The organism is Pontibacter mucosus, assembly GCF_003054055.1.
GTDB classification, from domain to species: Bacteria; Bacteroidota; Bacteroidia; order Cytophagales; family Hymenobacteraceae; genus Pontibacter; species Pontibacter mucosus.
In genome coordinates this window covers 1-115,343 of record NZ_QBKI01000001.1, presented here as the reverse complement: position 1 = coordinate 115,343, position 115,343 = coordinate 1, and the positions used below count along the sequence as shown (strand labels likewise).

At 53.3% G+C, this 115,343-nt stretch carries 102 protein-coding genes and 1 rRNA gene (1 of these 103 running past the window's edge); 53 read left to right on the top strand and 50 right to left on the bottom strand.

Annotated features, from left to right (window positions below; all coding sequences use genetic code 11):
• Together C8N40_RS00515 and C8N40_RS00510 are read right to left on the bottom strand one after the other, a co-directional pair.
• Nucleotides 1-984, bottom strand: partial view of an aldehyde dehydrogenase gene (locus C8N40_RS00515; RefSeq protein WP_108209865.1) — the 5' portion only. The gene continues 462 nt to the left of window position 1, outside the view; 984 of the gene's 1,446 nt are visible here — the first part of the coding sequence; the start codon lies at nt 982-984; its stop codon lies beyond the left edge, outside the window.
• A 131-nt stretch (nt 985-1,115) separates the two neighbouring features.
• A complete protein-coding gene (locus C8N40_RS00510; protein ID WP_108209864.1) occupies nt 1,116-1,904 on the bottom strand; it encodes an SDR family oxidoreductase in 789 nt (262 codons plus the stop codon).
• A gap of 112 nt (nt 1,905-2,016) precedes the next feature.
• Between C8N40_RS00510 and C8N40_RS00505 the strand changes: the two genes are divergently transcribed.
• The 4 genes from C8N40_RS00505 (at nt 2,017) to C8N40_RS00490 (ending at nt 6,723) form a co-directional block, all read left to right on the top strand.
• On the top strand, nt 2,017-2,556 hold the full coding sequence (locus C8N40_RS00505; protein ID WP_108209863.1) for a 3-hydroxyanthranilate 3,4-dioxygenase: 540 nt from the start codon (nt 2,017-2,019) through the stop codon (nt 2,554-2,556).
• Nucleotides 2,557-2,559: 3 nt separating this feature from the next.
• The gene (locus C8N40_RS00500; protein ID WP_108209862.1) at nt 2,560-3,093 is read left to right on the top strand and encodes a GNAT family N-acetyltransferase; all 534 of its coding nucleotides are present in this window, start codon (nt 2,560-2,562) and stop codon (nt 3,091-3,093) included.
• Between the two features lie 102 nt (nt 3,094-3,195).
• The gene (locus tag C8N40_RS00495; protein ID WP_211318018.1) at nt 3,196-4,284 is read left to right on the top strand and encodes an amidohydrolase family protein; all 1,089 of its coding nucleotides are present in this window, start codon (nt 3,196-3,198) and stop codon (nt 4,282-4,284) included.
• A gap of 870 nt (nt 4,285-5,154) precedes the next feature.
• Entirely contained in the window at nt 5,155-6,723 is a 1,569-nt protein-coding gene (locus C8N40_RS00490; RefSeq protein WP_108209861.1) for a hypothetical protein, read from the top strand.
• A gap of 68 nt (nt 6,724-6,791) precedes the next feature.
• Here the strand turns inward: C8N40_RS00490 and C8N40_RS00485 are convergent, their stop codons facing one another.
• The 3 genes from C8N40_RS00485 to C8N40_RS00475 form a co-directional block, all read right to left on the bottom strand.
• The gene (locus C8N40_RS00485) at nt 6,792-7,346 is read right to left on the bottom strand and encodes a DUF4168 domain-containing protein (protein ID WP_108209860.1); all 555 of its coding nucleotides are present in this window, start codon (nt 7,344-7,346) and stop codon (nt 6,792-6,794) included.
• Between the two features lie 398 nt (nt 7,347-7,744).
• Nucleotides 7,745-9,133: an FAD-dependent oxidoreductase gene (locus C8N40_RS00480; protein ID WP_108209859.1), complete on the bottom strand. Its 1,389-nt coding sequence runs from the start codon at nt 9,131-9,133 to the stop codon at nt 7,745-7,747.
• Nucleotides 9,134-9,199: 66 nt separating this feature from the next.
• On the bottom strand, nt 9,200-9,793 hold the full coding sequence (locus tag C8N40_RS00475) for an alpha-ketoglutarate-dependent dioxygenase AlkB family protein (RefSeq protein ID WP_108209858.1): 594 nt from the start codon (nt 9,791-9,793) through the stop codon (nt 9,200-9,202).
• A gap of 145 nt (nt 9,794-9,938) precedes the next feature.
• Between C8N40_RS00475 and C8N40_RS00470 the strand changes: the two genes are divergently transcribed.
• Nucleotides 9,939-11,339 carry an alanine/glycine:cation symporter family protein gene (locus C8N40_RS00470; RefSeq protein WP_108209857.1) on the top strand — a complete coding sequence of 467 codons (1,401 nt, stop codon included), beginning with the start codon at nt 9,939-9,941 and terminating at the stop codon, nt 11,337-11,339.
• 14 nt (nt 11,340-11,353) lie between these two features.
• On the opposite strand, the gene C8N40_RS00465 is transcribed toward C8N40_RS00470, so the two are convergent.
• From C8N40_RS00465 to asnS, 7 genes are all read right to left on the bottom strand, one after another.
• The gene (locus tag C8N40_RS00465; protein ID WP_108209856.1) at nt 11,354-11,794 is read right to left on the bottom strand and encodes a hypothetical protein; all 441 of its coding nucleotides are present in this window, start codon (nt 11,792-11,794) and stop codon (nt 11,354-11,356) included.
• Between the two features lie 124 nt (nt 11,795-11,918).
• Nucleotides 11,919-12,995 (bottom strand): calcium:cation antiporter, encoded by a 1,077-nt coding sequence (locus C8N40_RS00460; RefSeq protein ID WP_108209855.1) that lies wholly within the window; start codon nt 12,993-12,995, stop codon nt 11,919-11,921.
• A gap of 116 nt (nt 12,996-13,111) precedes the next feature.
• Nucleotides 13,112-13,552, bottom strand: a complete 441-nt coding sequence (locus C8N40_RS00455) for a hypothetical protein (RefSeq protein ID WP_108209854.1) — start codon at nt 13,550-13,552, stop codon at nt 13,112-13,114.
• A gap of 89 nt (nt 13,553-13,641) precedes the next feature.
• Nucleotides 13,642-14,052 carry a hypothetical protein gene (locus tag C8N40_RS00450; protein ID WP_146173487.1) on the bottom strand — a complete coding sequence of 137 codons (411 nt, stop codon included), beginning with the start codon at nt 14,050-14,052 and terminating at the stop codon, nt 13,642-13,644.
• Nucleotides 14,053-14,457: 405 nt separating this feature from the next.
• Nucleotides 14,458-14,889 (bottom strand): hypothetical protein, encoded by a 432-nt coding sequence (locus tag C8N40_RS00440; RefSeq protein ID WP_108209851.1) that lies wholly within the window; start codon nt 14,887-14,889, stop codon nt 14,458-14,460.
• A gap of 266 nt (nt 14,890-15,155) precedes the next feature.
• The gene (kynU, locus tag C8N40_RS00435) at nt 15,156-16,430 is read right to left on the bottom strand and encodes a kynureninase (RefSeq protein WP_108209850.1); all 1,275 of its coding nucleotides are present in this window, start codon (nt 16,428-16,430) and stop codon (nt 15,156-15,158) included.
• 172 nt (nt 16,431-16,602) lie between these two features.
• A complete protein-coding gene (asnS, locus tag C8N40_RS00430) occupies nt 16,603-18,039 on the bottom strand; it encodes an asparagine--tRNA ligase (protein WP_108209849.1) in 1,437 nt (478 codons plus the stop codon).
• 343 nt (nt 18,040-18,382) lie between these two features.
• On the opposite strand from asnS, the gene rpoN reads away from it, so the two are divergent.
• The 3 genes from rpoN (at nt 18,383) to C8N40_RS00410 (ending at nt 22,236) form a co-directional block, all read left to right on the top strand.
• Nucleotides 18,383-19,825, top strand: a complete 1,443-nt coding sequence (rpoN, locus tag C8N40_RS00425; RefSeq protein ID WP_108209848.1) for an RNA polymerase factor sigma-54 — start codon at nt 18,383-18,385, stop codon at nt 19,823-19,825.
• A 126-nt stretch (nt 19,826-19,951) separates the two neighbouring features.
• Entirely contained in the window at nt 19,952-20,569 is a 618-nt protein-coding gene (locus tag C8N40_RS00420) for a hypothetical protein (protein ID WP_108209847.1), read from the top strand.
• Nucleotides 20,570-21,453: 884 nt separating this feature from the next.
• Complete coding sequence (locus C8N40_RS00410; protein ID WP_108209845.1) at nt 21,454-22,236, top strand: enoyl-CoA hydratase-related protein; 783 nt, start codon at nt 21,454-21,456, stop codon at nt 22,234-22,236.
• A gap of 10 nt (nt 22,237-22,246) precedes the next feature.
• Here C8N40_RS00410 and C8N40_RS23235 read toward each other — a convergent pair whose 3' ends face one another.
• Nucleotides 22,247-22,375: a hypothetical protein gene (locus tag C8N40_RS23235; protein ID WP_281259483.1), complete on the bottom strand. Its 129-nt coding sequence runs from the start codon at nt 22,373-22,375 to the stop codon at nt 22,247-22,249.
• 41 nt (nt 22,376-22,416) lie between these two features.
• Between C8N40_RS23235 and C8N40_RS00405 the strand changes: the two genes are divergently transcribed.
• On the top strand, nt 22,417-23,133 hold the full coding sequence (locus C8N40_RS00405) for a TapB family protein (protein ID WP_108209844.1): 717 nt from the start codon (nt 22,417-22,419) through the stop codon (nt 23,131-23,133).
• Nucleotides 23,134-23,206: 73 nt separating this feature from the next.
• On the opposite strand, the gene C8N40_RS00400 is transcribed toward C8N40_RS00405, so the two are convergent.
• Nucleotides 23,207-23,902 (bottom strand): ABC transporter ATP-binding protein, encoded by a 696-nt coding sequence (locus tag C8N40_RS00400; RefSeq protein WP_146173486.1) that lies wholly within the window; start codon nt 23,900-23,902, stop codon nt 23,207-23,209.
• A gap of 218 nt (nt 23,903-24,120) precedes the next feature.
• Between C8N40_RS00400 and C8N40_RS00395 the strand changes: the two genes are divergently transcribed.
• Together C8N40_RS00395 and C8N40_RS00390 are read left to right on the top strand one after the other, a co-directional pair.
• Nucleotides 24,121-24,696, top strand: a complete 576-nt coding sequence (locus C8N40_RS00395) for a DUF4142 domain-containing protein (protein ID WP_108209842.1) — start codon at nt 24,121-24,123, stop codon at nt 24,694-24,696.
• A gap of 87 nt (nt 24,697-24,783) precedes the next feature.
• The gene (locus tag C8N40_RS00390; RefSeq protein ID WP_108209841.1) at nt 24,784-25,356 is read left to right on the top strand and encodes a DUF4142 domain-containing protein; all 573 of its coding nucleotides are present in this window, start codon (nt 24,784-24,786) and stop codon (nt 25,354-25,356) included.
• A gap of 69 nt (nt 25,357-25,425) precedes the next feature.
• Here C8N40_RS00390 and uvrA read toward each other — a convergent pair whose 3' ends face one another.
• The 5 genes from uvrA to C8N40_RS00365 all read right to left on the bottom strand — a co-directional run bounded on the left by uvrA (nt 25,426) and on the right by C8N40_RS00365 (nt 31,712).
• Nucleotides 25,426-28,329 (bottom strand): excinuclease ABC subunit UvrA, encoded by a 2,904-nt coding sequence (gene uvrA, locus C8N40_RS00385; protein WP_108209840.1) that lies wholly within the window; start codon nt 28,327-28,329, stop codon nt 25,426-25,428.
• Nucleotides 28,330-28,449: 120 nt separating this feature from the next.
• Nucleotides 28,450-28,833 (bottom strand): YidH family protein, encoded by a 384-nt coding sequence (locus tag C8N40_RS00380; RefSeq protein ID WP_108209839.1) that lies wholly within the window; start codon nt 28,831-28,833, stop codon nt 28,450-28,452.
• Between the two features lie 43 nt (nt 28,834-28,876).
• Nucleotides 28,877-29,287, bottom strand: coding sequence for a YidH family protein (locus C8N40_RS00375; RefSeq protein ID WP_245904925.1), 411 nt, complete (start codon nt 29,285-29,287; stop codon nt 28,877-28,879).
• Between the two features lie 170 nt (nt 29,288-29,457).
• The gene (locus C8N40_RS00370) at nt 29,458-30,321 is read right to left on the bottom strand and encodes an LOG family protein (RefSeq protein WP_108210398.1); all 864 of its coding nucleotides are present in this window, start codon (nt 30,319-30,321) and stop codon (nt 29,458-29,460) included.
• 143 nt (nt 30,322-30,464) lie between these two features.
• Nucleotides 30,465-31,712, bottom strand: coding sequence for an ABC transporter permease (locus tag C8N40_RS00365; RefSeq protein ID WP_108209838.1), 1,248 nt, complete (start codon nt 31,710-31,712; stop codon nt 30,465-30,467).
• Nucleotides 31,713-31,913: 201 nt separating this feature from the next.
• On the opposite strand from C8N40_RS00365, the gene queA reads away from it, so the two are divergent.
• Both queA and C8N40_RS00355 read left to right on the top strand, forming a co-directional pair.
• Nucleotides 31,914-32,960, top strand: coding sequence for a tRNA preQ1(34) S-adenosylmethionine ribosyltransferase-isomerase QueA (gene queA, locus C8N40_RS00360; RefSeq protein ID WP_108209837.1), 1,047 nt, complete (start codon nt 31,914-31,916; stop codon nt 32,958-32,960).
• A 198-nt stretch (nt 32,961-33,158) separates the two neighbouring features.
• Nucleotides 33,159-33,836, top strand: a complete 678-nt coding sequence (locus C8N40_RS00355; RefSeq protein ID WP_108209836.1) for a 2-C-methyl-D-erythritol 4-phosphate cytidylyltransferase — start codon at nt 33,159-33,161, stop codon at nt 33,834-33,836.
• 746 nt (nt 33,837-34,582) lie between these two features.
• Here C8N40_RS00355 and C8N40_RS00350 read toward each other — a convergent pair.
• The 3 genes from C8N40_RS00350 to C8N40_RS00340 form a co-directional block, all read right to left on the bottom strand.
• Nucleotides 34,583-35,263, bottom strand: a complete 681-nt coding sequence (locus C8N40_RS00350; protein ID WP_245904923.1) for an ABC transporter ATP-binding protein — start codon at nt 35,261-35,263, stop codon at nt 34,583-34,585.
• Between the two features lie 138 nt (nt 35,264-35,401).
• On the bottom strand, nt 35,402-35,623 hold the full coding sequence (locus C8N40_RS00345) for a DUF2795 domain-containing protein (protein ID WP_007652164.1): 222 nt from the start codon (nt 35,621-35,623) through the stop codon (nt 35,402-35,404).
• Between the two features lie 284 nt (nt 35,624-35,907).
• Nucleotides 35,908-37,221, bottom strand: coding sequence for a DUF349 domain-containing protein (locus C8N40_RS00340; protein ID WP_108209834.1), 1,314 nt, complete (start codon nt 37,219-37,221; stop codon nt 35,908-35,910).
• 340 nt (nt 37,222-37,561) lie between these two features.
• Between C8N40_RS00340 and ettA the strand changes: the two genes are divergently transcribed.
• The 4 genes from ettA to C8N40_RS23230 all read left to right on the top strand — a co-directional run bounded on the left by ettA (nt 37,562) and on the right by C8N40_RS23230 (nt 42,133).
• The gene (gene ettA / locus C8N40_RS00335; protein ID WP_108209833.1) at nt 37,562-39,232 is read left to right on the top strand and encodes an energy-dependent translational throttle protein EttA; all 1,671 of its coding nucleotides are present in this window, start codon (nt 37,562-37,564) and stop codon (nt 39,230-39,232) included.
• A gap of 638 nt (nt 39,233-39,870) precedes the next feature.
• Nucleotides 39,871-40,863 carry a GNAT family N-acetyltransferase gene (locus C8N40_RS00330; protein ID WP_170113987.1) on the top strand — a complete coding sequence of 331 codons (993 nt, stop codon included), beginning with the start codon at nt 39,871-39,873 and terminating at the stop codon, nt 40,861-40,863.
• An 11-nt stretch (nt 40,864-40,874) separates the two neighbouring features.
• Complete coding sequence (locus tag C8N40_RS00325) at nt 40,875-41,840, top strand: GNAT family N-acetyltransferase (RefSeq protein WP_108209831.1); 966 nt, start codon at nt 40,875-40,877, stop codon at nt 41,838-41,840.
• 170 nt (nt 41,841-42,010) lie between these two features.
• The gene (locus C8N40_RS23230) at nt 42,011-42,133 is read left to right on the top strand and encodes a hypothetical protein (RefSeq protein WP_281259480.1); all 123 of its coding nucleotides are present in this window, start codon (nt 42,011-42,013) and stop codon (nt 42,131-42,133) included.
• 67 nt (nt 42,134-42,200) lie between these two features.
• On the opposite strand, the gene C8N40_RS00320 is transcribed toward C8N40_RS23230, so the two are convergent.
• Nucleotides 42,201-43,769, bottom strand: coding sequence for a serine hydrolase (locus C8N40_RS00320; protein WP_108209830.1), 1,569 nt, complete (start codon nt 43,767-43,769; stop codon nt 42,201-42,203).
• A 127-nt stretch (nt 43,770-43,896) separates the two neighbouring features.
• Here C8N40_RS00320 and C8N40_RS00315 point away from each other — a divergent pair, with 127 nt between their 5' ends.
• On the top strand, nt 43,897-44,805 hold the full coding sequence (locus C8N40_RS00315; protein WP_108209829.1) for an ion channel: 909 nt from the start codon (nt 43,897-43,899) through the stop codon (nt 44,803-44,805).
• Here C8N40_RS00315 and C8N40_RS00310 read toward each other — a convergent pair.
• Complete coding sequence (locus tag C8N40_RS00310; protein ID WP_108209828.1) at nt 44,802-45,764, bottom strand: zinc dependent phospholipase C family protein; 963 nt, start codon at nt 45,762-45,764, stop codon at nt 44,802-44,804. The two genes, C8N40_RS00315 and C8N40_RS00310, sit on opposite strands and share 4 nt — an antisense overlap.
• 179 nt (nt 45,765-45,943) lie before the next feature.
• Between C8N40_RS00310 and C8N40_RS00305 the strand changes: the two genes are divergently transcribed.
• The 11 genes from C8N40_RS00305 (at nt 45,944) to C8N40_RS00260 (ending at nt 54,912) form a co-directional block, all read left to right on the top strand.
• Nucleotides 45,944-47,197 carry a DUF2254 domain-containing protein gene (locus tag C8N40_RS00305; RefSeq protein WP_108209827.1) on the top strand — a complete coding sequence of 418 codons (1,254 nt, stop codon included), beginning with the start codon at nt 45,944-45,946 and terminating at the stop codon, nt 47,195-47,197.
• Nucleotides 47,198-47,258: 61 nt separating this feature from the next.
• On the top strand, nt 47,259-47,777 hold the full coding sequence (locus C8N40_RS00300) for a DUF421 domain-containing protein (protein ID WP_108209826.1): 519 nt from the start codon (nt 47,259-47,261) through the stop codon (nt 47,775-47,777).
• A gap of 288 nt (nt 47,778-48,065) precedes the next feature.
• Nucleotides 48,066-49,031 carry a TlpA family protein disulfide reductase gene (locus C8N40_RS00295; RefSeq protein WP_146173485.1) on the top strand — a complete coding sequence of 322 codons (966 nt, stop codon included), beginning with the start codon at nt 48,066-48,068 and terminating at the stop codon, nt 49,029-49,031.
• 174 nt (nt 49,032-49,205) lie between these two features.
• Nucleotides 49,206-49,652: a nucleoside deaminase gene (locus C8N40_RS00290; protein WP_108209824.1), complete on the top strand. Its 447-nt coding sequence runs from the start codon at nt 49,206-49,208 to the stop codon at nt 49,650-49,652.
• Between the two features lie 460 nt (nt 49,653-50,112).
• Nucleotides 50,113-50,538 carry a PH domain-containing protein gene (locus C8N40_RS00285; protein WP_108209823.1) on the top strand — a complete coding sequence of 142 codons (426 nt, stop codon included), beginning with the start codon at nt 50,113-50,115 and terminating at the stop codon, nt 50,536-50,538.
• Between the two features lie 138 nt (nt 50,539-50,676).
• A complete protein-coding gene (locus C8N40_RS00280; RefSeq protein WP_108209822.1) occupies nt 50,677-51,189 on the top strand; it encodes a hypothetical protein in 513 nt (170 codons plus the stop codon).
• 146 nt (nt 51,190-51,335) lie between these two features.
• Nucleotides 51,336-51,797 (top strand): SRPBCC family protein, encoded by a 462-nt coding sequence (locus C8N40_RS00275; RefSeq protein ID WP_108209821.1) that lies wholly within the window; start codon nt 51,336-51,338, stop codon nt 51,795-51,797.
• A 113-nt stretch (nt 51,798-51,910) separates the two neighbouring features.
• Nucleotides 51,911-52,975 (top strand): FUSC family protein, encoded by a 1,065-nt coding sequence (locus C8N40_RS00270; RefSeq protein WP_108209820.1) that lies wholly within the window; start codon nt 51,911-51,913, stop codon nt 52,973-52,975.
• Between the two features lie 22 nt (nt 52,976-52,997).
• Nucleotides 52,998-53,522, top strand: coding sequence for a GNAT family N-acetyltransferase (locus C8N40_RS00265; protein WP_108209819.1), 525 nt, complete (start codon nt 52,998-53,000; stop codon nt 53,520-53,522).
• Between the two features lie 527 nt (nt 53,523-54,049).
• Entirely contained in the window at nt 54,050-54,226 is a 177-nt protein-coding gene (locus tag C8N40_RS22520; protein WP_170113986.1) for a hypothetical protein, read from the top strand.
• Nucleotides 54,227-54,486: 260 nt separating this feature from the next.
• Nucleotides 54,487-54,912 (top strand): hypothetical protein, encoded by a 426-nt coding sequence (locus tag C8N40_RS00260; protein ID WP_211318017.1) that lies wholly within the window; start codon nt 54,487-54,489, stop codon nt 54,910-54,912.
• Nucleotides 54,913-54,996: 84 nt separating this feature from the next.
• Here C8N40_RS00260 and def read toward each other — a convergent pair whose 3' ends face one another.
• Both def and ruvX read right to left on the bottom strand, forming a co-directional pair.
• Nucleotides 54,997-55,566 carry a peptide deformylase gene (gene def / locus C8N40_RS00255; protein WP_108209817.1) on the bottom strand — a complete coding sequence of 190 codons (570 nt, stop codon included), beginning with the start codon at nt 55,564-55,566 and terminating at the stop codon, nt 54,997-54,999.
• A complete protein-coding gene (ruvX, locus tag C8N40_RS00250; protein ID WP_092100475.1) occupies nt 55,563-55,979 on the bottom strand; it encodes a Holliday junction resolvase RuvX in 417 nt (138 codons plus the stop codon). The genes def and ruvX overlap by 4 nt, the downstream gene beginning before the upstream one ends.
• Nucleotides 55,980-56,223: 244 nt before the next feature.
• On the opposite strand from ruvX, the gene C8N40_RS00245 reads away from it, so the two are divergent.
• The 4 genes from C8N40_RS00245 (at nt 56,224) to C8N40_RS00230 (ending at nt 60,367) form a co-directional block, all read left to right on the top strand.
• Nucleotides 56,224-57,888 (top strand): S41 family peptidase, encoded by a 1,665-nt coding sequence (locus C8N40_RS00245; RefSeq protein ID WP_108209816.1) that lies wholly within the window; start codon nt 56,224-56,226, stop codon nt 57,886-57,888.
• A 250-nt stretch (nt 57,889-58,138) separates the two neighbouring features.
• A complete protein-coding gene (locus tag C8N40_RS00240; protein WP_108209815.1) occupies nt 58,139-59,344 on the top strand; it encodes a homogentisate 1,2-dioxygenase in 1,206 nt (401 codons plus the stop codon).
• Between the two features lie 97 nt (nt 59,345-59,441).
• Nucleotides 59,442-59,969, top strand: coding sequence for a hypothetical protein (locus tag C8N40_RS00235; protein ID WP_108209814.1), 528 nt, complete (start codon nt 59,442-59,444; stop codon nt 59,967-59,969).
• Nucleotides 59,970-59,986: 17 nt separating this feature from the next.
• On the top strand, nt 59,987-60,367 hold the full coding sequence (locus C8N40_RS00230) for a co-chaperone GroES (RefSeq protein WP_108210397.1): 381 nt from the start codon (nt 59,987-59,989) through the stop codon (nt 60,365-60,367).
• A 464-nt stretch (nt 60,368-60,831) separates the two neighbouring features.
• Here C8N40_RS00230 and C8N40_RS00225 read toward each other — a convergent pair whose 3' ends face one another.
• The 4 genes from C8N40_RS00225 to sdaAA all read right to left on the bottom strand — a co-directional run bounded on the left by C8N40_RS00225 (nt 60,832) and on the right by sdaAA (nt 68,274).
• Complete coding sequence (locus C8N40_RS00225) at nt 60,832-61,383, bottom strand: hypothetical protein (RefSeq protein WP_108209813.1); 552 nt, start codon at nt 61,381-61,383, stop codon at nt 60,832-60,834.
• A gap of 277 nt (nt 61,384-61,660) precedes the next feature.
• Complete coding sequence (locus tag C8N40_RS00220; RefSeq protein ID WP_108209812.1) at nt 61,661-65,425, bottom strand: S8 family serine peptidase; 3,765 nt, start codon at nt 65,423-65,425, stop codon at nt 61,661-61,663.
• A gap of 719 nt (nt 65,426-66,144) precedes the next feature.
• Nucleotides 66,145-67,116, bottom strand: coding sequence for a porphobilinogen synthase (gene hemB / locus C8N40_RS00205; protein WP_211318016.1), 972 nt, complete (start codon nt 67,114-67,116; stop codon nt 66,145-66,147).
• Nucleotides 67,117-67,368: 252 nt separating this feature from the next.
• Nucleotides 67,369-68,274 (bottom strand): L-serine ammonia-lyase, iron-sulfur-dependent, subunit alpha, encoded by a 906-nt coding sequence (sdaAA, locus tag C8N40_RS00200; RefSeq protein ID WP_108209808.1) that lies wholly within the window; start codon nt 68,272-68,274, stop codon nt 67,369-67,371.
• Nucleotides 68,275-68,464: 190 nt separating this feature from the next.
• On the opposite strand from sdaAA, the gene C8N40_RS00195 reads away from it, so the two are divergent.
• Nucleotides 68,465-68,755 (top strand): acylphosphatase, encoded by a 291-nt coding sequence (locus tag C8N40_RS00195; protein ID WP_342749940.1) that lies wholly within the window; start codon nt 68,465-68,467, stop codon nt 68,753-68,755.
• A gap of 67 nt (nt 68,756-68,822) precedes the next feature.
• Nucleotides 68,823-69,821 carry a hypothetical protein gene (locus tag C8N40_RS00190; RefSeq protein ID WP_108209807.1) on the top strand — a complete coding sequence of 333 codons (999 nt, stop codon included), beginning with the start codon at nt 68,823-68,825 and terminating at the stop codon, nt 69,819-69,821.
• 118 nt (nt 69,822-69,939) lie between these two features.
• On the opposite strand, the gene C8N40_RS00185 is transcribed toward C8N40_RS00190, so the two are convergent.
• Entirely contained in the window at nt 69,940-70,620 is a 681-nt protein-coding gene (locus tag C8N40_RS00185; RefSeq protein ID WP_108209806.1) for a hypothetical protein, read from the bottom strand.
• A gap of 164 nt (nt 70,621-70,784) precedes the next feature.
• Between C8N40_RS00185 and C8N40_RS00180 the strand changes: the two genes are divergently transcribed.
• The gene (locus C8N40_RS00180) at nt 70,785-71,351 is read left to right on the top strand and encodes a DinB family protein (RefSeq protein WP_108209805.1); all 567 of its coding nucleotides are present in this window, start codon (nt 70,785-70,787) and stop codon (nt 71,349-71,351) included.
• Nucleotides 71,352-71,364: 13 nt separating this feature from the next.
• Here the strand turns inward: C8N40_RS00180 and C8N40_RS00175 are convergent, their stop codons facing one another.
• The gene (locus C8N40_RS00175; protein WP_108209804.1) at nt 71,365-72,801 is read right to left on the bottom strand and encodes a thioredoxin-like domain-containing protein; all 1,437 of its coding nucleotides are present in this window, start codon (nt 72,799-72,801) and stop codon (nt 71,365-71,367) included.
• Nucleotides 72,802-73,655: 854 nt separating this feature from the next.
• On the opposite strand from C8N40_RS00175, the gene C8N40_RS00170 reads away from it, so the two are divergent.
• The 3 genes from C8N40_RS00170 to C8N40_RS00160 are packed head-to-tail and all read left to right on the top strand — an operon-like array spanning nt 73,656 to nt 75,383.
• Nucleotides 73,656-74,168 carry an NADH-quinone oxidoreductase subunit A gene (locus tag C8N40_RS00170; RefSeq protein ID WP_108209803.1) on the top strand — a complete coding sequence of 171 codons (513 nt, stop codon included), beginning with the start codon at nt 73,656-73,658 and terminating at the stop codon, nt 74,166-74,168.
• A 37-nt stretch (nt 74,169-74,205) separates the two neighbouring features.
• The gene (gene nuoB, locus C8N40_RS00165; RefSeq protein ID WP_108209802.1) at nt 74,206-74,751 is read left to right on the top strand and encodes an NADH-quinone oxidoreductase subunit NuoB; all 546 of its coding nucleotides are present in this window, start codon (nt 74,206-74,208) and stop codon (nt 74,749-74,751) included.
• 29 nt (nt 74,752-74,780) lie between these two features.
• Entirely contained in the window at nt 74,781-75,383 is a 603-nt protein-coding gene (locus C8N40_RS00160) for an NADH-quinone oxidoreductase subunit C (protein ID WP_108209801.1), read from the top strand.
• 540 nt (nt 75,384-75,923) lie between these two features.
• Here C8N40_RS00160 and C8N40_RS00155 read toward each other — a convergent pair.
• From C8N40_RS00155 to C8N40_RS00120, 8 genes are all read right to left on the bottom strand, one after another.
• Entirely contained in the window at nt 75,924-76,718 is a 795-nt protein-coding gene (locus C8N40_RS00155; protein ID WP_108209800.1) for an SPFH domain-containing protein, read from the bottom strand.
• Nucleotides 76,718-76,906 (bottom strand): hypothetical protein, encoded by a 189-nt coding sequence (locus C8N40_RS00150; RefSeq protein ID WP_108209799.1) that lies wholly within the window; start codon nt 76,904-76,906, stop codon nt 76,718-76,720. The genes C8N40_RS00155 and C8N40_RS00150 overlap by 1 nt, the downstream gene beginning before the upstream one ends.
• Nucleotides 76,907-77,094: 188 nt before the next feature.
• The gene (locus C8N40_RS00145) at nt 77,095-78,057 is read right to left on the bottom strand and encodes an NAD(P)-dependent alcohol dehydrogenase (RefSeq protein WP_108209798.1); all 963 of its coding nucleotides are present in this window, start codon (nt 78,055-78,057) and stop codon (nt 77,095-77,097) included.
• Nucleotides 78,058-78,363: 306 nt separating this feature from the next.
• On the bottom strand, nt 78,364-78,756 hold the full coding sequence (locus C8N40_RS00140) for a hypothetical protein (RefSeq protein WP_108209797.1): 393 nt from the start codon (nt 78,754-78,756) through the stop codon (nt 78,364-78,366).
• A 123-nt stretch (nt 78,757-78,879) separates the two neighbouring features.
• Nucleotides 78,880-79,305, bottom strand: a complete 426-nt coding sequence (locus tag C8N40_RS00135; protein WP_146173483.1) for a hypothetical protein — start codon at nt 79,303-79,305, stop codon at nt 78,880-78,882.
• A 167-nt stretch (nt 79,306-79,472) separates the two neighbouring features.
• On the bottom strand, nt 79,473-79,862 hold the full coding sequence (locus C8N40_RS00130; RefSeq protein WP_108209795.1) for a hypothetical protein: 390 nt from the start codon (nt 79,860-79,862) through the stop codon (nt 79,473-79,475).
• 117 nt (nt 79,863-79,979) lie between these two features.
• Nucleotides 79,980-80,411 carry a GNAT family N-acetyltransferase gene (locus tag C8N40_RS00125; protein ID WP_108209794.1) on the bottom strand — a complete coding sequence of 144 codons (432 nt, stop codon included), beginning with the start codon at nt 80,409-80,411 and terminating at the stop codon, nt 79,980-79,982.
• A gap of 159 nt (nt 80,412-80,570) precedes the next feature.
• Entirely contained in the window at nt 80,571-81,488 is a 918-nt protein-coding gene (locus C8N40_RS00120; protein WP_108209793.1) for a T9SS type B sorting domain-containing protein, read from the bottom strand.
• A gap of 246 nt (nt 81,489-81,734) precedes the next feature.
• Between C8N40_RS00120 and C8N40_RS00115 the strand changes: the two genes are divergently transcribed.
• On the top strand, nt 81,735-82,943 hold the full coding sequence (locus C8N40_RS00115) for an NADH-quinone oxidoreductase subunit D (RefSeq protein ID WP_108209792.1): 1,209 nt from the start codon (nt 81,735-81,737) through the stop codon (nt 82,941-82,943).
• Between the two features lie 494 nt (nt 82,944-83,437).
• Here C8N40_RS00115 and C8N40_RS00110 read toward each other — a convergent pair whose 3' ends face one another.
• The 8 genes from C8N40_RS00110 to C8N40_RS00075 form a co-directional block, all read right to left on the bottom strand.
• Nucleotides 83,438-84,814, bottom strand: coding sequence for a LutB/LldF family L-lactate oxidation iron-sulfur protein (locus tag C8N40_RS00110; protein WP_108209791.1), 1,377 nt, complete (start codon nt 84,812-84,814; stop codon nt 83,438-83,440).
• A gap of 204 nt (nt 84,815-85,018) precedes the next feature.
• Nucleotides 85,019-86,563, bottom strand: coding sequence for a M28 family peptidase (locus C8N40_RS00105; protein WP_108209790.1), 1,545 nt, complete (start codon nt 86,561-86,563; stop codon nt 85,019-85,021).
• Between the two features lie 207 nt (nt 86,564-86,770).
• Nucleotides 86,771-87,256, bottom strand: a complete 486-nt coding sequence (gene ispF / locus C8N40_RS00100; RefSeq protein WP_092100428.1) for a 2-C-methyl-D-erythritol 2,4-cyclodiphosphate synthase — start codon at nt 87,254-87,256, stop codon at nt 86,771-86,773.
• 1,016 nt (nt 87,257-88,272) lie between these two features.
• Nucleotides 88,273-89,373 carry an alkene reductase gene (locus tag C8N40_RS00095; RefSeq protein ID WP_108209789.1) on the bottom strand — a complete coding sequence of 367 codons (1,101 nt, stop codon included), beginning with the start codon at nt 89,371-89,373 and terminating at the stop codon, nt 88,273-88,275.
• 93 nt (nt 89,374-89,466) lie between these two features.
• Complete coding sequence (locus C8N40_RS00090) at nt 89,467-90,291, bottom strand: aldo/keto reductase (protein ID WP_108209788.1); 825 nt, start codon at nt 90,289-90,291, stop codon at nt 89,467-89,469.
• A gap of 56 nt (nt 90,292-90,347) precedes the next feature.
• The gene (locus C8N40_RS00085) at nt 90,348-90,797 is read right to left on the bottom strand and encodes a MarR family winged helix-turn-helix transcriptional regulator (RefSeq protein WP_108210395.1); all 450 of its coding nucleotides are present in this window, start codon (nt 90,795-90,797) and stop codon (nt 90,348-90,350) included.
• 157 nt (nt 90,798-90,954) lie between these two features.
• Nucleotides 90,955-91,407, bottom strand: a complete 453-nt coding sequence (locus C8N40_RS00080) for a PepSY-like domain-containing protein (protein WP_245904921.1) — start codon at nt 91,405-91,407, stop codon at nt 90,955-90,957.
• An 870-nt stretch (nt 91,408-92,277) separates the two neighbouring features.
• The gene (locus C8N40_RS00075; protein ID WP_108209787.1) at nt 92,278-93,555 is read right to left on the bottom strand and encodes a M16 family metallopeptidase; all 1,278 of its coding nucleotides are present in this window, start codon (nt 93,553-93,555) and stop codon (nt 92,278-92,280) included.
• 326 nt (nt 93,556-93,881) lie between these two features.
• Here C8N40_RS00075 and C8N40_RS00070 point away from each other — a divergent pair, with 326 nt between their 5' ends.
• From C8N40_RS00070 to C8N40_RS00025, 10 genes are all read left to right on the top strand, one after another.
• Entirely contained in the window at nt 93,882-95,861 is a 1,980-nt protein-coding gene (locus tag C8N40_RS00070) for an alpha-ketoacid dehydrogenase subunit alpha/beta (RefSeq protein WP_108209786.1), read from the top strand.
• 93 nt (nt 95,862-95,954) lie between these two features.
• Complete coding sequence (locus C8N40_RS00065; RefSeq protein WP_108209785.1) at nt 95,955-96,170, top strand: hypothetical protein; 216 nt, start codon at nt 95,955-95,957, stop codon at nt 96,168-96,170.
• A gap of 31 nt (nt 96,171-96,201) precedes the next feature.
• Entirely contained in the window at nt 96,202-96,567 is a 366-nt protein-coding gene (locus C8N40_RS00060; protein WP_108209784.1) for a hypothetical protein, read from the top strand.
• Between the two features lie 25 nt (nt 96,568-96,592).
• Complete coding sequence (gene ytxJ, locus C8N40_RS00055) at nt 96,593-96,934, top strand: bacillithiol system redox-active protein YtxJ (RefSeq protein ID WP_108209783.1); 342 nt, start codon at nt 96,593-96,595, stop codon at nt 96,932-96,934.
• A 214-nt stretch (nt 96,935-97,148) separates the two neighbouring features.
• Nucleotides 97,149-97,877 (top strand): hypothetical protein, encoded by a 729-nt coding sequence (locus C8N40_RS00050; RefSeq protein WP_108209782.1) that lies wholly within the window; start codon nt 97,149-97,151, stop codon nt 97,875-97,877.
• 123 nt (nt 97,878-98,000) lie between these two features.
• Nucleotides 98,001-98,903 (top strand): lipoyl synthase, encoded by a 903-nt coding sequence (lipA, locus tag C8N40_RS00045; protein ID WP_245904920.1) that lies wholly within the window; start codon nt 98,001-98,003, stop codon nt 98,901-98,903.
• A 435-nt stretch (nt 98,904-99,338) separates the two neighbouring features.
• A complete protein-coding gene (locus tag C8N40_RS00040; protein ID WP_108209781.1) occupies nt 99,339-103,472 on the top strand; it encodes an ice-binding family protein in 4,134 nt (1,377 codons plus the stop codon).
• Nucleotides 103,473-103,495: 23 nt separating this feature from the next.
• A complete protein-coding gene (locus C8N40_RS00035; protein ID WP_245904919.1) occupies nt 103,496-104,434 on the top strand; it encodes a PorP/SprF family type IX secretion system membrane protein in 939 nt (312 codons plus the stop codon).
• A 20-nt stretch (nt 104,435-104,454) separates the two neighbouring features.
• Nucleotides 104,455-106,440, top strand: coding sequence for an OmpA family protein (locus C8N40_RS00030; protein ID WP_108209780.1), 1,986 nt, complete (start codon nt 104,455-104,457; stop codon nt 106,438-106,440).
• A gap of 190 nt (nt 106,441-106,630) precedes the next feature.
• A complete protein-coding gene (locus tag C8N40_RS00025; protein WP_108209779.1) occupies nt 106,631-108,922 on the top strand; it encodes a TonB-dependent receptor in 2,292 nt (763 codons plus the stop codon).
• Nucleotide 108,923: 1 nt separating this feature from the next.
• Here C8N40_RS00025 and C8N40_RS00020 read toward each other — a convergent pair whose 3' ends face one another.
• Both C8N40_RS00020 and gcvP read right to left on the bottom strand, forming a co-directional pair.
• The gene (locus C8N40_RS00020) at nt 108,924-109,535 is read right to left on the bottom strand and encodes a DUF4136 domain-containing protein (protein ID WP_108209778.1); all 612 of its coding nucleotides are present in this window, start codon (nt 109,533-109,535) and stop codon (nt 108,924-108,926) included.
• A gap of 357 nt (nt 109,536-109,892) precedes the next feature.
• Nucleotides 109,893-112,811: an aminomethyl-transferring glycine dehydrogenase gene (gene gcvP / locus C8N40_RS00015; protein ID WP_108209777.1), complete on the bottom strand. Its 2,919-nt coding sequence runs from the start codon at nt 112,809-112,811 to the stop codon at nt 109,893-109,895.
• 237 nt (nt 112,812-113,048) lie between these two features.
• Here gcvP and C8N40_RS00010 point away from each other — a divergent pair, with 237 nt between their 5' ends.
• From C8N40_RS00010 to C8N40_RS22900, 3 genes are all read left to right on the top strand, one after another.
• Nucleotides 113,049-114,293, top strand: coding sequence for an NAD(P)-dependent oxidoreductase (locus C8N40_RS00010; RefSeq protein WP_108209776.1), 1,245 nt, complete (start codon nt 113,049-113,051; stop codon nt 114,291-114,293).
• 403 nt (nt 114,294-114,696) lie between these two features.
• The gene (locus C8N40_RS00005; protein ID WP_108209775.1) at nt 114,697-115,098 is read left to right on the top strand and encodes a hypothetical protein; all 402 of its coding nucleotides are present in this window, start codon (nt 114,697-114,699) and stop codon (nt 115,096-115,098) included.
• 155 nt (nt 115,099-115,253) lie between these two features.
• Nucleotides 115,254-115,343 (top strand): 16S ribosomal RNA (locus tag C8N40_RS22900); the annotation flags it as partial.

The window sequence follows — 115,343 nt, the reverse complement described above, 5'->3', positions numbered from 1 at the left end:
CTCTGATACCACCGCGCCCAGTTTCGTGCCTTCTTCCAAAGGGTCGCCCACAGTCATAGCCTTTACCTTCTCCACAAAAGCATCCCGGAACTTCTCGTACAGCGGCCGCTCGATAAAAATGCGGGAGCCGCAGAGGCAAATCTGGCCCTGGTTGGCAAAGGAGGAGTGGATGGAAGTATGAAGCGCGTTGTTAAAGTCGCAGTCGGCGAAGATGATGTTGGGGTTCTTGCCGCCCAGCTCCAGCGACAGCTTCTTGAACATCGGAGCCGCTGTGGCGGCAATGGCCCGACCGGTTTTGGTGCCGCCGGTAAAGGAGATAACCGGCACTTTCGGGTGAGCCGTGATGGCCGCACCGACTTTGTGCCCGTAGCCATGCACGATGTTCAGCACGCCGGCCGGCAGACCTGCTTCTATGCAGAGCTCCGATAGCAGATAAGCGGTCATGGGCGTAACTTCTGAAGGTTTGGCGACTACGCAGTTGCCCGCAGCCAGGGCAGGAGCGATTTTCCAGGTAAACAAGTATAGCGGCAGGTTCCAGGGCGAGATGCAGCCGGCCACGCCATGTGGGTGGCGCACGGTGTAGTTGATGGCCTCCGTGCCTTCCATGTAATGCGCCTCCGAAGCAAAATGCTGAATAGCCGTGCCGTAAAAACGCATGTTGCTGCTGGCCCGCGGTATATCCACTGATTTGGCCAGTTTCAGCGGTTTACCATTGTCTACCGATTCCGCCTCGGCCAGGCAGTCCAGGTTTTGGTCGATCAGGTCCGCAATGCGCATCAGGAGTTGCCCGCGCTTTTCAGCCGGCGTTTTAGACCATGCCGGAAAAGCCGCCAGCGCTGCCTGAACCGCCTGCTCCACGTCCTGCTCATCCGAGTCCGGAATAAGTGAATATACCTGGCCAGTCGCCGGGTTGTAGTTGTCGATATACTGCCCTGCGAGAGGCGCTACCAATTGGCCGTTTATGTAGTTCTGAAGCTGCTGCATTTTACCTCCCCCTTCCCCCTCCTAAAAACAGGAGGGGTGTTCTGTAGGGGTATACTTTACTTTTCTTCCTGATCTATACTTCTAATAGCTAAATCTCCCTCCCCTGTTTTTAGGGGAGGGTTGGGGTGGGTTTACAAACACCCCGTCCGGCCGCCATCCACCGGCACGTTAATACCGTTGATGTAAGCGGCGGCAGGCGTGGCCAGAAACGCAGCGGCAGCGGCTACTTCCTCGGGCTCAGCAAAGCGGCGGGCCGGAGTCTCTGCCTCCATCTCTTGCTGTATCTCTTCCTTGCTTTTACCTGTTTTTTGAGCCTTGCTCGCAATAATAGCCTCAATCCGGCCCGTTTTAGTAGAGCCGGGCAGCACGTTGTTTACCGTAATGCCGAATTGCCCCAGCTCGTTGGCCATGGTTTTTGCCCAACTGGCCACTGCTCCGCGTATGGTGTTCGACACACCCAAACCATGCAGCGGCTGCTTCACCGAGGTACTGATTACGTTGATGATGCGGCCATACTTTGCCCTTTTCATGCCCGGTATCACGGCCTTGGCCAGCAGGTGGTTGGCGATCAGGTGCTGGTTAAAAGCAGCCGTAAACTCATCCGATACGGCCTCCGTGATCGGTCCGCCCGCCGGGCCGCCGGTGTTGTTTACCAGAATGTGTACCTCAGGCTGGTCGTTCAGGTAAGCCTGCACGCGGATGTTCAGATCGTAGGGGTCCGTGAAATCGGCGGTGATGTAGTCGTGCTGCTGATCCTGCTGCGTGTCCAGTTCCTGCAGCACCGCCTGCAGTTTCTCCTCGTTGCGGGCTACCAGCGTCACGCTTGCTCCCAGTTGTGCCAGTTCGATGGCTATCGCTTTGCCAATGCCCTGTGTGCTGCCGCATACCAGGGCACGTTTATTCGTCAGGTTTAAATCCATAGGATAAATGTACGGAAAAATGTAAAAAGAAGCTTGGCTATACTTCCCCGGCAGGTTACCATGTTTACCGTAAATTGCGTACTTTCAAACAACCAACTCCAAAACTATAACTATGGCCATAACCAGACCTTTCAATTTTAAGCAGTGGATAGAAGAACACCGCCACCTCTTAAAGCCGCCCGTGGGCAACCAGCAGGTGTTTAAGGGCAACGACGACTTTATCGTGATGGTGGTGGGCGGGCCCAACGCCCGCAAGGATTATCATTACGACGAAGGCGAAGAGTTCTTCTACCAGCTGGAGGGCGATATCGTGCTCAAGATTATTGAGGACGGCAAGCCGGTGGATATCCCGATAAAGGAAGGCGAGATTTTCCTGCTGCCCCCGCGCGTGCCGCACTCGCCGCAGCGGCCGGCCAACACGGTGGGCCTGGTGATGGAGCGCTACCGCAAGCCGGGCGAGAAGGACGGCTTTCTGTGGTTCTGTGAAAACTGTGGCGAAAAGCTCTACGAGGAGTATGCCGACGTAACCGACATTGTGGGGCAGCTACCGGTTATCATGAGCCGCTTCTGGGATAGCCTGGAGCACCGCACCTGCAAGAACTGCGGCACGGTGATGGAGCCGCCGGCGAAACCAGCTGAGGCAGCCAAGTAACATATGCTCCCGCCATCGCTCTACACCAACCGGCTTCAGCTGCGCCTGATAGAGCCCTCTGATGCAGATTTTATACTTCGGGGGCTGTCGGATAAGCGGGTCACGGCATACTATGCCGTGCATTACGATACTCCGGAAGCGGTGCAGGAGCAGATGCAGTTTTACCAGAATCTGCTGCAGGAAGGTACCGGTGCCTGGTGGGCGTTCTCCAGAAAAGGCGATACCGAACTGATAGGTGCCTGTGGCCTAAGCAGCGTTTCGCAGGAGCACCGGAAGGGCGAGTTGGGTTTCTGGCTGCTGCCCGAGCACTGGGGCAACGGTTACATTCCGGAGGCGGCAGGGGCTGTCCTAAAGTATAGCTTCGAAGAGCTGCGCCTGCACCGCATCGAGGCGATAGTGGAGGGAGGCAATGCGCCCTCGGAGCGGGTGCTGCAGAAACTGGGTTTTACTTATGAGGGAAGGCTGCGGGAAAGTGAAAGTAAGAACGATTACTTTATTGATTTGCTCTACTACAGCCTGCTGGAAACAGACCTGTAAGCACTGGCAAATATAGCTGCGCGGCAAGTATAAATTGCTTATCTTGTTGGATTGCCTCATCCACTTGTACAACGGATTGCTGCTTTTTCGCTCGATTTTACCATGCAAAAGAACACGCCCATACTTACTGCGGATAATTTGCTGAAGATTGACATCCACACGCATATCCTGCCTGCCACGTGGCCAAACCTGCGGGAGCGGTACGGGTATGGCGGCTTTATCCGCCTGGAGCACCACAAGCCCTGCTGCGCCCGCATGATGATGGACGACAAGTTCTTCCGCGAAATTCAGGACAACTGCTGGGATCCGAAGGTGCGCATGCACGAGTGCAGCCAACACAGGGTAGGGGTGCAGGTGCTGAGCACGGTGCCGGTGATGTTTAACTACTGGGCCAAGCCCGAACACACCTACGACCTCTCGCAGATCCTCAACGACCATATCGCCGGCATAGTGACCGATTATCCCGATCGCTTTGTCGGCCTGGGCACCATCCCGATGCAGGACACGGAGCTGGCGATTAAGGAGCTGGAGCGGTGCATGAAGCAGTTGGGCATGGCCGGTATCCAGATTGGCACGAACGTGAACGGCTGCAACCTGGACGAGGCCAAACTGTTCCCCATTTTTGAGGCGGCACAAGAGCTGGGTGCCGCCGTTTTTGTGCACCCCTGGGACATGCTGGGCAAAGACCGCACCGGCAAATACTGGATGCCCTGGCTGGTGGGCATGCCCGCCGAGACCACGGTGGCTATCTGCTCGATGATCTTTGGGGGCGTGTTTGAGCGCCTGCCCAGGCTGCGCGTAGCCTTTGCCCACGGCGGCGGCACTTTCCCGGCCACCATTGGGCGCATTGCCCATGGCTTTGAGGTGCGCCCCGACCTCTGCGCCATCGACAACAACGTAAACCCGCGCGAGTACCTGGGCAAGTTCTATTTCGACTCGCTGGTGCACGACCCACAGGCTTTGGAATACCTGGTAAACCTAGTTGGAGCCGATAAAATAGCCCTGGGCACCGATTACCCTTTCCCACTAGGTGAGTTAGAGCCCGGCAAGCTTATCAAGTCCATGCCCTATGATTTAGCTACTAAAGAGCGCATGCTCAGCGGCACGGCCCTGGAGTGGCTCAACCTGAAACGGGAGCAGTTTGTCAAGCACGGCTCCGGCCTCAGCCTGCCTAAGGGGGAGAAAGTATAAGTCTATATTTCTTAAGGGACTGCCCTGTTTTAAGAGTTATACTTGCAGGACCGGGTCCAACCACCCCTAGCCCCTCCTTGGCTAAGGCGGGGAGTTCTGTCATTGCTTTGGCTGAAGTATAAGTTTTATAGCTGTCTTTCTCGCGCGAACAGGTCGCGACCTGTCCCTACAAGTATAAACCCACCCTTGGCCCCTCTCAAGAGAGGAATTATACTTGTTACTTACTGTGTCATCTCGAGCAGCGCGAGAGATCTATCCGGAGTTCTAGTTAGATCTCTCCCAAAGGTCGAGATGACAGAAATGGCAGCGGCTGTTACATTAATTTCATTTTTGTCTTTGCACCCGATTACACCCCTCCTGAGCGTTGCTCGCAAGTTTCGAACTCCAGTTCTCACTTGTCCTCAAGGGGACACTTTGGTTCACGTTGCATTAGCAGGAGCTATCGATTCTGTTCCCAGCCTTTGGGTTGAGCGCCTTGTGGATGTTGCGGTGCCCGCCAGGGCAGCCCGCAGCGGAGCGAGGAGCAGCTTCAGACACACCGCGCGATGCCCGAAGGCGAGGCCTCCCGGCCTGGGAGGGAGCCAAGTTAGAGATGCAACGATAGGTTAGTGTGAACTAGAGGAACAGCCGTGGTTTGAAAGTATAGCTTGTGTCAAGTTACAGGATGTGGCGGCTATGGAGGTATAAACCAAAGTATAACTAAAGTATAAAGTACAGGTTCTTTGAGCCAGAGGCTGCAAAAACCACCTTGCTTAGACTGTTTGGAAGAAGCCTGGGTTTATCCTGCAAAACCTATGGCTTTGCCTGTTTTATTTTATACTTTGGCTAAATATTTGCTCGTTCTAAAAGTATAAAATTCAACCTTTTACTATGCGTAAATTACTGTTTAGCTTACTCTTTATCGGTGCGTTTGCCACGGCGGCGCATGCCCAGAAAGAGTTTGCCCATATAGAACTGCCCATGAACCGCGCCGAGGACCTGGTCTCTGTGGCAGACGATGAGGGCAATGTGGTAGTATACTTCTACCAAGGCGGCAACCTGAACTTTGCCATGATCTCCCCGACGGGCGAAAAGCTGGCGCAGCACGAGATTCCGTACCGCAGCTCCAAAGACCCGCAGATAATGGGCACCCGCGTAACCGACGATGAGTTTATCTTCTACAGCCGCTATACTAACGGCCGTCGGGAGTACGTGCGCCCGTTTGCCATTAACCGCCACACCGGTGCCTTCCGTAGCTTACAGGACGTGCAGCTGAAGCTGGAGCGGAACGTGAACTTTGTGGGAGGCTTCGGCGATGACGACCACTTTTACATGCTCTACACCGACAAGGACAGCAACCTGCACCTGTACCGCGACTCAGAGTACAGCGTGGCCACCATGGATTACAGGCTGTTTAAGCCGGAGCAGATGCCCCGCACCCGCGACCGCTACGCACGTGAGTCAGGGCTGATCTATGTGCACCCCAACCTGGAGCGAAACGTGTATACCGGCCATCACCGCAGCAAGATCTACTCCCGCGGCGACAAGCTGCACATGGTCTTTGATGGTTACCAGTTACGGGGCAAGTCCTCGAAGGAGGCTACCACCGAGATCCTGACGCTGGACTGGAATACCGGGAAGACAGAGTACCGCACCCTGCCGGCCATTGCGCAGCGCAACACGCCCGCTTTCAACTCTTTCCTGCACCAGGACAAGCTCTTCCGCCTGAACTTGGAGAAGGACAAGCTGAAGCTGACGGCCTATGACTTTAACACGCTGCAGCCCGTGAAGGAGTATACGTTCACAGATAAGGAGAAACTGGCCCTGGCCTCTACGCCAGTGTACCAGCGCGGGGCGGGCGGTTTGTTCTCGTCTGGCTACGAGGTGATAGAGAAGGAAGACAAGGCCATGCGCAACCTGGCAAGCGGCATACCGGCCATCACCGTGGATACCTACAGCGACAGCACGCTGCAACTGACCATTGGTTCCTATAAGGCGCCCACCGAGCGGGTTAACCGCAACGACCGCAGCCGCATGGTGCGCACCCCCGATAGGTATGTGCGTACCTCGCGCGGGTTTATGCTCATCCCGGGCCGCTGGACGCCGGCTTACAACATCCCGAGCTATTACCTGAACTCGCCGTACTACAGCCGCTACTTCTACGATCCGTTTGGGTATGGGTACAGCGGACCGGTAGGCCCTGGCATTAGTACCTACTTCCACACGGTGCTGGACGCCAACAGCCTGGCAAAAGTAGAGCAGGAGGGCGAGGTAGAAGTGCTGCAGGAGCGCGTGGAGGAATATGAGCGCAACCTGAAGCCGGAGCCCGAGTTCCAGACCGTGTACCGCTACGGCAACAAGCTGCACTACGGCTACTACGACCGCAAGGCCCGCACCTTCCGCATTGTGGAGTTTGCCCACGGGCAAAAAGCCCAGGAGCAGCCCCAGGTGCAGGAGTAAGGAATATCAAGTATAAAAAAGCCCCGCCAGTATTTGCTGGCGGGGCTTTTTTATACTTGATGCTGCGGTTATTTTTGTTTTTCCTGCATCAGCAGGTCCACACGCTGCTGAATGGACTGGTCCTGGCGGTAGGCCAGCATAATCTGCTCAAACTTCTCCAGCGTCATGCCGTCCTGCTGAATGGCCTCTTCCAGGTCTTTCTGGAAGGCGGGCTGCATCTCCACCATCCGCTGGGCGGCCTTGTTAAAGGCGGCCATTTCCTCAGGTGTGGCTTGCACCTCGGTTAGCTTCTGCTCCTGGTGCGCCTTGGCCATTTCGTTAAATTTCTCCACGCTCAGTTTTTCCTCCTGCAGGATGTTCATCATGGTTTGCTCGCCCTCCTGGTGCACGGCTATCAAACGGGCGCTGGCATCGGCAAACTGCTGCAGGTCCTGGTCAGAGAAGGTGGTGGCTGCCTGCTGGCCGGGCTCCGGTTGCGGTGTCTGTACGGCAGCATCTGTCTGTTGCGGCTCTTTCTGCTTTTTGTCTTTTTTCTGCGCCACGGCCGTTTCTGTAACAGCGCAGATGCCCAGCAAAAGTATGGCAACAGTAATTCCTCTTAGTTTTTTATTGAAGATGCTCATAAAATTCGGGTTTAAAGTTTTAAGGTGTGAATGAATAAGAAAATAAGTCTGGTAAGCGGTAGGCTAATAGAGGATTATACTTAACAGGCCGGTATATAGTTTTGCGGGGATAGGGCTACGCAGCAGGTATTTTTAGATTATTAGCAAACCTGTAAATTGTGAGGAAGCTATCCTACGAGATAAATTTATACTTCTCAAGCTGTCGGCTGAGATACGATATGAGTATGGGCTCGATATCCACAGCCATGAGCGTGTAAATGCCCTGAGCTCTTACCTCAGTTCCAGCACCAATACCATTTCTTTCACCACCGGGTATTACTTCTAGGCAAAGTCACGGCGCAGGTTTATACTTTCCTTAAGTAGGGCCAACGTATAAACCTGCGCTTTTTTATGCCCGCTTATACTTTTGTTTCGGCGCTGTACTTCTTCAGCTTGCCTTTCTGGATAAGCTGCCGCTCCAGCAGTTGCTGCACCTCCGGCTTGTCGTAGTCTTCTATGCGCTGGATGTGCTTCATCACCTTTTGCATGATCTCATCCTGCATTTGCCCCGTTCCGAGGGCGTAGGAGTAGGGCAGATCGGTAAAGGTAACCATGGAGTATAGCGGGAGCCAGACGTCCGGGTATTGGGCCGAGATTCTGGCCTCTATCTTTTTGCGGAGTAGGAACCGCGGGTCGGCCACCTTGTCGCGCATCTCGATGAAGTTCATCACGGCCAGGTCGGCAATGGCGTCGGCGTCGGGTTTGCGGCGGCGCTCAAAGGCCTTGAACAGCGCCTCCCAGTTTCCGTCAAACGTATCCAGCATCTGGTCCAGCACCGTGATATCCTCAAAACCCGCGTTCATGCCCTGTCCGTAGAATGGCACCACCGCATGGCAGGCATCCCCAATCAGCAGCGCTTTGCCTCCGTAGCTCCACGGGAAGCACTTTACCGTTACCAGCGTGCCAATCGGGTTGGTAAAGTAGTCCTGGGCCAGTGTTGGCATAAGCGGCAGCGCATCGGGGAAAACCTCCTGAAAGAAGGCTAGTAAATCGCCCTCGTTTTTAATGGCGGCAAAAGACTGCTCGCCCTCGTAGGGGAAGAACAGGGTACAGGTAAAGCTGCCGTCTATGTTGGGCAGCGCAATCATCATAAATTTACCACGGGGCCAGATGTGCAGCGCGTTTTTCTCGATGGCCCAGCCCCCCTCGGCCGTGGCCGGTATGGAAAGCTCCTTGTAGCCATACTCCAGGAAGGATTGCTCGTAGTTAAACCGCTCCGTTTTCTGCATGGCCCCGCGTACCACCGAGAAGGCTCCGTCGGCCCCGAAAAGCAAATCCGGTTGCACGGTCTCCATACTTCCGGTTTCCAGGTTGCGCAGCTGCACCTCGTTGGTGGGCAGGTATACGTCGGTGGCCTGGCGGCTGAAGTGGTAGGTGATGTTGGGATTTGGCTCCGACACGTTCATCAGGGCGGCATTGAGCCCGCTTCTGGAGACCGAGTAAATGGACTGCCCCTCTTTGCCGTAGGGTTGGAAGGTGAGGTTGCCCTGCTCGTCGTGCATCATGCGCCCATGCATCGGGATGGCTACCTGGCGCACCGCCTCCTCTACGCCAATGCCCCGCAGGGCGCGCCAGCCGCGGTCGCTTAGGGCCAGGTTAATCGAACGGCCGCCATCTATCAGGGTCTTCCGCAGGTCGGGCCGCCGCTCGTACAGGTCTACTTTATGGCCGCGCTTGGCCAGGTATAAAGACAGCAGCGAGCCAACCAAACCAGCTCCCATGATGGCGATGTTCTTTTTCTCGGTCATAGTATATCCGGGCAAAGCCTCTTAGTACTGTAAAATAACGTTTTCCGGACCGCATTGGCAAGCAAACTAGCCTTTCACGAAGCGGAACGTGAGGTTGATGCGAGGTTGTACGGCTCTGGCGGTTTTAGGGACGTGGTGGAGCCAGTGGTGCTGTGTGGGTCCCTGCATGAGCAGCAAACTGCCGTGGGAAAGTATAAGCGGTGCGGGTTTGAGGTCTTTGCGGGTGCGGTGCTTAAAGGCGAAGCGGCGTTCGCCACCAAAACTGAGGCTGGCTATACTTGGCTGAGGGCCCAGCTCGGGCTCATCGTCGGCGTGCCAGCCCATGCTGTCCTGGCCGGTGCGGTAGAGGTTGAGCAGCACACTGTTATACTTCTGGCCGCTGGCCTGCTCCACTTTCTCCCTCAGTTCCAGCAGCACCGGTAGCCAGGGTTGCGGCTTGTTCTCCAGCCCTGAGTAAGTATAAGCTTTGTCGCCGTACCAGGCCGTGAGGCGGGGCATGGGCTGCTGGCGGCCAAACAGTTTTATACTTTCCTGCTGCCAGTTTACCTCCTGCATCAGCCGCTCAAAGTATACATCGCCTTCCGGGGCAGGTATAAAGTGGGGTATAAAGTATACCTCGGCATCGGGTAGGGGCGGTTGCTGAAGATGAGGTGCGGGCATGTGGCGGTTAAGTATAGCTTGTGTTCGTTTGCAGATACAGTGGTTTTTCCAGAAGAGTTATCATTCTCTGGCTTAAAAGTATGCGTGGCACAGGTGTTTGATTATGCCGCAAAATTTGTATTTTGGAATCTAAAGATACATCCATTTGAAAGCATTAGAAGATTTTTTGGTTGCCTTTAGCGATGCCGCCTGGGGCATGCCCCTGCTTATCCTGCTGATGGGCGGAGGCTTCTACTTTATGTTCTACTCGGGTTTTCTGCCGTTCCGCTACCTGGGGCACGCAGTAAACGTTATCCGGGGCCGCTACGACGACCCCAACGACCCGGGCGATATTAACCACTTCGAGGCGCTCTCGAGTGCGCTGGCGGCTACGGTGGGCATGGGCAACATCAGCGGTGTGGCGGTGGCCATTGCCATTGGCGGGCCGGGTGTGCTTTTCTGGATGTGGGTGAGCGCCTTTGTAGGCATGGCCACCAAGTTTTTTACCTGCTCCCTGTCTGTAATGTACCGTGGCCGCGACAGCAACGGGCATATCGAGGGAGGTCCCATGTATGTGGTGCTGCATGGGTTGGGGCAGAAATGGAAGCCGCTGGCGGTTTTCTTCTCGGTGGCCGGCCTGTTCGGCACACTCCCTGTTTTTACCAGCAACCAGCTCACGCAGGTAATCCGGGAGGTGGTGCTGGTGCCGAACGGCATTGCCACAGATAATGCCTTTGCCTGGAACCTGGGTATTGGGGTGGCGCTGGTTATCATTACCTCGCTCGTAATTTTTGGCGGTATAAAGCGCATCGGGCATGTGGCCGGCAGGATGGTGCCCAGTATGGTGGTACTGTACATGCTGGCGGTGCTTTACATTATGGCCGTGAACTATTCCAGTATCCCCGCCGCCTTCGCCCTGATTTTTACGGATGCGTTTACGGCTAACTCGGTGCTGGGTGGTGCCGTGGGGGCCATTATCATTGCCGGAGCGCGGCGTGCCTCTTTCTCCAACGAGGCCGGCATCGGCACAGCCGACATGATGCACGGGGCCGCCAGAACCGACGAACCGATACGGGAGGGCGTAGTAGCCATGCTGGGTCCGCTTATCGATACCATTGTAGTCTGCACCCTCACGGGCCTCGCCATTATCGTTACAGGCACCTGGATGGATCCGGATAAGAACGGCGTAAGTATAACCGCGCATGCCTTCAATACAGCCATGCCAACGGTTGGCAACTATGTGCTGGTGCTGTGCGTGCTCATCTTCGCGTTTACGTCGCTGTTCTCCTACTCCTACTACGGCACCAAGTGCTTCAGCTTTCTGTTCGGGGCAAAGTATAAGCACTACTACAACTACTTCTATGTGATGACCATCATCTTCGGGGCAACGGCCTCGGTAACGGCGGTGCTGGCGCTGATAGACGGCATGTACGCCATGATGGCCATCCCGACGATGGTTTCGGGCCTGCTGCTCTCGCCGAAGGTGAAGGCCGCCGCCAAAGATTACTTTAAGCGGATGAAGGTGGTTGAGGAGGGGCTGAAGGAACGTGAGGCAAAGAAAGTATAGCGACAGTTTTAACCCTAAGCCATACTTTCCTGTGGTACTGGTTTCGCTTTTCTGCCGGCCAGCTTTCCGGCTACGTAGGCCATGGGAAGATAAGCTCCAATTAAATCCACAACAGTATACCAGGTCGGCGACGGGAGCAGGAAAACGCTGGCAATTCCACCGGCCAGGAAGTATATGCCGATACCGAACGCAAACCTCATCTTATAGCTAGCGGCAACGGCTGCAGCTACAAACGCCCCCGCCAAAGTGCCCAGGGCATGGGCCAGGAAAGGGAAAATGAAATGCTTGGGCTGGAACAGGTGCATGGACGCCCTTAAGCCTTCCGTGGTGGTAACGTCTGCACCCTCCGGCGGAGGAATAACCGACCCGCTGACCGTAATAAGGGCCATGTTCACTGCGCTGCCGATTACAACACCAGCTATAACCGCTAAAATGTTTCTGACGATTGGGTTCATCTTGTAGGTGTTTGTGGTTATTTATACTTTCTGATTGTTGTCCTTTTCCTTTGGCCGGTTGGTTGTAGTTGCCAGCCAGAACCTTTCAGGATGATAGAATACAGCGCGCGGCGCCCCTGCTGCCTCAAGGGTAGATCATCAGGAAGATAAAAGCGAACAGGTTTATCAGCAGCACCACCCCGTACACCACATTGGTCTTGCCGCTGCTCAGCGACAGCATCACCGTAAATACCGACAAGCCCAGGAGCACAATAGACTTTATATCCAGCCCCAGGATAACGGGCACATCCAGTATAATACAAACCACCGCAACACTCGGAATGGTCAGGCCTATACTTGCCAGGGCAGAGCCCAGCGATAAATTTATACTTGTCTGGAGCCTGTTTTTCCGGGCAGCAATAATGGCGGCGATTGCTTCGGGCAATAAAATGATGGCCGCAATCACAACACCCACTAATGATTTGGGCAGGCTGTAGCTGATAATGATGCTTTCGATGGTAGGCGAAAGGGTTTTGGCCAGCAATACCACAATGCCCAGGCTGACAATCAGAAACGCAAGGCTCATGATGAACACCTTGTTAGGGATAGGGATAGGCTCGGCTGCTTCTTCGTTCTCATCGGGCCCGATGGTCAGGAAGTATTGCCGGTACCTCCTGGTTTGCGCAAACAAAAAGGTGGCGTAAATAACCAGGCAGGCGATAGAGGCAAAGATAAGCTGGGGAGTGGAGTAGTAAGACCCCTTTACACTCTCCGTAAAGGTGGGAAACACCAGGGTGAATACCACAATCGAAACGAGCGAGATAAGGGCTATGGTAACAGAGGGCGCGGAGAAGTTCTGCTCGTAGTGCTTCAGGCCGCCTATCAATAGGCAAAGCCCGATAATGCCGTTAAGGATGAGCATCGTGGCTGCGTATACGGTGTCCCTGGCCAGCGAGGCGGCTTCCTGCCCTTCCGACATCATCAGGGACACAATAATGGAAACCTCGATAACGGTGATGGATATGGCCAGGATGATGGTGCCGTACGGTTCTCCTACTTTCTCTGCTATAATCTCGGAGTGATGTACCGCCGACATCACGCTTAGGATAAGCAATACGCTAGCTACAACCTGAAAAAAACTGCTGTCATAGATAAGCCCGGAAAAAAACAGGATCCAGGCCAATGCCGGAATGATAATCGTCCACTGAAGAAATAATCTCATGTTATTGGTTAAGTCGTAAGTTTATGGTTGAAGTTGTTCTTATAGTGTTAGCTTGTAACGGGCCAGCGGACGAGGTGTTGTAGCCTAAACCTCGGTGATGGGTTCGCTGCGGGACTTTATTCTTTGATTTCCTGTAGCGCTCCAAATTCAAACCCTTGCCCGTTCAGTTCTGCTCTTTCCTGTTCAGACATCCGGGCAAAAATATAATTTTCATGCGTAATGGTAGCCAGTATTTCCATGCCATCCTTTAGCAGCGATAAGTCTTCGAACTGGTAGTTCCTCCATGCGTTGTAAGGCTTTGATAGTATAAGGTCCTTTACCCTCGAGGATAGCCTATACTTGCGGGAGGTTCCGCTTGCGTAAAATTTATCATTTCTTTTTCCTGCCTCAACCAAATCTTGTTCAAGTGCTTCCAACTCAGGCAGCAGGTTACTTGGGTCGTAAAGGACGTTGAACTCGGCAAAGTCAGCTTGCTCTAAATAAATATTTAAAAGTATAAGCCACTTCTGATTGTCAGCTATACTTTCTGACAGAGCAAAGCGCTTCTTATTCTTCATCCTGTAGTTTAACGCTTCTAACGGTTAGTACAGACTGTTGACGAGGCGTAGCCGAGTATGGAGCCTGTGCAGGATTAGCTACTTTGATTTTATGAGTATAACCATCCAGCAAACCCCATTAAATATATCCAGGCTGTAATAAAAACAACTAGAAATGTTTTCTCGTCAAATATTTGTGTAGAATCTGCAGTCAGAAGCAAAGGGTAAACTATAAAAACGATTAATACTAAAGTTTTCTGAATTTTATGTCTTGATTGATAGTCAATCAGAAGTACACTGCTTAACGCAAGTAAATGTATAAAACTGAAAAACGATTTTAGCATTTCCAGGAAGTTTATATCATAGATGTTGGAAAGTAATAATGGAGTGATAATCCAAACTGTTATGCCTGTTGATACAGTTACTTTTTTACTCATATTATAGCCAACGTCCATTGAATAAAGCAGGGGCTGCTCACCGCAGCTTCTCATAGGATGCAAAGTATGGGTTTTGTAGTTCATTGGCAAAGGGCTCTTACAGCCCTTGCTTTATTCTGTTGTTACCTGCAGCTATTCATATATTTGGGTGATTTCTATGGGAGTACCTACCATTCGAACATTTGGAGGTATTTGGTAAAAGTTGGCATCTATGACAATGTTCAAATTTTCTATTTTTAGTTCATCAGGCAGATTACAAGGCGAACAACGTACGATTTTCTCATTCAATAGGACATCAATTACCCAAAGATCAGCGATCTGATAAACTCTCCCGTTTATTTTAGATTTGGATTCAATGATAGAACCAAATTGTTGACAGGACATAGGTTTAAACGAATCATCGTCTTCATTGCATCCTAGAAAACCAATAGTTGATAACATTAAAATTAAATAGACACACGTTTTCATATTTTTATTATTACTATTTGATTAGATAGACAACAATGGGTGTTTTATGGTTGGTTTGGTGATTATAAAGTTGCTGGTAACGGAATGGTGTAGGCGATGAGGAGGCATCAGCCGAGTATAAAGCCTGTACCGTGCTAGTTGATGATTTGCTTTCAAGTTCAACTTTATTCGACTTTTGTTGAGCTCTTTATTAATTTTCCATAATAAATCGTCAATCCGAGTACCATCAAATACTCTAACTGATACTGACAGTATCTTATCAAAATCACTTAATAAGTGTCTATTTAAGGCTTGCTGATTTTCTACTTTGTCCCTGAGTTCCTTTAATGTCATTGCCATTGCTTCAAAAACATTGAGCTGACTATTATCAATATCATTCTTATTTTTATTGACAATATTTTCCATAAGTTCATGAACTTCATTAAGATTTTTTGCAAGCTCTTTAGAGTACATTTCTCAGGTTTTGAATAAAATGAATTAACAATTCTCCCTCAGCTTTTTTAATTACAATTGACTAACTAACTAATATATAAACGGAAGTTATTCCTTTTAGCCGCTCCCCATTAGTCGTATATACGGAACTGGACTAACGAGTATACTATATAGTAAAATAGTAATAAGCTTTTTGCCGCACAATAAAAAAACAGCGGCTGGCACCACTTTAAAGCACCAGCCGCTTAAACTCTCTAACTCCTCAACTTCCAAACTCTTAAATTCTTCTACCTCTCCAGGCACTGGTGCAGGATTTCGGAGAAGCGGTATACTTCCTCAAAGCTATTGTAGAGCGGGGTAGGGGCCACGCGGATGACGTTTGGCTCGCGGTAGTCCACGATAATGCCGGCCTCCATCAACTTGTTAAACAGCAGGCGCGAATCTCTCTTTACAAGCAGCGAAATCTGGCAGCCACGGGCCTGCGGGTCGGTGGGGGTGATCATCTCCAGTACCTCCTTGCCCACGTGCACATCATTGATGAGGTACTCCAGGTAGCCCGTCAGCTTTTCGCTCTTGGCGCGGAGCGCCTCCATGCCGCCAGCCTCATCCACCAGTTCCAGCGCGGCGCGGTGCACCGCCATCGGCAGAATCTGGGCATTGCTCAGTTGCCAGCCTGCTGCGCCTTGCATCGGTATAAAACCCTTCTTCATCTGAAAACGAACGTCGGCGTCGTGGCCCCACCAGCCGGCGAAGCGCGGTATACCTGGGTCGTTGCCGTGGCGCTCGTGCACAAAAACGCCCGAGGTGCCGCCCGGTCCGGAGTTCAGGTATTTATAGGTACACCACACGGCAAAGTCCACGCCCCAGTCGTGCAGGTACAAGGGCACGTTGCCGGCAGCATGCGCCAGGTCAAACCCAACCAAAGCTCCCGCCTCATGGCCGGCTTTGGTGATGGCCGCCATATCAAACACCTGGCCGGTGTAGTAGTTGATGCCGCCCATCATCACCAGCGCCAGTTCCTCGCCGTGCTGTTTTATACTTTGCAGGATATCTTCGGTGCGCAGCGTGTGCTCGCCCTCCCGCGGGAAAAGCTCCACAATGGCCTCGTCGGGGTTATACCCATGGAATTTTACTTGGGTTTCCAGGGCATACTGGTCGGAAGGAAAAGCCCCGGCCTCGGTCATGATTTTGAAGCGCTTGCCCTCAGGGCGGTAAAATGACACCAGCATCAGGTGCAGGTTCACGGTGAGCTGGTTCATCACCACTACCTCGCTCTCTTTGGCTCCCACCATGCGGGCTGTTGCCGGAGCCAACAGCTCGTGGTAGTTAAACCAGGGCTCCTCGCCTTTAAAATGTCCTTCCACCGCCAGGTTAGCCCATTTATACATCTCGTTGTCGATGTACATCTGCGCCGACTTTGGTTGCAGCCCCAGCGAGTTGCCACAGAAGTAGATGGCGTCCTGCTTGTTTACCTGCGGAAAGTAAAAGCGGTCTCTGAAATGGTATAAGGGATCCTGGCGGTCCAGCTCCTGTGCAAAGGCAAGCGTGTTTTGATAGTTCATGGGGTGCGGTTTATACTTGGGGCTAACAAAATCAGCCTGATTTATACTTTGTTTTCAGCGTAAGTTACGCATTTGGGAAGAATCTTGTGCAGCCTGCAGAAGGGGAGCTTTAGAAGTATAAAAAAAGCCCGGCCAAAGTATAGCCGGGCTCTCCCGTAAAGTATAAACTCGCTTAGAATTCTGCGTTCTGCGGCGTGCGCGGGAAGGGGATCACGTCGCGGATGTTGCCCATGCCGGTTACGAACTGCACCATGCGCTCGAAGCCCAGGCCGAAGCCTGCGTGCGGACAGCCCCCGAAGCGGCGGGTATCCAGGTACCACCACAGGTCCTCCTCGTGTATGCCCACGCCTTTCATGCGCTCCACCAGAATGTCGATGCGCTCCTCACGCTGCGAACCGCCCACAATTTCGCCAATGCCCGGCGCCAGGATGTCCATGGCCGCCACGGTTTTGCCGTCGTCGTTGAGGCGCATGTAGAAGGCCTTGATATCCTTTGGATAGTTCGTGACGATCACCGGCTTCTTGAAGTGCTTCTCCACCAGGTAGCGCTCGTGCTCGCTCTGCAGGTCCACGCCCCAGCTTACCTCGTACTGGAATTTCTTCTTCTTGTAGTGGTTCGAGTTTACCAGGATGTCGATGGCCTCGGTATAGGTTACGCGCTCAAAGTCGTTGTTTACCACAAACTCCAGCTTTTCGAGCAAAGTCATCTCCTGGCGCTCGTTCTGCGGCTTGGCTTTGTCTTCCTCTGCCAGGCGCTGGCCCAGGAATTCGATGTCCTCGCGGTTGTGCTCCAGGGCGTAGCGGATGATGTACTTGATAAACTCCTCGGCCAGGTCGGCGTTCATTTTCAGGTCGTAGAAAGCCATCTCCGGCTCAATCATCCAGAACTCGGCCAGGTGGCGCGTGGTGTTGGAGTTCTCAGCGCGGAAAGTAGGCCCGAACGTATAGATATCGCTGAAAGCCATGGCGGCCAGCTCGCCCTCCAACTGCCCCGATACGGTCAGGTTGGTGGCCTTGCCGAAGAAGTCCTCCTCGTAATTTACCTCCCCATTCTCGGTAAGCGGCGGGTTTATAGGGTCCAGCGTGGTTACACGGAACATCTCGCCGGCACCCTCCGCGTCGGAGGCCGTGATGATGGGTGTGTGTATGTAGACAAAGCCCTTCTCGTTGAAGAACTTATGCACGGCAAAGGCCAGCGTGTTGCGCACACGGAAAACAGCCCCGAACGTGTTGGTGCGGAAGCGCAGGTGCGCGATCTCACGCAAAAACTCCAGCGAGTGCGCCTTCTTCTGCAGCGGGTATGTTTCCGGGTCGGCCTTGCCCACTACCTCTATGCTGGTAGCCTGCACCTCATAGGCCTGCCCCTTGCCCTGCGACTCTACCAACTGGCCCACCACCGCAATAGCGGCACCGGTGGTTACGTCCTTCAGGGCCTCCTCGCTAAACTTCTCGTCAGCTACTACCTGTAAGTTATTTATCGTGGAGCCGTCGTTTACGGCTATAAAGTTTACATACTTGTTTCCGCGCTTTGTGCGCACCCAGCCTTTCAGCAATACCTCCTTGCCTACCTCGGCGCCCTGTAGCAGATCTTTAACTTTTGTGCGTTGCATGTGTATGGTTATTGGTACCCTGAAGGTACGGTTAATCCTCTGAAAATATAAATTTTTTATGATCCGGCGATACACTGGCCTGAAACGTATGCCCAGGTATTGCCCGCTATACTTTAAAGCGCCCGATTAGCGTTCCAGTAACGTATAGCAGCGGCCGGGGCAGTATATCCTGGCTGGCTAAGGCTGGTTTTATACTTGCCAAAGTATGGCACCCACGGCCCGTTGCCCGCATTTCTCCGGAAACCTCCCAAAGTAACGATATTTTAACCTTTTTTTTAAATGCAAGTAAAATTATCCTAAATTTGGAAGTGCGCGAAACGGCGCCTTTTTACCCTTATACCCTATGCAGCGACTCGATTTAAGACAACTTTTATCCCAGAAGCTATCGCCGCAGCAGATACAATTTATCAAGCTGCTGCAGATACCTACTGCTGAGTTGGAGATGCGCATAAAAGAGGAGCTGGAGGTAAACCCGGCCCTGGAAGAGGGGCGCGAGGAGCCTGCCGAGGAGTATAGCGACTCCTCAGACGATTACGAGGAGGACTACGGCAAGGACGACGAAATCGACCTGAACGACTACCTGAACGACGACGAGATAAGCGGCTACAAAATGCAGGGCGACCGCGGTGGGGAAGACGAGGAAGACCGGGAGATGCCCATTGCCATGGCTACCACCCTCACCGACTCGCTGCTGGACCAGCTCGGTTTCCTGGACCTCGACGACAAGCAATACTCCATCGGCATGCAGCTGATCGGAAGCATTGACAACGACGGCTACATCCGCCGCGAGCTGAGCTCCATTGCCAACGACCTGGCTTTTTCCCAGAACATCGACACCACGGAGGAGGAGATAGAGCAGGTGCTGCACCTGATCCAGACCTTCGACCCGGCCGGTATTGCCGCCCGCGATTTGCCCGAATGCCTGCTGCTGCAGCTGGAGCGCCGCGAGCAGGACGCTACCACCGTGCTGGCCGAACGCATCATCCGGCAGGCCTTTGATGAGTTCACCAAGAAGCACTACCAGAAGATACAGAGCAAGTTTAATGTGTCGGAGGAGGATCTGAAGAAGGCCATTGATGTGATTACCCGCCTCAACCCGAAGCCGGGCGGCGCAGGCGCGGGAATAGCACGGGTGCAGTACATTATCCCCGATTTTATACTTACCAACAACAACGGCCAGTTGGAGCTCTCCCTTAACTCCCGCAACGCCCCGGACCTGCGCATCAGCCGCTCCTACGCCGACATGTTCGATGCCTATGACAAGTCGGACAAGAAGGACAAGAAGCTGAAGGAGACCGTGGCTTTTGTGAAGCAGAAGCTCGACGCGGCCAAGTGGTTCATCGACGCCATCCGCCAGCGCCAGAACACGCTGCTGCGCACCATGGAGGCCATCATCAAGTACCAGCACGACTTCTTCCTGGAAGGGGACGAAAGCATGTTGCGCCCGATGATCCTGAAGGACATTGCCGAGGAAATCGGGATGGACATCAGTACCGTGAGCCGCGTGGCCAACAGCAAGGCCGTGCAGACCGAGTTTGGCATTTACCCGCTCAAGTACTTTTTCTCCGAGGGCATCGCCACCGACTCCGGCGAGGATGCCAGCAGCCGCGAGGTAAAGCACATCCTCAAAGAGATCATCGACAACGAGAACAAGCGCAAGCCGCTCTCCGACGAGAAGATAGAGAAACTGCTGAACGAGAAAGGCTATAACATCGCCCGCCGCACCGTGGCCAAGTACAGGGAGCAGCTGAACATTCCCGTGGCCCGTTTACGTAAGGAGCTTTAAATTAATTGTTGGGTTGTTGATTGTTAAATTGCTTTTTGGATGCACAATTTAATCAGGCTGCAACTCTCTAACTCCTAAACTCTCTAACTCCTAAACTCTCTAACTCTTTAACTTTCTACCTTCTCCGTGAATCGTTCGCTCGCAAAGGCCCTGTCTGTTGTTTTTCACCCGCTGCTGCTGCCGACGTACGTTTTTGCCGTTATACTTTACTACCTGCCCGAGTCCGCGCTCACGCTGCCCATGCACGTGCGCTGGATTGTGCTGGCTATGATCTTCTTCTCGACTTTTATACTTCCAACGGCCGCTGTATACGCCATGGTGCGCCTGGGCTACCTCGACTCGATGGAGGCCGACAGGCGGGACCAGCGAAGTATACCTCTGCTGTTTACGGGCATTTGCTACGCTGCCACTGCCTACCTTTTTTACCGCGAGCCGACCTATAACCCTATTTTTTACTTCGTGATGGGCATCATCGCGGCCTCGGTGTTTGTGGCCTACATCGTGACGCAGTTCTGGAAGATAAGCGCGCACAGTATTGGTATGGGCGGTGCCCTGGGCTTGCTGGTCCTGCTGCACAAACTGGCCCCGGAGGCCATGCTGGTTTACCCAATCATCATAGGTGTTTTCCTGACCGGAGCCGTCATGTCGGCGAGGCTGGCACTGCAGGCCCATACCCCCGAGGAAGTCTACGCCGGCTTCGGGAGCGGCTTCCTGCTGGCGCTCATGGCTTCGCTGGCGCTGTAGTTTATACTTGATTTATACTTGCCGTGCCGGGCTTAACTGTCACTGCTAAACCCTACCCCAACCCTCCCCTAAGAACAGGGGAGGGAGTTTGATAGTATTATGCTGTTTCCGGACTTCTTTGTCTGGAACTTCTGCTGCCGCGGACATCCTTGTCCGCGTTTCTACAGCTCCGGGTCCAACCACCCCTGGCCCCTCCTTGTCTAAGGCGGGGAGTTCTGTAGCTACTGATACTGAAGTATAAGTTTCATAGTCTAAGTATAAACACCCCTGTTGAGCGCTGCTCGCAAGCTTCAAACTCCCGTTCTCACTTGTCCTCAAGGGGACAGTTGTGCTTGTTGCATAGCAAAGGCAGGAGCTATCGATTCTGTTCCCAGCCTTTGGGTTGAGCGCCTTGTGAGATCCGGTGCCCGCCAAGGGCATGCCGAGCGCGAGCGAGGCAAGGAGGGAACACCGCGCGATGCCCTTATCGAGGGCCCCTACCCCCAAGGCGAGGCCTCCCGGCCTAGGAGGGCACCAAAGCCAGAAATGAAACAGTAGCTCATGTAAGTCTGAAGGATGAACAGAAGCTAGAAAGTATAGCCTGGCTCCAGTTACGGGAAGCGGCGGCTATGAAAGTATAAATATGAGGCACGCGCTACAAGCTCGCGCCAGCAGCAGCTCAGAAAGTAAAGTATAGCCAAAGTATAAAGTATGGCTTTTCAAGCCACTCGGATTACAAAGCCGAGCAGATAGGAAGGCACGGGTTGCAAACCCGCGGCAGCGGACCAAAGTATAAAAATACGACTCACGTAGACACTGATGTGCAATGAGGAAGGAAGTACGGCAGCTTGCAGGTCAGGCGGGATTTCCTAACTTTATAATAATCAAAACTAACCCCAACACACATGAACTACGAATGCCTTTTATATGAGGTGCAGGATGGCGTGGCCACCATCACCCTGAACCGGCCCGATGTTTTCAATGCCTTCAACGACCAGCAAAGCTACGACCTGCAGGACGCCCTGAAGCAGGTTGCCCGTGATGAAAACGTGCGGGTGGTGGTGCTGACCGGTGCAGGCAAAGCCTTCTGCTCAGGCCAGGACCTAAAGGCTATTGCCAGCGCCAGCAAGCGCGACCTGTCCGAGTCGCTGGAGAAGCGCTACAACCCCATTATCCGGGCGATGCGCAACCTGCCAAAACCCATTATCTGCAGGCTCAACGGTGTGGCGGCTGGTGCCGGTTGCTCCCTGGCGCTCGCCTCCGACCTGATTGTGGCCAGCACCGCAGCAAGTATGATAGAGGTGTTCGTGAACGTGGGCCTGGTGCTCGACTCCGGCTCCTCATTCTTCCTGCCGCGCGTTGTGGGCTCACTAAAGGCTTTCGAGCTGAGCACGCTGGGAACCAAAGTGACGGCAGAGGAGGCGCTGCAGTTGGGCATGGTGAACAAGGTGGTGGCACCGGAGGAACTGGATGCCGCTGTGGCCGAGCTGGCCGCCCGTTATGCCGCCGGCCCCACCAAGGCTATCGGCATGATGAAGAAGATGCTGAACAAGTCCTTCAGCTCCACATTGGATGAAATGCTGGAGTACGAGGCCTACTGCCAGAAGATCGCCGGCAACTCAGAGGACTACAAAGAAGGGGTGGCCGCCTTCAACGAAAAGCGAAAGCCTCAGTTTAAAGGGGTTTAGGCAACTTTAATTAAATTATACTTTGGCAAGAGCCGGGCAAACTTGTCCGGCTCTTGCCGTTTCTGCTGTCCAGGTTTATACTTCGCTGCACTTTCTCAAGACTTATCTTGGAGATGTTCGTATAGATGAATATCTTCACTATAAATATTTTTATTTATTATTAAGCAAAACTATGAAATTATGATACGTAAGGCCTTTTTGCCGTTGCTGTGCTGCTTGCTGGTGGCAGTTGCATCCAAGGCGCAGTCCAGTTGCAGCGATTACCTGCTGCTGCGCGAAAACGCAAAGTATGAGTTACTGACCTACGACCAGAAAGATCGCCAGACGGGCCGCATGACCTATCATGTGCGGGAAACAGATACCTCCGGCGACAAGGTGGAGGCTACGATCCAAAGCCAGGTGTATGACAACAAGGGCAAACTTGCCACCGAGGGCGACTTTAAGGTAGGTTGTGAGGATGGCAGCATCTGGATGGATATGCGCTCGCTGATGAACCGCCAGAACGCCATGGAAGGGCAGCCCGACATGGAAATGACCGTGGAAGGCGACAAGATGCTTTACCCGGGCAACCTGCAGCCGGGCCAGGCATTAGAGGACGGCAGCATGACCATGGAAATGAAGAACAAAGGCAACGGCCAAAGTATGATGACCATGGTGATGAAGGTAACAGACCGCAAGGTGGAAGGCAAGGAAAGTATACAAGTGCCGGCCGGTACGTACGACAGCTATAAAATAAAGTATAATACGGAGGTGGAGAACCGCGCCATGGGCATGAAAATGCCCGGCATGCGCCTCGAAACGGTGGAATATTATGTGCCGGGCATCGGGATGGTGCGCTCCGAAACGTACCGCAATGGCAAGCTGCAATCCTACACTGTGCTCAGTAAAATAGAATAAATCGCTTAGTCCGTCTGTTCATGGCGAGATCGCCGGTGCCACCTGGTACCGGCGATCTTATTTTAAGTCAGACTCAGAACGCGTACCCCACCGAAACATTGAGCTGCGGCGCAGGTACTATAAAGATGGCCGAGTTAGGTTCAGAAGCCAGCGTATGGCCTATAATATGCTCCGGCAACAGCTCGTCGGCATTTTTGGCCAGGGCATACTTCAGGCGTGCCCCCAGCGCCGCCGAAACCTCCCAGGTAAAGTGCTGGCCCAGCTTAAACTGCCCTCCAAGCTGGTAACTTAACTCCAGGCTGTTCTGGTAGAGGCGCCCCACCCGGCGGCCGCTCGGGTCCGACGGCGACTCGAAGGGGCTGTCGAAAGCGCCTTCCTCAAAAGCCATAAACCGGTAGCCAAACATCGGCCCGTGGAAGAAGCCGAACGGCACGTTATCATACTTTTTAGAGGTGTAGTAGCGCTGGCTCATGCGTATGTGCACGCCCCCCACCTTCACGGCATCCGGCAGAAAGTCATCGCTCTTCAGGTAACCCTGGTACACGTAGCTCAGGCCAAACTCGTTTGAGATGCGCTCGGTGCGCATCTTTTCGTAGGAGAAGTAGACCTCCCCGATCTGCAAAGGGTGAAGCTTCAGGATGCGATCATAGGCGGCGCTGGGTGGGCCTTCTCCCTCACCGGACTGGGCGAAGGCACGGTGCTGAGGCATGAACAGGATCAGGAGCAGCACCAGCCAGGCAGATGCGAAAACATACTTGCTGTTTCTCATGTCATATATGGTTAAGGTAAGGAAAAGGATGCGGGGGAACGGTGTGCTTTTCTGTGCTTTACATCCCTTTGTGAATTTATGTTGCATCCGGGTTAAAGCTTAACTGGCGCTGCGTGGCTATGGTAGAAAAGTATGTGCAAACGCTAATAACTCCACTTCCGGTAAGGCGTATATAATCCTGAAATAAGTCAATACACAACCTAATAAAAAACATAACTATGAAAAAGATTATCTCGACAGGATTTATTGCAGGTGCCTTTCTGTTCGCTGTGGCCTCCTGTGGCCAGCAAAACGACTCAGTAGAGCAGGCGCAGGAGGTAAACGAGCAACAGGTAGAGGATACCCCGATGGAAGATCAGGTAGATGACGTTTCTGAGTTTGCCACAGAGGCTGCCAGCTCCGGTATGCTGGAGGTAGAGGCCGGCAATATGGCGCAAAAGATGGCCCAGAACCAGCAGGTGAAAGATTTTGCCAAGATGATGGTGGCCGACCACACCAAGGCAAATGAAGAGCTGCGACAGCTGGCCCAGAAAAAGAACATGATGCTGCCCGACAGCATGAGCAACGAGCACCGAAACAAGCTGGACGGGCTGCGCGATAAAAAGGGCGCCGACTTCGACCGAAACTACATGGACCTGATGGTTAGCTCGCATGAGGATGCCGTGGAGGATTTCGAAGAGGCCTCCCGGGACCTGCAGGATGCCGAGGTGCAGAAGTTCGCGGCCGACAAACTGCCCAAGCTGCGCGAGCACCTGGAAAGCGCCCGCAAGCTTCGGGACACCGTGAAAAAGTAATGCAGGTACTTAACCTGTAGCCATGTTTTTATAAAGCATCTGTAAGCCCTATCTTGCAGATGCTTTATACATTCAACAGAAAAACCTATGAAGAAAAGTATACTACGTGCGTTTACCCTGCTGGTGCTGGTGCTTGCCACCGCCTGCGGCACCAACGACAGCATCAGCCAGGCTGCTGAGCAAAGCATGCAGCAGTTTGAGGCGGCTGGTGTGCAGGAGGACATGAAAAACGACGCGCTGTTTGCTGCCGAGGCGGCCAGCGCCAGCATGCTGCAGGTGCAGCTGGGGGAGGCTGCCGCCGGCAAGGCCGTTAGCCCCGAGGTAAAGGGCCTGGCAGAAGAGATGGTAACCGCCCACCAAGGCATTTTAAACGACCTGCGCGACATGGCCGATCGGGGTAATTTCGTGCTGCCCACTACCCTGGGCGATGCGCACCACAAAGTATACCAGGAGGTAACCGACAAGTCCGGCATCTCCTTCGACCTGAGCTACCTGCGCCGCATCGTGGACCAGAACAGGGAGCTGCTGGAGCGTTACGAAGACATCGCCAAAAACGGCAAGGTAATGGAGCTGAAGCAGTACGCCAGCAAGCAGGTGCCCCTGCTGAAGCAACACCAGCAGATACTCGAAAGACTGGAAAAATCGCTGGAAGACCTCTAAAAGTATAAAAGCCCGCTGCCATTCATGGCAGCGGGCTTTTTAAGTATAAGACTGAAGTATAAACGCCTCTTAGGCGCTTGCCTCTTCGTTCTCGCGGTAGTGGCTGGTTTTTAGCTCCTCCTTCAAAAAGCGCGAAGTATAGCCCAGGCCGGTTTCGGCCACCTCTTCCGGTGTTCCGGCGGCCACAATCGTTCCGCCTTTCTCACCGCCTTCAGGACCGATGTCTATGATATGGTCTGCCACCTTAATCAGGTCCAGGTTGTGCTCGATGATGAGGACCGTGTTGCCTTTGTCCGTTAGCTTGTGCAGTACCTCTGTCAGGTGCTCGATATCCTGGAAGTGCAGGCCGGTGGTGGGCTCGTCGAGGATGTAAAGCGTTTTGCCCGTGTCCTTCTTAGACAGCTCCGTGGCCAGTTTCACGCGCTGGGCCTCGCCACCGGACAGGGTGGTGGCCTGCTGGCCAAGGGTGATATAGCCCAAGCCCACCTCGTTCAGCGTCTGTATCTTGCGCAGGATGCGCGGCTGGCTCTCGAAAAACTCCACGGCCTGCTCCACGGTCATGTCCAGCACGTCGGTTATACTTTTGCCTTTAAAGCGCACCTCCAGCGTTTCGCGGTTGTAGCGTTTGCCTTTGCATACTTCGCAGGGCACGTATACATCCGGCAGGAAGTTCATCTCTATGGTGCGCATACCCGCGCCCTCACAGGCCTCGCAGCGGCCGCCCTTCACGTTAAACGAGAAACGGCCCGGCGTATACCCCCGGATTTTGGCCTCCGGCAGCTGCGCAAACAGCGTGCGGATGTCGGTGAACACGCCGGTGTAGGTAGCAGGGTTGGAGCGCGGCGTACGGCCAATCGGCGACTGGTCCACCTCAATTACCTTGTCTATCTTATCCAGCCCTTCTATACTTTGGTAAGGCAGCGGCTCGCGCTTGGCCCGGAAGAAGTGCGTGTTAAGTATAGGGTAGAGCGTGTCGTGGATAAGCGAGGATTTACCGGAACCCGAAACTCCCGTTACGCAGATCATTTTGCCAAGCGGCAGCTCCAGCGTTACGTCCTTCAGGTTGTTGCCGGTGGCGCCACGAAGTATAAGCTTCTCGCCATTGCCGGGGCGCTTCCGGCGCGGCACCACGATGCTACGCCGGTTGCTCAGAAACTCGGCCGTAAGAGTGCCGGCCCGCATCATCTCTTCCGGCGTGCCGGCGGTCACTACTTGCCCGCCGTGTATGCCCGCGCCAGGCCCGATATCCACCACGTAATCCGATTGCAGGATCATATCCTTGTCGTGCTCCACCACAATGATGGAGTTGCCCAGGTCGCGCAGGTCTTGCAGGGCTTTTATCAGGCGCTCGTTGTCGCGCTGGTGCAGGCCGATGCTTGGCTCGTCCATGATATAAAGCACACCGACCAGCTGCGTGCCGATCTGCGTGGCCAGGCGGATGCGCTGGCTCTCGCCGCCGGACAGCGTTTTCACCGGGCGGTGCAGGCTCAGGTAGTCCAGGCCCACATCCAGCAAAAAGCCGATACGCTTGCGGATTTCCTTCAGCAGCTCCTTGGCAATAACGTTCTGGCGCTCGCTCAGACGGCTCTCCAGGTCATGGAACCAGGCAGCCAGTTTGTTGATATCCAGCACGGACAGCTCGCCTATGTTCCTGCCATCCAGCTTAAAATGCAGCGATTCCTTTCTCAGGCGGTACCCGTTGCACTCCGGGCAGGTGTTGGTTTGCGTAAAGTCCTCCACCCAGCTGCGGATGTTGTCCGAGTCAGACTCCATCTGGTTTTTGAGGAAGTTGATGATGCCCTCAAACTCCACGGTATAGTTGCCCTTCTTGGTGTTCACCTCCAGGTCTTCCTCCAGGCCGTACAACAGCACCTTCACCACCTCCTCGGGCAGGTCCTTTATCGGCGTGGAAACCGAGACTTTAAAATGCTTGAAGAGCGCCTCTATCTGCTTAAAAATCCAGATGTCGCGGTACTCGCCCAGCGGCGCGATTCCCCCGCGGCGTATGCTCAGGTCCTTGTCCGGTATCACCGATTCTTCGGTGATCTGCTGTATTTCGCCCAGGCCGTTGCAAACAGGGCAGGCGCCGTAAGGCGAGTTGAAGGAGAAGGAGTTCGGGGCCGGGTCGTCGTAGGCAATGCCGGTGGCAGGGTCCATGAGGTGGCGCGAGAAGAAGTGCGTCTTGTCGGCATCCGCGTCCAGTATCAGCGCCGTGCCCTTGCCGTGCGTCAGCGCATTCTGGATAGAACTGGACAGCCGGAAACGGTCTTCCTCCTTCACCACAATCTTATCGATCACGATCTCGATGTCGTGGATCTTGTAGCGGTCTACCTGCATTTTCGGCGTTATCTCCAGCAGCTCGCCATCCACACGGGCACGGATAAAGCCCATTTTGCGAATTTGCTGGAACAGCTCGCGGTAGTGCCCCTTACGGCCCTTTACCACCGGGGCCAGCACCACAATGCGCTTGCCGTCGAAGTGCTCCAGGATATGGTTCACGATCTGGTCATCGCTCTGGCGCACCATTTTCTCGCCGGTTACATAACTGTAGGCTTCGGAAGTGCGCGCCCAGAGCAGGCGCATAAAGTCGTAAATCTCGGTGATGGTGCCCACCGTAGAGCGCGGGTTGCGGCTGGTGGTTTTCTGCTCAATAGAGATTACCGGCGAAAGCCCCTCGATCTTGTCTACGTTCGGCCGCTCCAGGCCCCCCATAAACGAGCGGGCGTAGGCCGAGAAGGTCTCCATGTAGCGGCGCTGCCCCTCGGCGTAAATGGTGTCGAAAGCCAGCGACGACTTGCCCGAGCCGGAGATGCCGGTAAACACCACCAGCTTGTAGCGCGGCAGCGTGATGGAGATGTTCTTGAGGTTATGTTCGCGGGCGCCGTATACTTCGATGTGCTGCGTTTCGCCGTTCTGCGAAAAAGCTGCCGAAGCGGCCCCTTTCGTGGTTGCTTGTGCCTGGTTGTAAGCCATTCAGGAATGCTTGATTTTAAATAGCAAAGGTATAAAATATTAGCGCTTCGCTGTTGCAGCACGCTAACCTATCTTAACAGCATTCAGGGTTAAATGGTTTAGCTGTGTACAGGTTATATACTAGGGCGTATGGTCGTAGCCGGCTGCCTCCTGCTTGTGAATTTTAGCGTGGTGGTGGCTGGTGTGCGTGTACTCCTTCATTTGCCCCTTAATGAGTTTTTGCTTGTGCAGGTACCTGTAAAAGCTATAGACAGCCAGGATGGCGCCTACCGGCATAGCCATTAGGCCGAGCACATCCAGGTACTTTTCCTCTGAGAACTTAAGGGCCGCAAAGCCACCGCCTGCAATCGCCAGGGAGGTGCGCAGGTAGGCCATCAGGGTGCGCTCGTTGGCAAAGATGGTGCGTTGCACGGCCATCTGGTCGCGTATCTCAGCGTTCTTCCTTTCCTGGTGCTTCAGCTGCTTTTTCAGCTTTCTAATCTCATCCTGTTCTGAAATGGCCATAGCCGGGTGTTTGCATGGAGTATACGGTAATAGCAGAGTATGTTTAAGGCAAGCCGTCCGGGCTTTCGCTGCCGTACCTGTTGTGGTGCGCCCGCTCGTGCTCGTGGCTGGTGGGGCGGTAGTCCTGGTTGTGGCCCTCTATCAGCTTTTGCTTGTGCCTGTATCTGGTAAAGCTGTAAGCAGCCAGTATGATGCCAATCGGGATGAGTATAATGCCGATTACTTCCAGGTACATATCGTCGGAGAGTTTGATGGCTACAAAGCCGCCGGCTGATATGGTCATGGCCGTGCGCAGGTAGGCCATCAGGGTGCGCTCATTGGCGAAGACGGTGCGCTGCGTGGCCATCTGGTCCCGTATCTCGGCGTTCTTCTTCTCCTGTATCCTGAGCTTTTTCTTCAGCTTCTTTATCTTCTCTTTCTCCGGGCTAAGCATAGTATAATATACGATAGCCATACCATTGGGTAAAGCCGTTGCCGCCGATTGCTGCACGATGAGCACAGGGCTAATGAGAGGGTAAATTTGAAATACAACAGGTAATAGGCTTGTGAAGTAAAGTATAAAAACAACGAAGCCCGCTGTGTTGGCAGCGGGCTTCCAAAGTATAAGTATAAAGTATAACGCTCTTAGAAGTTCGGGGAGAGCAGGTACTTGCTGTAGAAGTCGTCGATGATTTTCACCGCCTCCGACGGGTCATCCACGATGTGCACCAGGTCCAGGTCCTCCTGGCTGATGTTGCTTTCCATCTTCAGCATCACGTTTTCCACCCACTCCAGCAAGCCGCTCCAGTACTCGCGGCCCACCAGCACGATCGGGAAAGCGCCGATTTTCTTCGTCTGGATGAGCGTGATCGCCTCAAACAGCTCGTCCAGCGTGCCAAAACCGCCCGGCAACACCACAAAGCCCTGCGCATACTTCACAAACATCACCTTGCGCACAAAGAAGTAGTCGAAGTTGATGAGCTTGTCGGAGTCTATGTAGATGTTGTTGAACTGCTCGAAGGGCAGGTGGATGTTGAGGCCCACTGATTTGCCTCCCTCCGAGTGAGCGCCCTTGTTACCGGCCTCCATAATGCCCGGGCCACCACCCGTAATCACACCATAGCCGTGGCGCACCAGTTTGGCGGCAATTTCCTCGGCCATAATGTAGTACTTGTTGTCGGGCTTGGTGCGGGCCGAACCGAAAATGGAAACGCAGGGGCCAATCTTGGCCAGCTTCTCGAAGCCATCCACAAACTCGGCCATTACCTTAAATATCTGCCACGAGTCGGCAATCTTAATCTCGTTCCAGTCCTTGTCTACAAAGGCACGGCGTATTTTTATGTCTTCCGCGGAGGCCGGCGGGGCAGTGGATTGGCCGCTCTCGCGCAGGTCTGTTACCGATCTGGCTTTATTGTCGTTTACGTCTGGCTTCAGGATGGTCTGGCCACTGCCGGTGTGCAGCGCCTCGTCGTTCAGCTTGGTCTTACTCGTCTTTCTAAGTTTTGTCATTTTCTTTCTCGTCATCTTCTGCGGAGGCTTTCGCGCTCCTGCGCCGCTGCAATAACGGCGCGCATCTTCACAAATTTTATTTAGATACGTTGGTCCTTCGTTTTCGTGAGGTTAAAACAGGAAAAGCCACGCGATACTTTGCCTTATTTGGAACGGATGGCAATAACAGGGTCCAGGTTAGAGGCCAGCACCGCCGGTATAATCCCCGACAGCATCCCAATCACGGCCGATACGCCGAGGCCAAGTATAATGTTGCCCACCGAGAGGGTAATCTTCATCATGTCCTGCGGGATGAGCGTGAGCAGGAACACCAGCATAATGCCGATACCGCCGCCCAGCAGGCTCAGGAACACCGACTCGAAGAGGAACTGGAAAAGTATGAAATAGTTTTTGGCTCCGAGTGATTTTTGGATTCCGATGATGTTGGTGCGCTCCTTTACCGACACGAACATGATGTTGGCAATGCCAAAGCCGCCCACCAAGATTGAGAACCCGCCAATAACCCAGCCGCCCAGGCCCACAACCTGGAAGAAGCCGCCAATGGCCTCCTGTATCATCTCAGGGCGGTTCATGGCAAAGCTGTCCTCGTCGCGGGGGCGCAGGCCGCGTATGTTGCGCAAAATGCCGCGGGCCTCATACTCCAGTTCCAGCAGCCCCGGGTCATCTTCGCGGCCTTTTAGCACAATGCTGGAGCCGATGCCACGGGGGCCTACGTCAAACATTTTAGAGAAGGTGCTGTAGGGGATCATGCCCATCTGGTCCATGTTCTCCATCCCGAAAATATTCTCGCCCTGCTTCTCGATTATCCCGACAACGGTGAACTTTTGCCCGGCCACCTTCAGTGTTTGCCCGATCGGGCTGCCGTAGGGGAAGAGGGTGGTGGCGATCTCGTCGCCGATGATCATCACGTTGCGCGCCGCCTCCGACTCCTGTGGCGTAAAGTAGCGGCCGTCGGCGATAGGCACCTCACTTACCTTGGGATAGTCGTAAGAAATGCCTGTCAGGTTTCCGTTGGAGTAGCTGTTGTTGCCTTGCTTGTAGGTGTTGCCGCCCCTGCTTGCCATGATGGCGACGCCGGCGCTGGTGGTAATGCGTCGCTCCAACAGGCGGAACTCCTGCTCTGTTGGCTCCGGGCGCTGAAAGTACTTCCACCAGGGATAGCTGCCTCCCGTAGACCATGGCCACTTCTGCACATAAATCACCTTGTCGCCGATAAAGCTCATGCTGTCGCGCACATTGCGCTCCAGTGAGTCTACCAGCGTGAACACGGAGATAATCGCGAAGATGCCTATCGTGACGCCCAGCAACGACAGAATGGTACGCAGAAGGTTGGCGCGCAGGGCCTGCCAGGCAAAACGGAAACTCTCAGCTATCAGGCGGAGGTAGATCATGGGCTTCTTCTTATATCAGTTGTAACAGAGGGAAGTAATTTTCTTAAAAGTAAGAATTATTCGGGCAAACTGAGTAAATTTGCGGTTTGATTTTTTGCTTTTTAGTATGCGGTTGATTATGAACCCCGACGCGAGGTTCTGCTGTTGTCTGATTAGAAATCCCCTGCAAGTATAGGAACCAAATACCGTAATATTTGATATATGAAATTATCTGAATTTAAATTCGATCTTCCTGAAAGTTACCTGGCCACTCACCCTGCCGAGAACCGCGACGAATCCCGCATGATGGTAGTGCACCGCGACACCGGTAAAATCGAGCACCGCGTTTTCAAAGACATCCTGGAGTACTTCGACGAGGGCGACGTGATGGTGGTGAACGATACCAAGGTGTTCCCGGCTCGCCTGTACGGCAACAAGGAGAAGACAGGGGCGAAGATCGAGGTTTTCCTGCTGCGCGAGCTGAATAAAGACATCCACCTGTGGGACGTGCTGGTAGACCCGGCCCGCAAGATTCGCGTTGGCAACAAGCTATACTTCGGCGACAGCGACCTGGTAGCCGAGGTTATCGACAACACCACTTCCCGTGGCCGTACCATCAAGTTCCTGTTCGACGGCCCGGATGAGGAGTTCTACAAAACCATCAACGACCTGGGCGAGACGCCGCTTCCGAAGTACATCAAGCGTGAGGCTGAGCCGGAGGACCGTGAGCGTTACCAGACGGTGTATGCCAAGAACGTGGGCGCCGTGGCTGCTCCAACAGCTGGCCTGCACTTTACCAAGGAGGTGCTGAAGCGCCTGGAGATTAAAGGTGTGGACGTGGAGCCGATTACGCTGCACGTGGGCCTGGGCACTTTCCGCCCGGTAGATGTGGAAGACCTGACCAAGCACAAGATGGACTCTGAGAACTTTATCGTTCCTGCCACTACTGCTGAGCGCGTGAACAAGGCCCTGGATAACAAGAAGCGTGTGTGCGCCATTGGTACAACTACCATGCGTGCCCTGGAGTCGTCTGTATCGGCCAGCAACCGCCTGAAGAGCAACGAGGGCTGGACCGACCGTTTCATCTTCCCTCCGTACGACTTTAAGATAGCCAATGCGCTGGTAACCAACTTCCACATGCCGGAAAGTACGCTGCTGATGATGGCTGCTGCCTTCGGTGGTTACGACCTTATCATGAAAGCCTACGAGGAGGCCATCAAAGAGAATTACCGCTTCTTCAGCTACGGAGACGTGATGCTGATCCTGTAAGTATAAACTACTTCCAAAGTATAAATCCTCGGCCCGCAATGCCGGGGATTTTCTTTTTAAAGCGGCTTTTCTATTCTATATCAGAAATTACCTCTCCCCAACTCCTAAACTCATCAACTCCTAAACTCATCAACTCCCAAACTCACCAACTCCCAAACTTTCTAATCTTCTAACTTCCAAACTTTCTAACTTTACCCCATGGCACAGACTCCTGAGTACGCAATTATAGTGGCCGGTGGCAGCGGCACCCGTATGCAGCAAGATTTACCGAAGCAGTTTATCGAAGTGGCAGGTAAACCTATCCTGATGCACACCATCGAGCGCTTTTATGAGTATAGCCCGAGCGTCAGGCTGATTGTCGTGCTGCCGCAGGAGCAGCTGAGCACCTGGCGCAGCCTCTGCCAAAAGTATCATTTCAGGCTGTTCCACATGACGGTGCCAGGCGGCGCAACGCGCTTTGGCTCTGTTAAGAACGGGTTGGATGCCGTCATGGGTGAGGGGCTTGTGGCGGTGCACGACGGGGTGCGCCCTTTTGTGGAAGTAGACACCATTCGCGCCGCCTACGATGCCGCCGCTAAGTATGGATGCGCCGTGGTAGCCGTTTCACCGAAGGACTCTATCCGGGAGCTGGTAGGGGAGACAAGCCGTGCCGTGCCACGAGCCAAGTACAAATTGGTGCAAACCCCGCAGGTTTTCCAGGTAAGCATCCTTCGCAGGGCCTACGAACAGCCGGAGCAGGAGCACTTCACCGATGACGCTTCTGTGGTGGAAAGTATAGGCGAAAGTATAACCTTGGTAGAGGGCAGCTACCGCAACATCAAAATCACCACGCCAGAGGATCTTATACTAGCCGAGGCCTTTGCTGCCGAAGTATAGCCTTCGGTAGTATAGGCGGCTTTTCAGTGCCGGGCCCAACCACCTCTGGCTAAGTATAAACCCCACCCCAGCCCTCCCCTAAGAACAGGGGAGGGAGCTTTGCAGTACCGGGTCCAACCACCCCTTGCCCCTCCTTAGCCAAGGCGGGGAGCCTGTGGTTACTGCTGCTGAAGTATAAGCTTCGTCGCTGCTGTCCGTGCAAAGTATAAACTCAGCAGGTGATTACACCCCTGTGGTCCCCTCTAGGGGACAGTTGGTACCTGTTGCATAGCAATAGCCGTAGCTATCGAATGATTCCCAGCCTTTGGGTTGAGCGCCTTGTGAGATCCGGTGCCCGCCAAGGGCATGCCGAGCGCGAGCGAGGCAAGGAGGGAACACCGCGCGAAGCCCGAAGGCGAGGCCTCCCGGCCTAGGAGGGCACCAAAGCTAGAGATGAAACTATACGCCTGTGGGAACTATAGGATGAACAGTGGCTAGTAAGGATAGCTTGTGTCCAGTTGCAGAAAGCAGCAGCTATGGAAATATAGCGAGTGTACAAAGACACGGGCTGCAAGCTCGCGCCAGCGAAAGTATAAACCAGCTAGTATAGCTCAAGTATAAAAGTATAGCCAAAGTATAAAGCCTGGCTTTTTAAGCCAGTTGAGTCAGAGACCCGACACCATAGCGGGACACAAGTCTGGAGACTTGCGCCAGGAAGGGCCGGAAAAGAAGTATAAAGTATAGACTCCCTTATAGCCTATGATCCTCTACACCACTGCCTGTCGCCCCGCCTCCAGAAAAGCCTGGTTCTCCTGCACGGTTTCCGGGGATAGCGGCTCCAGGACAGGGTATGGTTTAGAGAGGTTCAGCAGGAAGCCCCGCATACTTGCCAGGTTTTGCAGGTCGTGCGTGATGCAGAGCACGGTCTTGCCACGCGCTTCTACCCAGTCTTGCAGCAAGCCGAAAACCTTGTTCTTGTAATACACATCGAGTTGCTGCGTGGGCTCGTCCAGCAGGTTAATGCCGGCGTCCTGCAGCATCAGCTGGGCCAGCCAGACCAGTTGCTGCTCGCCGCCGGAAAGGGTGGTAAAGTCGTGGTTTAGGAGGTGCGAGAGCTGCAGTTGCTCCAGCACCCGGGCCGCCAACGCATAATCCTCGGAAGTATAATTCTCGAAAAAGCGCTTCTTGCGGAACAACCCCATCACTACCAGGTCGTGCACTTTGATAGGGAAGTTGACGGAAGCTTTCTGCGGAAGGTAGGCTACCAGGCCCTTGCCGGATGGGTTAGAGAGGTGGCGCAGGTTCTGGTTCTGCACCAGTATTTCGCCTTGGTAGGCTATTTTGCCCTGAAAGGCGCGGAAGAGGGTGGTTTTGCCTGCCCCGTTATGGCCGATAATGGCAACAAAGGCAGGGGAGGGCACAGAAAAAGAAAGGTTGCGGATTAGCACACGATGGCCATAACCCGCAACCAGATTTTTTACTGTGACGACGTTAATCAATGAGTAATGATGAATGACTAATGAATCATAATGCAGAGGTTCTACCTCAAGCGCAATTACTCATTATTCATTAGCAATTACTAATTATTAGTACTCGTCTTCGTTAAACATGAAATCCTCCTTGGTAGGATAGTCAGGCCAGATCTCTTCAATGTTCTCATAAGGCTGACCGTCGTCCTCAAGGGCCTGCAGGTTCTCTACAACCTCCATCGGGGCACCAGAGCGAATAGAGTAGTCGATCAGCTCATCTTTAGTGGCTGGCCAGGGTGCATCCTCCAGGTAAGAAGCTAATTCAAGTGTCCAGTACATAGTATTTTCTCCTTTAACTTATTGGCGTTTGTATATAGTCGCAAAAGTATAAATAAAAACAAGAACAAAAATTTTTACCAAATATTTATTGCTTTTTTGTCTGTTTTACCAACACAACGCAAATAAAGCACAAATGTTCATTCGTAACGCAGAAATTTTAGCCTCCACAGTTAATTTATAACACAGGGCGTAAGAAGAAGCGCAAGGAATGGGGGAAAAAGCAAAAAACGCCTGCTGCAGCGGCAGCAGGCGTTTTTTTGATAAAGTATATACAATGCCTTGGTTTAGCGGGAGATAGCGCTGAGCTGACTCTGGAACATCTCAATCAGCGAGGTCTTGGTGCCGATCTTGCGGTTGAAGTTCCGGATCTTGCCCTTGAGCATGTTGCGGAAGGCTTCATTGCTCGGAGAGTCGTTCAGCTTGTCCAGGTTAGACTCGAGCACCTCCAGCTCGTTTTTGTCTGATTTGATAAAATCCCGGAGGGCCGTGATGCGTGCCTGCAGCCCGTCCGTTTCAGAAAGCGACTCGCCGTTCGTCTGCTGGCGTTTGCGGATGTAGTGCTCCAGGCTGCTCATCTCAAATACGCGGTCGCAGGCCTTGATAAAGCGCTCCCACACCAGGTCCGATACTTCCGGGCGAACCGGGCCAACCTTCTTCCACTCGGCCTGCAGTTCCTTGGCGCGCCGAACGGCATCGTTCAGGCTCATGTCCTGCAGCAGTTGCTCGGCCTCGCTGGCCAGTTGCTGCTTCTGGGCGTAGTTCTGCTCGTAAAACTGGTCGCGCGAGGCGTTCTTTTCCTTCTGTATCTTGCGCTTGAGGCGCTCGAAGAAGTGGTTGTGCGCCTTGCGGAAGCTGTTCCAGAGGTTGGTCATGGTTTTGCGCGGCAGGTTGCCGCCCACCTCTTTCCACTCGTTCTGCAGTTGCTTCAGCTTGGCCGTGGTGCCTTCCCAGTCCTCCGACTCCTGCAGCGCGTACGATTGGTTGATGAGCTCCCGGTAACGGTCATAAGCGCGGCTCTGCATGCGCTTCTTGTCCTCAAAGAAATTCTTCTTGCGCTCGAAGAAGCCCTCCACGGCATCCCGGAAGCGGGCCTCGATCTCGTCGGTCAGCTCTTTCTCCACAGGTCCGGTCTTGATCCAGGCCGTGCGCAGGTCCTTCATCTTCTCGGTCGTCTCCTTCCACTCGATGCTCTCCTGCAGGGCCTCGGCCTCCTGTATGAGGCCTATTTTGATGCCAAGGTTTTTCTCGCGGTTCTGGCGGATGGTTTCGTTTATCTCCTCCTCTGCCTTGCTCAGGATGTGATAGATTTGCTCAAAGTCGCCGAGGGCATCGTAGTTGCCTACCTGCTCCTTCATGTGCAGTACTTTCATCAGGAAAGAGCCTTTGTTATCAGAGGTTTCGATGCGCTGCAGCAGGTTGTTCACCTTCTCGCGGAACATCTCGAAACGCTTGGCAAAGTATACCAGCGAGTCATCCTCAGACTCTTTCACTTCGCCTACCCTGCGGGCGGGGTAGTTCATAAAGGGCTTTAGCCACACTTGCTGGTCCTGGGTAAAACCAAACTTCTTGGCTTCTTCCAATAAGTTGTTGTGTTCCATTTTACTGGATTAGGTTATGGGTCGTATAGTAATTACCGGGTAAGGCAACGGAAGTAAACTAACCTTTGCATACGCAGGCTTGCCGTTAGCGTTTGGCGCGGCTGGCAGTTACTCGTGCAGGATCAGTAAGCGCGTACCTTACCCATACAGATTTTTACAAGTTTAAGGATTTCAAAGCACTTTTGTGAAGTACGGAGACATGAATTTTTGCGATATTTGTCATTCCTTACGTTAATAGTAATCAGGCGGATAGCTGCATCGTTCCCAAACCTGCTTTGGCAACTAAAAGTCAGTACCTTTGTTACAGAACATATAAGCAAAACACTATATCAGATAAAGCATGAGCAACGAAACCATTATTTTTTCGATGGCCGGGGTGAGCAAGATTTACCCGCCAAAGAAACAAGTACTGAAGAATATCTACCTTTCCTTTTTCTATGGTGCCAAAATTGGCGTGCTGGGCCTGAACGGCTCGGGTAAGTCCAGCTTGCTCAAGATTATTGCGGGCGTAGACAAGGAAATACAGGGCGAGGTAGTTTGGAGCCCGGGCTACACCGTTGGCTACCTGGAGCAGGAGCCGCAGCTGGACCCCACCAAGACCGTGCGCGAGGTGGTAGAGGAAGGCGTGAGCGAAGTGGTGGCCCTGCTGAAGGAGTTCGACGAGATCAACATGAAGTTCGGGGAGGAGATGACCGACGATGAGATGAACAAGCTCATCGAGCGCCAGGGCAACGTGCAGGAGAAACTCGATCAGCTGAATGCCTGGGAACTGGACAACCGCCTGGAGCGCGCCATGGATGCACTGCGCACACCACCGGAGGACGCCCTTATCGGCAACCTGTCGGGTGGCGAGAAGCGCCGCGTGGCCCTGTGCCGCCTGCTGTTGCAGGAGCCGGACGTGCTGTTGCTGGACGAGCCTACCAACCACCTGGACGCTGAGTCGGTGGATTGGCTGGAGCAGCACCTGCAGCAGTATAAAGGTACCGTTATCGCCGTAACCCACGACCGTTACTTCCTCGACAACGTGGCCGGCTGGATTCTGGAGCTGGACCGTGGCGAGGGTATTCCGTGGAAAGGCAACTACAGCAGCTGGCTGGAGCAGAAGGCCAGCCGCCTGGCCGCTGAGGAGAAAACAGAAAGCAAGCGCCAGAAAACATTGCAACGCGAGTTGGAGTGGGTGCGTATGGCCCCGAAAGCCCGCCATGCCAAGTCTAAGGCCCGTATCAGCCAGTACGACAAGCTTGCCGGCGAGGACGCGAAGCAGAAGGAAGAGAAGCTGGAGCTGTTCATTCCGGATGGCCCGCGCTTGGGGGCGCAGGTCATCGAGGCGCACAGCATCAGCAAGGCCTATGGCGATAAACTCCTGTTCGAGAACCTGAGTTTTGCACTGCCGCAGGGTGGTATCGTGGGCATCATCGGTCCGAACGGCGCCGGTAAAACAACCCTGTTTAAGCTCATCACAGGCCAGGAGAAACCGGATGCGGGCGATTTCAGCGTGGGCTCTACCGTGCAGATATCGTACGTAGACCAGGAGCACGCCAACCTGGACCCGAGCAAGTCGGTGTTTGAGGTGATTTCAGGTGGTACCGAGCACATGATCATGGCCGGCCGCCAGGTAAACTCCCGCGCTTACGTAAGCAAATTCAACTTCTCGGGCGCAGATCAGGAGAAGAAAGTAGACAAACTGTCGGGCGGGGAGCGTAACCGCGTGCACCTGGCCATGACGCTGAAAGAAGGCGGTAACCTGCTGCTACTCGACGAGCCTACCAACGACCTGGACGTGAACGCTATCCGGGCCCTGGAAGACGCCCTGGAGAACTTTGCCGGCTGCGCCGTTATCATCTCCCACGACCGCTGGTTCCTGGACCGCATCTGTACGCACATCCTTGCTTTTGAAGGCGACTCGCAGGTGTACTGGTTCGAGGGCAACTACACCGAGTACGAGGAGAACAAGAAGAAGCGCATGGGCGACGTGGAGCCGAAGCGTATCCGCTACAAGAAGCTGGTGTAACCTGAAAGTATAAAGTATGAAAAGCCCCCGCAGCCACAGGTTGCGGGGGCTTTTTTATGCCTTGTTACGGAGATAACTGGTTGATAAACGGCGGGTTATAACCAATATTTAAAAAATATTTTAAAAAAAATTTATTGGACTCTTTACTACTCAGATATGCTTTAGTGATGTGGTTGATAATTAGATGTTTGTAATATTTAGGGATGAGGTGTAGTGGGTAAAGTATAAACCAGAAGTAATAACATGCAATAATTTGTATATTAACTTTATCTTATATTTATTTGCATCGCTTGCTTAAAAGAATAGTGATATTCATGCAAGAAGTTGAACAAAGTATTTACATCTCACTCTATAAACTAACCTCAAAACTATTTAAACATCATGAAAAAAGTTGTACTGAATGATTCTCTGGTAAACGTAATCGTTGCTACTTATTTTATCGTGGGTGGTTTTATCAGTCACATGCTGGTGATGGCTTAGATTTACCAACAGTACCACATAAGCAGGGGCTGCACTCCAACAGGAGGCAGCCCCTGCTCTTTTAAAGGGCTTTCGTAGCGCAATCATCAGCCTAAAAATGATTAAGTTTGTCCATGGCCTGCCGGCAAGCTGTGGCGGGCGCACTACCGCTGAAACGTATGATAAGGTACCTCCGCCACGAGCAGATAGACAAAACCAAATGGGACGCCTGCATCACGGCCTCTGCCGATAACATGGTGTATGCCCTGTCGTGGTTTCTGGATGTGGTGGCGCCGGGCTGGCAGGCATTGGTGGAGGAGCAGGCCGGGGAGTATGTCACGGTGGTGCCACTGCCAGGCACCCAGAAAATGGGTTTCCCGTACCTGAGCCAACCCTACCACACGCACCAGCTGGGAATCTTTACCACCGGCCAAAGCTGCCCCGGTGTGCGCGAGAAAATGCTGGAGCTGGCCACCGGGCGCTATAAGTTTATCCACAGCTATAGGTTTAACAAAAGCGACACCGCCAGCCTGGAGCAGCTGCAGGAAAAGTATGACCTAGTGGCCCGCTACACCCGCTACCTGAAGCTCGACAAGCCTTACCCCGAGCTCTACAAGAACTACACCCGCGACCGTAAGATGAACCTGAAGCGGGCGCAGCGGGCTAACCTGAGTATGTTCGAGAGCGACGACATCGAGCCGCTGATCGAGCACTTTAAAAAGCACATCGAGCACAAGGTGGTGGGCGGTGTGGCCGAGAGCACCTACCAAATGCTGCGCGATTTGTTCCGGGTGATGCAGGAGCGGGGTGTGGCGCAGCTGATCTATACTACCTCCGGCGGCGAAGTGAACGCCGGCTGCCTGTTCTTCAAGTATAACAATGTTATCAGCTACGCCTTTAACTCCGCCGATGAGGAGGGGCGCGTGGCGAATGGCCGTACCCTGGTGCTCGATGAGATCATCCGGCAGCACGCGGGCACCGGGTATACCCTGGATTTTGAAAGCCCAATGATTGAGCAGATTGAGCATTTCTACGCCAGTTTCGGGGCGCACCGGGTCAAGTACTTTGCTCTGCGCCACAACGCGCTGCCGCTCTACGTCAAAATCATCCGCAACCTGCGGATGAAAGTATACCGCACCTTCTTCGCCTCCGGCGTGGCCGAGGAAGTATAAAATCTATACTTGTGGTGCATTTACTCCAGCATAACCAAATCAATAAAGCCGCCTGGGATGCCTGTGTGGAAGCGTCCAGCCAGCGGCAGGTGTATGCGCTCTCGTGGTACCTGGATGTGGTGTCGCCGGGATGGCATGCGGTGGTGGAGCAGGAGGGGGGAGTTTATACTTGCATAATGCCGCTGCCGGTGCGCCGCAAGTATGGCATTTTATACTTGCAGCAGCCGCTCTTCTGCCAGCAGCTGGGCATCTATGCGCGGCAGGAGCTGAGGCCGGCGCAGGCGGAGGCGTTTCTGGCGCTGGTGCAGCAGCACTTCAAGTATACGTCGGGCTACGCGTTCTGCACCGGCAATTCCGCTTCCCTCCAAAGTGTAAAACAGGAAGAACTACAGCGGGTTTATACTTTGTACCTGGATTTGAACAAGCCATACGAGCAGCTTTGGAAAGGCTACAACCGCGATCGCAAGTATAACCTCAACAAAGCCCGCCGCGAAAAGCTGCGCATCACCCACAGTCACGACATCGAGCCGCTCATCGGCCTGTTCCGGCAGAACATTGCGCACAAAGTATACGGCGGGGTGGATGAGGCGGCCTACGACACGCTGCGCCAGTTATACACATCCTGTGTGGAAAAGGGGATAGCCGAGCTGCTTTATACTTTATCGGAAGACGGAAGCACCACTGCGGGCGCGCTGTTTTTATACTATGGCGGCTACATCACCTACATCTTCAACGCAGCCGACAGCAGCGGGCGGAAAAGCAATGGCCGTACCCTACTTCTCGACGACCTCATCCAACGCAACGCCAACACCCCGCAGATCCTGGACTTTGAAAGCCCCATGATAGAAAGTATAGCCGGCTTTTACCAAAGCTTCGGGCCGGTGCCGGTGCCATTTTACACGTTAAAGTACAACCACCTGCCGCTACCGCTCCGGCTGCTGAAGCAGGCGCGGCAACAGCTGCTGTTACGGTTTTAGGTCAACAAAAAAGCAGTACTATAGCAGCAGCTTCTTCTGCAGCAGAAAATATCCTCTAAAAGTACAGCCATAAGGCTTTAACCCTTAGAAAGTCAATAATTTATACCCTAACATTTGTAAGCAAAGCGGCGTATACACAATAAAGACAAAATCATAACGGAACTTTATATGTGAAAATTTTTACGCTGATTGCCATGAAAAATGCTTACAAAGACCAGGAAACCCTGGCGTACCTGATTATCGCCGCTTACTTTGCGGTAGCTGGCACCATAGCAGTGCTGGTAAGTTACTAACATCCGTACCACTAAAAGAAAAAGGCCATACGCAAGTATGGCCTTTTATACTTTACAACGTCTGCTGTTATTTCACCTTCTCAAACTCCAGCTCGCTGAAGTGGAAGTCCGGGTTGTCGGCATCCAGGCGCATCTGGTTTATACTTCCGTCCTCGCCGGTGATAAAGCGCACGTTGGTTGGCGTGAGCAGGGCATAATCGTTTTTCCAATCGAGGTTAAAGATGTCGTGCTGCCAGAAGTGGAGGGTGCCGCTCAGGACAGGGGCCGGCTCCAGTTGCAGGTGCAGCTTGCCGTCTTTCAGGCTGATGGTGGCGTTGCCGTAGAGCTTGCTGTGGTAGGTGCCGGTGTAGTCCTGCAGGTCACGAGCGGGCTTGCTCTTTTTGGCTTTCTTCTCTTTCGGCGCCTTGGCGGCAGCGGCTGCCTCGGCTTTGCGGGCCTCGGCGGCCCTGTCGAGGTAAAACTGGCTCCAGTCGCGGCCATTCTCCACGCCCAGCAGCTGATCCAAGGTATAATTGCCGAGCGGGGTCATGATGCTGCTCATGCTGTTGGTCAGGATGACCATGCCCAGGTTCTCCTCCGGCACCAGCACCGTGCGGCTGTTCATGCCCTCGTGGCCGCCGCCGTGGTACACCTGCTTGCGGCCCTGGTAGTCGCTCACAAACCAGCCCAGGCCAGCGCCCACAAAGTGCGTGGAAGGCACCAGCTCCTCGGATTGTTTGCTTACCGGGAAGGGGTTGTGCATCGTCCACATGTTGCGGCTGGATTCTTCGCTGAAGATCTCCTTGTTGTTATACTTGCCGCGGTTCAGCTGCAGGCGCATCCACTGGGCCTGCTGGTTTACGCTGGTAAAAATGCCGGCTGCCGGGTTCCAGTTGTCCCAGGCGTTGAGGGTGGTGGCCACTGGTTTGCGGTTTGCATCGTTGCCGTGCGGCGAGGCCACGTTCTGCACACCTTTCAGCTCGTTTACCGACGTATAGGAGCGGTTCATGCCCAGCGGCTGGAAGAAAGTCTCCTTGATGTATTTTTCCCAGGTTTTGCCGCTCACTTTCTCAATCACTTCACCGGCCACGATGAACATAAGGTTGGAGTAGCCGTAGCCGTCGCGGAAGCTGTACGTAGGTTTCAGGTAGCGCATGCGCTCCACAATCTGGGGGCGGCTGTAGGTGGTGTTGTACCAGAGCAAGTCGCCGCTGAAAGTCTGGAAGCCGGATCGGTGGCTCAGCAGGTCCTCGATGGTCAGGTTCTCCGTCACGAAGGGGTCGTAGAGCTGCAGGTAGGGCACGTACTGCTTCACTTTGTCGTCCCACTTCAGCTTGCCCTGGTCCACCAGGGTGGCCAGGGCGGCGGCGGTATAGGCTTTGGAGTTGGAGGCGATGCCGAAAACAGTGTTGGCGTCTACCTGCCCGCCCTTTTTATTGTCGAGCACGCCGTAGCCTTTGGCAAGGATCACGGAGTCGTTTCTGACGATGGCGATGGCCATGCCCGGCACATCCCAGTCTTTCAGGGCCTTCTGGTAATAGGCGTCGAGTTTCTGGAGGGTGGCGGCGGTGTTCTGCTGCGCCTGCGCCTGTGGCAGGGTCAGCAGGGCCAGGCATAGCAGTATCAGGCGGATGCGGAAAGTATAAATTCTGTCCATCGATATGGTCGTAGGTTAAGGCAGCAATATAGGTAATATTTGAACGCCCCGTAAAGCTTTGGCGGCGCAACGCTTACGCCGGGGCCGCTGTTTGCGTATCTTTTAGCAGAGCTTAACTTCATACACTATGTTTGGGCGCACCATTGACCTGGGCCTGGGGAAAAAGTATGCCAGCGCCACGAAACGACTCATCAACAAAGATGGCTCCTTTAACATCGTAAAGCGTGGAAGGCGGCCACGCCTCTATGATACTTACCAGTACCTGAGCCGCCTCTCGACCGGAAAGCTGCTGCTGCTGATACTCGGCGTGTACCTGTTAATAAACACGGCCTTCGCCCTGCTGTACCTGTGGTGTGGCCTCGAAAACCTGCGCGGCACGGATGCCACCATCCCGCCCTTTCTGAATGCGTTTTTCTTTAGCGTGCAGACCTTCACCACGGTAGGCTATGGCGTACTGGCCCCCTATGGCGTGGCCACGAACCTGGTCGTGACGCTGGAGTCGCTGCTGGGCTGGGTGGGCTTTGCGCTTATTGCCGGGGTGGTTTTTGGCCGCTTCTCCAGGCCTAACGTGCGCATCCTCTACAGCAACAACGCCGTTATCGCTCCCGGTGCCGAAGGCGGCCGGTCGCTGCAGTTCCGGCTGGCCAACAAGCGCAGCAATGTGCTGATGGAGATGGAGGCGCGGGTGCTGCTGATGGTGGAGGGGCCCAATTACAACCGCTACTACTACAACCTTAAGTTAGAGCAGGCCTCGCTGCACTTCTTTCCGCTGGAGTGGACCGTGGTGCACCACATCGATGAGGAAAGCCCCTTGTATAATGTTAGCCCGGAGCAGCTGCAGGCACAGCGGGCCGAGGTGCTGATATCGGTGAAAGGCTACGACGAGGCGTTCGGGCAGAACATTCATTCCCGTTTTTCCTATACGCCTGATGAGATCCTGTGGAACTTCCGTTTTAAGAGAGCCTACGATACGGATGCCGAAGGAAGAATTATCCTGAACCTGCACAGGCTGCACGATACAGAGCCCGTTTTTTAAGCGTCCTCCTCGCGCGCAGGGTGAGCGCCCTGCTCGTACTCCTTTTTCTCCATCTCCAGGCGCTGCAGCTCTTTGGCAGAGAGGTCGGCCAGTCGGCGCAGGTCGGGTTGTCCGGCATCCACCCAGGCCGTGTACCAGTAACTGGCGATGGTGTGGATGGCCAGGCGCATCTGCCGCTCCACCTGCCCGTTCAGGCGCTTGCTGTAGGCCTCGGAGAAGGCGCGGGAGTATACGCGCGTGGTTAGGTTGTTGCGCACCTCGTAGCTATACTTTTTCTCCTCGTCAAACTCCTGCGTCAGCTCGCGCTCAAAGTATAAAACGGAGTCGAGGGCGGTGTGGGCGGAGGCGACCAGTTCCCAGGCCTTTAGCTGCGGCTGCTCGATGTAAGTGGCCTGGCCTACAAAGAAATCATAGCTGTCGGAGAAGAGCTCGGGCAGGCGCGTTTCCCAGAAGGCGTGGATGCCATGCTGGCCGGTGAGTTGCCCGTTATAGTTTTGGGTGGTGTGCAGCGGCACGCAGGCGTCGGCGATGTAGTGGCCTATCTCGGTGCTCAGGCGCAGGATGCGGTCCACGTCGCGCTCCTGAAAGGCCTGGGTGAGCTGGTACTTCATCCGGTTGATGTGCCAGGGCACGATGCCGTAGGCCATGAGCGTGTCCTCGGTATACTTGTCCACCGCCTCCGGCCAGAAGCGCGGCATTTTGTGCAGAGCGCTGTCGCCGTACACGTCCAGGTCGATGTAGTGGCGCGGGGCCTCGCCCTCTACGGCATAGCGGCGCTTGTCGGGGTTCACGGCGTTTTCGGTGATGTAGCGGATGTGCTTTTTGTAGAACCGGACCATTTCGGGCGGCAGCGAGAACACAGCCAGCCGGTTGATGCGCTGGTGCGCAAAAAAGCCCCAGGTATAGCCGTTGAGCGGCAGCAACAGGGTGAATGCCAGAAGTATAAGTCTACCTTTCATAACCACAAAGCTTCATACGTAACCCTACTGAGTTAGTAAAACAGGGGTTGTATTTGCGGGGAATTTACCGCGGCGCCAGGAAGCGCTTCAGGTGCCTTCGTAGCTATTAAGCTGTTTTGCCGTAGGAAACTATAAGCTAAAAGTATGCGGATGGCGGAAAGGAAAAGGAGCTACACTTTATGAAGGCGCACTTTACGAAGTGGATACGACAGTTTTATGGTAGCCTGGTAAACAGCATTGCCTTTTACCCTGCTATCATTGCCTGCTGTTTCCTGATTTTGTCGTACGTGCTGCTCTACATCGACTTCTCGCCTCTGGGCAAAGCCATCAAGAGCCGCCTCGACTTTGTGAGCCTCCGGGATGCCAGTACTGCCCGGTCCATTGCCGCGACCATCGCCGCCGGCATTCTTTCCCTTACAGTTTTCAGCTTTTCGATGGTGATGATCCTGCTGAACCAGGCCGCCTCCAACATGAGCAACCGGGTGCTGGACAGTATGATCGAGAACCGGTTTCAGCAATGGGTGCTTGGCTTTTACATCGGCACTATTGTGTATGCCTTGTTCCTGCTGAGCACTATCCGCGATACCGACACCGGTATACACGTGCCCGCCCTTAGTGTATACCTGCTCATCCTGCTCACCATCCTCGATATTTTTCTGTTTATCTACTTTCTGCATTACATCACGCAGTCGGTGAAGTATGAAACCATTATCAGGCGCATATACGTGAAAACAATGGCTGAGCTTAAGCAGCAGTGCCGGGAAAGCGAAGATAATGCGCCAGCGGTTCCTGCCCCTTTCAACAGCTCCCATACTTTACGTGCGCCCGAGTCGGGTTACTTTCAGGGCTTTAACAGAAAAGGGTTGGTGCAGCTGTGCCGGGAGCAGAACTGGGAGTTGCGCTTCCATCACCCCGTGGGGTCGTTTGTTCTGAAAGGCGTTGCCTTTGCTGAGATCAATGCCGGACACAAAATCAGCCAAGAACAGCAGGAGCAACTGTATACCCTCATGGAGTTTCATAACGACGAGCCGCTTGATAAGAATGCCTTCTACGGCTTTAAACAGCTGATGGAAGTGGCCTTGAAAGCCCTCAGCCCCGGCATAAACGACTCCGGCACGGCCGTGCTCAGCCTGCACGCCCTGGCTGATCTGCTGGCGTTTCGGCTCAATCATTATCCAGTGCTTGCCTTCCGCGACAGCGAGGATATTCCGCGGGTGATCATCTGCGAACTTTCGTTTAAGGAAATATTTACACGCACGGTGCTGCCTGTATGGGACTACGGAAAAGAAGACCGCACGCTGAGGCGGGAGATGCAACAGGCGCTGGAGCAATTGCAAAGCCAGTGCGCCTCCGAAGCAGACGCAGCTGTTATCAACCACATGCTCCGGAAAGTGAGGAAAGCCATTGCTGAAAGCGAGGACTTAGACCTTTAAACGCCGGCTCATACCTGTGAAAAAGGGAGCCTGGGAAATACTACACTTTAAAATTCTTGTTATGGATAAACTACTACTCGACAGTTGGGAAAGCGTATTGCGAACGCTCGTTATCGGTGTGTTAGCCTACGTGGTGCTTGTCATTCAACTGCGCCTGTCAGGCAAGCGAACATTATCTAAGATGAATTCCTTTGATTTTATAGTTACCGTTGCACTAGGTTCTACCCTGGCTACGGTGCTGCTGTCAAAAGATGTTTCGCTAATGGATGGCGCAATGGCTTTTGCCGTGCTTATCTTCCTGCAGTATGCCATCACCTGGGCATCGGTACGATCTAAAAAGCTGAGCAACCTGGTAAAGGCGACACCGGTGCTGCTCTTTTACCAAGGAAAGTTTCTGTGGGAGGCCATGCGGGCGCAGCGGGTTACCCAGGAGGAGATCCTGGCAGCGATGCGTAATCAAGGCATCGGCTCTGTAGAAGGAGTGGGCGCTGTTATCCTGGAGACTGAAGGAAGCATCAGTGTAATTAAGGAACTGGAAAGTACGGAGAGCTCGGTGCTGCAGAATGTCAAAAGGCTGTGAGCTAAGACGGTGGTAGGATAAATGCCAGAAGTATGATTTATACTTAGTGCCTATACTTTCGGTGCGTGAAAGTATAGGCACAGCTGCTTATCTATTTTACTAAGGTTATCGGAGAATAGCTTCTTTAATTCTTTATATTATCGTTGCTATATAGTATATTCGATGGTCCAGTTCTGTTTAGGTGCCGGATTTGGTAGTATAAACGGAATAGGGTTCTGTTTATACTCTAGTTGTAGTGGATAAATCGAACAAAAGCGAAAAAGCACATGAAACACTCCTCCTCCAGCCATGAAAAAAAACATTGACCTGGTAGTATTTGGCATTATATATATGCTGCTGGGATTCTTTATTGTTATTAAAACAGATGAGAAGTCCCTTTTTATGCTGCTCTATACTTCATGCTTATTTATAGGCATGGGCCTTATATTCTTTGGGAATCTGTATTACTTGCTTCCTCATCTTGGCCAAGGACGAACAAAGCGCGTCCTGTTGCTGAATCTTGCCCTTCTTTTAATCACCTATTGCGCGTCGGCTTTTTTGTATGCCTCCTGGATGGCTGAGGTTTATGGAACTGAGTTCTTGCTGTCTCATTTACTACATCCTACCATTATAAAGGAAACCTTACCCCTGTTAGTAGTTGCCTTGGTTTTTAGCTTAATCTATTCAGGTATAAAGCAGCTGATTCTTCATCGGAAATTCATCATTTTAAAGAAAGTCACCTTCTCCTTCATCGCAGTGCTTTTTATCACAGGGGCAGCCTTTTTTATCAACTATCTAATAGACTTAAGCTATAGCGGGGACCAGGAGACACTATTTATTGATAAGGAGCACGATAGTTTAAATGACATTGTGCAGCTTCCGCAATTCCGCAACAAGGTAGTATATGTTGACTTGTGGTATAGTTCCTGCGGTCCCTGTATACAGGAATTCCAGCACTTAGCTGATTTAAAAGTACAACTGAAGGGAAAGGAAGTCGCATACCTGTATTTGGCACGGGAGACCAGCCACCCGAACAGTAAGCAGCGTTGGAAAAACGCCATCCAAAAATATAACCTTCAGGGCTGGCATATCTACATGAATAAGCAGTTAGAAGAGCAAGTCTGGTCTTCCATCCTGGAAAATCAGAAAAACAGTACCACCGTTGCTTATCCACGCTACCTGCTTGTAGGTAAGAGTGGCGAGTTTGTTTCCTTCGATGCCAACAGGCCCAGTAGCGGGAAGGATATAGTAGCACAAATAGAGGCGCTTTTATAATCTACTTAGTAGGCCTTTAAAGCTGCGCCTCATCCACAGCTTGTACCACCTGTTAACGCATATTGTAAAGAGACCTACCTTTTTAAGAGGCCACCCCTTCTGAAGCCAAGAACTTTTGTATATCTATCTCGATTCTATCTCTACCAAATCACTTTATAGCAGGCAGTATGCATTATGACAGACACTGAGAAATATGAAGGTTGGATGCGAAGGTGTATCGAACTTGCAACAATAGCAAAGCTCCGGGGCGACAGTCCGGTAGGGTCTGTCATTGTCAAAGATGGACAGGTTGTTGCCGAAGGCATAGAAGGGGGTAAAACGCACCGGGATATTACTTTCCACGCCGAAATAGAAGCAGTACGAAACGCAACGGCCAGGTTGGGAACAGCTGACTTGTCCAACTGCTTCCTGGTGACGACCCATGAACCTTGTATCATGTGTTCCTATGTCATCCGGCATCATAAGCTGGCATTGCTAGTTGTCGGCATGACGACAGGAGAGATCGGTGGGTACAGTTCGGCTCTGCCAGTTCTCTTAGACAGAACCATTTCAAGATGGGGCACGCCGCCGGAAATTATTGATGGGGTATTGGAGCAGGAGTGCCGGGAACTGAGCTGTTGAGCTCTGTTGGCAGGGCAACAAAATATCGCCAGAAGCTAGGCTAACGCATACTAGCGGCCAATCAGCACAAAATCTCTGAACAACAAGAAGTATAGCTGACCACCTAGAAAAACAGGTGAAAGAACTCCTACAGAAATGAAACTGGAAAACCGCAGGGAAATAGTAATACCGTTGCCTTGCCAAAATATTTTCATCTTTTTATGCCTTGTACAGTGGCGTGGCATTTTTAAGTATCACCGCCGTGTTTTTCACGCCTATCATTCACAGGTTGTTGCACATCTTACATGTAGAACAGAGCGGCAATCCGGACTGACCCTCGCAACGCTAACCGGCTATGGCAGCGGTTTGGAAAGGAAGCAATGGCTACTGAAGTATGGAAAACAGCACGCTGATAGTTAAAAGTATAATCAGTTGTGGCTCAGTAACAACAACATAAAGTATAACTGCCAAATTACACCCTATGAAAACCTACGCCCCCAAAAAAGATACCTTTATACATGCTATGCTGGCAGGAGCTTTTCTACTTCCGGTTGTCCTGTACTTTGCCGATAGCGCCACCTTCTCCGAAAAGCCTTTTCTGCTGCTGCCCCTCGCCGCTCCGCTGGCGCTGTTCCTGTGGCTATACGTTGATACCTATTACATCATCGAAAATGGCCAGCTAAAGTATAAATCCGCTTTCCTGAAAGGGACAATTGATATCCGGAAGATCAGCAAAGTTATCAACGGGAAAACCATGTGGGTGGGGATAAAGCCTGCGCTTGCCAGGGGCGGCCTGGTGCTGAAGTATAACCGCTTCGACGAAATCTACCTGGCCCCGCAAGACAAAGATGCCTTTATCGCAGATCTGCTGGCGGTGAACCCGGCTCTGGAAGTAGTGGAGAAGTAATACCTGAGCTTGGTGCGGGCGCTTAAATACTGCCCGTACCATCCTATATGCCAGACTGGAGGGAGGTAAGTATAGGGGGAGGAGGTCTGCATTCTTACTATGTCTTTAATCTAACAACCCTTATAAAAACTAATTTATATGAAGCAGCTCACCTCCCCAAGAACCAAGGCCACTGGCCCGCTCCGCTTTGCCGGAAGAAAATTTAACCCGCTGTACAGATTCAGAAGATTCCTGTCCTACTGCCTGCCCTTGCTGTTGGCTGCAACCGTTTCCGCCTGCGATAAAGACGATGACGGCGCAGCGAATCCCCTCAAAGCTCTGGCAGGGAAGTGCCTGGAGGGAAGGATAATTGCTTTGAAGGGGTGCACCTCAGGTGTTTATGTGCAGCTGCTTAATGTTGAGACAGGCACAACCTCTACCTACCTCGGGACAGAGTATAAAAACGTTATCTTGCTGAGTCACAGGCCGGAAAATGTGAGTTATGATGAGACCTTCGATAAGACGTTTTACTTCACCATAGACGCCTCCAGGAAGTTTGATCATTGTTTCGAGATGTACGACTGCAACGTAGTGTCTGGGCCAGACGACCCGACTGATGTGACGATAAAAGCCTGCATCAAGAGTTCTTCTGACACCTCTTGCCCCGCTTAGGCAGCGCAAGGCAGCGGCCGTGCCTGATAGTCGGGAAGTGTAAAACAGGTGCAGGGCACACATCAGCATTTTTTGCAAGTATGGCCTGAGCAGCACAAGTTATTTTTCCTATTTTTAGAAGAAGGACAATGGAAGTATAAAATCACATGAAAGATCAGAAACTGGAAGTTAAGGCAGCGCTGCAGGTGCTAAAACCTGCCAACGAAGTGTTTGAAGCCATCGTGGATCCGGCAAAAATGTCGAACTACTTTATCTCGGAAAGCTCCGGCCCAATGGAGGCAGGCAAAACCGTGACCTGGAAGTTTCCGGAGTTTGACGAGCGTTTCCCGGTAAGGGTGGGCCGGATAGAGCAAGACAAGTATGTTTCCTATTTCTGGGACCATGGCGACCAGGAACTGCTCGTGGAGATGACCCTGACGCCAAAAGGCGAAAACGCCACGCTGGTAACCATCACGGAGAAAGAAATGGAGAACGACGAGGCGGGCATCAGCTGGCTGAGAGGCAACACCGAAGGCTGGGCGAATTTCCTGGCCTGCCTCAAGGCGTACCTCGAGTACGGCGTTAACTTACGGAAAGGCGCCTTCGATTTCATGAAGCCGGAAGTATAGCGCTGCGTAAATTCCCGGTCGCCTGTTTCCAAATATCAGCCGTATATTTGCGCAGCTGGCTCCGTTTATACTTTGATGGGCGTCACACCAGTTATAACGGGCGGCTGTAAGGGATGCTAAAAGAACTCTTTGAATTCAGAAAGACCGATCGGAAGTGGCACCTGCCCGTTTTGGCGGGGGTGTGCGTGGGCCTGCCGGTGCTGGTGGGGTATTACACCGATCACCTGCAGGATGGAAAAATAGCCTCCATGGCGGCCCTGGTTATACTTTACATCCAGTCGCAAAGTATAGCCCGGCGAATGATTGTGCTCATGGCCAGCTCGTTTGGCATCATGGTTTCCTTTGCGGTGGGGGTGCTGTTCGGGTTTCATCCGGTGGTGGCCTCGGTGGTGCTGGGGCTGTATGCGTTTGCCGTGCACCTGGTGCTGTACTACGTCAAGATGGTGCGGCCGCCGGGCAACTTCTTCTTCATCATGATTGCCTCCGTGGCCATCTCCATGCCCTTCAACCTCGAGACGGCGCCGTACCAGATTGGGCTTGCAGGCATCGGCACCATGATCTCCTGTATCCTTGGCCTGGTTTACAGCCTGGTTACGCTGCGGAAGGTTCGCGGGCAGGACGAGGTGATCAAGGTGTCCAAGAACCAGTATGTCAACTTTATCGAGTCGGTCACCTTCGGGAGTTTTGTCGGGTTCTCGCTGCTCATTGCCTACATGCTAGAACTGGAGAAAGCCTACTGGGTGCCCACCTCCTGCGCGGCCGTGATGCAGGGCGTCAGTGCCACGCACGTCTGGCAGCGGAGCGCCCAGCGCATCCTGGGCACCTTTCTGGGCCTGGTCCTGACCTGGTTCATCCTGCTGCTCCAGCCCTCGCTGCTGGCTATCAGCATCAGCATCATCGTGCTGCAGATCATCGTGGAGTTCCTGGTGGTGCGCAACTACGCTATTGCAGTGGTCTTTATCACCATTCTCACCATTTTCCTGGCCGAAACCGGCACCGCCCTAACCGTCGACCCGACGGCCATGATCCAAACACGCTTTTTCGATATCCTGATTGGAAGTATGGTGGGCGCCGTTGGAGGCTGGGTGCTGTACAACGAAAAGCTCCATTTCCTGGCCACCCGGCAGATCAGGGCCACCAGGTTTTCAATGGCGCGGCGGAAGAAGGAAATGGAATAGGGGCTTTTATACTTGGCACAGAATGGGTCAGATAGAAATGAGGCAGGAGCAACCGGCAGATCACCAGGCGGTGTACGAGCTGAACAAGGCGGCATTTGGGCAGGAAGGCGAGGCGAAGCTGGTAGAGTTGCTGCGCGAAAGCGATGCCTTTATACCTGAGTTGTCGCTGGTAGCCGTAGCTGGAGAGGAGGTAGTGGGGCACATCCTGTTCACCAAAATCAAAATCACAGATAAAAACGGACGCTCGTTCGATAGCCTGGCCCTTGCGCCCATGGCCGTAAAGCCGGCACGGCAGCGGCAGGGAATTGGCGGCAAACTGATAACGCATGGCCTGAGCAGGGCAAGGGCATTGGGTTACGCCTCTGTGATTGTGCTGGGGCACGAGGCGTATTATCCCAAATTTGGCTTTGCACCGGCCATTACCTGGCAAATAAAACCACCTTTTGACGTGCCCGAAAACGCCTTTATGGCCATTGAGTTGGTAACAGGAGGCTTGCAGGGCGTGACAGGCACCGTAAAATACCCGGAGGCGTTCGGGCAAGTATAAATTCCTTTCTTCAAAGTATAAAAGCCGCTTGCCAAAGTATAGCAAGCGGCTTTTATACTTTGAGTCCTACTCATGCACCTGAGCGCTAAAGTAACAAGTGCAATTTCACGTCCGTCAGCCTGTACCTTCAGTAAGCCTTCAATAGCGCCATGTGGCTAGGAATAAGGTTTATTTCCAGAGGTATAGCGGTTGTTGAAGGGTCGCCAGAAGTATAAAGCAGTCGCTTCAAGTATAAAGTGTAACCAGAAATGTGATATTTTTTAGCAAGAAGGATGATAAATATGGTTTTATCTGTATATTCATAGCGCAGAAGGTTTTCATCTATTGCTTTACCTAAGAAAGCTGATGAGCTGGAAGTATAACGCCTTTTCCGCTCGGAACTTCTGGCCTGTTCGGGCAGGGTAAGAAGCGCAAGCGGGGCAGAAGGATGCAGGAAGGGGCACAGGAAAGAGTTGAAGGGCAGGCATCATACTTCCATAGGCTAAAAGGAGCTTATAAACCAATCCTACATACCTAACCAAATTCCTATGAAACCAAAAATCCTGCTCTGCCTTAGCCTGTGCCTCGTACTCTGGGGCTGTAAAGAAGATGAACCGGAACCAGCCAGCGTAAACGTAACGATGAGTAGCTCCAGCCAAACCCTTGTGGAGGGGGGAGATGTTGTTGAAGTTACCGTTGAACTGGACCAGGAATACAATGAATAAGATACTTATACCTGGACTATGGCGCTAGTGATGGGGAATATCCTAATTTCTTTGAGAGTAGCCTTCGGAAGGACAGTATACAAATAGGGAGGTATGATGATACCAAGCAATTGCTTAGAATTCCTTTCCTGCCCGGGCAAAAGCAAAGGGTAATTCGTCTGGAGTCTGTGGAAGACAACATGTACCGCGGCAACCGCCCATTGGAGCTGAAGGTGCTAAGTTACGAATTTGGCGCCCTACAGCATAAAACGGGCATGCAGTTGAACTACGAGGAGAAAACGTCTAAACCCATCTTTGGTATACCTGCTAATTTTGCAGAAGAGACCTTAGTTATCAGGTCCAAAGATGCTATTACCCAACTGATACTACCTATAACCGTAAACGGGCTTTTTCAATTTCCTCAAACCGTAAAACTTGCTTTTTCCGGATCAGCTAAGATGGGAGTCGATTACGAAACCAGAGAAGCTACTTTTGTGCTGTATCCCAATACTATCTCACCTATAGTGACAAGCCATTCTACTCTTCTGGGGGTATACAATAGTCGTGACTTCAGTACACCAAAGACAATTCAAATCAGGCTTGTGGAGGCTGAAGAAGGAGAGATAGCCAATGGGCAGGAATTTGACTACTATAGAGGAGAAAAAATTGTGTTGAATGATACCTATACACTGACTGTAACAGAGTAAGCCAAGTATAACTCTAGCATACCAAAACCGGCCTGCCACATCTACTGTAGCAGGCCGGTTTTGGTATAGATTTAACGTATAACCTTAGCGCTTTTTGGCCAGGGCCGGGAAACGCATTTTATAGTCTGCGTCCACCTCGCCTTTGGAGATCTTGGTGAGCTTGTTCTTGATCAGGCGCTTCTTCAGGCCGGAAAGGTGATCGGTGAACAGGATGCCCTCGATGTGGTCGTATTCGTGCTGGATCACGCGGGCGGTCATGCCGTCATAAGTATCCTCGTGCTCGTTCCACTCCTCGTCGAAGTAGCGGATCACAATGCGCTCCGGGCGGTACACCACCTCGCGCACACCGGGTATGCTCAGGCAGCCTTCCTCAAAGCCCCACTCCTCGCCGTCCTCTTCCACGATCTCCGGGTTGATGAAGGCCTTTTTCACGCCCTTGCCCTTGTCCTCGTCGTCCATCATCGGCTCCGAGTCGATAACGAACAGGCGGATGCCCTTGCTGATCTGCGGGGCAGCCAGGCCAACGCCGTGGGCGTGGTACATGGTGGCGTACATATCGTCAATGAGCTCTTTCAGCTCCGGAAAGTCCTTCGGGATGTCCTGCGCCGGCTCCTTCAGAACCGGGTCTCCGTAGGCGGTAATTGGGTAAATCATATGTTTCTGCTTTCTAAATACGACTGTAAAATGATAACGGCGCTGATGCGGTCCACGGTTGCCTTGTCCTGGCGGGCCTTCTTCTTCAGCCCCCCGGCCAGCATACTTTGCTGCGCTATCTTGGAGGTAAAGCGCTCATCCACCAGGTGCACTGGTATGCCCGGAAACTCCTTCTGCAGCTTACGCTGGAACCCCACCACATGCTGCGTGTTGTCGGTGGCCTCGCCGGAAAGGCGCTTGGGCATGCCCAGTACAAAGGCCTCCACAGGCTCGCGCTGCACGTACGCCTTCAGGTAAGACAACACATCCTGGGCATGAACGGTTTCTAAGGGGCTTGCTATAATCTGGAGCGGATCCGTCGAGGCCAGGCCCACCCGCTTTGTTCCGTAGTCAATCCCTAAAATTCTGCCCATATGTATACGCTCGCCAATGCTGTGGTTACCAGTGCAAAGGTAGGGGTTTAAAAATTAATCTGATAGTGCGGGCCATACTTTAGCCTGTTGGCGGGGCGGCTATTAAGTATACCTTGTATAGAGCAACTTAAACAAATTTGTATTTGTATAGATATAGTAGGCTTCAGTATATTTAAGGTAAAATTTGTACTACTTTGCCCTGCCTGTACTGCGGCATTTTTACTGATTTTATACTTTCAAGCACATGGACAATAGAGAGCATGGTGAGGAAAACAGGAGGGTCCGGAACACCCCGTTCCAGGTAAGGCTGCCGCTGTTCGTAAGTATGGCGCTGGTGGTGGGCCTGCTGCTGGGCGCTACCATGTTCGCCCCCTCCACCACCAACCCGCAGGGCACGGCCAAAAGCTACCTTAAGTTCCGCGACATTCTCAGCTACATAGACCGCGACTACGTGGACACGGTGAACGTGGAGGAACTGACCGACTATGCCATCACTAAGATGCTCGAGAAGCTCGACCCGCACACGGCCTACATCCCGGCCGATGAACTGGCCATGGCGCGCTCCTACCTGGAGGGCGACTTTGAGGGCATCGGCGTGGAGTTCAACATCTTCAAGGATACCATTTACGTGATCACTCCGCTCAGCGGCGGCCCTTCTGAGGCGGCGGGCGTACAGGCCGGGGATAAAATCATTAAGGTAGACGGCGAAACCGTGGCCGGCATCGGCATCAACAACGAGGGCGTATTCAAGCGCCTGCGCGGCCCAAAAGGCACCAAGGTAAACCTCACCATCCAGCGCAACGCCACCAGGAAGCCGCTGAACCTAACCATCGAGCGCAGCAAAATACCGACGCACTCCGTGGATGTAAGCTACATGGTGGACAACAAAACAGGTTACATCAAGGTCAGCCGCTTCTCAGCCAACACTTACCAGGAATTTATGACGGCGCTCCAGGCCCTGCGGGAGAAAGGCATGGAACAGCTGCTGCTCGACCTGCGCGGCAACCCGGGCGGCTACATGGACCACGCCATCCGGATGGCAGATGAGTTTATAGACAACGGCAAGATGATCGTGTATACCGACGGCAAAGGCACCCGCTACGACTCCAAAACCTTTGCCCAGCGCAAGGGCGTGTTTGAGGAAGGTCCGCTGGTGGTGCTGCTGGATGAGGGCAGCGCCTCGGCCTCCGAGATTGTGGCCGGCGCACTGCAGGACAACGACCGCGCCCTGATTGTGGGCCGCCGTTCCTTTGGCAAAGGGCTGGTACAGATGCCGATTCCGCTCAACGACGGATCCGAACTGCGTCTGACCATCTCCCGCTACTACACGCCAAGCGGGCGCTCTATCCAGAAACCCTACAAGCAGGGCGACACGGACGAGTATGAGATGGACATCCTGCACCGCTTCGAAAACGGAGAGTACTTCCACCCGGACAGCAGCCTGTTGGTAGACTCTTTAAAGTATAAAACCCTGGCTGGCAGGGCCGTGTATGGTGGTGGCGGCATTATGCCCGATGTGTTTGTGCCCCGCGACACAACGGCTTTGTCGGAGTACCTGAGCCAGCTCTACAACAAGAATGTGATCCGGGAGTACAGCCTGAACTACTACCAGAAGCATAAGAAAGAGCTGGAGAAAATGCCGTTTGAGAAGTTTAACAAGAACTTCGAGGTGACGGACAAGATGCTGCAGGAGGTGGTGCAGACGGCCAAAGCCTCCGGGGTGGAGTATAACGATGCCCAGTTCCAGCGTTCCAGGGACCTGCTGCGCAACCACCTGAAAGCCTTTATTGCCCGCAGCGTGTACGGCAACGACGGGTTCTTCCCGGTGCTGCACCAGTCGGACGAGGAGTTTCTGCAGGGCCTGAAGCACTTTAGCCGCGCCCAAAGCCTGGCAGCAGGAAGCATGTAGCCTTAACGTATCACGTAGCACGACTTTTCGGCAAAGGACTTGGTGACATAAGATAAAAGAGTTCTGATGATGACTATTTCCCTAGCCCCACGTTCGTGAATCTTCATTTTTGAAAGGGAGAGGGATGATTAGCGTACTCGCAGGATCCTTTGTCAAACGGTCTTTTGTCTAATTGTCAAAATAGTCGTGCTACTTGATACGTGATACGAGATACGAGTAGAATATAACAGCACCTTAAAAACTAATCTATATGCCTTTTTACCATAAACTAGGGGAGATCCCGCATAAGCGGCACACGCAGTTCCGGCAACCCGACGGAAGCCTCTATGCCGAGCAGCTGGTAGGCACGCTGGGCTTCAGTGGCGTATCCTCGCTGCTGTACCACATCAACCCGCCCACCCAGATCAGCCGCATCAGGGAGCCCAGGCCGTTTGCACCCAAACGCGCCGAAGGCGTGAAGCTGGCGCCGCAGCACCTGCGCACTGTGGAGGCAAACGTCACCGGTCCCGATTACCTGAACGCCCGCAAAACCCTGCTGTTTAATAGCGATGTAGCCATCAGCCTCTGCAACCCATCGGAGCTTGAGATGGACTACTACTATAAAAACGGGCAGGCCGACGAGGTGGTGTTTGTGCACGACGGCACCGGCGAACTGCTTACCCAGATGGGGCGCATTCCGTTTGGCCCCGGCGATTACCTGGTCATCCCGCGCACGGTTATCCACAAATTCCGCTTCGATAAGGGCGAGCGGCAGGTAAGGCTGCTGGTGATTGAGTCGTTTAGCCCGATAGAGACGCCGCGCCGTTACCGCAACCATTTTGGCCAGCTGCTGGAGCATGCACCGTTCTGCGAGCGCGACATGCGCCCGCCCCTGGAGCTCATCACCGAAACCGCGAAGGGCGAGTACCTGGTGCAGGTGAAAAAGGAGGGGGAGCTGCATCAGTTTTACTATAAATCAAGCCCGTTTGATGTCGTGGGCTGGGACGGCTACTTCTTCCCTTATGCTTTCAACATCAAGGATTTTGAGCCGATCACAGGCCGCATCCACCAGCCGCCGCCGGTGCACCAGAACTTTGAGGCGCACAACTTCGTGATTTGCTCCTTTGTGCCGCGCCTTTTCGATTACCACCCGCTGTCCATTCCGGCACCTTACAACCACTCCAACGTAGATTCCGACGAGGTGCTATACTATGTGGAGGGCAACTTCATGAGCCGCAAAGGCGTGGACCGCGGCTCTTTCACCATCCACCCCGGAGGCATACCGCACGGGCCGCACCCGGGCACTGTGGAGGCAAGTATAGGCAAGAAGGAAACCGAGGAGTATGCCGTGATGATAGATACCTTCCGGCCGCTGCACCTGACCGAGGATGCCCTGGCTTATCTGGACGAAAAGTACCCGATGAGCTGGAACGATGACAGTGATGATAAGGTGCGCATAGGCGATATGTTTGACTAAACTGCTTCTTGTTTTGTAACTTGCGGCGGGAAAGGTAGTCTCCGGGGCTGGCCTTTCCCGCCGTATTTGTCTTATACCCTTTATACTTGACACCCTGATGAGAAAAATGATGCTGGTGGCTGTGCTGCTGTTTGCAGTTGTGGCTACTGCCTGTGAGAAAATCGAAGACCTGCTTACTTTTTACATCGAAGAAGAGGAGACGTTTACGATTGAGTCTGGTTTTCCTTTAGGAGCGCTTGTGCCAGCCACACCGTTTACCATCACCACAAACTCAGAGGAAACGTTTAAGAACAATAAGACGCGTGCCGAGTTAGTGAAGAATGTAAGCCTGAACCGGCTGGAGCTGACGATAACGGAGCCTAAAACACAGAATTTTGATTTCCTGAAGCGCATTGAGCTCTACATTTCCAGCGAGAAGCAGCCGGAGGTGAAAATCGCCTACCTGGATGAAGTGCCCACAGGAACCAGCGTGCTAAAACTCAAGTCAACCAACGCCAAGCTGGACGAATACATCAAGGGCGACAACTATACCATCCGGACACAGGCCGAAATCGCAAAGCCGGTAACAGAAGACATAACTATCAAGGCTGATATGCGATTCAAAGTAACCGCAGATCCTTTATAAGAATGCATACAATACAGATGAGAATTTCAGAGGGTAACAAATTAGAGAAAATCATCATTGTGGGCGACCGCGTGCTGATAAAGCCTAAAACCTCCAGCGACCAGACCAAGAGCGGTTTATACTTGCCGCCGGGGGTGCAGGAAAAGGAGAAGGTGCAGGAGGGCTATATCATGAGAGTAGGGCCGGGCTATCCTATCCCTGCAGACTTCGGCTACGAAGAAGATACCTGGAAGGAGGAGGATGAAGAGGAGGTGCGCTACATTCCGCTTCAGGCGAAAGAGGGCGACCTGGCCATTTACCTGCAACGCGACGCCATCGAGATCAACTACCAGGGCGAGAAATACTTTATCGTGCCGCAGTCGGCAGTGCTGATGCTGGTGCGTGAAGAGGATTTGTAACTGGTATTTAGCAGGGGAGTTTATACTTTGCTGAAGTATACTTGCCTGTAGTTTATACTTTAAAACACGAAGCCCGGGCTGCTATGGCCCGGGCTTCGTGTTTTTCATACTTTATACTTGACCTTGATTATACTTATGGCGCGAGCGTTCACGCTTGTGGCCGGCTATTTCCTGGCCCTACGGGCCAGCTGAGTCAGAGACTCAACATTACACCAAGTCACGAGTCTGGAGACTCGCGCCAGGAAGCTATTGTTCGCAAAGTTCCTCTACTCGGTGCCGTGGCTTTTCATCCCCCACTTGCTGGCGCGGGTTTGCAACCCGTGCCTTGTTATGTGGTCGGATTTGTAATCCGACTGGGCCAGAGGCCCAACGATAGCCGGTCACGAGCGTGGACGCTCGCGCCATACCGAATCACTTTGCTTGGATAATACAGCCTTGCCTCCTAGGAAGACTAGGTTTATACTTTACTCCAGCGGCTTCGTCAAGTCAAAGTCGGCGCGGAAGCGGAGTTGGTTGTCGCGCTTGAGGATGTAGCTGAAGGTGCGGCCATCGGGGCTGAGGGCCAGCGTCCACTCGTTGGTAGCGGCGGCGGGCAGCAGTTGCGCTGTGTAAGCGTCCGCCGGGAAGCGCTGCTCCTGTTCGGTAGATGCGGTAGAGGCAATGCCGCCATACATGGTCACCTCATCCGGGGTGCCGTCCTCGTGCCGGTGGTCGTGCTTCAGCTGCAGTCCCTCTGCCGTCTTGCTGATTACCCAAGTCCTGGATTTATCCTCACCCACCCAAAATGGGATACGGAGGGTTGTATTGGAGCAGGTTTGCACGATCATAGTGAGCGGGGCTCCCGCAAACGGGTCCTTGCCATCAGCCGGGAAAATTACTTTGCCGCTAAAGGATTTGCCACAAAGGCTGCTCATACTTTGGTAGAAGGCTTGCTGCGGTTTGCTCAGCGGGTACTGTGTCCTGGTGCAGGCCGCCAGCAACAGCAGGCACAGGGAGGCAATAAGATATCTTTTCATAGAGCCAAAATAGCGAATAAATATGGATGTACGGCTATGTTTATACTTCCTGGGAGAGACACCATTCTTTTCACCCTGTCATCCTGAAAGGAACCTGGTGGCTTGTCGTGTAGGCTTAACCTCCGGAGGCCAAGCTTCTTTACAGCATGGCAGCTATCATTGGCTCGCTGATAAGACCTTTAAACTGACTGACTCTTTCCGGGAGGAAGGATAACCTAAAAACAAACCCGCCGGCGCTGAGGCAGCGCCGGCGGGTGATGGGTTGATTTGAGAACTGTTATTTGCGAATCATAACTTTGCGGGTGTAAACCTGGCTGCCGTGCTGCAGGCGCACGATGTACAACCCGTTGCTGTGCTTGCTCAGGTCGACCATGCCTTTGTATTGGCCGTTTACCTGGCCGATGGCGGAAGTATAAAGCACCCGGCCCAGCATGTCTACCACCTGTAAGGTTATACTTTCGGGGGCGGAGGTTTCTACAGTATAGTTGAACTTCCCGTCCGAACTCGGGTTCGGGAACACGCTCAGCTCCGGCCCAACGCCGCGCGAGGCGGTCTCCACCTCGTACCGGTACGCCAACGACATATCCGAGATGCAACCCTCTTTAAAGGCGATTACGCTATACTGGCCGTTCAGAGTAGGGGTGATGCGTTGGGAGGTAGCTCCTTCCAGCGGCTGGCCGTCCAGGTACCACTGGTTGCCCTCCGGCTGGCTCGACACAAGCTCCTTGCCCTCACGCGAGATCTTTGGCTGATCCAGCGGAGTGCCTTCCTTCAGCGTTACCGGCACCCGCGGGCCAGCGCAGCCAAGGGCACGCACCTTCAGGTCGTAGAAGTAGTAGTAATAGCTCTCCCACTCCGAGGTGGCCGTATTGCCGCTGATGGTAAACACGTTTTCCAAGCCGAACGGGTAGCCTTTCACGCCCTTGTTGTTGCGGTAAATGGTGGCGCTATCCCCGTAAGAGATGGCAATATTATAAGTGCCGGCGCGGGGCAACTCCAGGCCCAGGTAATATACTTGTCCCTTGTCGTTCGGGTCGTCGGGCTGAGAACGAGTGGCCGGGGTGCTGCGGGTGGCAGTTACCTTCAGCTCGCGCACCGATACCGGAGCTCCGTTCGCATCATACACCGTGAATGTGATTCTGCCGCTGTGGCCAATGTATAGCCTGGCCTGCTCCAGCACCACCGGGGCCGAGGTAGTTACCTGCACATCCGGCGAAAACTGGTTATACCCCCCGCCCGGGAACTGGTTTTTATCGGCAGGGCCTACCGTGGCCGAGAAATCATCGAAGGCGGCGTAAAGCGTTTTGCCTGCCGCAGCAGCCTGCACACGCACCTGGTTGCCCGCCGCAATCGGGGTGGTGCTGGTAGCAGACGTATACCAGTAAGGAGCACCGCTTCCCTCGGCCGACAACGTATAAATTGGGCTGTTGCCGCACTGGAACGCTGAGGCATTGGACGGTGTGTCCGTGTTGCCTGTCACAGAGAAAGTATAGCCGCGCTGGTTGTTGCCTGTTACCGCGTCAGATGCCAGGGCTGCCTCGGCCAATAGCTCGTAGGTTGCCCCTGCCTCCGTGGCGAAAGAACCATCCAGCACGAGTTCAGCCTGTGCAAAGGGAGCCAGCTTTTTATCAAAAATGCCTTTCAGGGTGGTCAGCTCCTGCCCGTTCTTCAACACTTTTATACTTACCGGGATGTTCTGTTGCTCGGTTGTACCATTGTTACGGATGGCCACCACCACACCCTGCTCAGGAGTGGCGCACACAGCACCGGACCTTAGAGGAGCCACAGAGGCAATGCCGATATCGTGACGCGCACGGACGAACTCTACAAGGTAATCCTGGGTTTCACCGCGGCTGTAGCTATTGCAGGCGCTCACGCTGGCCGGATCAGCGGTTTCCTGCACCACCACGCGCATGCGCACTTTATCGCCCGCGACCAGTACGCCTGGTGACTTTACGGAGGCCGTGAAGGTGCTATTGCCGCTGATGACACCGGAGGCAGCTACCTCCTCGCCGGCATCCGTGAAAGTGCCGTTGCCGTTCCAGTCGATGTATACTTTGGCGACGCGGGGTGCCACGGTGCCGCAACTGCCCAGCTCCAGCGAAAGTTGTTTTGTCTGGCTCGGCTCCAGGGTAAACACCGTGGAGGTCAGGTTGCGGTAGGTGGTGCAGTCGTCTTTCTGATTTATACTTTGGCCGCCGAACGTCAGCTTGCTGATACGGGCTCCCTGGTTAAAAGTGGGGCCGCTGGCGCAGACTGCCCTGCCGCCCACGCCGCTCGCCAGCAGCGCAAAAGCCTGCGGGCCATCTTTTAAGTTGCCTTTGTGCTTGATGGTGATGGTATACTTCATGCCGGGCACAGCGTCTGCAATCAGAATCTGCTCCACGTTGTCCAGCACGTTATCGCCGGGCTTGGCCGCTGCCTCGGGGGCTGCCGGGTCGAGCGTCCAGGGCAGGTAGTCTTTGCCATTGCCTGAGATGCGGATATCGAGGTCGTTCACTAGCCTGGGGGTGCGGTTATTAAGGGCTTTAGAGCCAACAGACGTGACAGTGCCTTTGGGGTCGGTCCAGGAGATGGTGACTTTCAGTGGGCTCTTACCGGAAGCAATTACCTCCAGGGTCTGCGCCTCGCCCTGTTTGAGCGAGCGTTCCTCCAGCAGGTGCGTGCCGGCGCTGTTGCTGATAACACTGGCCGCCTGCTCCGCATTTAGCAAACCCCAGCCATACTGGTAATCCGGGCCGGCAGCGGCTCCGGCCTCGTCGGCTGTATGGATGGCCAGGCCTTTGAGCGTGGCGGCTCGCATAAATTTGCCGTTGTTGAGGTTGGCGTAGTACTCCTGCAGGAGCAGCAAAGTGCCCGATACATTGGGAGAAGCCATGGACGTGCCGCTCTGCACCTGGTAGCTGCGGTCGTTGGAGGAGTAGGTGGAGAGCACCTCGACGCCCGTGCCCATCAGGTCGGGTTTGATGCGGCCGTCGTCGGTAGGGCCCCAGGAGCTGAAGGAGGCCATCCGGACATCCTGCGGCTGGTTATACCCGTCTGACAGGGCTCCCACGGCCCCCACGGTCAGTATGTTCTTGGCCGTTCCGGTGGTAGAAATCACATCATAGGCATCGTTCTTACTTATACTTGCCGGGCGCGATTTTACCAGTTCAAAGGTGCCGTTGCTTTTGCGCTGCAAGTATGGCTTGCCCACCTCTGGTCCGTTTTCAGCCCGGTTGTTGCCCGCTGATTTCACAATCAGGTAGTACGGGGCGTTGTAAGCAATCTCATCCCAGGTGGCGGCTTCGTTGTTGTAGTACCCGAACGTGAAATCTTCCTCGTTGCTGACGGCGGTGTTGCCCCACCATTCCCAATACGGGTCCTCGTCGGTGCCCTTGCGGTCGGAGTTGTAGCGCCAGCCGGCCAGGCTACCGTAGGAGTGATTGGAGATAAGCAAATCTTTGGCGGCGTCGGCCATCTCGGCATTGTCCCCGTTAAAATCATAGGCCAGCAGCGATTTATAGCCGAAGGCCATCCCCTTTGCCAAGGGGTTTACGCCACCGGCCATCATAGTGCCGGCCACGTGCGTGGCATGGTCGCTTTCTTTCGTGGGGTTGTCTTTCTGGATGACACGCCCCGTAAGTTCCTGGTGCGAGGCGCGTACGCGGCCACCATCCCAAATAGCCAGCTTGTTTGCCAGGTTGCTGCTGCCGCCGTTCAGGCTCAGGCCAAGGGAGCCTCCTGCCCAGAGTTGGTTAGTGCGGGTGGTAGTGGCGCTGGTACTATTGTAGGTGATGTAGTAAACTGGCCAGCCCGTTGCATCCACTCCCTGCAGCGAGATAACCGTCCCATCTTTATACTCTTTCTCAATGAGCCAACCATACTTTCTGGCAAGCTCCAAAGCCTTTGCCCGGTTGGCCTGGTAATCCCTGGCGGCATCGGTGGCAATGCGCCGGAGGGCCTGCGTATTGGTGCGGTCAGGTGTCAGGCCCTGCTGCGCAAGTGCTGTTGTACTTGCGGCCATGCCCAATGCTACCAGCCAGAGGCTCAGTCTTTTCATAAAAGTATAGAGGGGTAAGTATGTTCCATTCTAAAGATACTGTAAAATCAGATTAACGTCAAAGGAGTTCCTGTGTTAAGGGAGTTTGTGCTTTTACTTTGGCTATACTTTATACTTGCTGGTTTATACTTTCCTAGCCGCTGCTTACTTCCACTTGACACAAGCTATCCTCTCTAGCCTCTGTTCATCCTCCAGCCCCACAAACCTAAAGTTGCACTTATACTTTCTGCCCTCCCAGGCCGGGAGGCCTCGCCTTGGGGGTAGGGGCCCTCGATAAGGGCATCGCGCGGTGTGCCTGAAGCTGCTCCTCGCTCCGCTGCGGGCTGCCCTTACGGGCACCGGAAATCTACAAGGCGCTCAACCCAAAGGCTGGGAAGCAGTTCGATAGCCCCTGCCTTTGCTGTCATCTCGACCTTCGGGAGAGATCTGAAGAGAATTCCCGATAGATCTCTCGCGCTGCTCGAGATGACAGAGAGAAGTAAGTATAACTGTCCCCTGGAGGGGACCATAGGGGTGTAATCATTAGTCGGAAAACTCCCCTCCTTGGCCAAGGAGGGGCAGGGGTGGTTGGACCCGGTATTGTATAAAACTCCCTCCCCTGTTTTGGGGGTAGGGGCCCTCGACAAAAGGGGAGGGTTGGGGAGAGGTAAACTACTAAAAGCAAAAACCCGCCCTGAGCAACTAGCTCAAGGCGGGTTTTATAGACAGATTATACTTTACTAGCGCTGCTGCAGCTGTGCAAACTCTTTGGCGAAGTAGGAGAGGATAATGTCTGCGCCGGCGCGTTTTATACTTAGCAGACTCTCCAGCATCGCTTTCTCACCGTCCAACCAGCCTTTCTGGGCGGCGGCTTTTACCATGGCGTACTCGCCGCTTACGTTGTAGGCAGCGATAGGCAGGTGCGAGTTCTCGCGCAGCGATTTGATAATGTCCAGGTACGCCAGGGCAGGCTTTACCATCAGGTAGTCGGCGCCTTCGGCAATGTCCAGTTCAGCCTCCAGCAGGGCTTCGCGGCTGTTGGCCGGGTTCATCTGGTAAGTTTTCTTGTCGCCTTTTTTGGGGGCAGAGCTCAGGGCGTCGCGGAAGGGGCCGTAGAAGGCGCTGGCATACTTGGCGGTGTAGCTCATGATGCCCACGTGCTGGTAACCATTCTCGTCGAGCACATGACGCAGGTGCGCCACGCGGCCGTCCATCATATCCGAAGGGGCTACCACATCAGCGCCTGCCTCTGCCTGCGCCAGGGCCATTTTGCCCAGTACTTCCAGGGTTTCGTCGTTGAGAATCACACCATTCTCCACAATACCGTCGTGGCCGTCGGAGCTGTAAGGGTCCATGGCTACGTCAGAGAAAATCGCCACGTCGGGGAAGTTCTTCTTTATCTCGCGGATGGCTCTGGCGTAGAGGCCCTCCGGGTTGTGGCTTTGGGAGGCATACTTGTCCTTCAGCTGCTCCGGTATACTCGGGAACGGCGCAAAGGCCTTGATGCCCAGATCCACGCAGGCTGCCACTTCTTCCTGCAGCGTATCGATAGAGAAGCGGTTGATACCTGGCATAGAGGCCACCTCCACGCGCTGGTTTTGCCCCTCGATTACGAAGAGCGGGTATATGAAATCATTGATTCCCAGTGTTGTTTCCTGCACCAGGTTGCGGATAGCTTCCGTCTGGCGGTTACGTCTTGGTCTTCTGATCATAAGTATAAATTTTTACAGAAATTCCTTCTGTTTTGGGTTCGTGCAAAGGTACAGCATTAATGGCAGAAAAGCGCTGCGTTTGTCGGAATAGAGGTGCTTTCTGTCTGGAGATAGTTATAGCAGCAACACTTTTCGCTGCTATACCAGCTTAATTCCCTTCTGAACTCGACTAAATCAAACAAATGCACCCATTCCTGAAAAAGTGGATTAAACGTGCATCAGGAATGGTAGCCTCCCTGCCAGAAAGCAGCCTTAGTGCTCGTCCTCATCCGGCAGAATCTCCACATCCTGCACCAGCACGAAGTTCTCTATCTCGCGGGCTCTTGGGGTATTGGCCAGACCGCCCTCGGCTGTCTCTTTATACTTGCGTTCCATACTTTCGCCTACCTCGCCAAGGGCCGATACGCACTGGTCTACCGGAATAACCGGGTCTACGCCGGCAATGGCCAGCTGGGCCGAAGAAAAGGCAATGGCAGCCGCACTGGCGTTGCGCACAATGCAGGGCACTTCCACCAGGCCCGCCACCGGGTCGCACACCAGGCCCAGCATACACTGGATGGTAATAGCCACCGCATTGAACACCTGATCTACCGTGCCGCCGAGGCAATAGACAATGCCGCCCGCCGCCATCGCGGCCGCACTGCCCGTTTCGGCCTGGCAGCCACCCACGGCACCAGCCAGGGAGGCGTTCTGCTCAATAATCAGGGCGATGCCGGCTGCCACCAGCAGGGCCTCGTGTATTTTTCGGTCCTCCAGCCCGTGCAGCTCCTGCAGGGTAGTAAGCGTGCCCGGGAGTATACCGGAGGCACCGGCCGTTGGCGCAGCCACCACGCGGCCCATGCAGGAGTTTACCTCCTTGGCCCCCAGCGCTCGCGACACGAGCATCTGGAACTCCGGCGAGAGCACCGTAACCGGCGATTTAGCCACCTTTTTGGCCCCGTTATTCACCATGCCGGATCGGGAGCGCATGTCCTCGCTCAGGCCGGTTTTCACGGCGTCTTTCATCACGTCGTAGGCCTTGGCTATGTTCTCCCAGATAAACTCCTCGGTGCGGTCTTTCTGCTCTATCTCATACTCCAGCACGGGCTGGTATAGCGGTTCGCCGGTTTCAGCGCAGTGCTGTTGCCAGCTTTTAAAATCTGTGAATAGTAGTGACATGGTTCTTAACTCCTTCCTGGTTGTGTTTGAGCGGGCAAATGTCCCGTATCCTGTATACAAGTATACGTGTTTAAATGATAACAAATGAGGGCAGGGTTAATGTTCTGCACCGCCAAAGTATAAACAGCATAACCATGGATTGTTCTTCCCGTTTTCTCTGAGCAGGAACAAGGTTATACTTTATACTTGGATGATGGAAGAGAAAGCGAAGAAGCGTGTGGCCATACGCGTGCACGGCAAGGTGCAGGGTGTTTTTTTCAGGGCAAGCACGCAGGAGAAGGCGCAGCAGCTGGGCCTGACAGGCTTTGTGCAGAACGAGCCCGACGGCACCGTATACTTAGAAGCCGAGGGAGAGCCGCAGGTACTGGAAATGCTGGAAGCCTGGGTACGCGTAGGGCCGAGGCGCGCGCAGGTAGAGAAGGTAGAGGTGGAGGAGAAGCAGGAGCTGAAGGGGTTTGGAGATTTTGAGCAGCGGAGGTAAGTGGAGTTGGAATACGTGTGATTAAATATTAGCTTTATTCTATGCGCTTGCCCCTTACCCAGAACTAATGAGCACAAGAATTCTTCACTGTTCCACTGCTGTTGAGAACTACAACATGTGTATCGAGCACAGTGTAGCAGGCTTCTCAAACCGGGCTGCTCAGCCAGATGATTTGGTTTACCTTGCAGTAAAGGTGGGGAAGAAGACTTTGTGCGGCGCTCGCTTTAAGCTTCATGAAATAACTAACCACAAGCCCTGGCCTGATGGAGAGAGGTATGTACATGTTCTAAGTATAAAAGACGTTGAATTCTGCCAGCCGTTCGATATGGCTGTTCTGTCAGAAGTAGGAGGGAAGTACTGGAGCATGATGTATGTGCAGGCATCAAAAACTATCCGTGACAAAGCAGCCTGTGATTTATTAGACCAAACATTCAGCGCTAATAAGGCCGAGCATTTCATACCTTTTGAAGTTGCTTCACCTCTACCTATCGAAAGCGTAGAGCCAACTACAACTACCATTAATGGAACGATAGACGACGCACCGCTTACGCGGGATTCAATAAAGATTCAGGCAAAGCTTGCAGAAATTGGAGACCGCATGGGGTATAATATCTGGCTGCCCAGGAATGATAGAAACCGGGTCTTGGAGTTGTGGAAACCTAGCTTAGGCGCCATATTGGAGGGGCTCCCGCTAAACTATGATACTGATACGATTAGCACTATCGAGAATATTGATGTGCTCTGGATACAAGGTAGAACAATTGTTCGCGCCTTCGAGGTGGAGCATACCACTTCTGTTTATTCGGGCATACTTAGAATGGCAGATTTAATGGCTCTTCAGCCTAATCTAAGTATAAAAGCACATATTGTAGCGCCTGTAGAGAGAAGAGCAAAAGTAATGCAAGAGCTGTCGAGGCCGGTTTTCAGGCATATACTGGCTAACTCATGTACATTTGTTTCTTACTCTTCCATCGAGGAATTGGCAAGTGAGAAAAGGCTCGAGTTTATGACGGATGCTGTACTAAAAGTATATTCTGAGTCGCCGAAAGACTTTATTTTAGGCTAACCTCCTAATTCCTATTCTCCTCCTGCAAATCCCATATTTCAGATCACCATCAGCAAAAAAACACGCCTGACGCAGGAGTAGTAACCCAGCGTCAGGCGTTTATGGTATGAGCAGCGCTTTACAGGCTGTTGTAGTGATCTACCAACTTAATGATATCGCTGTCGTTGCGCAGGTTCAGGCGGTTTTCTTTCATGTATTTTTCTAGCGCGGGAGCTTTGTCAGGGAGTGCGTTGAGTATGGACTTTTTGTCTTGCTTTACTTTTTCTAGTTTGTCGGCCTTTGCAACATAATAAGAGGTATTCTCCTGAAACTTCTTCACTTTTGTGGCAGTACCATAAGGTGTCTCCTCGAAAATGGTCTTAGAGTACCTCTTCAGCAGTTGAGTATCACCATCAGCTAAAACCTCATAGAAAGCACCTGCACTGGCGCCATCAACAGGAGCATAACCCTTACGGAAGTTTCTTTTAGCTTCTTTGACACCGTCCTCACCCAGAGAGAAAGTAAACATCACTACAGGCTGAAGAAATGCCTGCGCCTGTCCTTGATCATTTCTGAATATTACCTCATCAGTGATTTGGTCATACATAAGAGCCATACCTTCAAATGTAGTCCCGTCGGCTAAAGTAACATTGCCTTTCTTCCAATCATCGAATAGATAAGGAGAGCCTTGAACATCTACATATTGCTTGGCCTGGATGGGCTTACCCATTACATCTACGATTGCAGTTTGAGCTGAGGCGTCCATATATGCACTAATGAAGACAAGGGATAGAACCAGGAGGATTAGTTTTGTTTTCATATTTCATAGGTTTTTGGTTAGTTAAATATAGTATTATTGTTTTAAATAACAAAATATCTTGATTAGGTTGGATTAATGATGTTGAGGGTGTGCGCAGAATCTGATTAACGTTACAGATTAGAGCGTGTAACCTGCTGTATCTTTGTGCTGTACTACCTAAGACTATGAAACACATTACCACATTAGAGCAACTATCGAAATCTGTCAGGCATTTGTCGGAAACCGTGGCCCACAGCTTCGAGTCAATGAGTCTGGTGGATTTGAACTATAAACCTGCCCCCAATAGCTGGAGCATGCTGCAATGCCTGGAGCATTTGAACCGCTACAGTCGCTACTATAACTCTGCATTGGCCAAGGCCATCGCGCAGCATACCGGCGAGCAAGCCCACCTGGGAAGTATAAGCTACAGCTGGCTGGGAAAAAAATCGGTGGAGATGGTGCGGCCCCAGAACACCAAAAAGCACAAAACGGTGAGGCACATGAACCCCAACACCAGCCAGCTGAACCGTGCTACTGTAGGGGAGTTTCTGCAGCATCAGCAGGAGTTGCTGCAGCTGATCTATGATGCCCGGAAGGTGGACCTGAATAAGAAGGCGGTGCCGGTGGAGTTTTTTAAGCTGCTGAAGCTGCGGATAGGGGAGGCGCTGGAGTTTGTGGTGCTGCACCAGGAGCGGCACGTGCAGCAGGCGCTACGCGTGAAGCAACACCTGGCGCAACAGGCAGCAGCTTAAGAAGTATACCCTTTTATACTTTGGCCGGACTAAAACTCACCTGCACCTCCTGCTTCTCACCGGAATGGATATCCACAGTAAACAACTGATGGCTGTTGGTGCTGGTTACCCATAGCTGCCTGTTCAGGAAAATGATGTCGTTGGGTTCATGGAGGCCGCTGGTGAGGGTGCGTACGCGCCTGCGCTGCACATCCAGCACTTTGATCTTCCCATTGTAGGTGTCGGCAATGTACACGTTGCTGTCTATTATCTCCAGGCCAACGCAATGCTGTAGCAACGCATCGTCGGCATCGCCATCTACATCGCCAAAGTCGAAGAGGCCCCTGCCCAGCGGGGTATGCACCATGCCGGTCTCCATGTTCACGGTGCGGATGGCGCTGGCCTCGGCATCGGCCACGTAAAGTATAGGGCCACTATGCGCCAAACCACTGGGCTGGTTAAAGGCAGCTTCGCGCAGCGGCCCATCGGTAAGCGCCTCGCGGCCGCTGCCGGCGTAGCGGTATACTTTCTCGGTAGCTAAGTCCATGCGCAGAATCTGGTGGTTGCCGGCGTTCGCAATATAAAGATGCTCGCCCAAAATAAGCAGGTCCCAGGGGTTGTTGGGGTTCACGGGCTCGTCCAGTTTGTCATCCAGGAAGTAGTAACCCAGCTCGCCGGTGCCGGCTGCCGTACTTACCTGCTTTGCTTCTAAATCAACTTTTCGAATAGCATTGTTCTTGGCGTCGGCCACGTAAATTATACTTTCGTGAAGCGCCAGTCCGTGTGGCTCGTAAAAGGTAGCCTCCGCGTAGCTGCCATTGTCGAAGCCCTGCCTGCCGCTGCCGATCGCCTCCAGCACCTGTCCTTGTTGGTTTAGTTTGAGGATGCGGTTATGGCCGCTGTCGGAGAGGTAAATGTTGCCCTCTGCGTCACTGATAAGCTTGGAGGGGAAGTATAAACTCTGCTCTGGGTTGCCGTCATGCTCCACGTGGAAACGAATCGGCTCGCGGTTCAAGACATCCTTATACTCTTCTATTAGTCGCTCTATGTAAGGCTGCACCGTTTGGTACACGCCTTCGCCGGCATGCTGGCCGACTACCTTGCCGTTGGGGGCTATGAGTACGGTGGTAGGCCAGGCACGCACGCCGTACTGGTTCCAGATTTTATAGTCCGCGTCGTTTACCACCGGGTGCTCGATGCCGAACTTGCGGATGGCCTGCAAAATGGTTTCGTTCTGCTTCTCCGCGTCGAACTTGGCCGAGTGGACGCCCACTACCACCAGCACATCGGCATACTCCTCCTCCAGCCGCTTCAGGTCGGGCACGATGTGCTGGCAGTTAATGCAGCCAAAGGTCCAGAAGTCGAGCAGCACGATTTTGCCAGCAAAGTCTTTGATGGACCAGCTCCTGTCGGTGTTGAGCCAGCCATGTATGGTGTTTATCTCTGGTGCGTTTACGCGTCCGGTAAGCATGGTTTAAAGTATGGTTTCGAGTTTGAAGGCTGCTATAGCTGTTACAGGTTTGTGGGGTGTTTTGTTTACTCCGCCCTAGGCCTCCCCTAAAAACAGGGGAGGGAGTTTTGTAGGACCGGGGCCAACCACCCCTGCCCCTCCTTAGCCAAGGAGGGGAGCTCTGTGATTACTGCTGCTGAAGTATAAGTTTTATAGTTTCTATTTTTGTATCAGCAGAAGTATAAACCCACCCCAGCCCCTCCAAGGAGGGGAATTGTCTGCAGCCGATTAACATCCCCCTACCCCCTTCGAAGGGGGACTTTAGCTGAAGCTCCGTTAGCCGTGGCTATCGAATGCTTCCCAGCCTTTGGGTGGGGGTAGGGGCCCTCGTATAAAGAGCGCCTTGTAGATTTCTGGTGCCGCCTTAGCGGCATTGCGGAGCAAAGGAAATGTACACCGCGCGATGCCCGAAGGCGAGGCCTCCCGGCCTGGGAGGGCACCAAAGTATAGATGAAACTGTAGGTTCGTGGGGCTGGAGGAGGAACGGCAGCTAATAAGGATAGCTTGGGTCAAGCGGAAGGAAGCAGCGGCTAGGAAAGTATAAGCTGGCAAGTATAAAAGACACGAGCTACAAGCTCGCGCCAGCGAAAGTAAAGTATAAATTGGCAAGTATAAAAGTATAGCTGGAGCAAGTTTAGAAGTATGGCTTTCCAAGCCAGTCAAGTTGCAAACTTGACCTCATCATAGGACACAAGTCTGAAGACTTGCGCCATGGAAGAGGTAGCGGCACATGCGGTCGCTTACACCATCTTAAAGCCTCTTTTAGAGGAGGGGTAGAGATTTTATCGTACTTTTGCTTAAACACCTGCGGCACAATGGCAGAAAACTATATCTCAGACTTCGGAACCATCCTGCTCTTTCTGGTAGGCGGGGCTATTTTTGTGGTGATCGGTCTGCTCACCAGCAAGCTGCTGCGCCCGAAAAATCCGAACCCGGAGAAACTGGCTACTTACGAGTCGGGCGAGGAGCCGATTGGCAATGCCTGGGTGCAGTTTAACCCGCGCTTTTACGTGGTGGCGCTCATCTTCATCATTTTTGATGTGGAGCTGGCTTTCCTGTTTCCGTGGGCCACCGTGTTCGGGCGCAAAGACTTGATAGAAGCCACAGACGGCGTGTGGGGGTGGTTTTCGCTGGTGGAGATGTTCATCTTTATAGGGGTGCTTATACTTGGCCTGGCTTATGCCTGGGCCAAAGGGCACCTGGACTGGATAAAGCCGAAGCCTATACTTCCGCAGAGCCGCTCAACCATACCAATGGACGTGTACCAGCGCGTGAACGAGCGAAAGTATGACCTGAAGGCAAAAGACGCAGGACAAACCGAAGTATAATTCATGATTAGTCATTCATCATTCTTAATTATAAAACGTGGATAAGACAGGAGAAGGCGGCGTAGTTATCACCAAACTCGACGATCTGCTCAATTGGGCGCGATTAACCTCGCTGTTCCCGATGGGCTTCGGCTTGGCTTGTTGCGCCATTGAGATGATGGGTGCTTATGCCTCGGGTTATGATCTGGACCGCTTCGGTATTATACCGCGTGCCTCGCCGCGCCAGTCGGATGTGATGATTGTGGCCGGAACGGTTACCTTTAAAATGGCCGACCGCGTGCGCCGCCTCTACGAGCAGATGCCCGAGCCGCGCTACGTGATCTCAATGGGAAGCTGCTCTAACTGCGGTGGCCCCTACTGGGAGCACGGTTACCATGTGGTGAAGGGCGTGGACAGGATCATTCCGGTGGATGTGTACGTGCCGGGCTGCCCGCCAAGGCCGGAGGCGCTGATTGGCGGCTTCTTAAAGCTGCAGGAGATCATCCGCCAGGAAACCATTCGTGCGCCAAGAGCCGTGCAGCAAATTATGGAGAAGCGTGCGCAGCAAGGCCAGCCGGTAGTTGATGCTGATAAAGTATCCTAATTCACTCAATCGCTCAATCAATCAGAATTATGACTTTCGGGGAGCTACAGCAGTTTATACTTGATAGATTTGGCGCAGCGGTTATACTGGAAGCAGAGGCCGATGCCCTGCAGCCATACCTGGTGCTTCAGCCGGAGCGCCTGCCAGAGGTGTGCCTGGAGCTCCACGACAGCGAGCAAACGTACTTTGATTACCTTTCCTGCCTGACAGGCATGGACAACGGGCCGGAGGCCGGTACCATGGAGGTGATTTATACTTTGTACTCGATTCCCTACGACCATCACCTGACGCTGAAAGTACGGGTGCCGCGTAATAACACGCCGGAGGAAGTGATACCGCAGGTGCCCACCGTTAGCCACATCTGGCGCACCGCCGACTGGCACGAGCGCGAGGTGTTCGATATGTTCGGCATCTACTTTACAGATCATCCCGACATGCGCCGCATCCTCTGCGCCGCCGACTGGGAGGGCCACCCGCTCCGCAAGGATTACCAACTGCAGGACTACTACCACGGCATTAAAGTGCCCTACGACCAGCACAACGAGAACAACGGCTTCCGGGGTGAGCCGGTTATACTTACCCAGCAACCACCCGCCGAGCAGTTTCCGGATAAGCGGGAGAAGCCGGATTAAGGGAGAGTTATACTTTATACTTTTCTGGCGCAAGCGTCCGCTTGTGCATTTATACTCTTGTTTATACTTTCTTAGCCCCTGCTTCTCGCAACTGGAGCTAAGCTATCCTTACTAGCCTCTGTTCCTCCTCCAGGCTTACAAACCTACTGTTTCATCTCTGGCTTTGGCTCCCTCCAGGCCGGGAGGCCTCGCCTTCGGGCATCGCGCGGTGTACATTTCTTTTGCTCCGCAATGCCGCTAAGGCGGCACCAGAAATCTACAAGGCGCTCAACCCAAAGGCTGGGAACAGATTCGATAGCCACGGCTAATGATGTCATCTCGACCTTTGGGAGAGATCTGAATAGAACTCCAGCCAGATCTCTCCCGATGGTCGAGATGACAGTAGGAGCAACAGAACTCCCTCCCCTGTTTTTAGGGGAGGGCTGGGGTGGGGTGAAATTCCCCTCCTTGGACAAGGAGGGGTTAGGGGTGGTTGGACCCGGTGCTGCAGAGAAACAAAAAAGGCCGCCGGTTATACTTCCGGCGGCCTTTGGTTTATACTTACTGCACGTTCTTAAAGAAGGTGGGCGAGTTGCCGTAGAGCGGGGTTTTGCCGTCCCACTTCTCGATGAATTGCTGCTGGATGAGCAGGGGCGTGAGCGTGCGCTGGCGCAGTTCGTTGGCGCGGGCTTCGGCCTCGGCTTCCACTATTTTCTTGCGGGCCTGGGCTTCGGCTACCTTCAGCTCGTTTTCTACCTGCATGGCCTGCTGCACGGCTTTGTTTTTCAGGTTTACGGCCTGCACAATCACCTCGGGGTACTGCAAACCGCTGGTCATCTGCTCCAGCTCGAAGCCTTCCTTGCGCAGGGCATTGTCCAGGGCTACCTGTACTTTGTCCTCAAAACTCTGGCGGTTCGAGATGATGCTGTCAGTGGTATACTGGTTAAACTGGATGCGGAAGGCGTCGCGGGTATAGTTAAATAAGGTCGTTTTGGTGATCAGCTCAATGTCTTTGCGGTACTTGCTGAAGATGCGGGGGCTCTCACCAGGGCTCACCCGGAAAGAGATGGTCGGATCAACGGTAAAAACAGAACCGTCTTTCGCGTTCACAGTGAAGGCCGGGTAATCCACTGTCTGCACGAAGGTCGGGAATTGGAAAACCTCCTCGGTGAACGGGTTATACCACACGCGCCCGGTTACCAGGTTCACGTCCTGTACGCCTTTATCGGTGCCGTAGAGTTTTACCAGAATCCCCTCATGGCCTGCGTCGATGCGGGTGCAGGAGGTCATGGCGGTTACGGAAAACAGAACGATAAGCAGCACGGCAATGCTCCAGGTAGTGATTTTTCGGTTCATCAGGCTTTTAGTTTGTTAAGGGTAAAACGGATTAAAAGGAAGTTGGCAAGTATAAGCAGTGCCAGCAGCCCAAAGCCAAGTACAACCGAGGCGTCGGATGGCTGGCGGATAAGCGTGACTACTTCGGTATAGGCAAAGACGTCCGCCAGCAGCAGCAGAATGAGTAAAAGGATGTAGGGGAATTTCATTAAGAGTATATTGCAAACACAATATACTAAAAAGCCTTTATTCTATCACTCTCTTAGGGGCGATTGTCTTCAGGAAAGTATAAATAGGTATCATCGCCTGGCCTCTTGGTCACAAACCCAGGCTAGGAAGCAGTACGGACTGCTGCCTAGCTTTTACAGGGAAGACTGGCTTTGGATTTTTGCTGATGTTATGGTAACGTTAGGACCACATTGCCTGTTTTCTGCCCTGTCTCCACATACCTGTAAGCCTCCACAATTTGGTCTAACGTATAGCTGCGGTCAAACACTGGCTTAAACTCCCGGCGCTCCACCAGCTGCTTTAGGAACTCCACATCTGCTTTGCTGATGGTGGGTATCGGGAACATCACCTTCTTGCCCTTTCCGAGCGGCGTGAGCAGGGCCAGGTAAACGTTCTCCCAGTTTTTGCCGAGCTCGGAGGAGAAGTACAGACCCTTTTCCGTCAGCACCGGTTTGCAGTGCCCAAACGACGTTTTCCCGACGGTATCGAACACCACACTATACTTGCGGCCAAGCTGGGCATAATCCTGCTGCGTGTAATCGATAACCTCATCCGCGCCCAACGACTCGACGAGCGGCACATGCCGGGTGTGGCACACGGCCGTGACGTGCGCCCCGAAGTACTTTAGCAGCTGCACCATGGCCGAACCTATGGCACCCGTTGGGCCATACACCAGTACCGCCTGTCCGCGCTTGATTTTTGCTGCCCGGATGTGGCACAGTGCATAGTGGGCTCCTTCTGTAATGGGGGCAGCCTCTTCGTAGGTCAGGCCTTCGGGCATGGTCGTGAAGGGGTCATTTTCCTCCAGGGTGATGTACTGGCCGTGCCCGCCCCACTTCTCGTCGTTAAAGCCGAAGACTTTTTCCCCCACCTTTACGGCTTTCACCGCCTTGCCCACGGCTTCCACCTGCCCGGCGAACTCACAGCCAAGTATCTGGCGCTTGGGCCGGAGCAGGCCGCTCCAGAACCTGGAGATAAAGTACTCGGCGCTTCGGAACCCGCTGTCGGTGCGGTTAACCGTAGAGGCATGGACGCGTATCAGCACCTCATTGTCCTTTGGCTCAGGCTTGGGAACCTCCCTTATACTTACCACGTCGGGTGGCCCATATTGGGTATGTACTGCTGCTTTCATATCCCGTTAAATATAGGGATTATACTTTATACTTGTGGCTAATGTACGTTATGTTTTGGTTAAGAGGACTTTAGGTGTTGCTTGCAGGCATGGGTTTGCAGCAAGTGGCTTTACTTAATATCCCGAATTTCGATTAACCCACCCCTAACCCCTCCAGGGAGGGGAATCATAAAACACTTGCTGAAATTCCCCTCCTGTGGACTACCGAGAACGAGAGTTCGAAGGTAGCGAGCGTAGCTCTAAGGGGGGACTAATAGGAATTACAAGCCAAAACCCGCAGTAGCGGTAGCTTATACTTCAACTCCTTCAGAAAAATAAGATTTGCATGGAGGAGACTTTCCAGAAGGGCATGTACTCCGTCCAACCGAAGAAGAAAGAGAAGAAGAGGTGGATAACGGGCGCCGACAGAAAGCTTAGCACCAGGTACAGGAACGTTTTAGTTTTCCGCAGTTTCAGGACGAATGGCGGCAACAGGACCGTCATCAGCATAGGGATGGGGTAGTATACCCACCAGGACAAACCCCAGGAGGCGCCATACTTGCCAAACAACATCCCCACGATAACCACCCAAACAGAGAGCAGCAGCACCGTATACTTTTTCTGCAGAAATTCCTGCCCCGGCAAAACCGCTCTGATCACGAGAAAGAAAACAAGTAGGGAAGCAAAAATCATGACCGGGAAATGCCACGCTGTGTTCATGCTTTGAGCAGATTAGTTAATTGGCTAGCGTTATAAGGGTACAGCCAGAATGGTAGTAATGGTTGAAGACTGGAGTAGTATAGGCACTATAGTATAAATTCAAGAATCGGTCTTGCAAAAGCCCTAGGCATAGGTAGTATGGCTTTTGCCGTTCCTGAAGAGGAAGTATCCTACCGCCATGTACAGGATAACAGCCACTCCGATGGGGGCTTCCTGCTGCGCATACCAGATGCTGCTGTTCTGCAGCAAGGGGTTTGTAACCATGCCAATCAGGATAAAAGAACCAAAAACCAGCGCAGGAGAAAGAAGCATCGCGATGACCCGCACCAGCACGCTGCGGTTCCGGCTGAGGTAGTACCCTATGCCCGTGGAGCCAATTATCAGCAACACAATACCGGTCGCCATGAAAAAAGCGGCGGCGCCAGAGGTGATAATCCGGCCGTTTGTGGAGACAATGACGGCTAGCTTGATAGCCCAGGCGAGCGTGCCTCCCATCAGAAATAACCCCGCTACCTGCGCCCATCTTGAAAAAAGTAATTTCAACTGCATAAGAATCGGCTTTTGATTGATAAAAAATGACTCCAAAGGAAAGGAACAAGCCTTCGGATAGCCGGGGCATCAGAAAGCCAACAGGGTAGCCGTTTCGGGGTGAAGTATACGCTACAAGGTAGTAGCAGCACGTATGCTAAAGCTATTCGTTCGTAACACTGTGTGTTCTAGCTATACTTGCTTTTCAGGTCAGGTGTGGTAAAGAAAACATACGCAAAAAGAATGGCAAAAGCTGAGTAGATCAGTGCCGCCACCCAAAGGTAGTTCAGGCTTGGGTTCTTGAAGGTTAGCTTGGCCAAAGCAAGTGCGCCGATAACGAAATGGGCCAGGTTGCCAAGGGCCACAGGCCTGCTGTAAATTCCGCCAATCAGGTTTGCCTTGGCGGTCCAGTTTAGCATGGCAAAGCCAAGGTATAGCGCTCCCAGCAGCTGCAAAATAATGGCGGCAGCCTCGGGCATGCCTAAACTGCCGGCAACTTCCTGGGGCAGAAAAGACAGCACCATCCCTGCCGCGCCCATCACGACAGCACTTACGGTCATTAGTAGTTTTGTAGGCATATCCGGTTGTGTTAGGTGAGATGTTTGTACCCTTAGCGCTTGCCAAGAGAAAGTATAAGCGTAAGAAGAGTATAGGCTGTACTCCTGTAGTAGCGGGAAGCTATAGGAAGTATAACTTTAACACAATATACTGAAAACCTTTTGTTCTTTTACTTCCTCGAAGCCAATGGCTTTGTAAAAAGTATGGCTGTCGGTTCTTTTGGTATTACAACGCACCCGCACCTTGCCAACTCCTTTTTGTTTGGCCCACGCGAGCACCTGCTCCACCAGTTTCCGGCCGGCTCCGGTTCTCCGGCAGGTCTCGTCCACCACCAGCCCGCCTATCTCCACAAAAGCCCCCGATTCCAGGTGCAACGTATAAAACCCGTGCACCCAGCCCATCAATTTGTCGCCCAGCACCGCCCCGAAAGTGCAATGGTCTTTATTCTCCAGGATTTCCTGCAGCCATACTTTGGTTTGGTCAACTGATGCCTGGTAGCCGAGTTGGGAGGAGAGGTTAGTGATGGCTTCGGCGTCTGTGAGGGTGAGGGTTCTGAGGTGTGGGTTCATGGTTTGACGCTTTTGCTGTTGCGAGCTTGCTGTTCGTGCATGATTTTGGTGGGAAGTACGAGCTACAAGCTCGCACTAGCGTAAAAAACTATTGTTAGAACGCAAGTAACTCAACTACCTACTTGTGGGTTAGAATCTAAAGCTCCTTCTAGCCATACATCATCTAAATATTGTAACAGTACCTTTTCGTTTATAATCAACAATCGACTCGTCTACAATACACATATAGTTGACAGACCAGTAATATACGCCTGCTGCGCATTCGTTTCCTTTGTACTTCCCATCCCATCCATAGTCTATGTCATCTGTTTCAAAAACCAGTTTCCCCCAGCGGTTAAAGATTTGAAGGTTAAATCGTGCAATCTTGGTAGCAGACTTAAAATAGAATACGTCGTTATAGCCATCTGCATTTGGTGTGAATACGTTGAAGGTTTCCAGAACACAACCAGAAGGTTCCTCTGTTTTCTTCTCAATTATGTTGTCAATCAGTATATTACCGAAATACGTTTGCGGGCCAGCATAATATGCTTCTAGAATCAGAAAGTTAATTTCATCTAATTTAGGGGTAAAGCTAAAATCATAGGTTTGCCAGTTTGTATGGTCTACCGTTGGCGACTCCCATAGTAATTCTGTTTTTTGGCAATCATTAACTCCTCCCCATATCCGGAGAACTGTGGGATTGGCATAGGATATAAAGTCGTAGTTATCACCAGGATGACCTTGCGTGACAGAGTAAGCAAGATCAATACTGAAATTATATTTCTTACCTGCTTTCAGCTTGGAAGATAACTGAATTTGAGCGTCTTCGGTTGTGTTGGCGTAAGGCCCTTGGTTGCCTCTGGTTACTAATCCTAAGTAAGAACTTCCATGAGAAGGTGGGGTTGTTACATTCCAGCCCCCGGGCTGCGTATCTGGTGTACTGTAATAGTGGCACTTTGTCCAGGATGAAGGAATATAGTTTTGGCCAGTGGGGGTACTCTCAAAAGAAGGGTTCGTTATCAGTTGAGCATAGCCTTTGTTGGAGGTGAAAGTAAGTGCTAACAAGAGAATAATTCGAGCAAGTAAGTTCGTTTTCATTTAGTAAATCAAGGTTAGGCTAGTTACTATGCCAGCATCTGCCTATTTACAGTAACAGACTAATAGAAGGAGGCTAGTCAATTATAATATATGCTATAGCTAATATATAAGTTTTTACTTCAAGATGGTACAAGAATTTACTCATTGCAGGGATTAAAAGGAATGTGTCAGGCAAACCCCTGCACAAATCCCCCTTTTTTCCGACCTTTGCTATTCATTCATCATTAGTCATTAATCATTTACCCCGTGTCCTCAACCATCTACAAAAACTACCTGCTGCAGTCGGAGCCGAATAAGTTCAGCCAGGATGAGCTGAAGGCCGGTGAGATGATTGTGAACATGGGGCCGCAGCACCCGAGCACGCACGGCGTACTGCGCCTGGAGGTAGTTACCGACGGCGAGATCATTCAGGAGGTGGTGCCGCACATCGGTTACCTGCACCGCTGTTTCGAGAAGCACGCCGAAAGTATGGCCTACAACCAGACCATCCCCTACGTAGACCGCATGGACTACCTGGCCGCCATGAACTCGGAGCATGTATGGTGCATGGGCGTAGAGAAGCTGCTGGGCATTACGGACCAGATTCCGAAGCGGGTGGAGTACATCCGGGTGCTGGTAACAGAGCTCAACCGCATCGCCTCGCACTTTGTGGCCATCGGCACCTATGCTATCGATATTGGGGCTTTTACGCCGTTCCTGTGGCTGCTGCGCGACCGCGAGCACATTCAGCGCCTGCTGGAGTGGGTGTGCGGGGCGCGGATGCTGTATAACTACATCTGGGTGGGCGGTTTATACTATGATTTGCCTATCGGCTTTGAGGAGCGCTGCCGCGAGTTTATAGACTACCTGCAGCCCAAGCTCGACGAGCTGGACACCATCCTTTTAAGCAATAAGATTTTTATAGACCGCACGGCCAATGTGGGTATACTTCCGTTGGACGTAGCAATCAACTATGGCTGCTCCGGCCCCATGCTGCGCGGCTCCGGCCTGAAGTATGATTTGCGCCGCGTGGATGCCTACAGCGTGTACCCCGAGCTGGACTTTGACGTGCCGATAGGGCAGGGCCTGGCCGGCACCACCGGCGACTGCTGGGACCGCAACTACGTGCGCGCCCTGGAGTGCCGCGAGTCGGTTAAGATCATCTGCCAGTGCCTCGACCAGCTTACCGGCGACTACAAACGCACCCCCGATTTCGACCCGCAAGCAGCTTGCCCCAAGAAAATGCGCATGACCGGCACACAGGAGTTATACTTCCGCGGCGAAACCCCGCGCGGCGAGCTGGGCTACTACTTCCGCACCACCGACCGAAGCGACGTGCCGTTCCGCGCTAAAGGCCGCGCCCCAAGCTTCGTAAACCTCTCCGTACTGCCCGAAATCAGCCGCGGCTGTATGGTAGCCGACCTGATCGCCATCGTCGGCTCTGTGGATATCGTGCTCGGCGAAGTGGATAGGTAGGGGTTATAGTTATTCGTTGCTAGTTATTAGTTGTTGGTGCTGTAGGGACAGGCTGCGACCTATCCGCGTGAGAACGGAGGGCAATGAAACTTATACTTTAGAAATAGCAACTACAGATTCCCCGCCTTGGCTAAGGAGGGGATAAAGGGGTGGTTGGTCCCGGCATTGCAGTAAATCTCGTCCATCATGCTCATTCCGACTTTTCCTTCAACCCACCCCTAGCCCCTCCAAGGAGGGGAATAAGGTACTGCCCAAAGTCCCCCTTTGAAGGGGGTGGGGGGATGATAAGCGTAACCTGATGCCTCCGGCCTCAGTGAAGTCGGAGACTTCACACCACTAACAGGTCACGAGTCTGGAGACTCGCGCTAGAAGAGAGATTGTACGGAAGCTGTAAGTTTGCTGCAGTAGTAAAAGATAAATCCTGTCCATCCCCAAATCCTGCAAATCCTGGTTCAGACCAATAAAAAAGCCTGCTTCATCAGCAGGCTTTTCCTTTATCTTCCGCGTTTCTCTTTCCAGAGCTGGTTAAACGATTTTGGGGCGGCTTGAAGGGGCTCGCGGCGTTTGCTCCAGGAGTCTTTCTGCACGTAGCGCAGCACAAAGTTTTTGATACCGGCAGGGGCCAGGTTCATTAGCGTTCTGCTCTTCATCGCCCTCAGCCATAGCTTAATAGCGGTTCGCTCCTGGCTGTCGGACAACCCCTCGTCTACGCTTTGCTTGCGGTTCAGCAGCAGCAGGTTGTGGATGTTTATCTTAACCGGGCAGACCGAGGTGCAGGCGCCGCACAGGGAGCTGGCAAAACTCAGGTGCTTGTGCTCAGCCATCCCGTCGTAATGCGGCGAGATCACCGAACCGATGGGACCGCTATAGGTAGTCTCGTAAGTATGGCCGCCGATATTCTTGTACACCGGGCATACGTTCAGGCAGGCGCCGCAGCGGATGCAGTTAAGTGCTTCACGCTTCTCGGGCAGAGCCAGCAGGTCAGTGCGCCCGTTGTCGAGCAGCACCACGTACATCTCCTCCGGACCGTCTTTCTCTTTAGCCTGGCGTGGGCCGGTAAAAATGGTGTTATACACTGTTATGCCCTGTCCGGTGCCGCTGGTGCTCAGCAAGGGCCAGAACAGGTCCAGGTCCATAATGGAAGGGATCATCTTCTCGATGCCCACAATAGCGATATGTGTTTTAGGGAAGGCGGTGGAAAGGCGACCATTGCCTTCGTTTTCGGTTACGGCCACGCCACCCACATCGGCAATCAGGAAGTTGCCGCCCGTAATGCCTACCTCCGCCGACGTATACTTTTCGCGCAGCAGCGTACGGGCCACGCCTACCAGTTCCTCGGCGTTGTCGGTAGGGGAGATGCCCAGTTTGCGCACAAACAAGTCCCGGATATCGGTCTTGGACATGTGCATGGCCGGCGTTACGATATGGTAAGGGCGCTGCTCGGCCAACTGCACGATATACTCACCCAGGTCCGTCTCCACGGTTTCGATGCCGTTTTTCTCCAGGTACTCGTTCAGGTGTATCTCCTCGGTCGTCATCGACTTGGATTTAACCACCGAGCGGGCACGCTTGCGCTTCATAATCTCCCCAATCTCCTTTAAAGCCTCCTGTGCATCGCGGGCCCAGATGACCTTGCCGCCACGGGCCGTAAAGTTGGCCTCGAACTCCATCAGGTACTTGTCCAGGTTATTGATGGTCTGGGTTTTGATATAAGAAGCCCGCTCGCGCGCCAGTTCGTGGTCGGAGTACTGGGTAAGGCCGCGCTGCACGGCGGCGTTATACTTGCCGATGTTGAACTTGATGGTGGCGCGGTGCCCCTGGTCGAATGCTTTCGTCTCCGCGTCCTGCAGAAACTGTCTCAGTTTACTCATACTGTATTTCCCCCTGCGTTTTCCAGAGTGAGCCATACTTTAGGCCCTCCCCATAAAACGAAAACACCCTTAAAGGTATAAAGAGTTTGGGAGTTTAGGAGTTAGAGAGTTAAAGAAGTAAAACAAATAATACTTTGTCATCTATACTTCTTTAACTCGTTCTTCTCTAACTCTTAAACTCCCAAACTCTCTAACTGTAAAAGCTTACTTCTTATTGCTGTCCACTACGATTCGATTTTCGCGGTTGGCCAGCTCCCACGCCACGTGGAACGCCAGACGGGACACCTTTTCGGCGCTATCGTAGAGGATCTTGTCGGCATGGTCGCCCGGCTGGTGGTAGTCGTCGTGCACGCCGTTGAAGTAGAACACAATCGGAATACCGTTCTTGGCGAAGTTATAGTGGTCAGAGCGGTAGTAGAAGCGGTTTGGATCGTTCTCGTCGTTGAAAGTATAGTCGAGCTTCAGGTTCACGTACTTCTGGTTCATCTCCTCGTTTATCTGGTGCAGCTCTGAGGAAAGCTTGTCGGCCCCGATCACGTAGATGTAGTTGCTGTCGTTGGTCTTCTCGTAGGTATAATCCATGCGGCCGATCATGTCGATGTTGATGTTGGCTACCGTGTTCTCCAGCGGGAAGATTGGGTTGTTGGCATAGTACTCAGAGCCCAGCAGACCTTTTTCCTCAGCAGTCACCAGCATGAACAACACGCTGCGGCGTGGACCGTAACCGTCTTTCTTGGCCTGGGCAAAGGCCTCGGCCAGCTCAATCACAGCCACTGTGCCGGAGCCGTCGTCGTTGGCGCCGTTAAAGATCTTGTCGCCCTCCAGCGACTCGTCCACGCCCACGTGGTCGTAGTGCGCCGTTACCACGATTACCTCATCTTTTTTATCGGTGCCCTCAATAAAGCCCAGTACGTTTTCCGTTTCCAGCGGCTCAGAAGTTCTGCTCATCAGCACCTTAATGCCGGAGGCAGGCGTGAAAGCAGCTGAGGCAGAAGCCTGCGCCAGTTTATCGGGTGTGGTGCCAAGGATGGCTGCCCCTACGTTTGGCGCGGCAAAAATAGTGGCCGGACGTGTACGGGTGCTGTTCATCTGCGTGATGGAAGGCTGCGAGAGGCGGTGTGAGAAGCGCTCCGCCATTTGCTTGTACTCCTCGGCGCCTAGCACATACACCACGCCTTTGGCTCCTGCTTTCTCAGCGGCGGCGCCAAAGCCACGCATCCTGGTTTCCACCTCGCCCATGGCAAGTTTGGTTAACACCAGTTTCCCGGACGCGTTGCCCTCGGTTATTTGGGCGGCATCGGCCACGTACACAGCCTCCACATTCTGCTCGGTGCTGAACGGCGAAGAGCCAAACGGGAAGAAATCCTGCATCATGGTATACTTCTGGGAGCCTACGGTAATATGGCCCTGGCCCCAGGTGCTTTTCTGCAGGTTAAACGTCTGGTAGTAGGGGTTGGCACTGTTATCCTTTACCGGACCCACCAGGCCATCCTCGCGGAACTCGCGGGCGATGTACTCGGCTGCCATTTTCTGGCCTTTTTCGCCGGTGTTGCGGCCTTCGTACTCGTCAGAGGCGATGATGTACAGGTGCTTGGAAAGGTCTGCCGCCGTAATGGTTTCGGCATATTTGGGGGCCGCTTCGCTCAGCTTGGCCACATCGGTGGTGGGGTTGCTGGCGCTTGGTCCCTTGGCACAGCCGTAGCCGATAGCGGCCAACAGCAGGGCAGCGTAGAGATTATGTCTCTTCATGGTGTAGTTTAGGTGTTTTAAAGTATAAGTATCAAGACAAAAGAAGTTTAGACAAAGGACAAAAGACGTTTAAAGTATAAGCAGTCATGGTTCAGGCGGTTGCTCGTGCATTGTCTATACTTTAACCGGATTGCGCCCCTCGTACTTAAGGCAAACTATAAGTTCAGCTTAGACTTGTACTGATGCCGCGGGTTTAATAAGCCGCACTTACTCCTTTACAATTAGCACGGTGGCAAAGGCGGCTACGCCCTCCTTCTTGCCCACAAAACCCAGGTGCTCGGTCGTGGTGGCCTTGATGGAGATGTCCTCCTCCGGGATGCCCATCACCTCCGCGAGGCAAGCCTTCATGGCCGGGATGTGCGGGTTCACCTTGGGCTCCTGCAGACAGATGGTCGAGTCGATGTTGCCAATCTGGTAGCCTTCGCGGGACAGCAGGTGCACCACCTCCTTTAGCAGGATTTTGGAATCGATGCCTTTATACTTGGGATCTTTGTCGGAGAAGTGGTAGCCAATATCGCGCATGTTGGCGGCACCCAGCAGGGCGTCGCAGATCACGTGTGTCAGTACGTCGGCGTCGGAGTGGCCGAGGGCGCCGTGCGTGTGCGGTATCTTGATGCCGCCGAGCCAGAAATCGAGCCCCTCCTGCAGTTGGTGCACGTCGTAGCCGAAGCCGGTTCTTATTTTCAGTTTCATAGAATGTAAACGGAAGTATGGATAAGTATAATACCTGCGTACAGGTAGCCATAAAAGGTAAATCTAAGCTAAAAATACGATTTTGCCCCACTGCCAAGGCTGATTTTTGAGCATCGGCCTTTCCTATACTTTGGGTTTCGTTACCATTCTTCTGGGAAGTACAGCGTAGCATACGGACAAGTACCTACGCCCATCTATACTTTTGCCGGAAAACTATGGGAACAAGCTGTATGAATAGTTGTACCCTTGAAGCCATACTTTTATACGTGCTTGGCATACTTTATACTTTGTGTCACTCTCTGGCGCAAGTCTTCAGACTTGTGTCTTACAATGATGTCGAGTCTCTGACTAGACTGGCTTGAAAAGCCATACTTGCTCTGGCCAAACGTTATACTTCAGCTATACTTTTTATACTTGCTGATTTATACTTCCTAGCCGCTGCTTCCTTCCACTTGAACCAAGCTATCCTTACTAGCCTCCGTTCATCCTATAGTTCGCACAAACCTATCGTTTCATCTCCAACTTGGCTCCCTCCTAGGCCGGGAGGCCTCGCCTTCGGGCATCGCGCTGTCTACATTTCCTGCCCTCGTTCCTCGGGCTGCCTGCGGCACCGGAAATCTAGAAGGCGCTCAACCCAAAGGCTGGGAAGCATTCGATAGCAAAGCCTCTGCTACTGGAAAGTAAAGTATAAATTAGTAATTCAGAACTGTCCCCTTGAGGGGACTATAGGGGTGTTTATACTTTAACCATAAAACTTGTACTTCAGCCGAAGTAATCACAGACTCCCCTCCTTAGACAAGGAGGGGCAGGGGTGGTTGGACCCGGTCCTTCAGAAACGCGGACAAGGATGTCCGCAGCAGAAGAGGTTCCGGACTCGGATGTCCGGATCAGCAGAATAACTGTTTTTAGGAGAGGCTGGGGAGGGGTGAAAAAGTATAAGTAACTCGCAACTGAAAGTATAAAAAAACGCCCGCTATACTTTAGCGGGCGTTTCCAAGTTATGCAGCAAAGTCAGCTTAGGCTTCCACCTCTGCCAACGTAGGGTAATCCACGTAACCTTCCGGGCCGGGAGCATAGAACTTGCTCTGATCTGGCTGCTGCAGCTCGGCGTTCTGGGCGAAGCGCTCCACCAGGTCCGGGTTAGCTATAAACGGCACGCCGAAAGCCACCAGGTCAGCGTCGCCGTCAGCAATTACTTGGTTGCCGGTTTCCTGGGTAAAGCCGCCGTTAATGATCAGGTTGCCGTTATACTTCGGACGGTAGCGCTTAGCCACCTGCGGCTCGATATGCGGCACATCCTTATTAGCCGGCGAGGCTTCTGTTAGGTGCACGTATGCCAGGCTATACTTGTTCAACTGCTCTACAATGTAGTCGAAGGTCGGGATGGTGTCCTCGTTTACGGTAATGCCAAATCCTCCGTGCATGCTTGGGTTCAGACGCACACCGATACGATGCTGCGGCACCACTTCCTTAATGGCGTCCAGCACCTCGAACAAGATGCGGGCGCGGTTCTCCACAGAGCCTCCGTAGGCATCGGTGCGCACGTTGGCCGTGCTCACGAAGAACTGGTGCAGCAGGTAGCCGTTGGAGGCATGCACTTCCACACCGTCGAAGCCGGCATCGATGGCATTGCGGGCCGCTGTTTTAAAGTCCTGCACAATCTGCTTTATCTCCGGGATGGTCAGCTCGTGCGGTGTAACGGTATCTTTGAAGCCCTCGGGTGTAAAGGCTTTATCGTTGGGGTTGATGGGAGAGGGGGCCACCGGCAGCTTGCCGCCGTGGAAGTCGGGGTGCGACATGCGGCCTACGTGCCACAGCTGCAGGAAAATCTTGCCTCCTTCGGCGTGCACGGCATCAGTTATTTTTTGCCAGCCAGCTACTTGCTCTGCGCTATAAATACCAGGCGTGTTGATATAACCCACAGCCTGCTTCGAGATTTGCGATCCTTCGGTGATAATTAAACCGGCGCTGGCGCGCTGGGCGTAGTACGTAGCCATCAGGTCGTTGGCGGCGTTGTCTTCGTTGTCGGCGCGGCTGCGCGTCATAGGTGCCATCACTACACGGTTCTTCAGCGTCAGGTCGCCTAATGTAATCGGGTTTAAAAGTGGTTGTGACATAATGTAGTTAGAAAGTTAGAGAGTTAGAAAGTTTAGGAGTTACCCTGCCTGCACAATCTTCCTCACTCATAGTTATTAATTTGTAATTCTTTATTAAACAGTATCCCAAGCTGGGGCGAAAGAAGGGCTGATGAGGCGCGTGTTGGCCTGCTTCAGCTGGTTTATCTGCGCTACTTCCTGGGGCGTGAGCTCAAAGTCGAAAATGTTGAAGTTAGCCTCGACGTTTTGCTCTTTGGCGCTTCTGGGGATAGCCAATACCCCGTCCTGCTGCATGAGCCAGCGCAGCGTTACCTGCACCTCGTTTTTGCCATACTTGCTGCCAATGCTTTTCAGCGTCTCATTGCCCAGTACCTTGCCTTGCGCAATCGGGCTGTAGGCAGTCAGCGACAGGTTGTGCTGGCGCAGGTAAGTATAAAGATTGTCCTGGTTGAGGAAAGGGTGGTACTCCACCTGGTTGGTGATGATCTCAGCACCCGTGGCCAGCACCTTGTCGAGCAGGGCAGTGGGGTGGTTGCTGACCCCGATGTAACGGGCGTAGCCTGTTTCCTGGGCCTTCACCAGTTCTGCCATGTATTCCTCTACCGGCACCTCCGCGTTCGGCCAGTGTATCAGCAGCAGGTCCACGTAATCCGTGCGCAGCTTCTGCAGGCTTTCCTCCACAGAGGGCATGAACTTTTCGCGCGACAGATTCGTCGGAAGCACCTTGGTGGTCAGGAAAACCTCGCTCCGGGCTATCCCGGACCTTCTGATAGCTTTGCCCACCGCCTCCTCGTTCTGGTACATCTGCGCCGTGTCGATGTGCCGGTAGCCAGTGGCCAGGGCATGGGAAACGATTTTTTGCGCTGTATCTCCCGCTAGCTGGAAAGTGCCCAGGCCTAAGGCTGGAATGGCGGCTCCTTTTATCTGGATATATTTCATAGAAATTCTAAAGTATGTACATTACTTGTGTATACAAATGTATAGCGAAAAAAATATTAGCCCCTTAGTTTATCAAGCAGGTTGCTAGCCATAACAGCTTCCTCTTTCGAAAGTTTATGGAAATGCGCTAAAAGTTCCGGGAAGCGCGCGTCTACCTCCTGCAGTTTTTTGAGCCCTTTTTCAGTAATGCGCACCTCTATCATGCGGCGGTTGGCCTGGCAGATGTCGCGGGTAACGTAGCCTTTCTCGATCAGCTTGTCGATGAGGCGGGTAACGTTGGAGTTGCGGTCCACCATGCGGTTCTGGATGTCGCCGAAGCAGGCAGGCTCGGGGTTCTGCCCCCGCACAATGGCCAGCACGTTATGCTGCTGCAGCGTGAGGCCAAGATCGCGGAAAAAAGGAATGAGCTGCTGGTTCAGCCAGTTGTTGGTAAACAATAGGTTGGCCATCAGGCGACGGTAATCGTCCTTAAATTCCTTCTGATTTATTTCGTCTTCTATCCGCATGGTCACAAAGGTACTTTTTGTTATTTGTATATACAACTATTGGCCCGAAAAGGTTTTGCGGACAAGCAGCAGAGGGTGGTGCGGGTATAAAAAAGCAAAGCGCCGTGCCGTAGCACCGCGCTTTGCAAAGTATAAGTCTGAGCTCTAAAAGGAGAGATTAGTCCCAGTACGGGGTGCCTGTTTGCTCCTGGCCATCGGCGGAGAACACGAGTTTGTGCTCCTGCTTGTCTTTCTCCAACTCTACCTGGTATAGGGTGTCGCCATCCTGCACCAGCACATCGGCATCATCGATGCGGAAGCCGGCGTACTTCTGGTTGATACCAGCCTTTACTTCTTCCGGCAGTTCTGCCTCAGGCAGGTCATACTTGTGCTTCAATAGGCTACCGTTGGCGCTGAACAGGGCATCATAATCCACCAGTTCCTGGTCGAAATCGGCCTCAAAGTCTTCGGCCTTCTTTTCCCACTCAATGTTCTGGGCATTCGGGAAGGCGCTGATCAGGCTTTCTTTCACGGCTGCAGGCACGTCGTCCGGCTTTACATCATCATCTTTATCGTCGCAGGCAAACAGGAAGCTGCCCAAAAACAGGAGTGCAAATGCTGTAGATTTCATGGTATTTGCTTTAAAGGTTAAAGAATTTTTATGCCTCAAAGCTAAAGCCCGAATCTGAAGTAAACCTGGAGCAAATCTGAAGCAATTCTGGAGATGAGGCAGATAGCGTAATTTTTTGGTTTTTCTTCAAGTGTGCCTGCCTAAGTATGAACTCCGGTCAAAGAACAGGGGGGAGTTCTCTTGCAGTGCCGGGTCCAACCACCCCTGGCCCCTCCTTAGCCAAGGAGGGGAGCCTGTGATTACTTTGGCTGAAGTATAAGTTCTATAGCTGCTGTTCTCGCGCGGACAGGTCGCGACCTGTCCCTACAAAGTATAAACCCAGCAGACAATTATCATCCCCCTACCCCCTTCGAAGGGGGACTTGGTTCCTGTTGCATCAGCAGCAGCTATCAAATGATTCCCAGTTTTTCTGGGAGGCGCCTTGTGAGATCCTGTGCCCGTCAAGGGCATGCTGAGCGCGAGCGAGGCAAGGAGGGAACACAGCGCCGAGCGGGAAAACGAGGCCTCCCGGCCTGGGAGGGCAGAAAGTATGAAATGCAACGTTAGGCTCGTGGGGACTAGAGGATGAGCCGTGGTTTGGAAGTATAGCTTGCCTCAAGTTTAAGAAAGCAGGAGCTAGAAAGTATAGCTGGGAAGTATAGAAGTATAGCAGAAGATAAGTATGGCTTTTCAATCCAGTGGGTTGCAACCCCGACACCATAGTTAGGCACGAGTTGCGAACTCGCGCCAGCGAGGAGTATAAATCAGCAAGTATGAAAGTATAGCTTAAGTATAAATAGCAGAGTATAGGCAGAAGGCGAACAGCTATCACGCTCGCAAGGCTCCAAAAAAAGAAAGGCCACCACGTATGGCAGCCTTTCCCTAATCTCCTTATTTCAAACCTACAACCTCTTGCTCCACCGGCTGCTCCTTCTTCTCCGCCTTATAAAGCAGGGTAGAGCAGTTGGTTTTGCGCAGCACCTCCTGGGCACAGCGCTGGATGTCGTCCGGCGTGACGGCCTGTACTTTCTCGCCCTCCAGGTTGATGAGGTTGGTGTCGCCGAGCAGCTTGCTGTAAGCCAGGTTCATGGCGCGGTTCAGCAGCTCAATTTCAGAGAACACGATGCTCGTCTCAGCCTGGTTTTTTACCTTGTTCAGTTCCTCCTCGTCCACGCGATTATCTATCAGTTCCTGCACAATGGCCTCGATGGCGGCATTAGCTTCCTGCAGGTCCACGCCTTCGTTCAGCTTGCCCTGGATAATAAGCAGGCCCGGCTCTATACTTCCCGACACAGAGGCGGAAATGGAGTTGAACAGCTTCTGCTCTTTCACCAGTTGCTCGTACAGGCGGCTCGACTTGCCCCGGCCCAGGATGTCGCTGATCAGGTCTACGGCATGGTAGTCGGGGTGCTGGCGGCCCGGCATGTGGTAGGCTTTGTAGATGGCGCTGAGCGGCACGTCGGAACTTACCTCCAGCACGCGCTCCTCCGTCTGCCGCGGCTCGGCCAGCAGCTGGCGCTCATACTTCTCACCGGCCGGGATGGGCCCAAACCATTTTTCGGTCAGCTCCTTCGCCCGATTAAAGGTCACGTTACCGGCTACTACCAGGATGGCATTGCTGGGCGAGTAGTGTTTCCTGTGAAACGCTTTCACGATGTCCATGGTCGCCTCCTCGATGTGGGCGATCTCCTTGCCGATGGTAGCCCATTTATAAGAGTGTTCCTTATAAGCCAGCGGGCGCAGCTTCAGCCAAACATCGCCGTAGGGCTGGTTGAGGTAGTTCTGCTTAAACTCCTCTACCACTACCTTGCGCTGCACCTCCAGGCCGTGCTCGCTAAAGGCCAGCTCCATCATGCGGTCCGACTCCAGCCAAAAACCGGTTTCAATGTTCTGCGCCGGCACCGAGAGATAATAGTTCGTGATGTCGGGGCTGGTGAAGGCATTATTCTCGCCGCCCACGCGCTGCAAAGGCTCATCGTACACCGGGATATTCTTGGAGCCGCTGAACATCAGGTGCTCGAACAGGTGCGCAAAGCCCGTGTGGGCCTCCTCCTCGTCGCGCGAGCCCACGTCATAGAGCACGTTTAGCACCGCCATGGGCGAGGTATGGTCCTCATGCACAATCACGCGCAAACCGTTATCCAGGGTAAATTCTTTAAAATCTATCATATCTTAATTGCTCCTTAGTTGGATTGTTAGGGGGATACTGCAAGGGCACTTAACCCGAACCCCATTCCTAAACTATCCGGTTATACTTTTAAACGCGGGCTGCGGCTATACTTTATACTTTGAAAGTATAGAATATAGAGACTTTTTTGTCTTTGCTTGCAGCCTTTGCAGGTTTTCTGTAGCTTTTGCTCGCTAAGGCGAAAAGGGCTAATTCCCTTGCCTTACTGCATTAACCGAACGAAGCAAAAGTATAAATTAATGGCATAGCTTTCGGGTGCCTTGCCATTAATTAACCCAAAAACTATAACGAGGTTTTCATTAAAGAGATGAACTATAACCGCAAAGAGTACTCTGAAGAGGAACTAATCAGGCTGTACCGCGCCCTGCTGAAGCCGCGCATGATTGAGGAACGCATGCTGGTGCTGCTGCGGCAGGGGCGTGTGAGCAAGTGGTTCTCCGGCATCGGACAGGAGGCCATCTCGGTGGGCTCGGCCCTGGCGCTGGAGCCTGACGAGTACATCCTGCCGCTGCACCGCAACCTGGGCGTCTTCACCGGCCGCGAGGTGCCGCTGGACCGCCTGTTTGCGCAGTTTCAGGGCAAAACGCACGGCTTCACCAAGGGCCGCGACCGCTCTTTCCACTTCGGTACCAACGAGCACCACATCGTAGGGATGATCTCGCACCTGGGCCCGCAGCTGGCGGTGGCTGATGGTATTGCCCTGGCCGACCTGCTGGAGAACAAGGAGAAAGTGACGCTGGTGTTCAGCGGCGATGGCGGCGCCTCGGAGGGTGATTTTCACGAGGCGCTGAACGTGGCCGCCGTGTGGGGTCTGCCCGTGATTTTCCTCATCGAGAACAACGGCTATGGTCTGTCCACGCCAAGCAACGAGCAGTTCAAGTTCAAGCACTTTATTGATAAGGGCCCGGCCTACGGCATGGACGCCCTGCAGATTGACGGCAACAATATCCTGGAAGTATACGACACCATCCGACAGGCCGCGGCCAGCATCCGCAAGAACCCGCGCCCGATGCTGATTGAGGCCATTACGTTCCGGATGCGTGGCCACGAGGAAGCCAGCGGCACCAAGTATGTGCCCCAGGAGCTGTTCGAGCGCTGGGCCAAGAAAGACCCCGTGGAGAACTACGAACGCTACCTGCTCGACGAACTGGTGCTGACGCAGAAGGCCATGGAAAGTATAAAAGACGAACTGAAGGCCGAGATAGAGGAGGGGCTGAACATCGCCTTTAACGAGCCTATGCCCACAGCTAACGCCGAGCAGGAACAGGCCGATATGTACAGACCTTTCAACCAGGAGGTAATCAAGCCGGCCTCGGAGGCCAAAACGGAACGCCGCTTCGTGGATGCCATTTCTGACGGGCTCCGCCAAAGTATGGAGCGCTTCCCGGAACTGGTGCTGATGGGGCAGGACATTGCCGAGTATGGCGGTGTGTTCAAAGTGACAGAGGGCTTTGTGGAGAAATTCGGCAAGGAGCGCGTGCGCAACACGCCACTTTGTGAGTCGGCTATCCTGGGTATTGGCCTGGGGCTGTCGGTGCGCGGGCAGAAAAGTATGGTGGAGATGCAGTTTGCCGATTTTGTGAGCGCTGGTTTCAGCCAGATTGTGAATAACCTGGCCAAGAGCCATTACCGCTGGGGCCAGAACGCCGACGTGGTGGTGCGCATGCCCACAGGCGCGGGTACCGCGGCCGGGCCGTTCCACTCGCAGAGCAACGAGGCCTGGTTTTTCCACACGCCGGGCCTGAAAGTTGTTTACCCATCCTCGCCCTACGATGCCAAGGGCCTGCTGAATGCCGCCATCGAGGATCCGAACCCGGTGATGTACTTTGAGCACAAGTTGCTGTACCGCTCCATTTCGCAGGAGATTCCGGATGATTACTATACTGTGGAGATTGGCAAGGCCAGAACGGTAGCCGAGGGCACCGACCTCACCATTATTACTTATGGCATGGGCGTGCACTGGGCCAAGCAGCTGCAGCAGGAGCTAAGCGATGCCAGCCTGGAAATCCTGGATCTGCGAACCCTGCTGCCCTGGGACCAGGAGGCCGTGCGTGCCGCCGTGGAGAAAACAGGCCGTGTGATTATACTGCATGAAGATACCATGACCGGAGGCATTGGCGGAGAAATCGCCGCCTGGATAAGCGAGCACTGCTTCGAAAAGCTCGACGCCCCGGTGGCCCGGGTAGCCAGCCTGGACACTGCCGTGCCGTTTGCGCCGCCGCTGGAGCAGGAGTTTTTGCCACGGCAGCGCCTGCGCCAGAAAGCAGAGGCCATGCTGAACTACTAAAATGGGAGCGGCACCGTATACAAACTTGTAGTATGCGGTGCCGCTTTTGTGTTTAAACTGTGTTTAATAAAATTATATTACTATATTTGCATCATGCGTATACTTCGGCCATACCTTATGATGTTGCTGTGCCTGGTGCTGCTTGCGAGCGCAGGCTGCCAGCGCAAAGGTATTATCCCATGCCCCAAGCCTACCAGCAAGCGCACGGTAAAAGTGCAGGGCCCTAACTCCCAGGGCCTGGAGGCTATTAAAGTGAACACCGACAAGAACGGAAAGGTGAAGAAGTCGCGCGGGCTAGGATTGTTCTAGAAACCAGTTAAGACAGAATCAGTATAAAACCATGATGAAGGTAGGTGTTGTTGAATCTTGCTGCCGGACAGCATACAAGTATAGCCTGGGCCTGCTGCTGTTCTTCCTGTTAGGTACGCTGCCCGGTTACGGGCAGATAAGCTACCAGGCATCGGCGAAGCATGACCAGCAGCTGCGAAAATCGCTGCGGGATGCCGAGAAGGTAGACAGCAAGTATAAAGACAGCCACCTCAACACCGACGCGTATACTTTTAAAAAGGGAGAGGCAGGGCGCAAGCAGGTGAAGCGGAACAAGCGGGATCAGTTGCAGTTCAACGTAAAAGGGGATCCCGCCAAGAAGTTGAATCTGTTTAAGAAGAAAAAGAAGTATAAAGCACGCGACGGAAAGAAGCAGTAACAAGAGAATTAAAATACCTGACGATATGAATTGGCACCCGCTTACCAGCGTAGAGCAACTGGACGAGATACTGGAAGAGTCGAAGAGCACGCCGGTGGTGATTTTTAAGCATAGCACAGCCTGCGCCATCAGCTCCACAGCCAAAAGCCGTCTGGAGCGCCAGTGGAACGGATCCGGTCTGGACCACGTGAAGCCCTACTACCTCGATTTGTTGAGCTACCGCCCCGTATCCAACGAAGTGGCAGAAATGCTGCAGGTGCAGCACGAGTCGCCGCAGCTGCTGCTGGTGCAGGACGGCGTTTGCACCTACGATGCCTCCCACCTGGGCATTAGCGTGGATGGAGTGCGGAAGCAGGTATCAGCATAAGTATACTGCAGCTGCCGTTTTATTCGTATAAAGTACGGGCAGCAAATACGTGGAGCGGGCACATTTATACTTTCTTTCATCGTTTACAAGTATAAATACAGCAGGCCCTGCTAACAGGCTGAGGACAACAGCGGTAGGTGCCGGTTGCATATATCCTTAGTTTGAAATACACGTAAATCTGTGTACTTTTATACCATCTGAAACCACAAGCTCCGTGATAAGATTTCTGACATGCATACTGGTGGCTGCGCTTCTGGCGGTTGCCCCTGCTGTTGCCCAAAGCGAGGAGGATGAAAGCTTCGAGCGGGAGACAAGCTACGGCATTAACTTCAACTCTAACGGCGGCCTGATTGGCGGAGCCTTTGTGCGCTCCTCGTTTTACATGAGCAAGAACATGTACCAGTTCGGGGGCATCGAGATTGTGGAGATAAAGCACCCGAAGGAGGAGCGCTACCTGAACTATGTGGGCGAGCCCTTCGTGTATGGCAAGAAGAATTACTTTTTTGTGATAAGGCCGCACTACGGGCGCGAGCTGGTGCTTTTCCGTAAAGCCGCTGAGTCCGGGGTGCAGGTAAACGCGCTGGGTGCCGTTGGCCCTTCTCTCGGCCTGCTCGTACCATATTATATTGACTACAGCTACGACGGCACCACCAACGATGTGCGCACCGTGCCCTACGACGAGACTATCCACACCAATACCGACTATATTCTGGGAAGTGACACCGTGTTCCGCGGCCTGGGGCAAACCAAGTTTAAGCCGGGGCTGCACGCCAGGGCAGGCCTGAGCTTTGAGTATGGCCGCTACCGCGAAAGTATAGCCGGCATAGAAGTAGGGGTGGCGATAGAGTATTTCCCGAGCACGCCTGTCATCATTCCGCTGGCCGAGAACAACAACACCTTCACCTCGGTTTACCTGAACCTGTTCTACGGTAGCCGAAAGTAAACCTCCTGCAGAACATTTGCTGCCACCGGCTTGTTAGAGAGTCATATCTTCCATAGGCTTTACATTTTTGACCTGTGGTTAAACTCTTAAGCCATAACTTCCTATCTTTGCAGCATGGATGAAATGATGACACTTCCGGTAATTCAGCCAAACGCCAAGCCCGAGGGACTTAATGCGTTAGGCCAGCCCCGCAAGCCAAACTGGCTGCGCGTGAAACTGCCGGTTGGGAAGGAATACACCAAAGTAAGAAGCATAGTAGACGAATATAAACTGCACACCATCTGCGAGAGCGGCAACTGCCCCAACATGGGTGAGTGCTGGGGTGCAGGCACCGCTACTTTCATGATCCTTGGTAATGTGTGTACCCGCAGCTGCTCCTTCTGCGCTGTGGCCACCGGCCGTCCCAACGAGTATGACGAAGACGAGCCGCGCCGCGTAGCGGAGGCCATACAACTGATGGGGGTAAAGCACGCCGTGATCACCTCGGTGAACCGCGATGAGCTCAAAGACCGCGGCGCCGCTATCTGGCACGAGACAGTGAAGCAGGTAAAGCTACTCTCGCCCAGCACCACCATCGAAACGCTTATCCCGGATGTGAAAGGCACCTGGGAGGCCCTGATCACGATGATCTCGGCAGGCCAGGAGGTCGTGTCGCACAACATGGAAACGGTGAAGGACCTCTACCGCCGCGTGCGTCCGCAGGCCAAGTATGAGCGCTCGCTGGAGCAGATCCGCCGCACCAAAGAGTATGGCAAGCGCACCAAAACCGGTATCATGCTGGGCCTTGGCGAAACACGCGAGCAAGTATACCAGGCGATGGATGATCTGGCCGCCCATGGCTGCGACATTCTGACGCTGGGCCAGTACCTGCAGCCAACCAAGCTCCACATAGAGGTAGCCGAGTTCATACACCCTGATTTGTTCGACCACTACCGCGAGGAGGGCCTGAGACGCGGCATAAAGTATGTGGAATCCGGTCCATTAGTACGATCTTCATATCACGCCGAGCGCCACGTAAACGTTTAAAGGCATAACAATAATAGAAAATGCCCCTGTTGCACAAATTTGCAGCAGGGGCATTTTTTATTGCTTCATTTTGGGGTAATCATAAAATTGCATTTATCTTATATTTTGATAAAAATATTCAAATATATTTGAAAATACTGTTGTGTAATGTAATTTTATCGGCGAAATCCTGTGTACTATGCCTATGTAAACAACTTTACTTTTCTCTTTAATGCAGTTCTATTTGCACTGATTACCCCCAACATTTTTTACCGGCTTTGACGAGGCTCATGCGGGCAGGCTATTCCTTTCATTTAATATTTTTATATAAATATATAATGAATTAATTGTTTTGTTAGCAACAATTTTCAGCCATTCAAGTAAAAGAAGGTAGGATAGATATAGCCCTATCTATGGATATGTAAGTGACGTTATATACAGTTATTTCTAAGTTTTATGATTAAACATCTACTGCTGACCTTTCTTTTACTGACTGGCAGTATCACCCTTGGCCTGGCGCAGGAGCCGGGCATAGACATTAACCTTGGCCGGGCAACTACTTTTTCGGCGCTAGCCAACAAGAAGATTGTGTTCAAGGGGCCCGGGATAACCAAGATCCAGGGCAATATTGGCGTTAGCCCTAACAGGACCATCGAGGGCGAACAGTTTGCCGATGTGCTCGGCAGAAAAGAACGCAACACAGAGCTGGCCAAAGCAGGCATGGAAAATGCCAGCAGAATCTACAACGAACTGCGAGCCCTGGTTCCAACCCTAGAGTATGCCCCCAACCATGAGCTGGGAAACAACAACTCGGTTGGCCCGGGCATTCACAGGTTCAGCACCAACACGCTGCTTAATGGTACCCTGCGGCTCGACGGCCAGGGGGATATCAACTCTAAATTCATCTTCGTTATAGACGGCGACTTTATCTCCAACAGCGGCAGTATCCAGTTTTCGGACATGGGTGCCTCCGCCAAAAACGTTTACTGGATTATAAATGGCTCCGCCACAATTGGGGCCGGTAGCTCTTTCCAGGGTAACATCATTGCCACAGGAGACATCACCTTCCATAACAGAGCGGCGTTGGTAGGCCGTGCTTTCTCGCTTGGAGGCACTATATACTTCGACGAAAACTCCACGGCCATGCCGATCATCGTAGAGACCAACCTGGAGGTGAAGAAGGATGTGGAGTACAGCGAGGTGACGCTGGGCGCTAAGGTTACCTATACGATAGAGGCCACCAACAGAGGGTTGGGCGAGGCCATGCACGTGATGGTAAACGAAGAGATACCGGCAGGGCTTCGGTTTGTAAGGGTTATCTCCGCTACCAGAGGCACATACGATCCGGTAGCCCATCAGTGGTTTATTGGTGACATGAAGGTGGGCCCCACCGAAGTCCTGAAGCTGGAGTTTGAGATAGTCAGCACAGGTAACATCAAAAATAAGGTAATTATTATTGGCGATAACCCGGACCCAATTCCGGATGATGATGAGGACGAGGCAGAGGTGGTGCTACCAGACCTGGGCGTAACCAAGCAACTGATCGATCCAAAGCAAACATACTACGTTGGCGACTTTGTAGATTACAGGATCACGCTGAAAAACTACGCAGACAAGGCTGAGGAGCATGTGTATGTAAGGGAGAGGCTGCCACAAGGCCTGGAGTTTGTAAGCTATACAGCTAGCGCTGGCGTGTATAATCACCTGGCTGGTGTTTTCTATGTGCCGTCTGTTGCCGGAAACTCGACCGTTACGCTTACCATCAGGGCCAGAATTGTAAAGCCAGGCGAGATCAGAAACATCGTTAGCATCATTGCCAAGGATGTCGTTCCAACAGATCCTACAAAACCGACCGATCCTACAAATCCGACCGATCCAAACAACCCAGGCGATCCAACTGATCCGAATAACCCGGGAAATCCAACAAACCCTGGAGATTATGAAGACTCTGACCCGGACAACGATGAGGATGATGTGGTAATACCAGAGGTGAAGTGTAACCCTGAGCTGGCGGTAGCCATCCAGACGGCGCCAGCGTCGGTTTGTGCCAGCGCCACAAACCTGACCTTTACCGCCGCGTCGGAAGTGATTGGCGGTACTTATACCTGGCAGCTGCCGTTGGGCTGGAGCTTCGCGGCAGGCTCTGACAGAAACAGCAAGCAAATAGTAGTAAATGCAGGCCCGGCCAGTGGCAACCAGACAGTAAAGGTTACTGTTAAGGACCAGTGCGGCAAGACGGCAAGCGCGGAGGTGGTTGTTAACGTTACCGGAGCACCGGTAGCGCCAGCCATCACCGGAAACGACGCGGTATGTTTTAACGGCACTCTTACGCTGGCCGCAGGCGAATCAGCAGAAACGCTGACCTATGAGTGGACGGTAACTGCAAACCTGGAGATTGTTGGAGCCAGCAACGGCGCCAGCGTAGGGGTGAAGGCGAAAGAAGGCAGCTTGCTGGGCGGCACCGTAACCCTGAAAGTAACCAACAGCTGTGGCTTTAGCAGCACGAAAACGAAAGCTATCAAAGTGACACCGGCACCTGCTGCGCCAACAGCCATTCTCGGGGATATGGACGTATGCGCCAGCAAGCAGCTTAAGCTGAGCACAACCGCCGTAGCAGGCGCCACCAGCTATACCTGGGTATTGCCGGAAGGATGGCAGTTCGCACCAGGTTCCGCCACCGATGCCAGAGAGGTAACCGTTGTGGTTGGCGGGACAAGCGGGGAGAAAGAGGTTAGTGTGAAAGCCAACAACGCGTGCGGCAGCAGCGAAGCATTCACCAGAAAGATTAAAGTTAACGAGGCACCAACCATCGACAACTTTACCCTGACAGGAAAAGAGACCGCCTGCCAGAACGAAACAATTGAGTTTATGGCGAAGGTGCTTCCAGGTGCCGAGTATAAATTCGCTGTATCCGGAGGCCTACAAATTGTATCGCAGGCTGGAAATAAGGTAGTTGTAAGAGCGGGTGCTGCCAATGGTGCTGTATCTGTAACTGTTACCGACTTCTGTGGCAACACGCTGACTATCTCTAAAGAAGTAGTGGTAACGCCGATGCTGACCACGCCGACTATCTCTGGTGAAAGCAACGTGTGCCAGAACAGCACAGGCAATGTGTACACAGCGCCGGCCTATGAAGGCGCGGTTACTTACAAATGGACTGCGAACGGTGGCTTAACCATCACCTCCGACCCTAGCGCTGCAAGTGTAGAGGTAAGCGCATCAAGCACGGGCGGTACCCTGACGCTGGAAGTTAGCAATGGCTGCTTCACTGTTAAAGCCCCTAAAATGATTGGTATTAACCCGCTGCCGCAGGCGCCAGCCAGTATAAGCGGTGCATCTAAAGTATGCGCTGGCTCACAGCAGACCTACACCGCCACAGCCGTAACAGGGGCGACTTCCTATAGCTGGACTTTCCCGGCAGGCTGGGTAGTCGTAGCAGGTGAGAACGAAAGAACGGTAACCGTAACGGTGGGCAACGCCGGCGGCAAAGTAAGTGCTAAAGCTGCGAACGCGTGCGGCAGCAGTGTGCAGGCAGCCTCTCTGGATGTTGCGGTAAATGATGTGCTGGCAGCCCCGGCCATCAGCGGCAGCAACGGCGCCTGTATCGGTGCAGAGCTTACTTATACGATACCAGCCGTAAGCGGAGCGACCGGTTACCAGTGGAGCGTGCCGGAAACCTGGAAACTGAAGTCAGGCCAGAACACGACCAGCATCGTAGTGGTGGTGGGCGATAAGGCCGGGAATATCAAGGTAGCGGTGAGAAACGAGTGCGGTCTGGGTGCCGAAGCAACCAAGGCAGTAGCCCCTGCACTTGCACCTGCCGCTCCGGCTGTTGCAGGCAACCGCGATGTATGCGAGTATACACAGCAACTCACTTATACTATCTCTAACGCTGAGGAAGGCGCTACCTATACTTGGTCGCTGCCACAGGGCTGGAGCTTCGAAGGCGGCAATACAGGTACCACTGTAACAGTAAATGCTGGCTCTGCATCAGGTGCTATCACCGTAGTGGGTACCAACAGCTGCGGCACTTCAGAAGGTAAGTTCGATATCGTGGTCTTCACACCGCCGGTAACGCCGGGCCAGATAGCCGACAAGAGCAACGTGTGCGATGGACTTGTGTTCTCCATTGAGCCGGTAGCAGGCGCCACAGGCTATACCTGGACGGTAAGCAGCGGTTTCACCATCACCTCCGGTCAGGGCACCACCTCTATTAAGGTGAAGGCCGACAGGCCAGACCTGCAGGGCACAGTAACCGTGGTGGCCGACAACGGCCCTTGCAGCAGCATGGAAGCCTCAGCCCCGGTAGATGCCGCCAAAGCCGACGGTAACCTGGACTTCCCGAAAGCCTTCAGCCCGAACGGCGACGGTAAGAACGACAACTGGCATATCCGTAACCTGGAGAAATTCCCGACCAACGAGGTGACTATTTTCAACCGCTGGGGATCTGAGGTGTACAAAACCAAAGGCTACCAGAACAACTGGAATGGCAAAGGACTGGAGCAAGGTACTTACTTCTACAAGGTAAGGGTGACATTATGTGACGGCGTAGTGAAAGAGTATACCGGCTACACCACCATCTTCAGGTAGTAGCTAAAAATTTAGTAATCCAGATGAAAATGAGAATATGTTACCTGTTGCTGGCCTTGTTGCTTACCTCGGCCGCACACGCGCAGCAAAACCCGCAGTACTCACAGTATATATTTAACAGCATGAGCATTAACCCGGCTTACACGGGTAGCAAGAACGTGCTGAACGTTAACGCCTTTCATCGCTCGCAGTGGACGGGCGTGGAAGGTGCCCCTAGCACCCAGTCGCTGGCAGTGGATGGGGTGATGGCAAACGATAGGCTCGGGGTGGGCGCAAACGTTACCCGCGATGAGATTGGAGCCCACAGCACCACCAGCCTTTACGGCAACATCGCCGTGAAGCTGCAGGTGAGCGAGAACGCCATCTTCAGCCTGGGCCTGGCGCCTGGCCTGGTGCAGCACATGGTGGATGGCAGCAAGTTCGGCATCGTCGACGACCCGACCATCCCGACTGGTAAGGAAACGACCATAAAGCCTGACGTGAAGGTGGGTGCCTATTTCCATACCCGTAACTTCTACGCTGGCTTCTCAGCAACGGAGCTGCTGCAGTTTAAGGACATGGAGCAGGTAGAGCCGAACCCGCACTACTTCTTTACCGCCGGTTATGTGTTTGACGTGAGCCCTTTCGTGAAGCTCAAGCCTAGCGTGCTAGTGAAGGAGGATTTCCATGCACCGACGAATATGGACGTGAACGCCTTTATACTTTTAGGCGACCGCTTGTGGCTGGGAAGCTCGTACCGCACCAGCATGAACGTTTTCAACACGGCTGAGATGGGAAATGTGGAAAAACGCACGGCTGTGGCCTTTATCGGGGAGGTGCAGGTGCTCAAGCAGCTTCGCCTGGGCTATTCTTATGACAAAATGCTGAACGGGTACAGCAACCAGAGCACCCACGAGGTGTCGGTGGGGTACTACTTCTTCCGTAAGAAAGAGACCAAAATGCTGACACCGCAGTACTTTTAACCCTTAGCGCTTCTTACTATATGAGACTTAAAAATATACCCTTATTCGTAGCAGTGGCCGCTCTGCTGGGCTTTTCACCAGCTGTGCAAGGCCAGTCTTCGCTGAAAAAGGCAGATAAACACTTCGAGAATTACGAGTTTGCCCTGGCCTTGCCAGTTTACAAAGAGGCTATCCAGAAACGCAAGCCAGATTTGCCTACGGTAGAGCGCATCGCCACGGCCTATCGCCTCACGCGCCAGAACCAGGAGGCTGAGCTATGGTACAGCAAAGTGGTGGCGATGCCCGGTCGCCCGCCGATGAACCTGTTTTACTTTGCGGAGGCTCTGCGAAGCAACGGCAAATACCAGGAGGCCAAAGAGCAGTACATGTTGTGGGGTGAGGAAATGCCCGAGCATGCCGACCGTGCCCAGCAACTGATGGAGGCCACAGACCTCTCGCTGCGCCTGATGAAGCAACCGGCTGTGGCCGAAGTAACCCAGTTAACCGGACTGAGCGTGCCCGGGGCATCCGATTTCAGCCCTGCGGCTTACGGCAACAACGGCATCATTTTCACTTCTGACAGGGGCGTAAGCAAAGATGGCAAAGACCCGAAAGTATACGGCTGGACCGGCCGCCCCTACCTGCAGCTATTTATTGCGCAGGAGATAAGCGAAGGCACCTACGGCAGGCCACAGCCGCTGCAGGATGTTATCAACTCAGATTTCCATAACGCGACGGCCTCTGCGGCAAAAGAAGGAGGCAAGCTATACTTTACCCGCACTAAGATGGTGCCTGCGCTGGGCAACGTGAACGCAGACCCTACCAGCTGGGTGGAGAAGAACGAGAACCAGAACCTGATCAACCGACTGGAGATCTACTCTGCCGACAGGCAGGGCGGCAACTGGACCAATATCCAGCCATTCGAATATAACAAGGTAGAGGAGTACTCGGTAGGGCATCCAGCCATCTCGCCTGACGGGCAAGTGTTATACTTTGTGTCCGATATGCCGGGAAGCCTGGGCGACACGGATATTTACTACAGCCTGCGCAAAGCTGACGGAAGCTGGGGGGCGCCCGTGAATGCTGGTCCGGTTATTAACACCAGCGGCCGCGAAAGCTTCCCGTATGTAGACGCCGACGGCAAGTTATACTTTGCCTCTGATGGCCACGTGGGCATGGGCGGCCTGGATATCTTCTCGGCAGAGGGCGAGCGAGGCAATTGGCGCACGGTTAAAAACCTGGGCTACCCGATTAATACGCCGCAGAACGACTACGGCATTATGTTCACCGAGCCTGGCAAGCGTGGTCTGCTTTCCTCTAACCGCGACTCGCAGAACGGCACGGAAGACATCTATTCCTTTAACATCCTGAAGAAGCCGGTAGTGCTGGCTATCACCACGTTAGGCCGTTATCAGAACAAATTAAAGCAAACAGTGCAGGATCCGCTGCCTAACACAAGAATTCTGATGAGCCAACAGAACTCAAAAGATTCTACGGTGGTTATTACAGATGAGAAGGCACAGAGTTTTGTAGACGCCCGTGCCGGCAACGCCTATACGTTTGCAGGCTCCAAAATCGGCTTCCTGAAAATGGTATCAAGTATAGCTATACCGGATACGGCTCCGGATACGGTGCAGGTGGCACTGCTGTTTGACAAGAACGAAGTAGAAAAAGCCATCGTGCTGGAGAACATCTACTACGACCTGGATAAGTGGGATATTCGTCCGGATGCGGCCAAGGAGCTGGACAAACTGGTGACGCTGCTGAAGAACAACCCGGCTGTGGAGATTGAGATGGGCTCGCACACCGATAGCCGCGAAAGCCACAAGTATAACCAGCTGCTTTCGGAGCGAAGGGCACAGGCTGCGGTGGATTACCTGGTATCTAAAGGCATAGAGCGTAACCGCCTGACGGCAAAAGGCTACGGCAAAACAAGATTAGTGAACAAGTGTGCTGACGGAGTGGAGTGCCCGGAGGAGGAGCACCAGAAAAACCGCCGTACCGAGTTCACTATCAAGAAAAACTAAAGTATGATTTAAATTCTCATTAGCTTTCATAGTTTGGAAAGGCTCTGCGGTTTCTGTGGAGCCTTTTATCTTTTAGGGGCCTGGAGAAGTATGGCAGCGGAAACAAAGTATAAAAGCACTAATTTGCAGAGGGCCGTCCTTAAACTTTAGGCTCTTTCAACCGTTCTCACACTGACCATTGCTTTACCTCATGATCTTATTCCGCCATACGCATACTTTCCTCCTTATACTTTTGCTGCTGATCTTTCCCCAGGTGCTGCTGGCGCAGGAGCTATACACCGGAACTGTGCTTCGCGCCGATACCGGACAGCCGCTGCCCGGTGTAACGGTTACAGCCAGCTCCGGCGAGCAGGGCATCAGCAACGAGAACGGCTACTTTAGCCTGGCCACCTCCACGGTGCCCGCGCGCCTCGTCTTCAGCTTCATTGGTTATAAGACGGAGGTGATTTCGAACCCGCGTGCCGGTCAGGAGCTGCGGGTGCTGCTAGAGCCGGGTGCGGCCAACCTGCAGGAGGTGGTGATAACAGGCTATGAAACCAACCGACCACTGCTGCAAACAGCCGGTGCGATAAGTATCATAGACCGGGACGTGATAGAGCGGTTCGATGAAAGCTCCTTGGTGCGGGCGGTAAACACGGTGCCGGGCGTGCGGATGGAGGAGCGGGCGCCGGCCAGTTACCGCATCTCCATCCGCGGCAGTGCCTTGCGCTCGCCTTATGGTATCCGGAACGTGAAGCTCTACTACGACGGCATCCCTTTTACCGAGGCCAACGGCACCACGGCACTTAACCTGATGGATGCGGCTAACATTGGAAGTATAGAAATCCTGAAAGGCCCGACAGGTAGCCTATACGGGGCAGGCACCGGCGGCACCGTGCTGCTGGTGCCGCGCCGGGCGGCGGCCGGGGAGCAGTCGCTGGAAGTGGGGGCGATGGCGGGTTCCTATGGGCTGAGGCGCTATACGGCCACGGCGCGCGTGGGAGGGGAGAAAAGCAATTTTCTGGTGCAGTACGCCAGGCAGGAATATGATGGCCACCGGCAACAGTCGGCGGTAGACCGGGAGGTGCTGCTGCTGAGCTCCGAGTTCCGACCTTCCGACAGGCGCATACTTTCTGCCAACCTTATTTACTCGGATTTATACTATGAGCTGCCGGGCGGGCTAACGCAGGAGCAGTACGAGCAGGACCCACGCCAGGCGCGGGGTGGCATGTTCGGCAGCGTGGCACAGAATGCCTCCATGAATCAGGAAAGCGTGAATGTGGGGCTGAAGCAGGAGTATACCTTTAGCGAGCGCCTGCGCAACACCACCTCGCTTTACGGCATGCACCGCTTCCGCAACCATCCCTTTAACACCGACTATGAGCGCAACACGAACCAGGAAATCGGTGGGCGCACCAGTTTTGCCTACAATACCCAACTCGGAAGTATAGGGGCCACCTTTACGGCAGGAGGGGAGTTTCAACGAGGATTTGAGGCAGCCCGCACCTACGACAACAACGGCGGCACCGCCGGCGATCTCCGCACCGACGATGAGGTGGTGGCCAAGTCAGGTTTTGCCTTTGCACAGGCGGAGCTGGAGCTTCCGGCAAACTTTATCGCCACGGCAGCACTTAGCCTGAACGACACCAGGTATGATATCACGCGCCTGCACCACGTAGGCAGCGGCAACTACAAGTATAACCGCGACTTTGAGGCGGTGCTCTCGCCCAGAGTCGCCCTGCTCAAGCAGCTGACAGAGCAGCTGAGTGTGCATGCCAGCGTCAGCTCCGGCTTCTCGCCACCTACCGAGGAAGAGATTTTGACCTCCGACGGCCAGCTGAACGAGGAGCTGGAGGCGGAAAAAGGGGTGAACTATGAGGCAGGCATAAGAGGCTTTGCCCTGAACGGCAGGCTGAGCTTTGATGTGGTGGGCTTCTACTTCAACCTGAGGGAAACGATTGTGAGCCGGCAGGATGTGTCGAGTGTAGCCGTTTTCCGGAATGTGGGCAGCACCGACCAAAAAGGCGTTGAGACAAGTATAGCCTATACTTTGATTGATGATCCGGAGCGGCCAATGAGCCAGCTCAAAGTATGGACGAGTTATACCTTCAGCCATTTCCGCTTCGATACCTATCAGCAAAACGAGAGTGATTACTCCGGCAACAAACTCACGGGCGTGGCTCCGCATGCCGCCACCGCCGGGCTGGACCTACACACGCGCTTTGGTTTATACTTCAACCTGACGGCCAACTACGCTGACGAGACTCCCCTGAACGATGAGAACACCGTGTACGCCGGCAGCTACCTGGTAGCCGGCGCAAGATTGGGAATAAAGCGGCAGCTGGGGCAGCACTTCGGACTGGAGGTGTTTAGTGGTGTGGATAATGTGGCCGATACAAAGTATAGCCTGGGCAACGATCTCAACGCTTTTGGCGGGCGCTTCTTTCAGCCGGCGCCGGGCCGCAACTACTACGGCGGCCTCAGCCTGAAGTATACGTTATAGCCTAGCGGTTTCTTCTGTCCACCGGGTTGGGCGGAAACTGCGCCATGATATCGGCCACGGCCAGGTTGATGCGCTGCAGGTCCTGCGAAGTTGGGTTGATGCCGGCTTCCTTGGTGCCGCGCCAGATGAGTTGGTTTGTGTTTGGGTCGATGAGGTCGATGATGAGGGAGCCGGCCGGGTATTGCTGAACGGGCCTGTAGTTGGGCAGCCCGGCGGTGCTGTAACGAAAGCGATAACCGAACCAGTAGCTATAGCCATAGCCAAAACCCTCCGGGAAAGTGTACTCTGCGCCGGGCACCTGGCTCGAGTCTACCGCCAGGTCGTAGGCCACCAGGATATCGGGCTTTTCCGCATCAAGCTGCAAACCGTCCCTGAAGAGTTCGCTCGCCACCGCTTCCCGCACCCGCTCGTCCAGCAACACGTTAAACTGCGGGCCCGCGCCACCGGCTCGTGGTTTGGGCACCTCCGCGTTATACCAGCCGTAACTACGGAACTTCGCAAAGTCAACAGAGATATTGTACGTATACGCGTTACTTGACTGAGGAATGCCCGAGCAACTAACCAACACCAAAGACAGCAGGAACAAAGTATAAAGCAGGCCAGAATTCTTCATAGCGGTATAAATAGTCTTATCAGTAGTACAACTTAAACGCTGTGTTGTTGCCTAAAAAGTAAGTAAAAGAAGTAGGATGTAAATATATGTATAAAATATTATATATAGTGGGTGGTGGAGTGAAGTTTAAACTTATTTACCTGCTATAGCCGCTAAAAGTATAGTACCACTATCAGGTTAATTGTGCGCAGCTGCCATTATTTTGCTATCAAACCCACCCCTGGCCCCTCCAAGGAGGGGAGTTCACGCTACATGGCAAGTCCGTTGCGCATAAATGAATACGTAGGGGTATAAGTATGGGCAACAAAAAAGCCCGGCCATGCGGGCCGGGCTTTTGAAGTATAAATCAGGAGTGGGTTAGCCGATGGCTACCATCTCATTTCCTGTTTCGTTGTAAGCCTCGATTGGGGCGCAGGAGCAAACCAGGTTACGGTCGCCGTACGCGCTGTCGATGCGGCTAACGGTTGGCCATACTTTGTTGTCGCGCAGGTAAGCCATTGGGAACACCGCCTTCGCGCGGGTATATGGTCTTTCCCAGTTCTCTACCAGCACTACTTTCTGCGTATGCGGCGCATTCTTCAGCACGTTGTTCTTCTGATCCGCCTTGCCCTGCTCAATCTCACGGATTTCCTCACGGATAGAGATCATCACGTCGCAGAAGCGGTCCAGTTCTTCCTGTGCCTCAGACTCGGTTGGCTCTACCATCAGCGTGCCCGCTACCGGGAACGATACCGTTGGCGCGTGGAAACCATAGTCCATCAAGCGCTTGGCGATATCCTCCACCTCTACGCCATACTTCTTGAACTCACGGCAATCGAGGATCATCTCGTGCGCGCAGCGGCCATTAGAGCCAACGTAAAGTACAGGGTAATGCTTCTCCAGGCGCGCTTTGATATAGTTGGCGTTCAGGATAGCAAACTTGGTAGCCTCTGTCAGGCCATCGCCGCCCATCATGGCAATGTAAGCGTAAGATATCGGCAGGATAGAAGCAGAACCCCAAGGCGCAGCCGAAACCGCATGAATCGCATCTTTGCGACCTAAGTCAACTACAGCGTGGCCAGGCAGGAACGGAGCCAGGTCTTTTACCACACCGATTGGGCCCATGCCAGGACCACCGCCACCGTGAGGAATGCAGAAGGTCTTGTGCAGGTTCAGGTGGCACACGTCGGCACCGATGTGGGCCGGAGAAGTTAAACCTACCTGGGCGTTCATGTTAGCACCATCCATGTATACACGGCCGCCGTTATCGTGAATGGTCTGGCAGATTTCCACAATGCTCTCCTCATACACACCGTGTGTAGACGGATACGTTACCATCAGGCAAGACAGCTCATTTTTATACTGCTCTGCCTTAGCGCGCAGGTCTGCCACATCAATATTACCTTTCTCGTCGCACTTCACAATCACCACTCTCATGCCGGCCATTACCGCCGAAGCCGGGTTGGTGCCGTGGGCAGAAGAGGGGATAAGTGCTACGTTGCGGTGATGATCGCCGCGTGACTCGTGGTAAGCACGGATCACCATCAGGCCGGCGTACTCGCCCTGCGCACCGGAGTTAGGCTGCAGCGATACGGCATCAAAACGCGTGATTTCGCATAGCCACGCTTCCAGGTCCTTGAAGATCTGCTGATATCCTTTTGTCTGGTCAGCAGGCGCGAAGGGGTGCAGCTGCCCGATCTCCGGCCAGGTAATCGGAATCATCTCGGCCGTAGCGTTCAGCTTCATGGTACAAGATCCGAGGGAGATCATGGAGTGAACCAAAGAAATATCCTTGTTCTCCAGGTGCTTCATGTAGCGCAGGATCTCATGCTCGGAGTGGTGCTTGTTAAATACCTCGTGCGTCAGGTATGGGCTTGTGCGGATGAGGCCCTCTGCCCAGGTTACTTCTGTTTCGCCCGGAAGCTCGTTAATAGTCAGCACATCGGCAGATTTGCCAGCCACTTTGGCAAACACGGCAAGTATGGCTTTTACGTCTGCCAGGTTAGTGTTCTGGTGCAGCGAGATACCGATGTTGTTCTCTCCGAAGTAGCGGAAGTTAATGCCGGCAGCCTCAGCCTCTGTACGGATAGCATCTCTCAGTTCGGCGCTTTCCACGGCAATTTTCAGCGTATCGAAGTACTGCTCGTTCTGCTGCTCGAAGCCTAAGGCCTTCAGGCCTTTCTCCAGTTGCTGTGCCAGGGAATGCGTGTTCAAACCGATATACTTCAGACGGCGTGGGCCATGATAAACGGCATACATACCGGCAATTACGGCCAGCAGTACCTGCGCGGTACAGATGTTGGAAGTTGCTTTTTCGCGGCGGATGTGCTGCTCGCGTGTCTGCAGGGCCATGCGGTAGGCTCTGTTGCCTTCGGCATCTACCGAAATACCGATGATACGGCCAGGGATAACGCGCTTGAAGGCTTCCTTAGTGGCAAAGTAACCTGCGTGCGGACCGCCAAAGCCCATTGGTACGCCAAAACGCTGGGTCGTGCCCACCACGGCATCAGCGCCCATCTCACCCGGAGGTGTCAGCAGGGTAAGCGACAGGATATCGGCTGCAACAGCTACATACACTTCCTGCTCGTGTGCCTTGGCAATAAAGTCTGTATAATCAAAAATGGCACCGTCGGCAGCAGGATACTGCACCAGGGCGCCAAAAAGTGTCTCGTCAGAGAAGTCAACCTCGCGGTGGTCGCCTACTACCAGCTCAATGCCGATAGGGGTAGCGCGCGAAGTCAGTACATCCAGCGTCTGTGGCAATACCAGATCCGATACAAAGAAGCGGTTGGCGTTTTTGCGGTTGCCTTTGCGCTGGGCAAAGAACATGCCCATGGCCTCGGCGGCGGCAGTGCCTTCATCCAGCAGCGACGCGTTGGCGATCTCCATGCCGGTCAGGTCCATCACCATGGTCTGGTAGTTGATCAGCGCCTCCAGACGGCCTTGCGCGATCTCAGCCTGGTAAGGAGTATAAGCTGTATACCAGCCCGGGTTCTCCATAATGTTACGAAGTATAACCGGAGGCATGATGGTGTCGTTGTAGCCAAGCCCGATGTACGACTTGTATACTTTATTCTGCTTCGCGATCTGCGAGAACTGGTTCAGGAACTCTGTCTCTGTCAGGGCTGCTGGCAGGTTCAAAGGCCTCTTCAGGCGAATGGCGGCCGGTACGGTCTCCTCAATCAGTTGGTCCAGGGTTTCTACGCCTATAGTGCGCAGCATGTCCTGCATTTGCTCTTTATCGGGGCCGTTGTGGCGCTCCTTAAATACGTCTGCAGGTTTAGTTTTAAAAATCATAACGAAGTTATATTTAATCTGGAATTTTGAGTTTTCAGCTCGTTCGGAAGCCGGTCTGTTGCCAGTTCCTGATTTGTGCTACAAAAGTAGCAATACTTTATTATATTGAAGCATCGAACCTAAATAGTTAAGGTAGCGCAACTGAGTAATTTATAAAGTATAAAACCAGCGGCGGCGCCTGCTTGGTATATAAGCTCTAACACAAATTTATCGGCAACAATTCAACATCTTAACCTTATGAGTAAACTGAAGATCGGCATTATTAAAGAAGGTAAAGTACCGGTGGATAAGCGTGTGCCCCTCACGCCAAAGAAATGCGTGGAAGCTTTGCAGGAGTTCCGGGAGATGGAGATTGTGGTGCAGCCAAGCGACATCCGCTGTTTTACCGATGCCGAATATCAGGAACTCGATATCCCGCTGCAGCGGGACCTGAGTGATTGCGATGTGCTGATGGGGGTGAAGGAGGTGCCGGTGGATCAGATGATTCCGAACAAAACATACTTCTTCTTCTCCCATACTATTAAAAAGCAGCCCCACAATGCCAAACTGCTGCGCGCTGTGCTGGATAAGAACATCACCTTAATAGACTATGAGCTTCTGAAAACGCCGCAGGGGCAGCGGGTGGTGGCCTTCGGGCGCTATGCCGGTATCGTGGGCGCCTACAACGGCATCCTGACCTATGGCAAAAAGCACCAGCTCTTCGACCTGAAGCCCGCCTATCAGTGCCACGAGATGGAGGACATGCAGGAGGAGTACTTTAAGGTGAAACTGCCGCCGATAAAAATAGCCGTAACCGGTGGCGGGCGCGTGGCCGGCGGAGCGATGGAAGTACTCGATAAGATGGGCATCCGGAAGGTGAGCGTATTCGATTACCTCTACAAGCAGTTCACAGAGCCGGTGTATGCTCAACTGCACTCCGGCGACTATAATGCACGCCCTGATGTGGAAGTATGGGACTCGCCGGATTTTTATGCCAACCCGCATCTATATAAGAGTACCTTCCGCAAGTTTACCTGCGTGACCGATTTACTGATGGCCTGCGCCTACTGGGACCCCAACGCTCCGAAACTATTCACGGAGGAAGACATGCGCCAGGCAGATTTTAAGATAGATACCATCGCCGACATCACCTGCGACGTGGATGGCTCCATCCCGTCTACCAAGCGCGCTTCTACCATTCCGGACCCAGCTTATGATTACAACCCCGAAACAGGAGAACTGGAGCCGCCATACTCTAGGCCAGATAATATAACCGTGATGGCCGTAGACAACCTGCCTTGTGAATTACCGCGCAATGCCTCCCGCGACTTTGGCCGCCACCTGATAGATAACGTGTTCCCGCAGTTCTTCAACGGGGATGCCGGCGGTATGCTGGAGCGCGGCACCATTGCCAGAAACGGAAAGCTGACAACACCATTCAGCTACCTGCAGGATTACGCCGATAGTGCAGCAAGCAATCAGGAGAAGCAGGAGATAGTATAGTATAGTATAGTATAGTATAGTATAGTATAGTATAGTATAGTATAGTATAGTATAGTATAGTATAGTATAGTATAGTATAGTATAGTATAGTATAGTATAGTATAGTATAGCCTCGGAGCAATCCGAAGCTTTTTTGTGGCCCTAGGGGGAACAAAGGGCGCCTGTGGAGGTGTTTCCTTCTCACGCCCGGGGGCAGCTAGGGCAAGGCCGGGAAAAACTTTCCTCCTCACCATCAGTGATATCCGGTGTGGCAACATCTTTTTTGGCGGGAAGGCCTTGCATCTGGGAAAACTCTGCTTACCTTTGCCTCCCCGTTCAGCAGGAGCGGTGGGGAGTGAAGCCGAAAGGCGGAAGTTCTTACGGAATAAAAAAGTTTTGCTTCTTGCTTGTGGTTTGAGAAAGGTTGCGTACCTTTGCAGCCGCTTCAACCGGGAGCGCTTCTGAAGAGAGGTTCTTAACACAGGGCTCGCGTCCTGGCGGAGGCCTACGGGAGGAAAGAAAAAAACTTTTTGAAAAAGGCTTGTGGGGTAAAAAGGAGTTCGTACCTTTGTCCTCGCTTCCGGAAGGAAGGCCGCTGACGGGAAGCGTCAGCAAAAAAAGTTTTGAAAAAGGCTTGCAGAATGGAAAAGCTTGCTTACCTTTGCAGCCCGCTTCGAAAGAAGCGCCTCGGCGAGCAGCGCTGAGAAAAAGAAAAGAAAAAAAAGTTTGGCAAAAGTTTTGGAACTTAAATAAAAGTTTCCGACCTTTGCACCCCGCCACGAAGCGAACGGCTCTGGAGGGAAATAAGAAAGACACCATCGCCTAAGATGGCACGCAGGGAAGACAGTTCCCTGACAAGGTTCTTTGAGAGATTGCTTGAGACAGAAAAAGATTTAAGGTTCTCCCCCTGCCTTAGGGGAGGGGGAAAGGAGCCCGGGGTCGGACAGACACATTGGTAGTTTTACTACCGCAGATTTTCTTACAATGGAGAGTTTGATCCTGGCTCAGGATGAACGCTAGCGGCAGGCCTAATACATGCAAGTCGAACGAATCTGAGGACTTCGGTTCTCA

What these genes read in the sequence shown, in the direction of transcription:
- C8N40_RS00510 (WP_108209864.1), bottom strand. Translation starts at nt 1,904, where the DNA reads ATGGATTTAAACCTGACGAATAAACGTGCCCTGGTATGCGGCAGCACA.
- C8N40_RS00505 (WP_108209863.1), top strand. Translation starts at nt 2,017, where the DNA reads ATGGCCATAACCAGACCTTTCAATTTTAAGCAGTGGATAGAAGAACAC.
- C8N40_RS00500 (WP_108209862.1), top strand. Translation starts at nt 2,560, where the DNA reads ATGCTCCCGCCATCGCTCTACACCAACCGGCTTCAGCTGCGCCTGATA.
- C8N40_RS00495 (WP_211318018.1), top strand. Translation starts at nt 3,196, where the DNA reads ATGCAAAAGAACACGCCCATACTTACTGCGGATAATTTGCTGAAGATT.
- C8N40_RS00490 (WP_108209861.1), top strand. Translation starts at nt 5,155, where the DNA reads ATGCGTAAATTACTGTTTAGCTTACTCTTTATCGGTGCGTTTGCCACG.
- C8N40_RS00485 (WP_108209860.1), bottom strand. Translation starts at nt 7,346, where the DNA reads ATGAGCATCTTCAATAAAAAACTAAGAGGAATTACTGTTGCCATACTT.
- C8N40_RS00480 (WP_108209859.1), bottom strand. Translation starts at nt 9,133, where the DNA reads ATGACCGAGAAAAAGAACATCGCCATCATGGGAGCTGGTTTGGTTGGC.
- C8N40_RS00475 (WP_108209858.1), bottom strand. Translation starts at nt 9,793, where the DNA reads ATGCCCGCACCTCATCTTCAGCAACCGCCCCTACCCGATGCCGAGGTA.
- C8N40_RS00465 (WP_108209856.1), bottom strand. Translation starts at nt 11,794, where the DNA reads ATGAACCCAATCGTCAGAAACATTTTAGCGGTTATAGCTGGTGTTGTA.
- C8N40_RS00460 (WP_108209855.1), bottom strand. Translation starts at nt 12,995, where the DNA reads ATGAGATTATTTCTTCAGTGGACGATTATCATTCCGGCATTGGCCTGG.
- C8N40_RS00455 (WP_108209854.1), bottom strand. Translation starts at nt 13,552, where the DNA reads ATGAAGAATAAGAAGCGCTTTGCTCTGTCAGAAAGTATAGCTGACAAT.
- C8N40_RS00450 (WP_146173487.1), bottom strand. Translation starts at nt 14,052, where the DNA reads ATGAACTACAAAACCCATACTTTGCATCCTATGAGAAGCTGCGGTGAG.
- C8N40_RS00440 (WP_108209851.1), bottom strand. Translation starts at nt 14,889, where the DNA reads ATGTACTCTAAAGAGCTTGCAAAAAATCTTAATGAAGTTCATGAACTT.
- kynU (WP_108209850.1), bottom strand. Translation starts at nt 16,430, where the DNA reads ATGAACTATCAAAACACGCTTGCCTTTGCACAGGAGCTGGACCGCCAG.
- asnS (WP_108209849.1), bottom strand. Translation starts at nt 18,039, where the DNA reads ATGCAACGCACAAAAGTTAAAGATCTGCTACAGGGCGCCGAGGTAGGC.
- rpoN (WP_108209848.1), top strand. Translation starts at nt 18,383, where the DNA reads ATGCAGCGACTCGATTTAAGACAACTTTTATCCCAGAAGCTATCGCCG.
- C8N40_RS00410 (WP_108209845.1), top strand. Translation starts at nt 21,454, where the DNA reads ATGAACTACGAATGCCTTTTATATGAGGTGCAGGATGGCGTGGCCACC.
- C8N40_RS00405 (WP_108209844.1), top strand. Translation starts at nt 22,417, where the DNA reads ATGATACGTAAGGCCTTTTTGCCGTTGCTGTGCTGCTTGCTGGTGGCA.
- C8N40_RS00400 (WP_146173486.1), bottom strand. Translation starts at nt 23,902, where the DNA reads ATGAGAAACAGCAAGTATGTTTTCGCATCTGCCTGGCTGGTGCTGCTC.
- C8N40_RS00395 (WP_108209842.1), top strand. Translation starts at nt 24,121, where the DNA reads ATGAAAAAGATTATCTCGACAGGATTTATTGCAGGTGCCTTTCTGTTC.
- C8N40_RS00390 (WP_108209841.1), top strand. Translation starts at nt 24,784, where the DNA reads ATGAAGAAAAGTATACTACGTGCGTTTACCCTGCTGGTGCTGGTGCTT.
- uvrA (WP_108209840.1), bottom strand. Translation starts at nt 28,329, where the DNA reads ATGGCTTACAACCAGGCACAAGCAACCACGAAAGGGGCCGCTTCGGCA.
- C8N40_RS00380 (WP_108209839.1), bottom strand. Translation starts at nt 28,833, where the DNA reads ATGGCCATTTCAGAACAGGATGAGATTAGAAAGCTGAAAAAGCAGCTG.
- C8N40_RS00375 (WP_245904925.1), bottom strand. Translation starts at nt 29,287, where the DNA reads ATGGCTATCGTATATTATACTATGCTTAGCCCGGAGAAAGAGAAGATA.
- C8N40_RS00370 (WP_108210398.1), bottom strand. Translation starts at nt 30,321, where the DNA reads ATGACAAAACTTAGAAAGACGAGTAAGACCAAGCTGAACGACGAGGCG.
- C8N40_RS00365 (WP_108209838.1), bottom strand. Translation starts at nt 31,712, where the DNA reads ATGATCTACCTCCGCCTGATAGCTGAGAGTTTCCGTTTTGCCTGGCAG.
- queA (WP_108209837.1), top strand. Translation starts at nt 31,914, where the DNA reads ATGAAATTATCTGAATTTAAATTCGATCTTCCTGAAAGTTACCTGGCC.
- C8N40_RS00355 (WP_108209836.1), top strand. Translation starts at nt 33,159, where the DNA reads ATGGCACAGACTCCTGAGTACGCAATTATAGTGGCCGGTGGCAGCGGC.
- C8N40_RS00345 (WP_007652164.1), bottom strand. Translation starts at nt 35,623, where the DNA reads ATGTACTGGACACTTGAATTAGCTTCTTACCTGGAGGATGCACCCTGG.
- C8N40_RS00340 (WP_108209834.1), bottom strand. Translation starts at nt 37,221, where the DNA reads ATGGAACACAACAACTTATTGGAAGAAGCCAAGAAGTTTGGTTTTACC.
- ettA (WP_108209833.1), top strand. Translation starts at nt 37,562, where the DNA reads ATGAGCAACGAAACCATTATTTTTTCGATGGCCGGGGTGAGCAAGATT.
- C8N40_RS00330 (WP_170113987.1), top strand. Translation starts at nt 39,871, where the DNA reads ATGATAAGGTACCTCCGCCACGAGCAGATAGACAAAACCAAATGGGAC.
- C8N40_RS00320 (WP_108209830.1), bottom strand. Translation starts at nt 43,769, where the DNA reads ATGGACAGAATTTATACTTTCCGCATCCGCCTGATACTGCTATGCCTG.
- C8N40_RS00315 (WP_108209829.1), top strand. Translation starts at nt 43,897, where the DNA reads ATGTTTGGGCGCACCATTGACCTGGGCCTGGGGAAAAAGTATGCCAGC.
- C8N40_RS00310 (WP_108209828.1), bottom strand. Translation starts at nt 45,764, where the DNA reads ATGAAAGGTAGACTTATACTTCTGGCATTCACCCTGTTGCTGCCGCTC.
- C8N40_RS00305 (WP_108209827.1), top strand. Translation starts at nt 45,944, where the DNA reads ATGAAGGCGCACTTTACGAAGTGGATACGACAGTTTTATGGTAGCCTG.
- C8N40_RS00300 (WP_108209826.1), top strand. Translation starts at nt 47,259, where the DNA reads ATGGATAAACTACTACTCGACAGTTGGGAAAGCGTATTGCGAACGCTC.
- C8N40_RS00295 (WP_146173485.1), top strand. Translation starts at nt 48,066, where the DNA reads ATGAAAAAAAACATTGACCTGGTAGTATTTGGCATTATATATATGCTG.
- C8N40_RS00290 (WP_108209824.1), top strand. Translation starts at nt 49,206, where the DNA reads ATGACAGACACTGAGAAATATGAAGGTTGGATGCGAAGGTGTATCGAA.
- C8N40_RS00285 (WP_108209823.1), top strand. Translation starts at nt 50,113, where the DNA reads ATGAAAACCTACGCCCCCAAAAAAGATACCTTTATACATGCTATGCTG.
- C8N40_RS00280 (WP_108209822.1), top strand. Translation starts at nt 50,677, where the DNA reads ATGAAGCAGCTCACCTCCCCAAGAACCAAGGCCACTGGCCCGCTCCGC.
- C8N40_RS00275 (WP_108209821.1), top strand. Translation starts at nt 51,336, where the DNA reads ATGAAAGATCAGAAACTGGAAGTTAAGGCAGCGCTGCAGGTGCTAAAA.
- C8N40_RS00270 (WP_108209820.1), top strand. Translation starts at nt 51,911, where the DNA reads ATGCTAAAAGAACTCTTTGAATTCAGAAAGACCGATCGGAAGTGGCAC.
- C8N40_RS00265 (WP_108209819.1), top strand. Translation starts at nt 52,998, where the DNA reads ATGGGTCAGATAGAAATGAGGCAGGAGCAACCGGCAGATCACCAGGCG.
- C8N40_RS22520 (WP_170113986.1), top strand. Translation starts at nt 54,050, where the DNA reads ATGAAACCAAAAATCCTGCTCTGCCTTAGCCTGTGCCTCGTACTCTGG.
- def (WP_108209817.1), bottom strand. Translation starts at nt 55,566, where the DNA reads ATGATTTACCCAATTACCGCCTACGGAGACCCGGTTCTGAAGGAGCCG.
- ruvX (WP_092100475.1), bottom strand. Translation starts at nt 55,979, where the DNA reads ATGGGCAGAATTTTAGGGATTGACTACGGAACAAAGCGGGTGGGCCTG.
- C8N40_RS00245 (WP_108209816.1), top strand. Translation starts at nt 56,224, where the DNA reads ATGGACAATAGAGAGCATGGTGAGGAAAACAGGAGGGTCCGGAACACC.
- C8N40_RS00240 (WP_108209815.1), top strand. Translation starts at nt 58,139, where the DNA reads ATGCCTTTTTACCATAAACTAGGGGAGATCCCGCATAAGCGGCACACG.
- C8N40_RS00235 (WP_108209814.1), top strand. Translation starts at nt 59,442, where the DNA reads ATGAGAAAAATGATGCTGGTGGCTGTGCTGCTGTTTGCAGTTGTGGCT.
- C8N40_RS00230 (WP_108210397.1), top strand. Translation starts at nt 59,987, where the DNA reads ATGAGAATTTCAGAGGGTAACAAATTAGAGAAAATCATCATTGTGGGC.
- C8N40_RS00225 (WP_108209813.1), bottom strand. Translation starts at nt 61,383, where the DNA reads ATGAAAAGATATCTTATTGCCTCCCTGTGCCTGCTGTTGCTGGCGGCC.
- C8N40_RS00220 (WP_108209812.1), bottom strand. Translation starts at nt 65,425, where the DNA reads ATGAAAAGACTGAGCCTCTGGCTGGTAGCATTGGGCATGGCCGCAAGT.
- hemB (WP_211318016.1), bottom strand. Translation starts at nt 67,116, where the DNA reads ATGATCAGAAGACCAAGACGTAACCGCCAGACGGAAGCTATCCGCAAC.
- sdaAA (WP_108209808.1), bottom strand. Translation starts at nt 68,274, where the DNA reads ATGTCACTACTATTCACAGATTTTAAAAGCTGGCAACAGCACTGCGCT.
- C8N40_RS00195 (WP_342749940.1), top strand. Translation starts at nt 68,465, where the DNA reads ATGATGGAAGAGAAAGCGAAGAAGCGTGTGGCCATACGCGTGCACGGC.
- C8N40_RS00190 (WP_108209807.1), top strand. Translation starts at nt 68,823, where the DNA reads ATGAGCACAAGAATTCTTCACTGTTCCACTGCTGTTGAGAACTACAAC.
- C8N40_RS00185 (WP_108209806.1), bottom strand. Translation starts at nt 70,620, where the DNA reads ATGAAAACAAAACTAATCCTCCTGGTTCTATCCCTTGTCTTCATTAGT.
- C8N40_RS00180 (WP_108209805.1), top strand. Translation starts at nt 70,785, where the DNA reads ATGAAACACATTACCACATTAGAGCAACTATCGAAATCTGTCAGGCAT.
- C8N40_RS00175 (WP_108209804.1), bottom strand. Translation starts at nt 72,801, where the DNA reads ATGCTTACCGGACGCGTAAACGCACCAGAGATAAACACCATACATGGC.
- C8N40_RS00170 (WP_108209803.1), top strand. Translation starts at nt 73,656, where the DNA reads ATGGCAGAAAACTATATCTCAGACTTCGGAACCATCCTGCTCTTTCTG.
- C8N40_RS00160 (WP_108209801.1), top strand. Translation starts at nt 74,781, where the DNA reads ATGACTTTCGGGGAGCTACAGCAGTTTATACTTGATAGATTTGGCGCA.
- C8N40_RS00155 (WP_108209800.1), bottom strand. Translation starts at nt 76,718, where the DNA reads ATGAACCGAAAAATCACTACCTGGAGCATTGCCGTGCTGCTTATCGTT.
- C8N40_RS00150 (WP_108209799.1), bottom strand. Translation starts at nt 76,906, where the DNA reads ATGAAATTCCCCTACATCCTTTTACTCATTCTGCTGCTGCTGGCGGAC.
- C8N40_RS00145 (WP_108209798.1), bottom strand. Translation starts at nt 78,057, where the DNA reads ATGAAAGCAGCAGTACATACCCAATATGGGCCACCCGACGTGGTAAGT.
- C8N40_RS00140 (WP_108209797.1), bottom strand. Translation starts at nt 78,756, where the DNA reads ATGAACACAGCGTGGCATTTCCCGGTCATGATTTTTGCTTCCCTACTT.
- C8N40_RS00135 (WP_146173483.1), bottom strand. Translation starts at nt 79,305, where the DNA reads ATGCAGTTGAAATTACTTTTTTCAAGATGGGCGCAGGTAGCGGGGTTA.
- C8N40_RS00130 (WP_108209795.1), bottom strand. Translation starts at nt 79,862, where the DNA reads ATGCCTACAAAACTACTAATGACCGTAAGTGCTGTCGTGATGGGCGCG.
- C8N40_RS00125 (WP_108209794.1), bottom strand. Translation starts at nt 80,411, where the DNA reads ATGAACCCACACCTCAGAACCCTCACCCTCACAGACGCCGAAGCCATC.
- C8N40_RS00120 (WP_108209793.1), bottom strand. Translation starts at nt 81,488, where the DNA reads ATGAAAACGAACTTACTTGCTCGAATTATTCTCTTGTTAGCACTTACT.
- C8N40_RS00110 (WP_108209791.1), bottom strand. Translation starts at nt 84,814, where the DNA reads ATGAGTAAACTGAGACAGTTTCTGCAGGACGCGGAGACGAAAGCATTC.
- C8N40_RS00105 (WP_108209790.1), bottom strand. Translation starts at nt 86,563, where the DNA reads ATGAAGAGACATAATCTCTACGCTGCCCTGCTGTTGGCCGCTATCGGC.
- ispF (WP_092100428.1), bottom strand. Translation starts at nt 87,256, where the DNA reads ATGAAACTGAAAATAAGAACCGGCTTCGGCTACGACGTGCACCAACTG.
- C8N40_RS00095 (WP_108209789.1), bottom strand. Translation starts at nt 89,373, where the DNA reads ATGTCACAACCACTTTTAAACCCGATTACATTAGGCGACCTGACGCTG.
- C8N40_RS00090 (WP_108209788.1), bottom strand. Translation starts at nt 90,291, where the DNA reads ATGAAATATATCCAGATAAAAGGAGCCGCCATTCCAGCCTTAGGCCTG.
- C8N40_RS00085 (WP_108210395.1), bottom strand. Translation starts at nt 90,797, where the DNA reads ATGCGGATAGAAGACGAAATAAATCAGAAGGAATTTAAGGACGATTAC.
- C8N40_RS00080 (WP_245904921.1), bottom strand. Translation starts at nt 91,407, where the DNA reads ATGAAATCTACAGCATTTGCACTCCTGTTTTTGGGCAGCTTCCTGTTT.
- C8N40_RS00075 (WP_108209787.1), bottom strand. Translation starts at nt 93,555, where the DNA reads ATGATAGATTTTAAAGAATTTACCCTGGATAACGGTTTGCGCGTGATT.
- C8N40_RS00070 (WP_108209786.1), top strand. Translation starts at nt 93,882, where the DNA reads ATGAACTATAACCGCAAAGAGTACTCTGAAGAGGAACTAATCAGGCTG.
- C8N40_RS00065 (WP_108209785.1), top strand. Translation starts at nt 95,955, where the DNA reads ATGCGTATACTTCGGCCATACCTTATGATGTTGCTGTGCCTGGTGCTG.
- C8N40_RS00060 (WP_108209784.1), top strand. Translation starts at nt 96,202, where the DNA reads ATGATGAAGGTAGGTGTTGTTGAATCTTGCTGCCGGACAGCATACAAG.
- ytxJ (WP_108209783.1), top strand. Translation starts at nt 96,593, where the DNA reads ATGAATTGGCACCCGCTTACCAGCGTAGAGCAACTGGACGAGATACTG.
- lipA (WP_245904920.1), top strand. Translation starts at nt 98,001, where the DNA reads ATGATGACACTTCCGGTAATTCAGCCAAACGCCAAGCCCGAGGGACTT.
- C8N40_RS00040 (WP_108209781.1), top strand. Translation starts at nt 99,339, where the DNA reads ATGATTAAACATCTACTGCTGACCTTTCTTTTACTGACTGGCAGTATC.
- C8N40_RS00035 (WP_245904919.1), top strand. Translation starts at nt 103,496, where the DNA reads ATGAAAATGAGAATATGTTACCTGTTGCTGGCCTTGTTGCTTACCTCG.
- C8N40_RS00030 (WP_108209780.1), top strand. Translation starts at nt 104,455, where the DNA reads ATGAGACTTAAAAATATACCCTTATTCGTAGCAGTGGCCGCTCTGCTG.
- C8N40_RS00025 (WP_108209779.1), top strand. Translation starts at nt 106,631, where the DNA reads ATGATCTTATTCCGCCATACGCATACTTTCCTCCTTATACTTTTGCTG.
- C8N40_RS00020 (WP_108209778.1), bottom strand. Translation starts at nt 109,535, where the DNA reads ATGAAGAATTCTGGCCTGCTTTATACTTTGTTCCTGCTGTCTTTGGTG.
- gcvP (WP_108209777.1), bottom strand. Translation starts at nt 112,811, where the DNA reads ATGATTTTTAAAACTAAACCTGCAGACGTATTTAAGGAGCGCCACAAC.
- C8N40_RS00010 (WP_108209776.1), top strand. Translation starts at nt 113,049, where the DNA reads ATGAGTAAACTGAAGATCGGCATTATTAAAGAAGGTAAAGTACCGGTG.